The 115343-nt window shown below is 67.8% G+C and carries 111 protein-coding genes (1 of these 111 running past the window's edge); 87 read left to right on the top strand and 24 right to left on the bottom strand.

The features are described from left to right. The 24 genes from ASG64_RS15285 to ASG64_RS15395 form a co-directional block, all read left to right on the top strand. Positions 1-450 (top strand): biotin/lipoyl-containing protein (locus tag ASG64_RS15285; RefSeq protein WP_056074455.1); only part of this gene is annotated, 450 nt, incomplete at its 5' end. Positions 451-457: 7 nt separating this feature from the next. Beyond that, positions 458-1048 (top strand): 16S rRNA (guanine(966)-N(2))-methyltransferase RsmD, encoded by a 591-nt coding sequence (rsmD, locus tag ASG64_RS15290; protein ID WP_056074459.1) that lies wholly within the window; start codon positions 458-460, stop codon positions 1046-1048. A gap of 14 nt (positions 1049-1062) precedes the next feature. Then, positions 1063-1545 carry a pantetheine-phosphate adenylyltransferase gene (gene coaD, locus ASG64_RS15295; RefSeq protein WP_056074460.1) on the top strand — a complete coding sequence of 161 codons (483 nt, stop codon included), beginning with the start codon at positions 1063-1065 and terminating at the stop codon, positions 1543-1545. Between the two features lie 121 nt (positions 1546-1666). Next, positions 1667-2428, top strand: coding sequence for a DivIVA domain-containing protein (locus tag ASG64_RS15300; RefSeq protein ID WP_056074463.1), 762 nt, complete (start codon positions 1667-1669; stop codon positions 2426-2428). A 282-nt stretch (positions 2429-2710) separates the two neighbouring features. After that, positions 2711-3199, top strand: coding sequence for a YceD family protein (locus tag ASG64_RS15305; protein WP_082043152.1), 489 nt, complete (start codon positions 2711-2713; stop codon positions 3197-3199). An 81-nt stretch (positions 3200-3280) separates the two neighbouring features. Further along, complete coding sequence (gene rpmF, locus ASG64_RS15310) at positions 3281-3463, top strand: 50S ribosomal protein L32 (protein ID WP_027504976.1); 183 nt, start codon at positions 3281-3283, stop codon at positions 3461-3463. A 16-nt stretch (positions 3464-3479) separates the two neighbouring features. Then, positions 3480-4262, top strand: a complete 783-nt coding sequence (gene rnc, locus ASG64_RS15315; RefSeq protein ID WP_056074466.1) for a ribonuclease III — start codon at positions 3480-3482, stop codon at positions 4260-4262. Further along, entirely contained in the window at positions 4255-5142 is an 888-nt protein-coding gene (gene mutM / locus ASG64_RS15320; protein WP_056074468.1) for a bifunctional DNA-formamidopyrimidine glycosylase/DNA-(apurinic or apyrimidinic site) lyase, read from the top strand. Before rnc ends, mutM begins: the two co-directional genes overlap by 8 nt. A 171-nt stretch (positions 5143-5313) precedes the next feature. Then, the gene (gene kdpF, locus ASG64_RS21320) at positions 5314-5412 is read left to right on the top strand and encodes a K(+)-transporting ATPase subunit F (RefSeq protein WP_062575821.1); all 99 of its coding nucleotides are present in this window, start codon (positions 5314-5316) and stop codon (positions 5410-5412) included. Between the two features lie 5 nt (positions 5413-5417). Further along, positions 5418-7103 carry a potassium-transporting ATPase subunit KdpA gene (kdpA, locus tag ASG64_RS15325; protein ID WP_056074470.1) on the top strand — a complete coding sequence of 562 codons (1686 nt, stop codon included), beginning with the start codon at positions 5418-5420 and terminating at the stop codon, positions 7101-7103. After that, positions 7100-9175 carry a potassium-transporting ATPase subunit KdpB gene (kdpB, locus tag ASG64_RS15330; RefSeq protein WP_056074471.1) on the top strand — a complete coding sequence of 692 codons (2076 nt, stop codon included), beginning with the start codon at positions 7100-7102 and terminating at the stop codon, positions 9173-9175. Before kdpA ends, kdpB begins: the two co-directional genes overlap by 4 nt. A 2-nt stretch (positions 9176-9177) precedes the next feature. Continuing rightward, positions 9178-9831: a potassium-transporting ATPase subunit C gene (locus ASG64_RS15335; RefSeq protein ID WP_056075010.1), complete on the top strand. Its 654-nt coding sequence runs from the start codon at positions 9178-9180 to the stop codon at positions 9829-9831. Positions 9832-9838: 7 nt separating this feature from the next. Beyond that, on the top strand, positions 9839-12346 hold the full coding sequence (locus ASG64_RS15340; RefSeq protein ID WP_082518538.1) for a sensor histidine kinase: 2508 nt from the start codon (positions 9839-9841) through the stop codon (positions 12344-12346). Next, positions 12343-13056 (top strand): response regulator, encoded by a 714-nt coding sequence (locus tag ASG64_RS15345; RefSeq protein WP_056074473.1) that lies wholly within the window; start codon positions 12343-12345, stop codon positions 13054-13056. The genes ASG64_RS15340 and ASG64_RS15345 overlap by 4 nt, the downstream gene beginning before the upstream one ends. 45 nt (positions 13057-13101) lie before the next feature. After that, positions 13102-15477 carry a lysylphosphatidylglycerol synthase transmembrane domain-containing protein gene (locus ASG64_RS15350; RefSeq protein ID WP_056074475.1) on the top strand — a complete coding sequence of 792 codons (2376 nt, stop codon included), beginning with the start codon at positions 13102-13104 and terminating at the stop codon, positions 15475-15477. A gap of 23 nt (positions 15478-15500) precedes the next feature. Continuing rightward, complete coding sequence (locus ASG64_RS15355) at positions 15501-15911, top strand: OsmC family protein (protein WP_042575407.1); 411 nt, start codon at positions 15501-15503, stop codon at positions 15909-15911. Next, complete coding sequence (locus ASG64_RS15360; protein ID WP_042575406.1) at positions 15908-16183, top strand: acylphosphatase; 276 nt, start codon at positions 15908-15910, stop codon at positions 16181-16183. The genes ASG64_RS15355 and ASG64_RS15360 overlap by 4 nt, the downstream gene beginning before the upstream one ends. 29 nt (positions 16184-16212) lie before the next feature. Next, entirely contained in the window at positions 16213-19806 is a 3594-nt protein-coding gene (gene smc, locus ASG64_RS15365; RefSeq protein ID WP_056074476.1) for a chromosome segregation protein SMC, read from the top strand. Positions 19807-19851: 45 nt separating this feature from the next. Continuing rightward, positions 19852-21228 (top strand): signal recognition particle-docking protein FtsY, encoded by a 1377-nt coding sequence (gene ftsY / locus ASG64_RS15370; RefSeq protein ID WP_056075016.1) that lies wholly within the window; start codon positions 19852-19854, stop codon positions 21226-21228. Positions 21229-21417: 189 nt separating this feature from the next. After that, on the top strand, positions 21418-22779 hold the full coding sequence (locus tag ASG64_RS15375; protein ID WP_042575404.1) for an ammonium transporter: 1362 nt from the start codon (positions 21418-21420) through the stop codon (positions 22777-22779). A 3-nt stretch (positions 22780-22782) separates the two neighbouring features. Then, a complete protein-coding gene (locus ASG64_RS15380) occupies positions 22783-23121 on the top strand; it encodes a P-II family nitrogen regulator (protein WP_027505009.1) in 339 nt (112 codons plus the stop codon). A gap of 110 nt (positions 23122-23231) precedes the next feature. Next, positions 23232-25667, top strand: a complete 2436-nt coding sequence (locus ASG64_RS15385; RefSeq protein ID WP_235579630.1) for a [protein-PII] uridylyltransferase — start codon at positions 23232-23234, stop codon at positions 25665-25667. Positions 25668-25747: 80 nt separating this feature from the next. Beyond that, positions 25748-27316 carry a signal recognition particle protein gene (gene ffh / locus ASG64_RS15390; RefSeq protein ID WP_056074480.1) on the top strand — a complete coding sequence of 523 codons (1569 nt, stop codon included), beginning with the start codon at positions 25748-25750 and terminating at the stop codon, positions 27314-27316. A 27-nt stretch (positions 27317-27343) separates the two neighbouring features. Beyond that, positions 27344-28408, top strand: a complete 1065-nt coding sequence (locus ASG64_RS15395; RefSeq protein ID WP_056075018.1) for a metal-dependent hydrolase family protein — start codon at positions 27344-27346, stop codon at positions 28406-28408. A 4-nt stretch (positions 28409-28412) separates the two neighbouring features. On the opposite strand, the gene ASG64_RS15400 is transcribed toward ASG64_RS15395, so the two are convergent. Next, positions 28413-29093, bottom strand: coding sequence for a response regulator (locus ASG64_RS15400; RefSeq protein ID WP_156388435.1), 681 nt, complete (start codon positions 29091-29093; stop codon positions 28413-28415). 35 nt (positions 29094-29128) lie between these two features. Continuing rightward, positions 29129-30754: an ATP-binding protein gene (locus tag ASG64_RS15405; RefSeq protein WP_082518539.1), complete on the bottom strand. Its 1626-nt coding sequence runs from the start codon at positions 30752-30754 to the stop codon at positions 29129-29131. 98 nt (positions 30755-30852) lie between these two features. On the opposite strand from ASG64_RS15405, the gene ASG64_RS15410 reads away from it, so the two are divergent. The 8 genes from ASG64_RS15410 (at position 30853) to trmD (ending at position 36399) form a co-directional block, all read left to right on the top strand. After that, positions 30853-31821, top strand: a complete 969-nt coding sequence (locus tag ASG64_RS15410) for a Bug family tripartite tricarboxylate transporter substrate binding protein (protein ID WP_235579631.1) — start codon at positions 30853-30855, stop codon at positions 31819-31821. After that, positions 31818-32345, top strand: coding sequence for a tripartite tricarboxylate transporter TctB family protein (locus ASG64_RS15415; protein ID WP_327212903.1), 528 nt, complete (start codon positions 31818-31820; stop codon positions 32343-32345). The genes ASG64_RS15410 and ASG64_RS15415 overlap by 4 nt, the downstream gene beginning before the upstream one ends. Continuing rightward, positions 32345-33868 carry a tripartite tricarboxylate transporter permease gene (locus ASG64_RS15420; RefSeq protein ID WP_056074483.1) on the top strand — a complete coding sequence of 508 codons (1524 nt, stop codon included), beginning with the start codon at positions 32345-32347 and terminating at the stop codon, positions 33866-33868. The genes ASG64_RS15415 and ASG64_RS15420 overlap by 1 nt, the downstream gene beginning before the upstream one ends. Beyond that, positions 33865-34254: a universal stress protein gene (locus tag ASG64_RS15425; protein ID WP_056074484.1), complete on the top strand. Its 390-nt coding sequence runs from the start codon at positions 33865-33867 to the stop codon at positions 34252-34254. The genes ASG64_RS15420 and ASG64_RS15425 overlap by 4 nt, the downstream gene beginning before the upstream one ends. 196 nt (positions 34255-34450) lie before the next feature. Continuing rightward, positions 34451-34915 carry a 30S ribosomal protein S16 gene (gene rpsP, locus ASG64_RS15430; protein WP_042572529.1) on the top strand — a complete coding sequence of 155 codons (465 nt, stop codon included), beginning with the start codon at positions 34451-34453 and terminating at the stop codon, positions 34913-34915. Further along, positions 34912-35154, top strand: a complete 243-nt coding sequence (locus tag ASG64_RS15435) for an RNA-binding protein (protein WP_042572530.1) — start codon at positions 34912-34914, stop codon at positions 35152-35154. Before rpsP ends, ASG64_RS15435 begins: the two co-directional genes overlap by 4 nt. A 10-nt stretch (positions 35155-35164) precedes the next feature. Beyond that, a complete protein-coding gene (gene rimM / locus ASG64_RS15440) occupies positions 35165-35710 on the top strand; it encodes a ribosome maturation factor RimM (RefSeq protein ID WP_056075029.1) in 546 nt (181 codons plus the stop codon). After that, positions 35710-36399: a tRNA (guanosine(37)-N1)-methyltransferase TrmD gene (gene trmD / locus ASG64_RS15445; protein WP_056074485.1), complete on the top strand. Its 690-nt coding sequence runs from the start codon at positions 35710-35712 to the stop codon at positions 36397-36399. Before rimM ends, trmD begins: the two co-directional genes overlap by 1 nt. Here trmD and ASG64_RS15450 read toward each other — a convergent pair. Further along, positions 36396-37334 (bottom strand): hypothetical protein, encoded by a 939-nt coding sequence (locus tag ASG64_RS15450; protein ID WP_052493053.1) that lies wholly within the window; start codon positions 37332-37334, stop codon positions 36396-36398. The two genes, trmD and ASG64_RS15450, sit on opposite strands and share 4 nt — an antisense overlap. Before the next feature lie 104 nt (positions 37335-37438). Here ASG64_RS15450 and ASG64_RS15455 point away from each other — a divergent pair, with 104 nt between their 5' ends. From ASG64_RS15455 to ASG64_RS15480, 6 genes are all read left to right on the top strand, one after another. Beyond that, a complete protein-coding gene (locus ASG64_RS15455) occupies positions 37439-39751 on the top strand; it encodes a Tex family protein (RefSeq protein ID WP_056075032.1) in 2313 nt (770 codons plus the stop codon). 67 nt (positions 39752-39818) lie between these two features. After that, complete coding sequence (locus ASG64_RS15460; RefSeq protein WP_042572532.1) at positions 39819-40676, top strand: hypothetical protein; 858 nt, start codon at positions 39819-39821, stop codon at positions 40674-40676. Positions 40677-40868: 192 nt separating this feature from the next. Beyond that, positions 40869-41210 carry a 50S ribosomal protein L19 gene (rplS, locus tag ASG64_RS15465; protein WP_042572533.1) on the top strand — a complete coding sequence of 114 codons (342 nt, stop codon included), beginning with the start codon at positions 40869-40871 and terminating at the stop codon, positions 41208-41210. 94 nt (positions 41211-41304) lie between these two features. Further along, entirely contained in the window at positions 41305-42060 is a 756-nt protein-coding gene (gene lepB, locus ASG64_RS15470; protein WP_042572534.1) for a signal peptidase I, read from the top strand. 80 nt (positions 42061-42140) lie between these two features. Then, positions 42141-42770, top strand: coding sequence for a ribonuclease HII (locus tag ASG64_RS15475; RefSeq protein ID WP_042572687.1), 630 nt, complete (start codon positions 42141-42143; stop codon positions 42768-42770). 33 nt (positions 42771-42803) lie between these two features. Beyond that, complete coding sequence (locus ASG64_RS15480) at positions 42804-43109, top strand: DUF2469 domain-containing protein (protein ID WP_027505026.1); 306 nt, start codon at positions 42804-42806, stop codon at positions 43107-43109. Here the strand turns inward: ASG64_RS15480 and ASG64_RS15485 are convergent. Next, positions 43093-43383 (bottom strand): hypothetical protein, encoded by a 291-nt coding sequence (locus ASG64_RS15485; RefSeq protein ID WP_056074487.1) that lies wholly within the window; start codon positions 43381-43383, stop codon positions 43093-43095. The two genes, ASG64_RS15480 and ASG64_RS15485, sit on opposite strands and share 17 nt — an antisense overlap. Before the next feature lie 185 nt (positions 43384-43568). Between ASG64_RS15485 and ASG64_RS15490 the strand changes: the two genes are divergently transcribed. From ASG64_RS15490 to dprA, 3 genes are read left to right on the top strand one after another with little or no spacing between them, the layout of a single operon-like run. After that, entirely contained in the window at positions 43569-43925 is a 357-nt protein-coding gene (locus ASG64_RS15490) for a YraN family protein (protein ID WP_042572536.1), read from the top strand. After that, on the top strand, positions 43925-45436 hold the full coding sequence (locus ASG64_RS15495) for a YifB family Mg chelatase-like AAA ATPase (protein WP_056074489.1): 1512 nt from the start codon (positions 43925-43927) through the stop codon (positions 45434-45436). Before ASG64_RS15490 ends, ASG64_RS15495 begins: the two co-directional genes overlap by 1 nt. Continuing rightward, positions 45433-46587 (top strand): DNA-processing protein DprA, encoded by a 1155-nt coding sequence (dprA, locus tag ASG64_RS15500; RefSeq protein WP_056074491.1) that lies wholly within the window; start codon positions 45433-45435, stop codon positions 46585-46587. Before ASG64_RS15495 ends, dprA begins: the two co-directional genes overlap by 4 nt. On the opposite strand, the gene ASG64_RS15505 is transcribed toward dprA, so the two are convergent. After that, entirely contained in the window at positions 46510-47805 is a 1296-nt protein-coding gene (locus ASG64_RS15505) for a DNA cytosine methyltransferase (RefSeq protein ID WP_082518541.1), read from the bottom strand. The two genes, dprA and ASG64_RS15505, sit on opposite strands and share 78 nt — an antisense overlap. Positions 47806-48029: 224 nt before the next feature. On the opposite strand from ASG64_RS15505, the gene ASG64_RS15510 reads away from it, so the two are divergent. The 4 genes from ASG64_RS15510 to ASG64_RS15525 all read left to right on the top strand — a co-directional run bounded on the left by ASG64_RS15510 (position 48030) and on the right by ASG64_RS15525 (position 51344). Further along, positions 48030-48371, top strand: coding sequence for a histone-like nucleoid-structuring protein Lsr2 (locus ASG64_RS15510; RefSeq protein ID WP_042572540.1), 342 nt, complete (start codon positions 48030-48032; stop codon positions 48369-48371). A 98-nt stretch (positions 48372-48469) separates the two neighbouring features. After that, positions 48470-49219 carry a siderophore-interacting protein gene (locus ASG64_RS15515; protein WP_042572541.1) on the top strand — a complete coding sequence of 250 codons (750 nt, stop codon included), beginning with the start codon at positions 48470-48472 and terminating at the stop codon, positions 49217-49219. 13 nt (positions 49220-49232) lie between these two features. Further along, positions 49233-50132 (top strand): tyrosine recombinase XerC, encoded by a 900-nt coding sequence (locus ASG64_RS15520; RefSeq protein WP_056075036.1) that lies wholly within the window; start codon positions 49233-49235, stop codon positions 50130-50132. Between the two features lie 114 nt (positions 50133-50246). Further along, a complete protein-coding gene (locus ASG64_RS15525) occupies positions 50247-51344 on the top strand; it encodes a MinD/ParA family ATP-binding protein (protein WP_327212904.1) in 1098 nt (365 codons plus the stop codon). Position 51345: 1 nt separating this feature from the next. Here ASG64_RS15525 and ASG64_RS15530 read toward each other — a convergent pair whose 3' ends face one another. Next, positions 51346-51843 carry a M23 family metallopeptidase gene (locus ASG64_RS15530; protein ID WP_056074495.1) on the bottom strand — a complete coding sequence of 166 codons (498 nt, stop codon included), beginning with the start codon at positions 51841-51843 and terminating at the stop codon, positions 51346-51348. Between the two features lie 310 nt (positions 51844-52153). Here ASG64_RS15530 and rpsB point away from each other — a divergent pair, with 310 nt between their 5' ends. From rpsB to ASG64_RS15565, 7 genes are all read left to right on the top strand, one after another. Then, positions 52154-53086, top strand: coding sequence for a 30S ribosomal protein S2 (gene rpsB, locus ASG64_RS15535; protein ID WP_042572542.1), 933 nt, complete (start codon positions 52154-52156; stop codon positions 53084-53086). 111 nt (positions 53087-53197) lie between these two features. Next, on the top strand, positions 53198-54022 hold the full coding sequence (gene tsf, locus ASG64_RS15540; protein ID WP_042572543.1) for a translation elongation factor Ts: 825 nt from the start codon (positions 53198-53200) through the stop codon (positions 54020-54022). 108 nt (positions 54023-54130) lie between these two features. Then, positions 54131-54856, top strand: a complete 726-nt coding sequence (pyrH, locus tag ASG64_RS15545; RefSeq protein ID WP_042572544.1) for a UMP kinase — start codon at positions 54131-54133, stop codon at positions 54854-54856. 49 nt (positions 54857-54905) lie between these two features. Further along, the gene (frr, locus tag ASG64_RS15550; protein ID WP_042572545.1) at positions 54906-55463 is read left to right on the top strand and encodes a ribosome recycling factor; all 558 of its coding nucleotides are present in this window, start codon (positions 54906-54908) and stop codon (positions 55461-55463) included. A gap of 44 nt (positions 55464-55507) precedes the next feature. After that, positions 55508-56377, top strand: a complete 870-nt coding sequence (locus tag ASG64_RS15555; protein WP_056075039.1) for a phosphatidate cytidylyltransferase — start codon at positions 55508-55510, stop codon at positions 56375-56377. Beyond that, complete coding sequence (locus ASG64_RS15560; protein WP_056074497.1) at positions 56350-57138, top strand: class I SAM-dependent methyltransferase; 789 nt, start codon at positions 56350-56352, stop codon at positions 57136-57138. Before ASG64_RS15555 ends, ASG64_RS15560 begins: the two co-directional genes overlap by 28 nt. 39 nt (positions 57139-57177) lie before the next feature. Beyond that, positions 57178-59544 carry an ATP-binding cassette domain-containing protein gene (locus ASG64_RS15565; protein ID WP_056074499.1) on the top strand — a complete coding sequence of 789 codons (2367 nt, stop codon included), beginning with the start codon at positions 57178-57180 and terminating at the stop codon, positions 59542-59544. Positions 59545-59547: 3 nt separating this feature from the next. Here the strand turns inward: ASG64_RS15565 and ASG64_RS15570 are convergent, their stop codons facing one another. Continuing rightward, positions 59548-60393, bottom strand: a complete 846-nt coding sequence (locus ASG64_RS15570; RefSeq protein ID WP_442971157.1) for an HpcH/HpaI aldolase/citrate lyase family protein — start codon at positions 60391-60393, stop codon at positions 59548-59550. A gap of 132 nt (positions 60394-60525) precedes the next feature. After that, positions 60526-60906 carry a LapA family protein gene (locus ASG64_RS15575; protein WP_056074501.1) on the bottom strand — a complete coding sequence of 127 codons (381 nt, stop codon included), beginning with the start codon at positions 60904-60906 and terminating at the stop codon, positions 60526-60528. 91 nt (positions 60907-60997) lie between these two features. Here ASG64_RS15575 and rlmN point away from each other — a divergent pair, with 91 nt between their 5' ends. Further along, entirely contained in the window at positions 60998-62110 is a 1113-nt protein-coding gene (gene rlmN / locus ASG64_RS15580) for a 23S rRNA (adenine(2503)-C(2))-methyltransferase RlmN (RefSeq protein ID WP_042572548.1), read from the top strand. Between the two features lies 1 nt (position 62111). Here the strand turns inward: rlmN and ASG64_RS15585 are convergent, their stop codons facing one another. Together ASG64_RS15585 and ASG64_RS15590 are read right to left on the bottom strand one after the other, a co-directional pair. Next, positions 62112-62390, bottom strand: a complete 279-nt coding sequence (locus tag ASG64_RS15585; RefSeq protein ID WP_442971158.1) for a DUF2631 domain-containing protein — start codon at positions 62388-62390, stop codon at positions 62112-62114. Between the two features lie 88 nt (positions 62391-62478). Further along, positions 62479-63003 (bottom strand): DUF1990 family protein, encoded by a 525-nt coding sequence (locus tag ASG64_RS15590; protein ID WP_056074503.1) that lies wholly within the window; start codon positions 63001-63003, stop codon positions 62479-62481. 96 nt (positions 63004-63099) lie between these two features. On the opposite strand from ASG64_RS15590, the gene dxr reads away from it, so the two are divergent. The 8 genes from dxr (at position 63100) to ASG64_RS15630 (ending at position 72388) form a co-directional block, all read left to right on the top strand. Continuing rightward, a complete protein-coding gene (gene dxr / locus ASG64_RS15595; protein ID WP_056075048.1) occupies positions 63100-64236 on the top strand; it encodes a 1-deoxy-D-xylulose-5-phosphate reductoisomerase in 1137 nt (378 codons plus the stop codon). Positions 64237-64244: 8 nt separating this feature from the next. Beyond that, positions 64245-65456: a M50 family metallopeptidase gene (locus tag ASG64_RS15600; protein ID WP_042572550.1), complete on the top strand. Its 1212-nt coding sequence runs from the start codon at positions 64245-64247 to the stop codon at positions 65454-65456. 74 nt (positions 65457-65530) lie between these two features. Further along, entirely contained in the window at positions 65531-66670 is a 1140-nt protein-coding gene (ispG, locus tag ASG64_RS15605) for a flavodoxin-dependent (E)-4-hydroxy-3-methylbut-2-enyl-diphosphate synthase (RefSeq protein WP_042572551.1), read from the top strand. A 56-nt stretch (positions 66671-66726) separates the two neighbouring features. Further along, positions 66727-67560 carry a GNAT family N-acetyltransferase gene (locus ASG64_RS15610; protein WP_042572552.1) on the top strand — a complete coding sequence of 278 codons (834 nt, stop codon included), beginning with the start codon at positions 66727-66729 and terminating at the stop codon, positions 67558-67560. A gap of 32 nt (positions 67561-67592) precedes the next feature. Then, complete coding sequence (locus tag ASG64_RS15615; RefSeq protein WP_082518544.1) at positions 67593-69401, top strand: penicillin-binding transpeptidase domain-containing protein; 1809 nt, start codon at positions 67593-67595, stop codon at positions 69399-69401. A 30-nt stretch (positions 69402-69431) separates the two neighbouring features. Next, positions 69432-70289 (top strand): type I methionyl aminopeptidase, encoded by an 858-nt coding sequence (gene map, locus ASG64_RS15620; protein ID WP_042572553.1) that lies wholly within the window; start codon positions 69432-69434, stop codon positions 70287-70289. Next, positions 70286-71806 (top strand): cobyric acid synthase, encoded by a 1521-nt coding sequence (locus tag ASG64_RS15625; RefSeq protein ID WP_056074506.1) that lies wholly within the window; start codon positions 70286-70288, stop codon positions 71804-71806. The genes map and ASG64_RS15625 overlap by 4 nt, the downstream gene beginning before the upstream one ends. A 42-nt stretch (positions 71807-71848) precedes the next feature. Further along, a complete protein-coding gene (locus ASG64_RS15630; RefSeq protein ID WP_056074508.1) occupies positions 71849-72388 on the top strand; it encodes an alpha/beta fold hydrolase in 540 nt (179 codons plus the stop codon). 1 nt (position 72389) lies between these two features. On the opposite strand, the gene ASG64_RS15635 is transcribed toward ASG64_RS15630, so the two are convergent. The 5 genes from ASG64_RS15635 to ASG64_RS15655 all read right to left on the bottom strand — a co-directional run bounded on the left by ASG64_RS15635 (position 72390) and on the right by ASG64_RS15655 (position 77101). Next, positions 72390-72608 (bottom strand): HNH endonuclease signature motif containing protein, encoded by a 219-nt coding sequence (locus tag ASG64_RS15635; RefSeq protein ID WP_056074510.1) that lies wholly within the window; start codon positions 72606-72608, stop codon positions 72390-72392. 74 nt (positions 72609-72682) lie between these two features. Further along, complete coding sequence (locus ASG64_RS15640; protein ID WP_156388436.1) at positions 72683-73756, bottom strand: hypothetical protein; 1074 nt, start codon at positions 73754-73756, stop codon at positions 72683-72685. 81 nt (positions 73757-73837) lie between these two features. Next, on the bottom strand, positions 73838-74701 hold the full coding sequence (locus ASG64_RS15645; protein ID WP_056074514.1) for an RCC1 domain-containing protein: 864 nt from the start codon (positions 74699-74701) through the stop codon (positions 73838-73840). Further along, on the bottom strand, positions 74673-76061 hold the full coding sequence (gene mtr / locus ASG64_RS15650) for a mycothione reductase (protein WP_056074516.1): 1389 nt from the start codon (positions 76059-76061) through the stop codon (positions 74673-74675). The genes ASG64_RS15645 and mtr overlap by 29 nt, the downstream gene beginning before the upstream one ends. After that, positions 76058-77101, bottom strand: coding sequence for an alpha/beta hydrolase (locus ASG64_RS15655; RefSeq protein ID WP_056074518.1), 1044 nt, complete (start codon positions 77099-77101; stop codon positions 76058-76060). The genes mtr and ASG64_RS15655 overlap by 4 nt, the downstream gene beginning before the upstream one ends. A gap of 79 nt (positions 77102-77180) precedes the next feature. Here ASG64_RS15655 and mqo point away from each other — a divergent pair, with 79 nt between their 5' ends. The 5 genes from mqo to ASG64_RS15680 all read left to right on the top strand — a co-directional run bounded on the left by mqo (position 77181) and on the right by ASG64_RS15680 (position 83422). Continuing rightward, positions 77181-78776: a malate dehydrogenase (quinone) gene (gene mqo / locus ASG64_RS15660; protein WP_082518545.1), complete on the top strand. Its 1596-nt coding sequence runs from the start codon at positions 77181-77183 to the stop codon at positions 78774-78776. A gap of 12 nt (positions 78777-78788) precedes the next feature. Then, positions 78789-79274 carry a GNAT family N-acetyltransferase gene (locus tag ASG64_RS15665; protein WP_056074520.1) on the top strand — a complete coding sequence of 162 codons (486 nt, stop codon included), beginning with the start codon at positions 78789-78791 and terminating at the stop codon, positions 79272-79274. Positions 79275-79465: 191 nt separating this feature from the next. Beyond that, a complete protein-coding gene (locus tag ASG64_RS15670) occupies positions 79466-81370 on the top strand; it encodes a VWA domain-containing protein (RefSeq protein WP_156388437.1) in 1905 nt (634 codons plus the stop codon). Positions 81371-81380: 10 nt separating this feature from the next. Continuing rightward, the gene (gene cobO / locus ASG64_RS15675) at positions 81381-82001 is read left to right on the top strand and encodes a cob(I)yrinic acid a,c-diamide adenosyltransferase (RefSeq protein WP_042572699.1); all 621 of its coding nucleotides are present in this window, start codon (positions 81381-81383) and stop codon (positions 81999-82001) included. Further along, positions 81995-83422: a cobyrinate a,c-diamide synthase gene (locus tag ASG64_RS15680; protein WP_056074522.1), complete on the top strand. Its 1428-nt coding sequence runs from the start codon at positions 81995-81997 to the stop codon at positions 83420-83422. Before cobO ends, ASG64_RS15680 begins: the two co-directional genes overlap by 7 nt. Here the strand turns inward: ASG64_RS15680 and ASG64_RS15685 are convergent. After that, positions 83395-83811 carry a helix-turn-helix domain-containing protein gene (locus ASG64_RS15685; RefSeq protein WP_082042778.1) on the bottom strand — a complete coding sequence of 139 codons (417 nt, stop codon included), beginning with the start codon at positions 83809-83811 and terminating at the stop codon, positions 83395-83397. The two genes, ASG64_RS15680 and ASG64_RS15685, sit on opposite strands and share 28 nt — an antisense overlap. Before the next feature lie 95 nt (positions 83812-83906). On the opposite strand from ASG64_RS15685, the gene ASG64_RS15690 reads away from it, so the two are divergent. The 3 genes from ASG64_RS15690 to ASG64_RS15700 are packed head-to-tail and all read left to right on the top strand — an operon-like array spanning position 83907 to position 88314. Further along, positions 83907-85589 carry an alkaline phosphatase D family protein gene (locus ASG64_RS15690; protein ID WP_056074524.1) on the top strand — a complete coding sequence of 561 codons (1683 nt, stop codon included), beginning with the start codon at positions 83907-83909 and terminating at the stop codon, positions 85587-85589. A gap of 26 nt (positions 85590-85615) precedes the next feature. Next, positions 85616-86848, top strand: coding sequence for a uroporphyrinogen-III C-methyltransferase (gene cobA / locus ASG64_RS15695; protein WP_156148725.1), 1233 nt, complete (start codon positions 85616-85618; stop codon positions 86846-86848). An 8-nt stretch (positions 86849-86856) separates the two neighbouring features. Continuing rightward, entirely contained in the window at positions 86857-88314 is a 1458-nt protein-coding gene (locus ASG64_RS15700) for an MFS transporter (RefSeq protein WP_056075058.1), read from the top strand. Here ASG64_RS15700 and ASG64_RS15705 read toward each other — a convergent pair. Beyond that, positions 88305-89540 carry a DUF2786 domain-containing protein gene (locus ASG64_RS15705; protein WP_056074526.1) on the bottom strand — a complete coding sequence of 412 codons (1236 nt, stop codon included), beginning with the start codon at positions 89538-89540 and terminating at the stop codon, positions 88305-88307. The two genes, ASG64_RS15700 and ASG64_RS15705, sit on opposite strands and share 10 nt — an antisense overlap. Continuing rightward, on the bottom strand, positions 89537-90280 hold the full coding sequence (yaaA, locus tag ASG64_RS15710) for a peroxide stress protein YaaA (RefSeq protein WP_056074528.1): 744 nt from the start codon (positions 90278-90280) through the stop codon (positions 89537-89539). Before yaaA ends, ASG64_RS15705 begins: the two co-directional genes overlap by 4 nt. A gap of 44 nt (positions 90281-90324) precedes the next feature. Here yaaA and ASG64_RS15715 point away from each other — a divergent pair, with 44 nt between their 5' ends. Continuing rightward, positions 90325-92079 carry a proline--tRNA ligase gene (locus ASG64_RS15715; protein WP_056074530.1) on the top strand — a complete coding sequence of 585 codons (1755 nt, stop codon included), beginning with the start codon at positions 90325-90327 and terminating at the stop codon, positions 92077-92079. Next, entirely contained in the window at positions 92076-92543 is a 468-nt protein-coding gene (locus ASG64_RS15720) for a hypothetical protein (protein ID WP_056074532.1), read from the top strand. The genes ASG64_RS15715 and ASG64_RS15720 overlap by 4 nt, the downstream gene beginning before the upstream one ends. A gap of 2 nt (positions 92544-92545) precedes the next feature. Here the strand turns inward: ASG64_RS15720 and ASG64_RS15725 are convergent, their stop codons facing one another. Continuing rightward, the gene (locus tag ASG64_RS15725) at positions 92546-92992 is read right to left on the bottom strand and encodes a ferritin-like domain-containing protein (RefSeq protein ID WP_056075061.1); all 447 of its coding nucleotides are present in this window, start codon (positions 92990-92992) and stop codon (positions 92546-92548) included. Further along, entirely contained in the window at positions 92989-93486 is a 498-nt protein-coding gene (locus tag ASG64_RS15730; RefSeq protein WP_056074534.1) for a hypothetical protein, read from the bottom strand. The genes ASG64_RS15725 and ASG64_RS15730 overlap by 4 nt, the downstream gene beginning before the upstream one ends. A gap of 102 nt (positions 93487-93588) precedes the next feature. On the opposite strand from ASG64_RS15730, the gene rimP reads away from it, so the two are divergent. From rimP to truB, 11 genes are all read left to right on the top strand, one after another. Continuing rightward, on the top strand, positions 93589-94221 hold the full coding sequence (gene rimP / locus ASG64_RS15735; RefSeq protein ID WP_042572570.1) for a ribosome maturation factor RimP: 633 nt from the start codon (positions 93589-93591) through the stop codon (positions 94219-94221). A 4-nt stretch (positions 94222-94225) separates the two neighbouring features. Beyond that, the gene (gene nusA, locus ASG64_RS15740; protein WP_042572571.1) at positions 94226-95230 is read left to right on the top strand and encodes a transcription termination factor NusA; all 1005 of its coding nucleotides are present in this window, start codon (positions 94226-94228) and stop codon (positions 95228-95230) included. A gap of 122 nt (positions 95231-95352) precedes the next feature. Continuing rightward, positions 95353-95631: a YlxR family protein gene (locus tag ASG64_RS15745; protein WP_442971162.1), complete on the top strand. Its 279-nt coding sequence runs from the start codon at positions 95353-95355 to the stop codon at positions 95629-95631. A 166-nt stretch (positions 95632-95797) separates the two neighbouring features. Further along, positions 95798-98677, top strand: a complete 2880-nt coding sequence (gene infB / locus ASG64_RS15750) for a translation initiation factor IF-2 (RefSeq protein WP_042572572.1) — start codon at positions 95798-95800, stop codon at positions 98675-98677. A gap of 93 nt (positions 98678-98770) precedes the next feature. Then, on the top strand, positions 98771-99061 hold the full coding sequence (locus ASG64_RS15755) for a DUF503 domain-containing protein (RefSeq protein ID WP_042572573.1): 291 nt from the start codon (positions 98771-98773) through the stop codon (positions 99059-99061). An 18-nt stretch (positions 99062-99079) separates the two neighbouring features. Then, positions 99080-99529, top strand: coding sequence for a 30S ribosome-binding factor RbfA (gene rbfA, locus ASG64_RS15760; RefSeq protein WP_042572574.1), 450 nt, complete (start codon positions 99080-99082; stop codon positions 99527-99529). Between the two features lie 31 nt (positions 99530-99560). Continuing rightward, on the top strand, positions 99561-100502 hold the full coding sequence (locus ASG64_RS15765; protein WP_056075065.1) for a DHH family phosphoesterase: 942 nt from the start codon (positions 99561-99563) through the stop codon (positions 100500-100502). After that, positions 100499-101845 (top strand): MATE family efflux transporter, encoded by a 1347-nt coding sequence (locus ASG64_RS15770; RefSeq protein ID WP_056074535.1) that lies wholly within the window; start codon positions 100499-100501, stop codon positions 101843-101845. The genes ASG64_RS15765 and ASG64_RS15770 overlap by 4 nt, the downstream gene beginning before the upstream one ends. Positions 101846-101866: 21 nt before the next feature. Then, positions 101867-102796 (top strand): metallophosphoesterase family protein, encoded by a 930-nt coding sequence (locus ASG64_RS15775; RefSeq protein WP_056075068.1) that lies wholly within the window; start codon positions 101867-101869, stop codon positions 102794-102796. Positions 102797-102816: 20 nt separating this feature from the next. After that, positions 102817-103482 (top strand): 4'-phosphopantetheinyl transferase family protein, encoded by a 666-nt coding sequence (locus ASG64_RS15780; RefSeq protein ID WP_042572707.1) that lies wholly within the window; start codon positions 102817-102819, stop codon positions 103480-103482. A gap of 22 nt (positions 103483-103504) precedes the next feature. Beyond that, positions 103505-104422: a tRNA pseudouridine(55) synthase TruB gene (gene truB / locus ASG64_RS15785; RefSeq protein WP_042572576.1), complete on the top strand. Its 918-nt coding sequence runs from the start codon at positions 103505-103507 to the stop codon at positions 104420-104422. A gap of 7 nt (positions 104423-104429) precedes the next feature. Here truB and ASG64_RS15790 read toward each other — a convergent pair whose 3' ends face one another. Further along, on the bottom strand, positions 104430-105098 hold the full coding sequence (locus tag ASG64_RS15790) for a metal-dependent transcriptional regulator (RefSeq protein WP_056074537.1): 669 nt from the start codon (positions 105096-105098) through the stop codon (positions 104430-104432). A gap of 70 nt (positions 105099-105168) precedes the next feature. Between ASG64_RS15790 and ASG64_RS15795 the strand changes: the two genes are divergently transcribed. From ASG64_RS15795 to ASG64_RS15810, 4 genes are all read left to right on the top strand, one after another. Continuing rightward, positions 105169-106137: a bifunctional riboflavin kinase/FAD synthetase gene (locus tag ASG64_RS15795; protein WP_042572578.1), complete on the top strand. Its 969-nt coding sequence runs from the start codon at positions 105169-105171 to the stop codon at positions 106135-106137. A 104-nt stretch (positions 106138-106241) separates the two neighbouring features. Further along, a complete protein-coding gene (rpsO, locus tag ASG64_RS15800) occupies positions 106242-106511 on the top strand; it encodes a 30S ribosomal protein S15 (protein ID WP_042572579.1) in 270 nt (89 codons plus the stop codon). Between the two features lie 324 nt (positions 106512-106835). Further along, positions 106836-109112, top strand: a complete 2277-nt coding sequence (locus tag ASG64_RS15805) for a polyribonucleotide nucleotidyltransferase (RefSeq protein ID WP_056074540.1) — start codon at positions 106836-106838, stop codon at positions 109110-109112. 49 nt (positions 109113-109161) lie between these two features. Continuing rightward, complete coding sequence (locus ASG64_RS15810; protein ID WP_042572581.1) at positions 109162-110472, top strand: M16 family metallopeptidase; 1311 nt, start codon at positions 109162-109164, stop codon at positions 110470-110472. A gap of 11 nt (positions 110473-110483) precedes the next feature. Here the strand turns inward: ASG64_RS15810 and ASG64_RS15815 are convergent, their stop codons facing one another. From ASG64_RS15815 to ASG64_RS15825, 3 genes are all read right to left on the bottom strand, one after another. After that, a complete protein-coding gene (locus tag ASG64_RS15815) occupies positions 110484-111569 on the bottom strand; it encodes a fused (3R)-hydroxyacyl-ACP dehydratase subunits HadA/HadB (protein WP_056074542.1) in 1086 nt (361 codons plus the stop codon). Positions 111570-111685: 116 nt separating this feature from the next. Continuing rightward, on the bottom strand, positions 111686-112852 hold the full coding sequence (locus ASG64_RS15820) for an NAD(P)/FAD-dependent oxidoreductase (RefSeq protein ID WP_056074543.1): 1167 nt from the start codon (positions 112850-112852) through the stop codon (positions 111686-111688). Continuing rightward, positions 112849-113178: a bifunctional 3-phenylpropionate/cinnamic acid dioxygenase ferredoxin subunit gene (locus ASG64_RS15825; RefSeq protein WP_042572708.1), complete on the bottom strand. Its 330-nt coding sequence runs from the start codon at positions 113176-113178 to the stop codon at positions 112849-112851. Before ASG64_RS15825 ends, ASG64_RS15820 begins: the two co-directional genes overlap by 4 nt. 223 nt (positions 113179-113401) lie before the next feature. On the opposite strand from ASG64_RS15825, the gene ASG64_RS15830 reads away from it, so the two are divergent. Then, positions 113402-115343: the 5' portion of a GcvT family protein gene (locus tag ASG64_RS15830; RefSeq protein ID WP_056074545.1), read on the top strand. It continues 542 nt past the right edge of the window; only the first 1942 of its 2484 coding nucleotides appear in the window; its start codon is at positions 113402-113404; its stop codon lies beyond the right edge, outside the window.

The following is a 115343-nucleotide window of genomic DNA, read 5'->3' on the forward strand; positions in this document are numbered from 1 at the left end:
CAGTTCTTCTACGGGTTGCGTCAGGGCGACGAGCATCGGGTGCGCCTGGAGAAGGGTGTGGATCTGCTGATCGGGCTCGAGGCGATCTCGGAGCCCGATGATGCGGGGATGCGGACGGTGATGTGCATCCTGAACGGTCAGTTGCGGCCGGTGTCGGTGCGGGACCGGTCGATCTCGGCGGATGCGCCGACGACGGAGAAGGCGGACCGGTCCGATCCGTCGCATCTGGCGGCGCCGTTCGCCGGGGTCGTCACCCTCACGGTGACGGAGGGTCAGTCGGTGTCGGCGGGGGAGACCGTCGCGACGATCGAGGCGATGAAGATGGAAGCAGCCGTCACCGCACCGCGGGCGGGCACCGTCACCCGGATCGCCCTGTCGGGTGTCGCCCAGGTCGAAGGCGGAGACCTGATCTGCGTCATCGCCGTCGGCGACACCACCGACAGGTCGTGACGCCGAGGTGACCAGGATCGTCGCCGGACGTGCCGGGGGACGCACGATCGTCGTGCCGTCCCGCGGGACGCGTCCCACCGCCGACCGCGTTCGCGAGGCACTCTTCAGCGCACTGGAGAGCCGCATGTACCTCGACGGGGCTGCCGTCCTCGATCTGTACGCCGGCTCCGGCGCATTGGGACTCGAAGCGCTGTCGCGGGGCGCGGACCACGTGCTGCTCGTGGAGAACGACGCACGGGCAGCTGCAGTCGTCGCCCGGAACATCGAGGCGGTGGGACTGCCGGGAGCCGTGGTGCGGACGGCGCCGGTCGCCGCGGTGGTCGGGGGAGCGCCCGAGCGCACCTACGACCTCGTCCTCGCCGACCCGCCCTATTCGGTGGCCGATGCGGCCGTGGCCTCCGTTCTGGACAGACTGGTCGAGAACGCCTGGCTCGCCGAGGACGCACTCGTGGTCGTCGAACGGTCCTCGCGGTCACCGGCCACCGCGTGGCCGGGTTCGCTGACGGAACTCACCTCCAAGCGATACGGAGAAGCGCGGGTGGACATCGCCCGCTTCGAGCAGGCCGACGACGCCGGCACCGACGACGTCGGGAACTGATAGTTTCGGGCACCATGAGCGGTGCACTGGTTCCCGGAAGCTTCGACCCGATCCACAACGGTCATCTCGACGTGATCTCCCGCGTTGCAACGCAATTCGACGAGGTGATCGTCACCGTGGTGGTCAATCCGAACAAGAAGGGCCTCTTCACCGTCGACGAGCGGGTCGAGATGCTGGCGGAGGCCACGTCGCACCTGAGCGGAGTGCGGGTGGCGACGTGGCAGGGATTGCTGGTGGACTTCGCGAGCGAATCCGGAGCGACCGCCATCATCAAGGGCCTGCGCAATGCCGCGGACTTCGACTACGAGGTACAGATGGCGCAGATGAACCGACGCCTGACCGGGGTCGACACCGTCTTCCTCGGGACCGATCCGGTGCACAGCTGCCTGTCGAGTTCCCTGATCAAGGAGATCGCCCGCCTCGGCGGCGACGTGACGTCGATGGTTCCGGGCGCGGTGCACGAACGTCTGCTGGCGCGATTGTCCGAATCTGCCTGACGCCGCGAGACGTGACACACCCGCCGGCGACACACCGGGGTGCAATCGAGCGGTCGGGTGCGAGCACCGGGCACACTTGACCTCGTCAGCTGTACCGATTCGAAGTGAGGTCTGAGCCAAGGTGTATCGGGTATTCGAGGCGCTCGACGAGCTCGTAGCGATCGTCGAGGAGGCGCGCGGCGTCCCGATGACCGCCGGGTGTGTCGTTCCGCGCGGGGACGTACTGGAACTTCTGGACGATGTGCGGGACGCCATTCCCGGCGAGCTGGACGACGCCCAGGACGTGCTCGACCACCGCGACAAGCTGGTGTCCGACGCGAGGACGGGAGCCGAGAAGACGATCTCGTCGGCGAACGCCGAGGCGACCAGCACGGTCGAGAACGCGCGCGACGAGGCCGACAGACTTCTCGCGGACGCGAAGGCGCACGCCGACCGCATGGTCGCCGAGGCGACCGCACACGCGGAGAACCTCGTCGCCGACGCCACCGCGCGCGCCGATGCCACCATCGCCGATGCGGAACACGAGTACGAGGAACTGACCGAGCGGGGACGCATGGAGTCGGCTCGCTCGATCGACGCCGGCAAAGCGGCCTACGAGCGCTCCGTCGCCGACGGCCTCGCCGAGCAGGAACGTCTGGTCTCGCAGACCGAGGTCGTGCAGGCCGCACATGCCGAGTCCGCACGCGTCATCGACGCTGCCCACGCCGAGTCCGACCGCTTGCGTACCGAGTGCGACCTGTACGTCGACACGAAGTTCTCGGAGTTCGAGGAGATCCTCTCGGGAACGCTGCGCTCCGTCGGTCGGGGACGTCAGCAACTGCGCACCGGTAACGGCGTGCCCAGCTACGACACCGACTTCGCGGATCCCCGCGGCCGCCGCTGAGCTGTCTCCACCCCCGAACCCCGAACCCCCCGCGAGTACGTCCATAGTGTCGTGATCGTGCGCCTCTGAGCGGCACTATCGGCGTACTCGCGGGCGGTTTCGCGGGAGTGGGGTGACACGGTCACGGCATGATTTGGCGCAGCCCCGAGGCTCCCGTATCGTGGGGTGGTTGCCCATTGCGCTGTGAAAGGAACGTCGTTGTCTCCCGCTGCTCGTCGCCGCACCGAACCCACCTCGGATCTGGTGTTGGACACCCGCCGTCTGGGTCGCCGAGCCGGATCGATGATGCCGGTTTCTCGCACTGTAAAAGCTCCGTCGCGTATCGGCCTCGATCTCATCGCCATTCCCGAGGGCGAGGACATCGTGTTGGATCTGCGGCTCGAATCGGTGTCCGAGGGCGTTCTCGTCAGCGGCACCGTCGACGCGGACACGGTGGGGGAATGCTCACGCTGTCTCGAGCCCTTCACCTCGCACGTCCAGTTGCATCTGACGGAGCTGTTCGCCTACCCGAACAGCGTCACCGAGGCCACGACGGACGCCGAGGATCTGTACCGGGTCGAGGACGACGCGATCGACCTCGAGCCTCTTCTCGTGGACGTGGCGGGCCTCACGTTGCCGCTGCGTCCCCTGTGCACCGAGGACTGCCAGGGCCTGTGCCCCGAGTGCGGTATCCGCCTGTCGATTGCGGAACCAGGGCACAGTCATGAGATACTTGATCCTCGCTGGGCAGGTCTTGCATCGAAGCTGCAGACCGACCCCGACCAGACCTAGTCGGCCGACGCAAACCTGCGCCTGCACGACCTGTGCCCCGAGCACGAACATTGCACCGAACGAGTACGAGGAGAAGTAGAAGTGGCTGTTCCGAAGCGCAAGATGTCGCGGTCCAACACCCGATCGCGACGCAGCCAGTGGAAGACCACTGCACCCACTCTCATCACCTGCCCCAACCGCGGGTGCGGCGAGAAGACGCTGCCCCACACGGTGTGCCCGAACTGCGGCACGTACAAGGGTCGCCAGGTCACTGCGGCCGTCTGATACTCGGGCGACCTACGTGACCTCACAGTCGCCAGCGGCAGACCGGAGCGGCGAGGACGATCATGCATCGCTTCTCGCCGCTCTTGGCGTGTCTCTGGACCATGACCTTCTGATCCATGCGCTGACTCACCGCTCGTACGCGTACGAGAACGGTGGCCTGCCGACCAACGAGCGGCTCGAATTCCTGGGCGACTCGGTGCTCGGTCTCAGCATCACCGAACGTCTCTACACCGAACACCCCGACAAGTCCGAGGGTGAGCTGGCCAAGATCCGTGCGAGCGTCGTCAACATGCACGCTCTGGCCGAAGTCGCTCGCGAACTGGGTGCCGGCGGACTCGGTGCTCATCTTCTGCTCGGAAAGGGCGAGGAGCAAACGGGCGGGCGCGACAAGGCCTCCATCCTCGCCGACGGTATGGAATCGCTTCTCGGTGCGATCCACGTCGAGCACGGCATCGACGTTGCCCGCGAGGTCGTGCTTCGGTTGTTCGCGACGCTGCTGGACCGTGGTCCACGTCTCGGTGCCGGCCTCGACTGGAAGACCAGTTTGCAGGAGCTCACCGCGGAGAGGGGACTCGGCGTTCCCGCGTACGAGATCACCGCGACGGGTCCGGATCACGACAAGGAATTCACGGCCACGGTCCTGGTCGGCGGATCGCCGTACGGTCAGGGTGTCGGTCGGTCGAAGAAGGAAGCCGAGCAGCGGGCCGCCAGCGCCGCCTGGACGGCCCTGAGCGAGGACGCGACCGCCGCGGCCGTCGCACCACCCGGCCCGGAGCTGTCCGCAGACCGGAATGCCTGAACTTCCCGAGGTCGAGGTCGTACGGCGAGGTCTCGCCGCGCATGTCGTGGGGCAGACCTTGACCGACGTGGAGGTACTCCACCCCAGGTCCGCACGGCGGCACCTCGAAGGCAGCGTCGATCTGGAGTCGCGTCTGGCGGGGGCGTCGGTCGCCTCCGCGGAGCGTCGCGGCAAGTACCTGTGGTTGACGGTCCGCCACGGTGACGACACCGGCCCGCCGTCCGATGCGATCGTCGTCCACCTCGGCATGAGCGGGCAGATGCTCGTCCAGCCTGCCGGAGCCCCGGACGAGAAGCATCTGCGCATCCGTGCGCGGCTGGGGAGCGGCGACACCGAACTGCGCTTCGTCGATCAACGGACATTCGGCGGGTGGGCCGTGGCGGACCTCGTGGAGAGCGGCGGTTCCCTGCTGCCCGTTCCCGTGGCCCATATCGCGAGGGACCCGCTCGATCCACTGTTCGACGCGGAGTCGGTGGTCGGTGCCCTCCGCGCCAAACACACCGAAATCAAGCGGGCGATCCTCGACCAGACGGTGGTGTCCGGCGTCGGCAACATCTATGCCGACGAGTCGTTGTGGCGCACCAAGATTCACGGCAACCGTCTGACGGATTCGCTGACTCGACCGAAGCTTCGCGCCTTGCTGAACAACGCGCACGCGGTCATGGGCGAAGCTCTGGCACAAGGCGGAACGTCCTTCGACGCGCTGTACGTCAACGTGAACGGTCAATCGGGATACTTCGATCGGTCCCTCGCCGCGTACGGACAGGAGGGGCTTCCGTGCCCCCGGTGCGGTGCGCCGATCAGGCGTGAGAAATTCATGAACCGCTCGTCGTTCAGCTGCCCGAAGTGCCAACCTCGTCCCCGCGAGCGCCGGGTGTAAAGATCCCGTAAGTGGAGGGGTCTCCCGGCGTCAAGATCGCGTGAGGGAGGGCTGATAGGCGGGCCGCCGAGCGAAGTCTGAGCACATGGCTGATCTCGCTTTTCTTTCGCTCACGGCCGGAGGCTTCGTCCTCCTGTTCGCCGTCATCCGTGCGCTGTCCAGGTCGGCATCGTGACTCTCGCCGGAACGACGTCGGTCGTCCTCCTCGTCATCGCCGCGGCACTGTGTCTGTACCTGGTGATCGCTCTGCTCGATCCCGACAGGTTCTGAGCGCCGTGTCCACTCTTGCCGCGGGACTTCAGATCGCGACCGTCGTCGCCGTCCTCGCCGCCGCCTACGTACCGCTGGGCGACTACATGGCGCGTGTCTTCACCGCGCCGACGTCGGATTCGCGTATCGAATCCGTGCTCTACCGACTGTGCCGCATCGACTCTCGTGCCGAGCAGGGCTGGGCCGGCTATGCCTCGAGCCTGGTGGGCTTCAGCGCGGCGGGCGTGGTGTTGCTGTACGTGCTGCAGCGGATTCAGGGCGTCCTCCCGCTGAACGGCGGCCTCGGTGCGGTCAGCCCCGCGGTCGCGTTCAACACAGCAGTCTCGTTCGTGACCAACACCAATTGGCAGTCGTACACACCCGAGACGACGATGAGCAACCTGACGCAGCCCCTGGGCCTCGCCGTGCAGAACTTCCTGTCGGCCGCCGTGGGCCTCGCGGTTGCCGTCGCCGTGGTCCGTGCTTTCGTCCGTGTTCGCGCAGGCGGAGAACTGGGGAACTTCTGGGTGGACCTGACCAGGGGAACACTGCGGATCCTGCTGCCGCTGTCGATGATCGTCGCCGTGGTTCTGCTGACTCAGGGCGTGGTGATGTCCTTCCGGAGCGGCTTCGACGGGACCGGTCTTGACGGAACCGCGGTCACGAACGCGCTGGCCCCGGCAGCATCGCAGGAAGCGATCAAGGTGATCGGCACCAACGGCGGTGGAATCTTCGCCGCGAACTCGGCGCACCCGTTCGAGAATCCGACCCCGTTGTCCAACGTCGTCGAGATCATCTCCCTGCTGCTGATCCCGGTATGCCTGACCCGGACCTTCGGGACGATGGTGGGCAGTCGTCGCGAGGGCCTGACCCTGCTGTCCGTCATGGGCGCTCTGTGGGCCGCGATCCTGGCCGTCACGCTGACCGCAGAGGCCCACACCACGGGTGCAGCAGCCACCGCGGCGGGATCGATGATGGAGGGCAAAGAGCAACGCTTCGGGATCGCCGGCTCCGCCCTGTTCGCCGTCAGTACGACCGGAACATCCACTGGCGCCGTCAATTCGGCGCACGACAGCATGTCACCGCTGGGTGGGGGCGCGGTGCTGCTCAACATGGTGTTCGGCGAGATAGCGCCGGGCGGTGTGGGAACCGGCCTGTACGGCCTGCTGGTCCTCGCGATCATCGCAGTCTTCGTCGGCGGACTGCTGGTGGGCCGCACACCGGAATACCTGGGCAAGAAGCTGGGCCGGCGGGAGATCACGATGGCTGCCCTGTCGGTGCTGATCATGCCTGCTCTCGTTCTGCTCGGTACGGCGATCACGGTCGTCCTGCCGTCCACGACGGGATATCAGGGCAACAGCGGTGATCCGGGTTCACCCGGGTCCGCGCACGGCTTCACCGAAGTGCTCTACGCGTACGCGTCGGCTGCCAACAACAACGGCAGCGCCTTCGGGGGACTGACCGTCACCAGCGACTGGTTCCAGTCGTCGCTCGGTCTGGCGATGCTGTTCGGCCGGTTCCTGCCCATCGTGTTCGTTCTCGCCCTGGCAGGTTCGCTGGCCAGGCAGCGCCGGGCACCGGCCGGCGCGGGCACTCTCCCCACCACCGGGCCTCTGTTCTCCGGGCTACTGCTGGGCACCGTCGTGCTCGTCGCCGCCCTCACCTTCTTCCCGGCACTGTCGCTGGGACCCATCGCGGAAGCCGTCCAATGACGATCACAGAAGCACTCGCCCCATCCACGTCCGAGGACGCCGGTGTGACATCCGGGTACTTCGATGCCCGCCAACTTCTCACCTCGCTTCCGGGCGCTCTGCGCAAGCTGGACCCGCGGCACCAGGCGAAGAACCCCGTCATGTTCGTGGTCTTCGTGGGGTCGGTCGTGACGACGGTGCTTGCAGCACTCGATCCGTCCGTGTTCGCGTGGACCATCGCGGGCTGGCTGTGGTTCACCGTGGTCTTCGCCAACCTCGCCGAGTCGGTCGCGGAAGGCCGGGGTCGAGCGCAGGCCGCCAGCCTCCGCGGCGTCGCCCGCGACACGGTCGCTCGCCGACTGGGACCCGGCGGTGACGAGTCGAGTGTGTCCGCAACGGAACTCGTGGTCGGTGATCTCGTCGTCGTCGAGGCGGGCGGCGTCGTCCCCGGCGACGGCGACGTGGTCGACGGCATCGCCTCGGTCGACGAATCCGCGATCACCGGCGAATCGGCCCCGGTCGTCCGGGAATCGGGCGGCGATCGGAGTGCTGTCACCGGTGGGACGACCGTGCTCTCGGATCGCATCGTCGTCCGGATCACCGCGGCGCAGGGTCACACGTTCGTCGACCGGATGATCGCCCTGGTGGAAGGTGCTTCGCGACAGAAGACGCCGAACGAGGTCGCTCTGAACATCCTGCTGGCGTCGTTGACCATCGTGTTCCTCCTGGCAGTGGTGGCCGTCGGGCCGATGAGCGACTACTCCGGGGGATCGCGCGGGCCCGTCGAACTGATCGCGTTGCTCGTCTGCCTGATCCCCACCACGATCGGGGCGCTGCTGTCCGCCATCGGGATCGCCGGTATGGACCGGCTAGTGCAGCGCAACGTCCTGGCGATGTCGGGGCGGGCGGTCGAAGCAGCCGGAGACATCGACACCTTGCTGATGGACAAGACCGGCACGATCACGTTCGGTAATCGCAGGGCCACTGCACTGTTCCCGGCGCCGGGTATCTCGCGAGTACAGCTGGTCCGTGCAGCGCACCTGTCCTCCGCGGCCGACGGAACCCCCGAGGGACGCAGCATCGTCGACCTGTGCACGGCGGACGACGAGGAGCCACCGGCGGTTCCCGATACAGCCGTGTTCGTGCCGTTCAGCGCGCAGACCAGAATGAGCGGCCTCGACACCGACGTGCTGTCCATCCGCAAAGGTGCTGCGGACAACGTCTTCGGGTGGGTTCGAGAACACAAGGGCACCGCGGACGGTCACGACTCGGTCCGTGACCGGATCGAGGAGGTCGCACAGGCCGGGGGCACCCCGCTTGTCGTCGCGGAGCATCGAGTCGGCAGCCAGGCACGTGTCCTGGGAGTGATCCAACTCTCCGATGTGGTCAAGCCGCACATCGCGGAACGTTTCGCGCGCCTGCGCGCCATGGGGATTCGCACGGTGATGGTCACGGGAGACAACCCGCTCACGGCGCGCGCGATCGCCGCGGAGGCCGGCGTCGACGATGTTCTCGCCGAAGCCACCCCGGAGGACAAGCTCGCCCTGATCCGCCGCGAGCAGGAGGGCGGGCGGCTGGTCGCCATGACCGGGGACGGCACCAACGACGCTCCCGCGTTGGCGCAGGCGGATGTCGGTGTCGCCATGAACACCGGAACCTCGGCGGCCAAGGAGGCCGGCAACATGGTCGACCTGGATTCGGATCCGACGAAACTCATCGAGATCGTCGAGGTGGGCAAGCAACTGCTGATCACCCGCGGCGCCCTGACGACGTTCTCGCTGGCGAACGATCTGGCCAAGTACTTCGCCATCCTGCCCGCGATGTTCTCCACGCTGTATCCGCAGCTCGATGTCCTGAACATCATGCGGTTGCACTCTCCGCAATCGGCCATCGTCTCGGCCGTGATCTTCAACGCTCTGGTCATCGTGGCGCTGATTCCGTTGGCGCTGCGCGGAGTTCGCTACACCCCGGCCACCGCGTCCACTTTGCTGCGACGCAATCTCGCGATCTACGGCGTCGGCGGCGTCGTGATGCCGTTCCTCGGCATCTGGCTGATCGACCTCGTCGTACGACATATCCCCGGAATGAGCTGATGATGAGAACTGTCACCTCCGCGCTGCGCCAGGTCCTCGCTGGGTTCGCCGTCCTGCTCGCATTCACCGTCGTGCTCGGTGTCGCCTATCCCGCTGCGGTATGGGGAATCTCGCGTCTCGGCTCGCACTCCGCGGAGGGGTCGCCGCTGGTCGACGCACAGGGATGCGTCGTCGGGAGTGCTCTCACGGCAGTGGATCCACGGCCGGCGGACGGTGCACCCGATCCGTTCTTCCACCCGCGCGTGACCGGCTCGCTCACAGGTCCCGACGCCTTCGCGCCCGGTGATCCGGCCGCGGCTCTGCCTCTCAACCAGGGGCCGAGCAGCGAAGTCCTCGCCGCCATGGTCGACGCGCGCCGCAGCGCCGTGGCCGAGCGCGAGAACGTCGACCCGGCCGAGGTACCCGTCGATGCGGTCACGGGATCCGGGTCCGGAATCGACCCCGACATCTCACCGGACTACGCCGAGTTGCAGGTGCCGCGCGTGGCGGCGGCGACGGGACTGACGGAGGACGTGGTGCGCTCCCGGGTCGCCGAGAACACGGACGGGCGGCAGTTCGGAGTTCTCGGGGAGCCTGTCGTCCACGTGCCTGCGCTCAACGTGGCTCTGGGTCTGACGGCGCCGACCTGTGCGACTCCCGCGGCCGACGGTGAATGATGGGGACGTGACGACGCCGACGCGAGACACCGACAGGGGAGAGTTGCGCATCTACCTGGGCGCGGCGCCCGGCGTGGGGAAGACGTTCGCGATGCTGGGAGAGGCGCACCGCAGGCGTGAACGCGGATGCGATGTCGTCGCCGGGGTGATCGAGACGCACGGTCGTCCCCTGACGGCCGAACGGGCCGACGGACTCGAGGTCGTCCCTCCCTCCCTGGTGCCGTACCGCGGTTCGTCGATTCCCGAACTGGACGTCGACGCGGTGATCCGGAGACGTCCCGCCCTGGTGCTGGTGGACGAACTGGCGCACACCAACACTCCGGGCAGCAAGCACGCCAAGCGGTGGCAGGACGTCCAGGAACTCCTCGATGCGGGCATCGATGTCGTGTCGACGGTGAACGTCCAGCACCTGGAGAGCCTGAACGACGTGGTCGAGCAGATCACCGGCATCGTTCAGCGCGAGACCGTTCCCGACGCGTTCGTGCGGTCGGCTGCTCAGGTCGAATTGGTCGACATCACCCCGGAGGCGTTGCGGCGCAGAATGACTCACGGCAACATCTACGGCGCCGAGAAGGTCGACGCCGCGCTGAGCAATTTCTTCCGCGCCGGCAATCTCACGGCACTGCGGGAGCTGGCCCTGTTGTGGCTCGCGGATCAGGTCGACGCGGCACTTGCGCGGTACCGCGCGGACAACGCGATCGCCGACACGTGGGAAGCGCGTGAGCGTGTCGTCGTGGCGGTCACAGGTGGGCCCGAGTCCGAGACGTTGGTGCGCCGCGCCAGTCGGATCGCCGCGAAGTCCAGCGCCGAGCTGATGGTGCTGCACGTGGTGCGGGGTGACGGTCTGGCGGGAGTGTCGGCGGCCCACATGGGAAGCGTGCGTGCCCTCGCCACCGGACTGGGCGCGTCACTGCACAGTGTCGTCGGGGACGACGTCCCGGTGACTCTCCTCGAATTCGCGAGGGGAGTGAACGCCACCCAGCTGGTCCTCGGCACGTCACGACGGAACCGGTGGGCGCGGGCGGTGGACGAGGGGATCGGCGCGACCGTCGTCCAGAACTCCGGCGCGATCGACGTTCACATGGTGACTCACGATCACGCGTCGGTCGGCGTGCGACGGTTGTCTGCGCCGACAGTCCGGCGCCCCCTCGCGTGGGCAGCGGCCCTGGTCGTTCCGTCGGTCGCGGCCGCCGCGATCCACCTCGTCGACGACTACCTCGAACTCGGCGGCGAGAGTGCACTGTTCTTCGTCGTCGTGCTCGCGGTGTCACTGCTCGGCGGAGTCGCACCCGCAGTGTTGTCGGCGTTGTTCTCGGCTCTGCTGCTGAACTTCTTCTTCACCGAACCGCGATACAGCTTCACCATCGCCGAGCCCGACAACTTCGTCACGACGGTGGTGCTGCTCGTCGTCGCGGTCGCCGTCGCCGTCCTGGTCGACATCGCCGCACGGCGGGCACGCGACGCCCGCCGCGCCTCGCAACACGCAGAACTGCTGGCCATGTTCGCCGGGTCCATCCTGCGCGGGGCAGACCTCACCGCCCTTCTCGAGCGCGTGCGCGAGACGTACGGCCAGCGCGCGGTCGCCGTCCTGCGCGTCGGACATGGGGTGGTCAGCGCGGTGGGAGAGCAGCCACCCAGCACCGTCGACGACGCCGACACGGCCGTACAGGTTGCCGACGACGAGTACGCACTCGTGCTGGCGGGAGGTAGGACGCGCGCCGCCGATCGCCGTGTTCTCACCGCCGTCGCCAATCAGGCCGTCGGGCTGATCCGCCAGAGCGAGCTGGCCGAGGAGGCGCGGACCGCCGCCGCGGCCGTCGAATCCGACAAGCTGCGCCGGGCGTTGCTGTCCGCGGTGGGGCACGATCTGCGCACTCCGCTCGCGGCGGTCAAGGCCGCGGTGTCGAGTCTGCGGAGCGACGACGTCACCTTCTCCCCGGAGGACACCGCGGAACTGCTCGCGACGGTCGAGGAATCCGCCGACCAGCTGACCGCGCTGGTCGGCAATCTGCTCGACTCGTCGCGACTGGCCGCAGGAGTGGTGCGGCCCATGGCCGTTCCCGTCTTCCTCGACGAGGTGGTCCGCCGCGCCTCGGCGACTCTCGGGACCGGTCGGGGGCAGCGCGAGCGACTCGTCGTCGATGTCGGAGACGTGTCCGTCCTCGCCGATGACGGGCTTCTCGAGCGAGTCGTCGCGAACCTCGTCGACAACGCGTTCCGCTACGCGCCGACCGGACACGTCACCGTCACGGCCGACGGCGACGACAACCGCGTCAGGCTCGCGGTCGTCGATCACGGTCCCGGCATCGACCCGCAGTCGCAGGAAACGATGTTCGACGCATTCCAGCGTCTGGGCGACCGCGACACCACCACCGGTGTCGGCCTCGGTCTCTCGGTCGTCAGGGGTTTCGTCGACGCCATGAACGGCTCGGTCACCGCCTCGCAGACCCCCGGCGGCGGCCTCACCGTCACGGTGGACCTTCCCGGTGTCCTCCGGCACGCGGTCTCCCGATGAACGACGACACACGCCCCGGACCACCGCCCACCCGCGTGTTGGTGGTCGACGACGAGCCGCAGTTGCTGCGCGCCCTGCGCATCAACCTCGGCGTCCGCGGTTACGACGTGACGACGGCATCGACCGGAGCGGGGGCGCTCCGGGCGGCGGCCGATCGCAAACCCGATGTCATCGTGCTCGACCTCGGACTTCCGGACCTCGACGGACTCGAGGTGCTGGCGGGCCTCCGCGGATGGACGTCGGTCCCGGTGATCGTGCTGTCCGCCAGGTCGGATTCCGGCGACAAGGTCGACGCACTCGACGCCGGTGCCGACGACTACGTGACCAAGCCGTTCGGCATGGACGAGTTCCTCGCGCGGCTACGGGTCGCGGTCCGTCGTGCGTCACAGGCCTCGTCCGACGGGGGAGATCCGGTGGTGACCACCTCGTCGTTCACCGTCGACCTGGTTGCGAGGTCGGTCACCCGTGACGGCGCCGCCGTGCACCTGACGCCGACGGAGTGGGGCATGCTCGAGATGTTGGTGCGGCACCGCGGCAAGCTGGTGGGACAGCGTGAACTCCTGCGCGAGGTGTGGGGGCCCGCGTACGAGTCCGAGACCCACTATCTCCGGGTGTATCTGGGCCAACTGCGGCGCAAACTCGAGCCCGATCCGGCGCACCCGAAGCACCTGCTCACCGAAGCGGGCATGGGCTACCGCTTCCAGGTGTGATGCGCCTGCCCGCCGCACGGTCGCCGCTCCGCTAGGTTGGCCGGTGTGCTTGTCGACGGTAGAGACATCCCGGTCACCGGGAGCGTCCTGCAACCGTTGACTCGACGAACCAGCGATATCCTGCGCGTCGTCACGGCGGCTGTGGTCCTCGGCGTGATCGTCGTGGGCTCGCTGATCACTCGTAACGAGTGGACAGCACTCGAGCGGTCGATCTCCGACATCGTGGGCGTGCTGACTCCCAGCCAGTCGAACGCGGTCTACCTGGTCTACGGCGTCTCCATCCTGGCGCTTCCGTTCACCGTGCTCGCGGGACTGATCGCCGCCCGGCGGTGGAGGCTGCTCGGCGGATACGCCGCGGCCGCCGTGCTGGCCGCATTGGCCCTGTCGGTCGGCGGAGGCGGCCTCTCGGCGCCGAAGTGGCACGTCGACGAGTCGACCAGGCTGGACACGTTGCTGTCCCAGATTCTCGACGACCCGCGATGGATCGCGATCGTCGCCGCGGTGCTGACCGTGTCCGGTCCGGGGCTGCCACTGCGATGGAAGCGCACGTGGTGGATCCTCCTTCTCGCCTTCGTTCCCATCCACCTGGTCATCAGTACGGTTGTCCCGGCGCGGTCACTCCTGGGTCTGGCGGTGGGGTGGCTGGCCGGCTCCCTCGTCGTGTGGGTCGTGGGAACACCGGCGCTCGACGTGCCGTTGGCCGAGGCCGTCCGCGTCCTCGCTCGACGTGGAATCTCCATCGCGGCGTTCGTGGTGCTGCGTCCGTCCGGGTCCGGCCCGCTGGTGCTCTCGGGACGCACCGGACCCGCGGGGCACGACGTGGTGGTCGAACTGTTCGGGCCCAACCAGCGCAGCCGAGGGGCGCTGCGGCTGGTGCGGCGTTTGGTGACGCTGCGGTCGTCGGAGAGTCCACCCCTGCACGCGTCCCAACGCCGGGCGGTCGAGCATCGCGCGCTCATGGGTATCGCGCTGAACGATCTGGGTGTCGCCGCGTGCGTTCCGACGGCCGTGTCCGCACTCGACCGCGGATGGGTCCTGTACGCGCACAGTGCGCCTCGCGGCCGTCCCATCGACGCGGACAGGCCCGACGACGCCATCGCGATGTGGCGCACTCTGGGGGTGCTCAGGTCCCGCCAGATCTCCCACGGTGACCTCCGCGCGGCGGACATGAGAATTGCCGACGACGGCACTGCCCTGCTCGGCGGCTTCGATACCGCGGAACTGGGTGCGTCGCAGCCGCAACTGCATTCCGACGCAGCGCAACTTCTGGTCACCACGTCGTCGATGTTCGGGCCCGATGTCGCGGTCGACGCCGCGATCGAGCGGCTCGGTCACGAGGACGTGCTGGTGGCGTCTCGGCGACTGACTCCGTCGGCGATTCCCCCGCGGGTGCGGTCGGCGATTCCGGAGGCCAAGTCCGTGATGAAGGCTGCGCGCGACACCGTTCTGGCCCGTACCGGCACGTCGGCCATCGCGACGGAACAGGTCACCCGGTTCTCCCGCAACCAGATCGTGCAACTGGTGCTGTTGATCGCATTGGTCTACGTCGCGTACCCGTTCATCAGCCAGGTCCCGACGTTCGCCACGGAACTCTCGTCCATCGACTGGCGGTGGGCGCTGGTGGGGCTGGCGATCTCGGCTGCGACGTACGTCGGTGCGGCAGCGGCACTCTGGGCGTGCGCGTCGGGAGCGGTCAGCTTCTGGAACACGACCGTCATGCAAGTCGCCAACACCTTCGCCGCCACGACGACACCGGCCGGTGTCGGTGGTCTGGCACTCAGCGTGCGGTTCCTCCAGAAGGGCGGACTGACGCTCACCCGGTCGACGGCCGCCGTGGCGTTGCAACAACTGGTGCAGGTGATCTCGCACGTGACACTGCTCGTGGTGTTCAGCGTTGCGGCCGGGCAGTCCGCCGATCTGTCCCGTTTCGTTCCCAGCGCGACGATCCTGTATCTCATCGCCGGTGTGGCCTTCGGGGCGCTGGGCGCCTTCCTCTTCGTCCCCACGTTGCGACACTTCCTCCGCACGGCCGTGCGGCCGCAACTCGCGGAGGTCTACGCCGACCTGTCCGAGTTGGTACGTCACCCCGCACGGTTCGCGATCATCGTTCTCGGTTGCGCCGCAACGACTCTGGGGGCGGCGTTCGCTCTGTGGGTCAGCGTCGAGGCGTTCGGCGGAGGCACGACCTTCATCACCGTGACCATCGTGACCATGATCGGCGGCACCCTGGCCTCCGCCGCGCCGACCCCCGGCGGCGTCGGAGCGGTCGAGGCGGCGTTGATCGGCGGACTCGCGGCGTTCGGACTGCCCGCCACCATCGCCGTCCCGTCGGTGCTCCTGTATCGGGTGCTGACCTGCTGGATCCCGGTGTTCTGCGGGTGGCCCATCATGCGGTGGATGGCACGCACGGAGATGATCTGAGTTCGCGCTAGTAGGTTGTGAGCATGGCTGAACTGTGGGTCGAACGCACCGGAACTCGTCGCTACACCGGCAAGAGCTCGCGAGGCGCCGAGGTGCTGATCGGGTCCGAGGACGTCGAGGGTGTCTTCACTCCCGGCGAGCTGCTCAAGATCGCCCTCGCCGCATGCACGGGCATGAGTTCCGACCGGCCCCTCGCCCGCCGGCTCGGGGACGACTACGACGCGACCGTCCGGGTGTCCGGCACCGCAGATCGCGAGAACGAACGGTACCCGCGACTGGACGAAGTGCTGACCGTCGATCTGAGCGAACTCGACCCCGAGGCGCGGGAGCGGTTGCTGACCGTCGTGACCAAGGCCGTCGACAAGGTCTGCACCGTCGGACGGACGTTGAAGGCCGGCACCGAGGTCGTCCTGACCGTCGACGTCGAGGCATGAGCGACGAGCGTCTGAGCGCGTGGGTCCACGGGACCGTCCAGGGAGTGGGCTTCCGCTGGTGGACCCGTGCCCGGGCGCTGGAGCTCGGTCTGGTCGGATCGGCCACCAACACCTCCGACGGCCGTGTCCACGTCGTCGCGGAAGGCCCCCGCGAGAAGTTGGACGGCCTGCTGTCGGCGCTGCGATCGGGCGACACGCCGGGCTCGGTGAGCACCGTGGTCGACAATTGGGAGCAGGCGCGCGGCGGACTCGACGGGTTCGTCGAACGCTGAGAGCCCAGCGCCCAGTAGTCTGAACCGCCATGCACCTCAAGAGTCTGACGCTGAAGGGCTTCAAGTCCTTCGCCTCGGCGACGACTCTTCGTTTCGAGCCCGGCATCACCTGCGTCGTCGGCCCCAACGGGTCCGGCAAGTCGAACGTCGTGGACGCCCTGACGTGGGTCATGGGGGAGCAGGGCGCGAAGGCGCTGCGCGGCGGCAAGATGGAGGACGTCATCTTCGCCGGCACCTCCGGCCGCGCCCCGCTGGGCCGCGCCGAGGTGACGCTGACCATCGACAACTCCGACGGTGCGCTCCCCATCGACTACTCCGAGGTGTCCATCACCCGACGGATGTTCCGGGACGGCGCCGGTGAGTACGAGATCAACGGCAGCTCGTGTCGGCTCATGGATGTCCAGGAGTTGCTGAGCGACTCGGGTATCGGCCGGGAGATGCATGTCATCGTCGGCCAGGGCAGGCTCGCCGCGATTCTCGAGTCCCGCCCCGAGGATCGACGGGCGTTCATCGAGGAAGCCGCGGGCGTGCTCAAGCACCGCAAGCGCAAAGAGAAGGCAGTCCGCAAGCTCGATTCCATGCAGGCCAATCTGGCTCGGCTGACGGACCTCACGACCGAACTGCGTCGACAGCTGAAACCGCTGAGTCGGCAAGCCGAGGTCGCCCGACGCGCCCAGACGGTGCAGGCGGATCTTCGGGACGCTCGTCTGCGGATCGCCGCGGACGACCTGGTGACGCGGCGGACGCAGCTCGCCGAGCAGTCCCACGACGAGACGAAGGCCCGTGAGGAATACGCCGCCGTCCAGGACGCGCTGGGAGAGGGCGAGGCAGTTCTGGCCGAGGGCGAGCAGGAACTCGCTCTCCTGACACCGAGTGCGGACGCGGCGGCCCAGACCTGGTTCCAGTTGTCGGCGCTGGCCGAGCGCGTCGGCGCCACCGTGCGCATCGCGACCGAACGGGCCCGCCACCTCGGCGACGAACCGGAGGACAGACGCGGGCCCGATCCCGACGAGCTCGAGGAGCGCGCCGAGCGGGTGGCGGAGGAGGAAATGCAGCTGGCGGAAGCCGTGGAGTACGCACGCGCGACACTCGATGCCGCCCGCGAGCAGCTCGCCGAACGCGAGGCTGCCGCCGCGGACGCGGAACGCGCGCACGCCGCCGCCGTGCGTGCAGTCGCGGACCGGCGTGAAGGTCTCGCTCGACTGTCCGGTCAGGTGGACGGCCTGCGCGCCCGGTCGGAGTCCTACGACACCGAGGTCGCCCGCCTCACCGTCGCCATCGACGATGCTCGCCGCCGCGGCGACGAGGCGCAGGCCGAGTTCGACATCGTGCAGGACAAGGTGGGTGAACTCGACGCCGGTGAGGCAGGACTCGACTCCCATCACGAGCACGCTGTCGATGCGCTGGCGATCGCCGAGTCCCGCGTCGCGGAACTGCAGAGCGCCGAGCGGGAGTCCAGCCAGCGGGTCGCATCCCTGACCGCGCGTATCGACGCTCTCACCATGAACCTCGAACGCGGCGACGGGGGAGCATGGTTGGGGGAGAAGGCAACTCACGGGGTCGTCGGTCGACTCGCGGATCACCTCACCGTGACCGCCGGCTACGAGGCGGCGGTCGCAGTCGCTCTGGGCGCCGCGGCGGACGCCGTCGTGGTGTCGTCGGTGGACGAGGCGCGGGGCGCCGTGGCGTCGCTCAAGAAGGAGGACGCCGGCCGCGCCGCGATCGTGCACCCGACCGGTGATGCGGGCTCGGCGACGGACGGTGTCGGAACGTCGATCATGTCCGTGATCGACGCCGACGATTCCGTGCGCGGAGCCGTGACGTCTCTGCTGGCCGGAATGTCCGTGGCCGACTCGCTCGAGGACGCGACGGCGATGGTTCGCGACCATCCGACAGCCCGAGTGGTGACGCGCGAGGGCGATCTGGTCGGTCGCGGCTGGATCACCGGAGGATCGGACCGACGTCCCAGCACCCTCGAAGTCCAGGCGTCCATCGACGAGTCCGTCGCGGAACTCGCGTCGACGAGACGTCGGACGGAGGAGCTGGCGGCAGCACTGTCGGGTGCGCTCGAGGAGCAGACCGACCGACGAGAGGCCGCCGACCAGGCACTGGCCGCACTCACCGAGTCCGATGCCGCGATCGCCGCCGTCTACGAACAGTTGGGTCGGTTGGGTCAGGTGGCTCGTGTCGCCCACGCGGAGTCGACGCGTCTGCAGAGTCAACGCGACCGCGTCGAGCGGCAGCGGGACGAGGCCGTGACCGCTCTCGCCGACCTCGAGGACCGGGTCCGGCGCGCCGAGGACGATCAGGACGGCGGGGACGGCGACGGTGCGGCGGAGGAATGGGCGCACGCCCGTGAGGACGCTGCGGCAGCCGTGTCGGAGGTGAGATCGGTCGAGGTCGAGGCTCGCCTGTCGCTGCGCACCGCGGAGGAGCGCGCCGAATCGGTGCGGGGAAAGGCCGACCAGCTCCGACGGACGGCCCGGATGGAGCGGGACGCACGGGCGCGCGCCGAACGTGTCCGCGCCCATCGCGTTCAGTCCGCCGCGGTGGCCGAGGCGGTCGCGGACGCGGGCACACGCGTCGCGGAGCGACTCGGTCGACTCGTCGGCGATGCCGCGGTGCGGCGCGACGACCTCGCGCGACGGCGCAGCGATCGCGCCGCCGCCCTCGATCGCACGCGGGAACAGGTCCGCGCACTGTCGGCGCGGGCCGCGCAGTTGACCGACGCTGTGCACCGCGACGAAGTGGCCAAGGCGCAGGCGGTGCTGCGCATCGAGCAACTCGAGCAGACCATCCTGGAGCAGTTCTCCATCGCCCCCGACGACCTGGTCGCCGAGTACGGGCCCGACGTGACGCTCCCGCCGACCGACCTCGAGATGGCGGAGTACGAGCAGGCGAAGGAGCGCGGCGAGCAGGTGGTCGCGCCGGCGCCGATGCGATTCGACCGCGCGGAGCAGGAACGACGGGTCAAGCGCGCCGAGAAGGATCTGGCGACGCTGGGCAAGGTCAACCCGCTGGCACTCGAGGAGTTCGCGGCACTCGAGGAGCGGTACAACTTCCTCTCGACGCAACTCGAGGACGTGAAGTCTGCGCGCAAGGATCTTCTCGGCGTGGTGGCCGACGTGGACGCCCGCATTCTGCAGGTCTTCACCGAGGCCTACGCCGATGTGGAGCGCGAGTTCGTCGGGGTGTTCGCGAAGCTGTTCCCCGGCGGCGAGGGTCGGCTGGTTCTCACCGACCCCTCGGACATGCTGACCACCGGCATCGAGGTCGAGGCCCGTCCTCCCGGTAAGAAGGTCAAGCGCCTGTCTCTGCTGTCCGGTGGTGAGAAGTCGTTGACCGCCGTCGCGATGCTCGTGGCCATCTTCCGAGCCCGCCCCTCGCCCTTCTACGTGATGGACGAGGTCGAGGCCGCGTTGGACGACACGAACCTCCGGCGCCTCATCGGGCTGTTCGAGCAGTTGCGGGAGAAGTCTCAGCTCATCGTCATCACGCACCAGAAACCCACGATGGAGGTCGCCGACGCCCTGTACGGCGTCAGCATGAGAGGCGACGGCATCACCACGGTGATCTCGCAGCGGCTTCCCAAGCGCCCGGTGGCGGCGGACGGGGTGACCTGACGCCCGACCCCGTAGCGCGGTGCCCGTCCTGACAGGATGGTCGGCGTGACTACCGAACTGTGGATCGTCGTCGCGGCTGTGCTCGCGCTGCTCGTCGTGGTGCTCGTCGTCGGACTGGTGCTGCAGCGTCGCCGCCGCGTGTCGCTGTCCCGCCCGGACTCCGAGGCGGGACCGGTCAAGGAGGTCGACCGTTCGGGCGGCTATACCGCCGGGACCGGCTTCGACTTCTCCCGAGGTACGGCCCCGGCCGAGAAGGCTCCCGCCGAGAAGACCCCGGCCGAGAAGACACCCGTGGCCCGGCCGCCCCTCCAGCGCACCGACGACGACGATCAGCCTCGTGTCGGTGACGACGCGTCCGTCCCCCGTGACGCCCCGAAGCGCGGCATCACCGACATCTCGCTGCCGGATCCGGTCCTGGACGAACCGGCACCGGCGCCTGTCGAACCCGAACCAACGCCTGTCGAACCCGAGCCGGCACCGACTCCCGTCCTGGACGAGATCGAACCCACCTCGGGCCGCCTGACCAAGCTGCGGGGTCGACTGTCACGGTCGCAGAATGCTGTCGGTCGCTCCCTGCTGGGCCTGTTGGGCGGCGGCGACCTCGACGAGGAGTCGTGGGAAGAGGTCGAGGACACGCTGCTGGTGGCCGACCTGGGAAGTGCGGCCACCGCGGAGATCGTCGCGACGCTGCGCGAGCAGATGGCGGTGCGCAACGTCCGCACCGAGGCGGAGGCGCGAGCCCTTCTGCGAGAAGTGCTGATCGAGCAGTTGACGCCGTCGTTCGACCGCTCCATCCGCGCGTTGCCGCACGGCGATCGCCCGTCCGTTCTGCTCGTGGTGGGCGTGAACGGCACCGGCAAGACCACGACCACCGGCAAGCTGGCGCGAGTCCTGGTCGCCGACGGTCGACGCGTGGTCCTCGGCGCTGCCGACACGTTCCGCGCTGCGGCTGCCGACCAACTGCAGACCTGGGCCGAGCGCGTCGGCGCCGAGGTCGTGCGCGGTAAGGAAGGGGCCGATCCGGCCGCTGTGGCATTCGACGCCGTCACCCGCGGCATCGCCGACGGTGTCGACGCGGTCCTCATCGACACGGCCGGCCGTCTGCACACCAAGACCGGTCTGATGGACGAGCTGGGGAAGGTCAAGAGGGTCATCGAGAAGAAGGCGCCCGTCGACGACGTGCTCCTGGTTCTCGACGCCACGATCGGTCAGAACGGTCTGGCTCAGGCGCGGGTCTTCGCTCAGGTCGTCGACATCACCGGCGTCGTGCTGACGAAGCTGGACGGGACGGCGAAGGGCGGAATCGTCTTCCAGGTCCAACGCGAACTGGGTGTGCCGGTGAAGCTCGTCGGTCTCGGCGAGGGTGCGGACGACCTAGCGCCGTTCGAACCCGGCGCATTCGTCGATGCTCTTCTCGGCTGACCTCGAGGTGCCCTCACCGGTGTGAAACCGGCAAAAAGACCGAGACGCAACACGTTTGCAACACGATCGGGCTCTGCGTTCACATGTACGAAACGCCGGAGTGTCGTCGCCGAAACTTCGAGTGAGCACCCTTCTCCTCAGGTCGTCAGCCGCCATCGGCTGGGGCGAGGAAGAAGGAGGAGGCTCAAGGTGGATTTCCCCACTATCGGTGCGCCCGACACCGGTGATACCGCATGGATGCTGACCAGTGCTGCGTTCGTGTTGCTCATGGTCCCGGGTCTGGCGTTCTTCTACGGCGGCATGGTCCGTGCGAAGAGCGTGCTGAACATGATCATGATGAGCATCAGCGCGATGGGCGTCGTCGGCGTTCTCTGGGTGCTGTACGGATACTCGGTCACCTTCGGCGAGGACAAGGGCAATCTCATCGGTGACCCCTTCCAGTTCTTCGGACTGAAGGGCCTGATCGGCGGAACGTATCTCGCCTCCGAGGACGAAGCGGGAGTCCTCACCGACGCCGCGATTCCTCTGGTGGGCACGATTCCTGCCACCGTGTTCGTCTCGTTCCAGGCGATGTTCGCCATTCTGACGGTCGCTCTCATCTCGGGTGCCGTCGCCGACCGTATGAAGTTCGGTCCGTGGCTGCTCTTCGCCGGACTGTGGGCGACACTCGTCTACTTCCCGGTCGCACATTGGGTCTTCTCCTTCGACGAGGTCACCACCGAGACGGGTGGTTGGATCGCCAACAAGCTCGCCGCGGTCGACTTCGCCGGTGGTACTGCGGTGCACATCAACGCCGGCGCCGCCGGCCTGGTCCTCGCGATCATCCTCGGCAAGCGCAAGGGCTGGCCGGGAACTCCGTTCCGCCCGCACAACCTTCCGTTCGTGATGCTCGGTGCCGGTCTCCTCTGGTTCGGCTGGTTCGGCTTCAACGCCGGTTCCGCCGTCGGCTCCAACGGCATCGCAGGTGCCACCTTCGTCACGACCATCGCGGCGACCGCCGCAGCCATGCTCGCCTGGCTTCTGACGGAGCGCATCCGTGACGGTCACGCGACGAGTCTCGGTGGTGCGTCGGGCATCGTCGCCGGGCTCGTGGCCATCACCCCGGCCTGCTCCTCGGTGAACATCCTCGGCGCGTTGGTCATCGGCGTCGTCGCCGGTGTCCTGTGTGCACTCGCCGTCGGTCTGAAGTTCCGCTTCGGTTTCGACGACTCGCTCGACGTCGTCGGTGTCCACCTCGTGGGTGGTCTCGTCGGCACGCTGATGGTCGGTCTGGTCGCCACGTCCGAGGCGCCGGCCGGTGTCGAGGGCCTGTTCTACGGCGGCGGAGCCGACCAGTTGTGGCGTCAGGCAGTCGGTGCGGGCGCCGTGCTGATCTACTCTCTGGTGGGAACGACCATCGTCGCGCTCATCGTCAAGTACACCGTGGGCCTCCGGATCGACGACGATGGTGAATCCATGGGAGCCGACGAATCGGAACATGCCGAGACCGCCTACGACTTTGCGGCACTCGGTGGGTCAACACTGGGACGCGTTCCCAGCAAGGAGGCGTGAGACATGAAGTTGATCACTGCAATCGTCAAGCCGTTCACACTCGAGGACGTCAAGACGGCGCTCGAGCAGGCAGGCGTTCTCGGTATGACCGTGAGCGAGGTGCAGGGGTACGGCCGGCAGAAGGGCCACACCGAGGTCTACCGCGGTGCCGAGTACTCCGTGGACTTCGTACCCAAGGTGCGTGTCGAGGTCGTCGTGGACGACGCGGCGGTGGACAAGGTCGTCGAGGTGATCGTCGAGGCCGCCCGCACCGGCAAGATCGGTGACGGCAAGGTCTGGGTCTCGCCCGTGGAAGCCGTGGTGCGCGTGCGTACCGGCGAACGTGGGTCCGACGCACTGTAAGTCTCGAATCAGTCCGGCCGCGGATCCACCTCGTCGAAGGGCGAGGGATCCGCGGCCGGTCTGTTTTCTCCACCACACGCCGACCGTTCGTCGAGAGGAAGGACCCCCCCGTGGGAGGTTCCGAAGCAGCAGCCGATCTGGTCCGAGCTCGCGAGCAACTGCTGGCCGGGCAGGGCAAGAATCGTCGTCTGGACGCCACGTCCCTCCGTCAGGCACTGACCGACCTGCACGAGTTCTGGCTCACCACCAAGGGTTCGGACGTGGGAATCAAACCCGACAGCGGATTTGCCATCGTCGCGGTGGGCGGCCTGGGTCGCCGGGAGATGCTGCCGTACTCCGATCTCGATCTCGTTCTGCTGCACGACGACCTGGATCCGGCGCTCGTCGGTGAGGTGGCCGATCAACTCTGGTACCCCTTGTGGGACGCCCACATCAAGCTCGATCACAGCGTGCGCACCGTTCCCCAGGCCCTCGACGTCGCGGCGCACGACATGACGGCCGCATTGGGTCTTCTCGACGCCCGCCACATCGTGGGCGACGCCGAACTGAGTTCGATGCTGATCGACGGGATTCGACGCCAGTGGCGCATCGGGATACGCGATCGGTTCGACGAGCTGTACGCCTTGACCCGCACGCGGTGGGGCCGCAGCGGTGAGATCGCCCATCGGGCGGAACCCGACCTCAAGAGCGGGCGCGGGGGACTGCGCGACGTCCAGCTCCTCGACGCGCTGTCGATCGCGCAGCTCACGGACGCGATGCCCGGGCTCGGCCCCGAATCGCCCGGCGGCGGATTGGACTTCGCGCACCGCCGCATCCTCGACGTGCGCACCGAACTGCACCGCGTCGCCGGCCGCGCCCGGGATCAGTTGCGCGCGCAGGACGCCGACGAGATCGCCGCGGCGCTCCGCATCGGTGACCGCTTCGATCTCGCTCGCGTCCTGAGTGATTCGGCTCGCACCATCGGCTACTCCACCGACGTCGGCCTGCGCACCGCCGGCAACGCTATTCCGCGCCGTGGCCTGTCCCGCCTGCGCAGAGTGCCCGTCCGTCGACCGCTCGACGAAGGGGTCGTCGAACACGCGGGTGAAGTGGTGCTCGCCAGAGATGCGCGGCCGAACAAGGATCCGGGACTGATCATGCGGGTTGCCGCGGCATCCGCGGTGACCGGGATGCCGATGTCCGCCTCGACTCTCGGCAGGCTCTCGGACAGCGCACCCGAGCTCCGTGAGCCGTGGCCCAAGGAAGCGCTCAACGATCTGCTCGTCGTGCTCGGTTCGGGTCGGCGCGCCATCGCGGTGATCGAGGCACTCGACAGGACAGGTCTGTGGGGCCGGTTGCTGCCGGAATGGGGCGCCGTACGCGACCTTCCCCCGCGAGATGCGGTGCACACCTGGACCGTCGACCGTCACCTGGTCGAGACCGCCGCCTACGCCAGTGGTTTCACCACGCGCGTCGCGCGACCGGACCTGCTGGTGCTGGGGGCACTGCTGCACGACATCGGCAAGGGACGCGGGGGAGACCACAGCGTCGTCGGGGCGGACCTGGCGACCCAGGTCGGCAAGCGACTGGGCCTGTGGCCGTCCGACGTCCGACTGCTCGAGTCGATGGTCCGACACCACCTGTTGCTTCCCGACACCGCGACTCGTCGCGATCTCGACGACCCGGCCACGGTGCAACGTGTCGTGGACGCCCTCGACGGGGACTCGATCCTGTTGGAACTGCTGCACGCGTTGGCCGAGGCCGACTCGCTCGCCACCGGTCCCGGCGTGTGGGGCGACTGGAAGTCGTCGTTGATCGGTGAACTCGTGCGTCGATGCCGACTGGTCATGGCCGGGGAATCGCTCCCGACGCCCGACCCGATCGATCCGGCACTGGCGGCGCGGGCGACCGAGGGCGGCGTGGACGTCGATCTACAGCCGTCGGACAGTCCGCACACGTTCGAGGTCACCGTCACCGCCCCGGACCGTCCCGGCCTGCTGTCCAACGCATCGGGCGTGTTGGCCCTGGGATCGTTGCGGGTTCTGGCGGCATCGGTCGCCAGCGAGAACGGGTTCGCGGTCAACCGCTTCGTCGTGACGCCCACATTCGGTGCACCGCCCCCTCCGGGACTGCTGCGTCAGGACCTCATCCGCGCTCTCGACGGGCAGCTCGACCTTCTCGCGCAGCTCGACATCAAGGAGGCCGGAGCCCGGTCGGCCGCCTCGGAACTCGAACCCGGCCAGCCGGAGGTCTCGGAGGTGCCGCTGTACGCGCAGGCTCCACCGCGGGTGATCTGGTTCGACGGTCAGGGCGGCGACTCCGTCGTCGTGGAGGTGCGTGCGGAGGATCGACTCGGTCTGCTGTGCCGACTTGCGTCGGTGTTCGAGAAGCAGGGAGCCGACGTCCGGTGGGCGAAGGTGGCCACTCTCGGGTCGTCCGTCGTCGACGCATTCTGCATCGAGACCGGCGGGCCGACCGATTCGCGGGCGCAGCGTGAGGAACTCGAGAGTGCTCTGCTGAGCGTGGTTCCGGCGCTCCGACCGAAAGAGCCCGAGTCGGAGGACTGACCTCTCACCGCTCACCGGCGCACCCGTTAGGGTGGGTACCTGGAGAAGTCATCTCTTTCTCGCGATTTTCAGGAGCATCGTTGTTCGAATCACTGTCCGACAGATTGACCGGAAGCCTCAAGGATCTGAGGGGCAAGGGTCGGCTCTCGGGTGCCGACATCGATGCCGTCTGCCGTGAGATCCGTCTGGCACTGCTCGATGCCGATGTCGCCCTCCCCGTCGTGCGGGCGTTCATCACGCGCATCAAGGAGCGTGCCAAGGGTGCGGAGGTCTCCGCAGCGCTGAACCCTGCCCAGCAGGTCGTCAAGATCGTCAACGACGAGCTGGTCGGCATCCTCGGCGGCGAGACACGTCGGGTGGAGTTCGCCAAGAATCCGCCCACGGTCATCATGCTGGCGGGTCTGCAGGGTTCCGGTAAGACGACGCTGGCCGGAAAGCTGGCCAAATGGCTCAAGGACCAGAACCACACGCCGCTGCTCGTCGCCTGTGACCTCCAGCGCCCCGGGGCCGTCAGCCAGCTGCAGATCGTCGGTGAACGCGCCGGGGCCTCGGTCTTCGCGCCGCATCCCGGAACGTCCATCGGTGGCGGCGAGAACGCCCTCGGCGTGACGGCGGCGGATCCCGTCGAGGTTGCTCGGGCGGGTGTCGCCGAGGCCCGCGCCAAGCAGTTCGACGTGGTCATCGTCGACACCGCGGGCCGCCTCGGTATCGACACCGAGCTCATGGGCCAGGCCGCCGGTATCCGCGACGCGACGAACCCCGACGAGATCCTGTTCGTGCTCGACGCGATGATCGGCCAGGACGCCGTCAGCACGGCGCAGGCGTTCCAGGACGGCGTCGGCTTCACCGGCGTGGTGCTGACCAAGCTCGACGGCGACGCCCGTGGTGGCGCCGCGCTGAGTGTGCGCGAGGTGACCGGTCGACCGATCATGTTCGCCTCCACCGGCGAGAAGCTCGAGGACTTCGAGATCTTCCACCCGGATCGCATGGCGAGCCGGATCCTGGGCATGGGCGACCTCCTCAGCCTCATCGAACAGGCCGAGACCGTCTTCGATGCCCAGCAGGCGGAGGAGACGGCCGCCAAGATCGGCTCCGGGCAGCTGACGCTCGAGGACTTCCTCGAGCAGATGATGGCCATTCGCAAGATGGGTCCGATCGGCAACCTGTTGGGGATGCTCCCCGGTGCGGGTCAGATGAAGGACGCACTCGCCTCCGTCGACGACAAGCAGCTCGACCGCGTGCAGGCCATCATCCGCGGCATGACGCCCGCCGAGCGCGCGGATCCGAAGATGATCAACGCGTCGCGCCGTCTGCGCATCGCGAACGGTTCCGGCGTGAAGGTCTCCGACGTCAACCAGTTGGTGGACCGCTTCTTCGAGGCCCGCAAGATGATGGCGTCGATGGCCGGCCGGATGGGAATGCCGGGCGCGCGCAAACAGGTGCAGCGCAGCAACAAGAAGGGCAAGAAAGGCAAGAAGGGCGGCCGCGGCCCCACTCCGCCCAAGGGCGTGCGCGGGGGCTTCCCCGGCATGCCGGGTGGGATGCCCGCGGGTATGCCGGATCTGTCGTCGATGCCCAAGGGCCTCGACCAGCTCCCGCCGGGTCTCGAGGGTATCGACCTGTCCCAGCTGAAGCTGCCCAAGAAGTAAGTCGGACACGTGCGTACCTCACCGAGCCTGCATCTTCGCGGTGTCCTGCTGCCCGGTGACGAGCAGCGGGACGTCTGGGTGCGGGACGGCCTGATCTCGATGGACCCGGTTCCCGGGGCCACCACCGTCGGGTCCGGTGGCTGGATCGTGCCCGGTCTGGTCGACGCGCACTGCCACGTCGGCATCAAGTACGGCGGCGGACACGAGGATCACGACGGCGCGATCGCGCAGGCGACCACCGAGCGCGAGGTGGGTGCACTGCTCCTGCGTGACGCTGGATCGCCCGTCGACACTCGCGAGCTGGACGACCACGACGACCTGCCCCGGATCATCCGCGCCGGTCGGCACATCGCGATGCCCAAGCGATACATTCCCGGGCTCGCCGTCGACCTCGAGGACGAGTCGCAGCTGCCGGAGGCCGTACGGCAGCAGGCTCGGCTCGGTGACGGGTGGGTCAAGCTGGTCGGTGACTGGATCGACCGCAGCGTGGGCGATCTGGCCCCGCTGTGGGACGACGACATCCTGCGGGCCGCGATCGACGCGGCGCACTCCGAAGGTGCACGGGTCACGGCGCACGTCTTCGGTGAGGACGCGCTGCCGGGTCTGATCGGCGCCGGCATCGACTGCATCGAACACGGGACCGGACTCACCGACGACACGGTCGAGATGATGGTCGAGCACGGGACGGCCCTGGTTCCCACGCTGATCAACATCGAGACGTTCCCGTCCATCGCGGACTCGGCCGGGCGCTACCCGCGGTACGCCGATCACATGCGTGACCTCCACGCCCGCGTCGCCGACACCGTCGGGCGCGCGCACGACGCCGGGGTGCCGATCTACGCGGGAACCGATGCCGGAGGCAGCATCGAGCACGGCCGCGTGGCGGACGAGGTGGCCGCGCTGACGGCGGTGGGATTGTCCCCGACGGACGCGCTGGGCGCGGCCAGTTGGAACGCCCGGCGGTGGCTCGGTCGGGCGGGCGTCGAGCACGGCGCTCCGGCCGACCTGGTCTTCTACACCGAGGATCCGCGGACCGGTCCGGACGTGCTGTCTGCACCCGACGTCGTGATTCTGCGCGGACGTATCTGGTGAGGCGTCAGCGACCGCGGTAGCGGCGTTCCGGTCGACCGGCCCGGCCGTACTGCAGGCGGACGTCGAGGATCCCGCAGGCCAGGTAGTGCTCCAGGTACCGCCGGGCGCTCACCCGTGAGATCCCCACGGCCTCTGCGCATTCCGACGCCGAGAGTTCGGCGTCGCCGGTCATCTGCGCGAGGACGATCGCGCCCGTCTCGGGGGAGAGGCCTTTCGGCAGACGGACCGCGGCGCCGTCCGTCGAGGCCGCCTCCGCGGCGCCGCTGCGGAACAGGGAATCCACGAGCGACTGGTCGGCGCGGCCGGATGTCAGCGCGTCGACACGTGCGGTGAACGCGTCCAGTTTGTCGCGCAGCTGCGGGTACTCGAACGGTTTGATCAAGTAGTCGGCGGCTCCACCGCTGAGCGCGTCGGCGACCGTGTCCAGCTCGCGAGCCGCGGTGATCATGATGACGCCGACCGGGTTCTTCTCGGCCCGCAGAGTGCGCAACACCTCGAGACCCGACGCGTCGGGAAGGTGCACGTCCAGAAGAACCAGATCAGGAGTCAGACGCGCGACGGCGGCAAGCGCGTCGGCAGCGGTGTGCGCCACGCCGACCGCGGAGAATCCTGCGGTGTGCTCGACGAAGCGACGGTGGATGTCGGCCACCATGAAGTCGTCGTCCACCACCAGCACCGTGGGCACGTGGTCGGTCCTCTCTGATCAGGGTGCGCCCGACGCTAGCCGAGCGGCATTCGTACACGGAAACGGGCGCCGCCGGTCTCGGCGTCCTCGATGGTCGCCGTACCTCCGTGTTGGACGCTCACCAGTCGAACCAGGGCGAGGCCGATCCCGCGGCCGCCGGGGACATCCGGTTTCGAGGTCACTCCGCGTGAGAAGACCAGTTCCTTCATGCTCGGAGACACACCGGGACCCGAGTCGGTCACCTCGATCTCGAGCTCGGGATCATCACGCACGATCACCGTGATCGTCCGATCACCGCTCTCGCGGGAGACGTCGAGCGCGTTGTCGACGAGGTTCCCCACGACCGTGATGACGTCCGTCGACAGCGCAGGATCGAGCGCGCGGAGTCGGGAGGACGGGTCGAGCACCAGGCTCACACCGGCCTCGGCGGCGAGCGAGGTCTTCGCGATCAGCAGCGCCGCGACAGCCGGATCGTGGATGTGCGCGGTGATCGAGTCGCTGATCTGCGCGCGACGCCGCGTGAGAGTGCCCACTAGAGCAGTGACGTCGTCGTAGCTGCCGAGTTGGGCCAGGCCGGAGATGGTGTGCAGCTGGTTCGCGAATTCGTGCGTCTGTGCTCGCAAGGTGTCGGTGACGCTCTTGTGGGAGGTCAACTGGCTCTGCATGGACGCGAGCTCGGTGCTGTCGCGCATCGTGGTCACGGTGCCGATGTGCTGGCCCCTGCTCTCGCCGCGGCGGCTGGTGGCACTGCGCCTGTTGAGCGCCAGAACCCGTGTGGAGGTGGTCACCACGACGTCCTCGACGTCACCGTCGGACACGAGGACCTCGCGAACGCCCGCATCGAGCTCGACGTCGGTGACGCGGCGACCGACGACGTCGGGATCGAGATCGAGGAGCGCGCAGGCGCTGTCGTTGATCATCGTGATGCGCCCGTCGTTCCCGATGGCGATGACCCCTTCACGGATGCTGTGCAGCAACGCTTCTCGGTGATCTGCCAGGCTGGCGATCTCCGCCGTCTCGAGTCCGAGGGTGTGTCGGCGGATGCGTCGGGACAGCATCCACGACCCCAGAGCGCCGATACCGGCGCCGAGGCCGAGGTAGATCAGGAGCCGAGCGCCGGAGTCCGACAACAGCATCCACGTCGACGGGTAGTTCTCGGTCACCGTCACCACGGCGAGTACTCCACCGTCGGTGTCGAGAATCGGGACGTGTCCGGCGATGGACGGCCGGCCGGCGACATCGACGTCGCCGTACCATCCCCGCCCACGGAAGACGTCGCTGTCACCGAGTTCGGCGGTCACGCCCACGCGCGTGGGGTCCGTCGAGACGTCGACGACGCCGTCGGTGGACACGATCTCGGCGAGGGTGGCACCCGAGAGTGACACGGCGCGATCGACGTCGGGCGCGAGAACCTGCTCGACGAGTGGGGCGTCGAGCTGTTCTCGGACTATCGGGGTGGACGCCAGAGATTCCGCGACCGACAGCATCCGCCCGCCGCGGATGTCACGGAACTCGGTGGTCGACTGGTGGATCGAGACGGCGGCCACGGCGCCGAGGACGACGGCCACCACGACCAGCTGCAGCACGAGGAACTGCCCGGCCAGCGACCGCCGCCGCGCCGGCCGAGCAAGTGTGTGCGGTCGTGACCACAAAGAACTCAACTTTCCTTGCTACCGAATAGGTGACCTGGATCACCCGAGCATCGATGATTGCTCTCGATCACAGTCTTACATCACGAACAGAGATGAAACGAGGACCGATGCGGAGAAGGCTGACAGCCGTTCTGGCGCTGATGCTGCTGCTCGCAGCATGCGGCGTCACCCGCGGCGACGAGGGCGAAGGGCTGCATCGGATACGCATGATGGTCCCGAACAGTCCCGGTGGTGGGTACGACCTCACGGCGCGTACCGCGGTGAAGATCATGGAGGACGACGACATCACCGGCCGCGTCGAGGTGTTCAACGTCATCGGCGCCGGCGGCACCGTGGCGATGGCGCGCTTGATGAACGAGTCCGGCAACGACGACATCATGATGATGATGGGCCTCGGTGTGGTGGGCGCGGTCTACACGAACGGTTCCGCGGCCCGAGTCTCCGACGCGACGCCGCTCGCGAAGATGGTGGAAGAGCAGGAAGGCATTCTCGTCCCCGCCGACTCCCCGTTCCGCACGGTCAACGAGCTGGTCGACGCCTGGCGAGCGAATCCCGGTGCCGTGACCATCGGCGGCGGCTCGTCGCCCGGCGGCCCCGACCACCTGTTCCCGATGGAGACCGCACAGGCGGTCGGCGTCGACCCCACCGCGGTCAACTACATCTCCTACGACGGCGGCGGCGATCTGCTCACCGCGCTGCTGGGCAACAAGATCACCGCCGGCACATCGGGACTGGGGGAGTACGTCGACCAGATCGAGGCCGGTCAGGTGCGGGTCCTCGCCGTCTCGGGTTCCGAGCGCGTACCGGGTGTCGACGCTCCGACCTTGCGCGAGGCGGGCATCGATCTCGAATTCACCAACTGGCGCGGCATTCTCGCCCCGCCCGGACTGTCCGACGACGCTCGCGCCGAGATGGTCGAGGCGCTGACCGAACTGCATGCCACGACGGAATGGAAGGACGCACTTGTGACCAACGGTTGGACCGACGCCTTCGAGACGGGCCCGGGCTTCGAACAGTTCCTGCGCGAGCAGGACGAACGAGTCGAGTCGACTCTGACGGAACTGGGGCTGGTGTGACCGCCACGGTGGAACGTCCGGACGATGCCGCAGAGCAGAATCGTCCCGACTGGGCGCAGTTCGTCGTCTGCGCGGTCATGGTCGTCGTCGGAATCTTCCTGATCGTCGACGCCCTCTCTCTGACAGCCGAATTCGCGAAGGTCGACCCGGTCGGGCCGAAGCTCTTCCCGTTGGTCGTCGGCATCGGTCTGCTGGTGTGCTCGGTACTTCTCGCCATCGCCACCGCGCGCGGCAGCAAGGGCGCCCCGGACGACGGCGAGGACATCGACACCTCGACACCGGCCGATTGGAAGACCGTCGGCCTGCTGGTGGCTCTTTTCGTAGCGACCGTCGCTCTGGTCGACGTGCTCGGCTGGGTGATCATGGGCGCATTGCTGTTCGGCGGCGCGTCGACGATCCTGGGCAACCGTCACTGGATCCGCAATCTGGGCATCGGACTGGTGCTCTCACTGATCAGCTTCTACGCGTTCTACGTCGGACTCGGAATCCCGTTGTCCGCAGGCATCCTGGACGGAATCCTCTGATGGACAATCTGAACTGGCTCATGGAGGGGTTCTCCCAGGCGGCGACGCCGATGAACCTGCTCTACGCCTGCATCGGTGTGCTTCTCGGCACCGCGGTGGGTGTGCTCCCCGGCATCGGCCCGGCCATGACCGTCGCGCTGCTGCTCCCGATCACCTACAACGTCAGTCCCAGTGCCGCGTTCATCATGTTCGCCGGCATCTACTACGGCGGCATGTACGGCGGTTCGACCACCTCGATCCTGCTCAACACCCCGGGCGAATCGTCGTCGGTGATCACGGCGATCGAAGGCAACAAGATGGCCAAGGCGGGGCGGGCAGCTCAAGCGCTCGCCACCGCCGCCATCGGCTCGTTCATCGCCGGCACGATCGGCACGATGTTGCTGGTGCTGTTCGCACCCATGGTCTCCCGGTTCGCGGTGTCCCTCGGTGCGCCGTCGTACCTCGCGATCATGTTGCTGGCGCTCGTCGCCGTCACCGCGGTACTCGGATCCTCGAAACTGAGGGGCTGCATCTCCCTGTTGCTCGGCCTGTCCATCGGGCTGGTCGGCATCGACTTCCTGACGGGCCAGCCCCGCGCGACGCTCGGCATCCCGCAGCTCTCCGACGGCATCGACATCGTCGTCATCGCGGTCGCTGTCTTCGCTCTCGGTGAAGCACTGTGGGTCGCCGCACACCTGCGTCGCAAGCCGGCCGAGGTCATTCCCGTCGGGCGTCCGTGGATGGGCAAGAGCGACTGGAAGCGGTCGTGGAAGCCCTGGCTGCGCGGAACCGCCTACGGCTTCCCGTTCGGTGCACTTCCCGCCGGCGGCGCCGAGTTGCCGACGTTCCTGAGCTACATCACCGAGAAGAAGCTGTCGAAGCATCCCGAGGAATTCGGTAAGGGCGCCATCGAGGGCGTCGCCGGACCCGAGGCCGCCAACAACGCGTCCGCGGCCGGCACCCTGGTCCCGATGCTCTCGCTCGGCCTGCCGACCAACGCCACCGCGGCGGTCATGCTCACGGCATTCGTCTCGTACGGCATCCAGCCCGGCCCGACGCTCTTCGACAAGGAGCCGCTGCTGATCTGGACGCTGATCGCCAGCCTCTTCATCGGTAACTTCCTGCTGCTCGTGCTGAACCTGCCGCTCGCACCGGTGTGGGCCAAGCTCCTGCGCACTCCTCGCCCCTACCTCTATGCGGGAATCCTGTTCTTCTCGGTGCTCGGTGCGTACGCGGTGAATCTGCAGTGGCTCGACCTCGCGTTGCTGCTGGTCTTCGGTCTTCTCGGACTGATGATGCGGCGCTTCGGACTGCCCGTGCTCCCGCTGATCATCGGCGTGATCCTCGGACCGCGCATCGAACGTCAGCTCCGCCAGACGCTGCAACTCAACGAAGGCGACTGGAGCGGCATCTTCACCGAGCCCATCGCCGTGGTGGTCTACGCGATCATCGCCGTCCTGCTGATCGCGCCGCTGCTGGCGCGCCTCGTCCGACCCCGTACGTCCGCCACCGCGGACCGGGAACTTCAGAAGGAGAACGCATGATCGTCGTCGGCTACACCCCGGACAAGTACGGCCGAGCCGCCCTCGAGCACGGCATCGCCGAAGCGAAGGCCCATGGCACCGAGGTGACCGTGGTCAACGCCTCGAAGGGCGATGCGCTGGCCGACCCGCACTTCGCCGACTCCGCAGCGGTGGACCGGTTGCAGAGCACGCTCGAGTCGTCCGGCGTGCCGTTCACCGTCGAGCAGGACGTCACGACGGATCCGGTCGAAGCACTGCTGACCGCGATGGAGAAGCCCGACGCGGACATCCTGGTGATCGGCATCCGACATCGCACACCCGTCGGCAAGCTGTTGATGGGGAGCACGGCGCAGCGCATCCTGCTCTCGTGCCCCAAGCCGGTCCTGGCGGTCAAGTCCGACGAGTAGCCGGACGGGCGATTTCTCCGGACGGCCCGTGATCTGGCAGAATCAACGCCTGTTCGCCCGTCTCCGGTTCCGTACCGAGCGGCGGTCACAACATCCATTCACCGCAAAACCGGGTGCGCATGCCGTGCGCATCGCCGAATTGCGCCGTGACCAGCGGTTGCATCACGCAACCACACCGAAAGAGGCTTTGTTTCACATGGCAGTCAAGATCAAGCTCACCCGTCTCGGCAAGATCCGCAACCCGCAGTACCGCATCGTCGTCGCCGATGCGCGCACGCGTCGTGGTGGCCGCGCCATCGAGACCATCGGCAAGTACCACCCCAAGGAAGAGCCTTCCTTGATCCAGATCGACTCCGAGCGTGCGCAGCACTGGCTCAGCGTGGGCGCACAGCCCACCGAGCCCGTCGCGGCCCTGCTCAAGATCACCGGTGACTGGCAGAAGTTCAAGGGCCTGCCGGGCGCCGAGGGCACGCTGCGCGTCAAGGAGCCCAAAACCTCCAAGCTGGATCTCTTCAACGCAGCTCTCGCTGCCGCCGACAACGAGCCCGTCGGCGAGGCCACCACGCCCAAGAAGAAGAAGGCCGCCAAGGCCGACGACGCTGCAGAGAGCGCTCCGGCAGCCGAGACCGCCGACGCCACCGCCGAGTCCGCCGACAAGTGAGCACCGTGGTCGCCGACGCCGTCGAACATCTCGTTCGCGGCATCGTCTCCAATCCTGACGACGTTCGCGTCGACATGATCACCGGTCGCCGTGGTCGGACCGTCGAGGTGCACGTGCACCCCGACGATCTGGGCAAGGTCATCGGCCGTGGCGGGCGCACCGCCACGGCGATCCGGACACTCGTCTCGGGTATCGGCGGCCGCGGCATCCGTGTCGACGTCGTCGACACGGATCGCTGAACTCGCTGTCGTGGAGCTCGTCGTAGGTCGCGTCGCGAAGTCGCACGGCATCAAGGGCGAGGTCGTCGTCGAGGTACGTACCGACGATCCGGACGAGCGTTTCGCTGCCGGCTCGGTGCTGCACGGACGGTCACGTCGTGACAACCGCACGACCGACTACACGGTGGAAGCCGCCCGGGATCACTCCGGGCGGCTTCTGCTGCGTCTGAAAGGTATCTCCGACCGCGGGGAGGCCGACGCGCTGCGCGGCACCCTGTTCGTCGTCGACACGGCGGATCTCCCCGCGTCGGACGACCCCGACGAGTTCTACGATCACGAACTCGAGGGGATGACGGTGCAGTTCGCGGCCGACCATCCGTCCGCCGGCGAGGTGGTGGGAACGGTCACCGAGGTCCTGCACTCGGCCGCGGGGGAGTTGCTGTCCATCGCCCCTGCCGACGAGAGCGTCGGTCGAGAGCTTCTGGTGCCGTTCGTCGCCGCCATCGTGGTGTCGGTGTCCCGCACGTCCCGGACGGTCGAGATCGATCCTCCCGAAGGGCTTCTGGACGGCGAGTGATGCGCATCGACGTGGTGACCATCTTCCCGGAATACCTCGAACCCATGCGTACCGCGTTGTTGGGCAAGGCCATCCAGAACGGCCTGGTCACCCTCGGGGTGCACGATCTCCGGGACTGGACGCACGACGTCCACAAAGCTGTCGACGACTCTCCGTACGGCGGCGGGCCCGGAATGGTCATGAAACCCACGGTGTGGGGCGATGCCCTGGACGACGTGATGCGCGACGCGGATCCCGTTCTCGTGGTTCCTACCCCTGCCGGCGTGCCGTTCACGCAGCGCACCGCCGAGAGATGGTCTCGTGAGAGCCATCTGGTGTTCGCTTGCGGGCGCTACGAGGGCATCGATCAACGGGTGTTCGACGACGCCGCCACCCGCGTGCGGGTCGAGGAGGTGAGCATCGGTGACTACGTGCTCATCGGCGGTGAGGCAGCCGTCCTCGTCATGACCGAGGCGGTCACCAGGTTGTTGCCGGGCGTCCTGGGCAATCAGCTCTCGCATCAACAGGATTCGTTTTCCGACGGGCTGCTGGAGGGGCCGGGGTATACCCGTCCCGCCACCTGGCGAGGGCTCGATGTTCCTCCGGTCCTGTTGTCGGGCAACCACGCTCGCATCGAGGAGTGGCGCCGCGAGCAGTCGCTGGAGCGGACCGCCGAACGTCGTCCCGATCTGTTGCCCCCGACGACCTAGTCGACGACGCCGTCCGGGAACAGGATCTTCAGTGCACCCGTCACGGTGACCCTGGCGTGCTTGGCGCCGTCGTCGTCGGTGACCGCGGTGTCGGCGGTGGTGTCCGCACTGCCGCCGTCCGAGCCGTACCACGGGTCCTCGCGGGACAGTACGGCGACGACGTACCGCTCGCCCTCGCCGACGAATCCGGTACTCAGATGGATCCAGCGGCCGTCGACGCAGCACATCCATCCTTGCTTGATCCCGCGAACAGGCTCACCCGACAACGCGCGAGGAATGCCGAAGGTCTGCGGGTACCCGTCCGCGCCGTCCTCGGTGTACGCCTCGAGATCGCCGACGATGGTCGCGCGGTCGGGGGCGGCGAGTCCGCCGTTGCCGTCGAGGACGGCGTCGTAGTACTGCACGAGATCTGCTGCCGTGGTGCGGGTGTTCCACCAGATGCCGTCTGCCGACGGTGCCGTCGCGGGCAACCCGTAGCGTGCCGCCACTCGCGTGACCACGTCCGAGCCGCCGGCGGTGTCCCACAGCACCTGTGCGGCACTGTCGTCGGAGGAGGAGAGCATCGGTGCGATGAGCGCGCGGGCGTCGTCGCCCAGAGCGAACTCGCCGCGAGAGGACCGGAAGAGAAGGTCGTCCGCGATGAAGAGCTTGACGACGGACGCTGTCTCGATGGGGTCGCGGTCGCCCGAGCCCATGTAGCTTCCGGTCACTCTGTCGAGGAAACCGATGGACAGCGTGGCGCCGCGCGCCGCGGCACCGTCCAGGGCCTGCTGCAGGCGGCCGGTGAGATCCGGCGCCATGGGCATCTCCGGTTCGGGGAACTCCGGCGCCACCGGAACGGTCGCTGCCGCAGGTGCCGCGTCGGGCTGCGAGCACGCACCGAGCGCCGACATCGCCAGGACCGATGCCACCACCACGGCTGCGATTCGCCGCACGGGCGGCGAGAGAACTGTCACGTATCTACCGATCTGTCATGGCGTGCGATCGCAGCGGACCGCACGACGAGTTCCACGGTACCGGCGCGGTAAGGTCCATCGCCGTGACGTCCGCTGTGAAATCTGTCAATCGCCGGATCGCCGATGAGCTGGAGGTCGCGGAAGAGCGTGTACGCGCCGCGGTCGAGCTCCTCGACGGAGGGGCGACGGTTCCCTTCATCGCTCGCTACCGCAAGGAAGTGACGGGCACGCTCGACGACATCCAACTCCGTCTCATCGACGAACGGCTCCGCTACCTGCGCGAACTCGACGAACGACGCGACGCGGTGCTCGAGTCGATCCGCGGCCAGGGCAAGCTCGACGACGCGCTCGAGAAGCAGATCGTGCTGGCCGACACCAAAGCCCGCCTCGAGGACATCTATCTGCCGTTCAAGCCGAAGCGTCGGACGAAAGCGCAGATCGCTCGTGAAGCCGGCCATCAGCCCGTGGCCGATGCGCTCCTCGGTGACCCCACCACCGACCCGTCGACCTACTCGGACGAGCAACTCGCCGGAGCTCGCGCCATCCTCGTCGAGCACTTCGCGGAGGACGCGGACCTCGTCGGATCGCTGCGTGAGTCGATGTGGACCCGTGGTCGCCTCACCGCCGCCGTCCGTCCGGGCAAGGAGACCGAGGGCGCCAAGTTCTCGGACTACTTCGAGTTCTCCGAGTCCTTCACCTCGGTTCCCTCGCACCGCGTTCTCGCTGCGCTGCGCGGGGAGAAGGAGGAGGTGCTGTCGCTGACGATGGATCCCGAGCCCACCTCGGACGAGCCGGTCCCCGGCGTGCCCTCCGTCTACGAGACGGCGATCGCGGCGAAGTTCGGCATCGGCGATCACGGCCGGCCCGCGGATCGCTGGCTGCTCGACACCGTCCGATGGGCATGGCGGACGAAGCTCCTGGTCAGCCTCGGCATCGACACCCGGATGCGGCTGCGCCAGGCTGCCGAGGAGCGTGCCGTCGACGTCTTCGCGTCCAACCTGAAGGACCTGCTCCTCGCCGCTCCCGCAGGCAGCAGGACGACCATGGGCCTGGACCCGGGTTTCCGGACCGGCACCAAGGTCGCCGTCGTCGATCCGACGGGCAAAGTGCTGGCGTACGACACGATCTACCCGCACAAGCCGCAGGGGAAGTGGAACGACGCCCTGGCCACCCTCGCCGGGTTGGCCGCGAAGCACGGCGTCGACCTGGTGGCGATCGGTAACGGCACCGCGTCACGGGAGACCGACGCACTCGCCGCGGAACTGATCGCGAAGTACCCGGCCGCCAAGCTGACCAAGGCGATGGTCTCGGAGGCCGGCGCGTCCGTGTACTCCGCGTCGGCCTACGGCTCGCGTGAACTCCCGGAGCTCGACGTCTCGATCCGCGGCGCGGTGTCCATCGCGCGTCGTCTGCAGGATCCGCTCGCGGAACTGGTGAAGATCGATCCGAAGTCGATCGGCGTCGGGCAGTACCAGCACGACGTCTCCGAGTCGATGCTCGCGCGATCGTTGGGTGCCGTCGTCGAGGACGCGGTGAACGCGGTCGGAGTCGACGTGAACACCGCCAGCGTCCCGCTTCTCGCCCGAGTATCGGGCGTCGCCACGACCCTCGCCGAGTCGATCGTCGCGCACCGGGATGCGAACGGCCCCTTCCGGTCACGGTCGGCGCTGCAGAAGGTGCCCCGCCTCGGGCCCAAGGCGTTCGAGCAGTGCGCGGGTTTCCTCCGCATCACCGACGGCGACGATCCGCTCGACAGGTCCAGCGTCCACCCCGAGGCGTACCCCGTCGTGCGCCGCATCGTCGACAAGGCAGGTGTGGGGGTTCGCGAGGTCGTCGGCAACGAACGGGTCCTGCGATCGCTGCGTCCGCAGGACTTCGTCGACGACCGCTTCGGGCTCCCGACCGTCACCGACATCCTCGCCGAGCTCGAGAAGCCGGGCCGTGACCCCCGCCCCGAGTTCGCGACGGCAACCTTCGCCGCGGGAGTGGAGAAGGTGGGGGATCTCGAACCGGGAATGGTGCTCGAAGGTGTCGTCACCAACGTCGCGGCGTTCGGGGCCTTCGTCGACGTCGGTGTCCACCAGGACGGGCTCGTCCACGTCTCCGCCATGTCGACGGAGTTCGTCCGCGACCCGCACGACGTCGTCAAGTCGGGACAGGTGGTCAAGGTCAAGGTCATGGAGGTCGACCTCCCGCGCCAGCGCATCGGCCTGTCGCTGCGGCTCGACGACGAGATCGGCGGCGGATCCCCGCGCACCGCGCAGAACTCCGCACCGGAACGCCGGGACCGGCGCGGCGCCGGTGCCGCCCCGCGGAAGACTGCGAAACAACCGCCTGCGCCCGCGGCAGCCGGATCCATGGCCGACGCTCTGCGCAGAGCGGGCTTCGGAAAGTAGGCGCCCGCCGGACCGGCCTCGATACACTGCGAGCGTCCGGTCCGGCACGGATCCGAGAGGTGGAGCGATGGAGCGGTGGCTGCATCACGTCTCCGACGAGGGCCGGATCCCGCTGTTGTTCTTCCTCGTGGGATTCATCGTCGGCTTCGCGTTCATCCGGTTCAGCGTGCGCATGATCCGTGCACAGGTGTCCTGGTGGCCCGGCAACGTCACGCCGGGTGGGCACCACGTGCATCACGTGGTCTTCGGCGTCGTCTGCATGCTGGTGTCCGGGGTGGCGATGATCGCGGTCTACGTCGACGGCACGCAGACCACCGGGGCGGTGCTGGCGACGTTCTTCGGCATCGGCGCCGCGCTGGTCCTCGACGAGTTCGCGCTGATCTTCTATCTGGAGGACGTGTACTGGGCAGAACAGGGCCGAACCTCCGTCGACGCGGTCTTCGTCGCCGTCGCGGCCACCATCATGCTGTTGTTCGGTCTGAAACCGCTGGAATTCTTCGACGTGGCCGGATTCCGCGAGGACGCGAACGTCGGTGTCAGGGTCCTGATCGTCGTTCTCGCCGCGCTCAACCTGCTGCTGGCCGCGATCGTGCTGGCCAAGGGCAAGATCTGGACGGGCCTGGTCGGCCTGTTCTTCCTCCCGTTGCTCCTGATCGGTGCGATCAGACTGTCCCGCCCCGGTGCGCCGTGGGCCCGATGGCGCTACACCCGACGGCCCAAGCGGATGGCGAAGGCGCTGCGCCGGGAGAAGAACCTCCGACGGCCGGTGGTGCGCGCCAAGATCTGGATGCAGGACGCGATAGCCGGCACCCCAGACGCCGAGCACGTCCGTGCGGTCACGGAGGACGTCCTGGACCGCGTCGTCCAGCCCGCACCGCCTCCGTCGTCGAGTCGGACGGACAGGGAACACGTGACGACGGGCTGATCCCCGTCGATTTCGTCTCGACCTGTCTCTCTGGCACAATCGTGGGGTTGCCCGACCCGGCGCGTGCGTTCCGCATGCTCCGACGACGGGTGGACACCTATTCGGAGTACGAACCAGTCGAGCGTCGACGGCACCATCGTCGGCAGCCGCTCGGGTCCTCTGCTCGAGATCTCGTCACAGCAAGGATGAACCATGAACACCCTGGATTTCCTGGACAAGCAGTCGCTGCGTAGCGACATTCCCGAGTTCCGCCCGGGCGACACACTGAACGTGCACGTGAAGGTCATCGAGGGCTCGAAAGAGCGCGTGCAGATCTTCAAGGGCGTCGTCATTCGGCGTCAGGGTGGCGGCATCCGCGAGACCTTCACGGTCCGCAAGGTGTCCTTCGGCGTCGGTGTCGAGCGCACCTTCCCCGTCCACACCCCGAACATCTCCCTCATCGAGGTCGTGACCCGCGGTGACGTGCGTCGCGCCAAGCTGTACTACCTGCGCGAGCTGCGCGGCAAGAAGGCCAAGATCAAGGAAAAGCGCTGATCCACGGCGTCGTTCGTCGTCCGGCCGGGCACACGAGGTTCTTCCTCGGGTGTCCGGCCGTTCCATATTCCGGGCCTGCGGTTAATCTCTAGTCGTGACGGACAAGCGCGTGAGCGACGACAACGACGACACGCCACCGGTGAAGAAGCCCCGGTCCTTCTGGCGAGAACTTCCCATCCTCATCCTGGTCGCGCTCGTTCTGAGCTTCCTCCTGCAGACCTTCGTCGCGAGGGTGTATCTCATCCCCTCCGAGTCGATGGAGCCGACGCTGCACGGCTGCACCGGGTGCACCGGCGACCGCATCGTGGTGGAGAAGGTGTCCTACCGTTTCGGCGATCCGAAGGCCGGTGACGTCATCGTCTTCCGCGGCCCTCCGTCGTGGGACGGTGACTACGTCTCCACGCGGTCGTCCAACGTCGTCGTGCGAGGCGCGCAGGAACTCGGTTCCCTCGTCGGCCTCGTGGCCCCGGACGAGAACGATCTGGTCAAGCGCGTCATCGCCACCGGCGGGCAGACCGTCGAGTGCTGCGACGAGCAGGGTCGGGTCCTGGTGGACGGCAAACCTCTCGACGAGCCCTACATCACCATGGACTTCGACTTCGTGCCCGGCTCCCTCACCTGCGACACCCCGATCCGGTCCGGCAGGTGCTTCGGCCCCGTCACGGTGCCGGAGGGCAACGTCTGGGTCATGGGTGACAACCGCAGCAACTCGGCCGACTCGCGGTACCACGTCGCCGACGAACTGCAGGGAACGATCCCGCTGGACAACGTCATCGGTGAGGCGCAGGCCATCGTCCTGCCGCCCGGTCGCTGGGGCCTCATCGACGATCCGGACATCCAGGGTCAGTGAGTCCCCGCACCATCACGGCGACGCCGCGGCTCTCACGAACGTCGTGGCCGCCGCGGACCGTCATCCGGCGCGCCGGGGGTATGCGCACGATGGAGTCGGCGCTGCTGCGGTCCGGACTCGGTCCCGTTGCGGGTGTCGACGAAGCAGGGCGCGGCGCCTGTGCGGGCCCGCTGGTCGTGGCTGCGTGCATCCTCGGAGACCGCGCTCGATCGTCTCTCGAGGTACTCGACGACTCCAAGAAGCTCAGTGAGAACACGCGGGAAGCGTTGTTTCCGAAAGTTATTCGCTGGGCCACGGCGTACTCGATCGTGACGATTCCCGCAGCGGAGATCGACCGGATCGGTATCCACGTCGCCAACATCGAGGGAATGCGCCGCGCGGTCGCGGGCCTGGCCGTCGATCCCGGGTACGTGTTGACCGACGGGTTCCGTGTGCCGGGTCTGCCGGCGCCGTCCCTGCCCGTCATCGGCGGAGACGCGACCGCCGCGTGCATCGCGGCCGCGAGCGTGCTGGCGAAGGTGCACCGCGATCGCATCATGCGCCGAATGGACCGCGACATCCCCGGGTACGACTTCTCGATCCACAAGGGCTACAACACGACTCTGCACACCGATGCCCTCGCACGTCTGGGAGCGAGTCACGAGCATCGACAGTCCTGGGCGAACGTGTCGGGACTGTCTCCTCGGACGGACGGCGACAGGGCCGATTGACGCCTCACGACGTCGATGCGGGATGATGTCGGCATGAGTGCCGAGGATCTCGAGAAGTACGAAACCGAGATGGAACTGTCGCTGTACCGGGAGTATCGCGACATCGTCGGCCAGTTCACCTACGTGGTGGAGACCGAGCGCCGCTTCTACCTGGCCAACTCGGTGGAGATGATTCCCCGCAACGCCGACGGCGAGATCTACTTCGAGGTGCGGATGTCCGACGCATGGGTCTGGGACATGTACCGACCCGCACGATTCGTCAAGCACGTCCGCGTCATCACGTTCAAGGACGTCAACATCGAGGAACTCGACAAGCCGGACCTCAGACTTCCCGAGTGACGATCCTGGCATTGAGGTGCCAGCCCTCGTAGCCGTCGTCCAGGCCGCGAGTGTCGGCATGTTCGATGGAGCTTCGCGGAATCGACAACATCCTCGCGGTGCGTACGGCCCAGCGGTAGTCACCACGGCCGATCTCTCGTGTCGACTGCTCTCCCACGTCGTCGTTCGAGGTCCACAGCAGCGCGTACGGGTGGTCCGGCCGGCCCGCGTGCGGTGCCCGGCGCAACAAGAACTCGGTCGGCGCCCCTGCCGACGAATCGTTCGCGCTGCTCATCGTTCGATCCTAGGGAAGTCCGAGCGTCGTCGCCGGGCAACGGCCGATCCACAACCAGGGACGTCATCCCCAACATTTCTGTCGCCGCAGGTCGATCTTGTCGACACGTCTCCTCCACGGGTGAAGGTCGTGTCCCGACACAGCACGTGCATCCAGCCCGGATGCCGGCGTCGGCGAGGGGAGCCATGGCAACACACGTGGAGTTGGGGCGGTACGGGGAGGACGCGGCGGCGGAATTCCTGACGACGACGGGGATGGAGATCGTCGCCCGTAACTGGCGGTGCCGGCACGGCGAGGTCGACATCATCGGTGCGGACGGGGACACGATCGTGTTCGTGGAGGTGAAGACACGGTCGGGTGAGAGGTTCGGCTCACCGGCCGAGGCCGTGACGCCGGTCAAGGCGCAGCGGATCCACCGCCTCGCGGGGCTGTGGCTCGCGGAGCGTGCGGGACCGTGGGTGCCGGTGCGGTTCGACGTCGTCGAGGTGATCGTCGCCCGAGGCGACGGACCCCGCGTGGTGCATCTGCAGGGTGCGTTCTGATGGCTCTCGGACGGTCCTACTCGGTGGCGGTCACGGGAATCGACGGAGTTCTGGTCGAGATCGAGGCGGATGTCGGCCGGGGTCTGCCGGGTGTGCACGTCGTGGGTCTTCCCGATGCGGCACTTCAGGAGTCGCGTGACAGAGTGCGCGCGGCAGTGAACAATTCGGGTCAGACGTGGCCGATGTCGAAAGTCGTTCTCGCACTGTCACCGGCGACGCTGCCGAAGGTGGGATCCGTCTACGACGTCGCCTTGGCCTGCGCGGTGCTGGGCGCGGCGAAGGTGGTTCCCGACCGGTTGCTCCGAGAGACCGTGCTTCTCGGTGAGTTGGCGCTGGACGGGCGGGTGCGTGCGGTGCGCGGGGTTCTCCCGGCCGTGCTGGCTGCGCGCAGTGCCGGCTGGGCTCGCGTCGTCGTGCCGTCGGACAGCCTCGCCGAGGCCGGACTGGTCGGGGGAATCGAAGTCCTCGGCGCCGCCCATCTGCGCGAGGTCATCGACTGGTTGGACGGTCGCACGTTCCTGACGGAGCCCGGAGTCGTCACCCCCGTGGTCTCTCCGCAGGTGGGTGATCTCGCCGATGTCGTCGGGCAGGCGGAGGCGCGGTGGGCCGTGGAGGTGGCGGCCGCCGGCGCGCATCACCTCATGCTGACGGGACCGCCCGGCATAGGGAAGACGATGCTGGCCGGGCGTCTGCCGGGTCTGCTCCCTCCGCTGACGGAACGGCAGGCGCTCGAGGTGACGGCCGTTCACTCGGTCGCGGGCACGCTCACAGCGGAATGCCCGCTCATCACCACCGCCCCGTTCATCGCACCGCACCACACCAGTTCGGTCACCGCGCTGGTCGGGGGCGGAAGCGGCATGGCGCGGCCGGGTGCGGTGAGCCGGGCGCATCACGGCGTGCTGTTCCTCGACGAGTGCGCCGAGATGTCGGTTCGTGTCCTCGAAGCACTGCGTACACCGCTCGAGGACGGTGAGGTGCGCATCGCCCGCCGAGACGGCGTCGCGCGGTACCCCGCGCGGTTCCAGTTGGTTCTCGCGGCCAACCCGTGCCCGTGTGCGTCGCCGCGAACCGCCGACTGCGTGTGCGCGCCGAACGCCCGGAGGCGTTACCTCGGCAAGTTGTCGGGCCCGTTGCTCGACCGAGTCGACCTGAGGCTGGCGATGCATCCCGCGGCGACGGGGATGTTGACCGACGACAAGGGAGAGAGCACGGACGTCGTGCGAGGCCGGGTCACCGCGGCGCGCGCGGCGGCAACGGAGCGGTGGCGCGAGTTCGGGTGGCAGACCAACGCGGAGGTTCCCGGATCCGCACTGCGGCAACAGTTCCGACTCGGCCGCGAGGCGCTGACACCGATCGAGCGAGCGTTGCGGCGCGGGGCGATCACGGCCCGCGGCGCGGACCGCATACTGCGATTGGCGTGGACACTCGGCGACCTCGAGGGCAGGGACGTTCCCGGTCCGGAGTGCGTCGCGTCGGCCATGTCGTTCCGTGAACAGGGGAGCGGAGCATGACGCGGGCTCTCGATCCGGAGCGTCTGGCCCGGGCATACGTGTCGACGGTGACTCAGGGACCCTCGCGCGCCGTCGAACAGTTGATCGCCTCACGCGGGGTCATCGATGCCGCGGCGACGATGAGGACCGGGGACGTTCCGAAGGCAGTGTGGGACAGGATCTCTGCGCGTGCACATCTCGACTCGGCAGCGCAGAGTCTGGACATGGTCGCGGCGTTGGACGGGCGACTGGTGATCCCGTCCGACGAGGAGTGGCCGGCGTGGCGCTTCCTCGGATTCGACCGGCAGGACGGTGCGCCCGACAGGCGGGACGCGGGAGCGCCGTTCGCTCTGTGGGTGGTGGGGTCGGCATCGATCGCGGCATCGTCGGAGCGTGCCGTGGCGGTGGTCGGCACGCGTGCCGCGACGAGTTACGGCGAGCACGTCACCGCCGAGATCGCGGGCGACCTCGCGGTGGACGGCTGGACGGTGGTCTCCGGTGGTGCGTACGGCATCGACGGCGCCGCGCACCGCGCAGCGCTGGGCGTGGGTGGGTGCACGGTGGCGGTGCTCGCGTGCGGAGTGGACCGGGCCTATCCGGCGGGCCACGAACGTCTACTGCGCCGCGTGTCGGAGAACGGCGCGGTGATCAGCGAGTATCCGCCGGGAACACATCCCGCCAGATACCGCTTCCTCGCCCGCAATCGTGTCGTGGCCGCGCTGAGCGACGGGGTGGTCGTGGTGGAAGCGGGGTGGCGCAGCGGCGCCCGGAACACGGCGTCGTGGGCGCGGTCGTTGGGCCGACCGGTCATGGCTGTGCCCGGCCCGGTGACCTCGGCGTCGTCGACCGGGTGTCATCGCATGATCCGAGAGGGTGAGGCGCGGCTGATCACGGGCGCTCGCGACGTCGCTGCGGAGGTCGGCGTCATCGGGACCGGCGCCGGGGACGACGACGCGCAGGACGCGTTGTTCGGGCGCGATCTGGACAGGCTGCCGGCGACACCGGCTCGGGTGCTCGACGCGTTCCCCGCGTCGGGGGCGCGCAGTGTGCAGGAGCTGTCGGTGGACTCCGGGGTGACGGTGTCGGCGGTGCGGTCAGCTCTGGTGGTGCTCGAGATCGAGGGTCACGCCGGCCGGGACGAGTCGGGGTGGTTCCGCATCGGCGGGCTCTGACGGGACCAGGTCGGTCGCGCGGAGGGAGGTGCCGGGCAGGATCGCGTCGTGGAGATCGGGCTTGTCACCGGTCAGGATCCACGTGCTCAGTGCCGCGAGTTGCGCGGAGATCAGCGGCGGGACAGCGTCACCGATGTGGCGGTACATGTTGGACAGCGACCTGGCGCGGAAGACGTAGTCGTCCGGGAAGCCGTTGAGCAAGGCCAGTTCTCGCACCGTGCACAGCCGGTCCTGCTCGGGGTGGGTGTACCGGCCGTTGCCGAAGTGAGCGCATTCGCGCTTGATCGTCGGAGACGGCCGGTCCCACCACAGTCGCCCGTAGACGTCCGGGTGCGAGCCGAAGCGACCGGCCGCGACGAGTCTGCTCATCGCGGGTGTCAGGAGGTCGTCGCCCGACGGGGTGGAGCGCAGGTCCAGCCACGACCCGCCGTCGTGGGGGAGTGCCCTCAGACGCCGGAGCGTGGAGTCGCGGCCGATGCTGGGTGAGACGTGCATCGGATCGGTCGGTGACGTCACTCCCGCCTCGACCGCGCGGAGATGCCCGATCGCGCGTCGGACGGTCGTGGCCTCGGACGTGACGCCGACGCCCGACCACAGATCGGACATCGTCCGGAGCGTGTGGTCACGCCGGGCCGCGACGACGAGCGATCGTTCGCGTCGCTGCGGTAGTCCGAAAGCGGTCAGCATGTGTACCGACGCGCTGACGTCGTAGCCCAGTCGGTCCAACCGCTCCGACAACACGTCGAGGTGTCCGCGGAAATTCCCGCCGACCAATTCCCTCGCATTCTCCATCACCACGACGGCGGGTGAGAGCGCGGCGACGGCGTCCGCTACCCGGGTGACGAGGGAATTGCGGGGATCGTCGCTCAGATGATTCTGTGGATTGGCGCGGGAGAAACCGGTACAGGGCGGACACGCGCTGAGTACATCGAGCGGCCGCCCACGCAGTCGGGACGCGAACAACCGTGAAAGATCCGCACCGGAAATCGACGAGAGGTCGACGGCGTGCGGAGTGATGCCGATATTGGCCTCGTAGGACGAATTGCATTCGAGGGAACCCCGCGTACTGCTGGGTTTACCCAGTTGCGCGTCGGCCGCTCCCACCACCTCGAAAGCTCCGTGACGTGCGTAACCGCAAGACATTCCGCCGGCACCGCTGAACAGATCCGCGAAGGTCCACCGACTGTCCGGTCTATTTGCCGGGGAAGTTCGCGTCATCGGGTGGTCTTTCCGTCAGTGTGCGACGGCGTGAATCACGACGCCGAGAACGGTGTACGCGGTCAGCGTACCGGTGCCGGCGGTGGCTATTGCCGAGGCGCTACGCGAGGGCGACCGTTGTGTCCTGTTTTTCGCTGGTCGTCGCGGCTGCGCTCCGGCATGACACCGGTGTCGGCTGATATGTTGGAGCAAGTTCATTCCACCTCGCGAGGAGCGCAGCAACAATGGCACGACGTACAACGGTACAAATGATCGACGATGTCGACGGCTCCTTGATCAAGGAGGGTCAGGGAGAAACTGTCGAGTTCTCGATCGGTGGGGTGTCGTATTCGATCGATCTGAACAACAAGCACGCCAACGAGCTCTTCGATCAATTCGCGTTCTGGATCGAGCACGCGGAGAAGGTCGGCGGACGCAAGGCCCGTCGCGCCACCGCGTCGACCGGCAGCAAGCCGCGTCAGAACCTGCAGGAGGTTCGCGCCTGGGCCAAGGAGAACGGCTTCGAGGTCAGCACGCGGGGCCGCATCAGTCAGGAGATCCAGGACGCGTACGACGCCGCTCACTGATCGAGCCTCACGGTCCCCGGCGCCGATCTTAGGGTAGGCTAACCCCAGATCGACCCGAAGGCCATCGAACGGTGGCATGTTCTCGACGGAGGTGTCCTGTGGCGCGACGACTGACCACCATGACCGTGGTGCGTACCGAGCGTCTCACGGCGCACATGATCCGAGTTGTGCTCGGCGGCAACGGTTTCGACGAGTTCGAGGCCTCCGAGTTCACGGACGGGTACGTCAAGTTGCACTTCGGGGACCCCGAGCAACCCACGCTGCGGACCTACACCGTCAGCCGGGTCGACCGTGCGGCGCGCGAGATCGCGATCGACTTCGTCGTCCACGGCGACGAGGGCGTAGCGGGACCGTGGGCACGTCGGGCGGCCCCCGGTGATTCCCTGTCGTTCTTCGGCCCCAGCGGTGCCTATGCCCCGCGCGTCGACGCCCAGTGGCACCTCCTCGCAGGCGACGAGACTGCGCTGCCGGCGATCTCCGCTGCGCTGGCCGCGCTCCCCGAAGGAGTCCCCGCACGCGTCGTACTGGAGGCCGCGGATCCGCAGGACCGCCTCGACGTCGCCGCTCCGGCGTCCGCGGACGTGCGGTGGGTCTTCCGGTCCGACTCCGGCGACGGGGTGAGCAGCGTGCTCGCCGACGCCGTCCGGGACATCGCATGGCTTCCCGGCCAGGTACACGTGTTCGTACACGGCGAAGCTCAGTCGGTGATGCACGAGATCCGGCCGTATATCCGCAAGGAGCGTGGCGTTACCGCGGAATGGGCGTCGATCTCGGGATACTGGCGACGTGGTCGAACCGAGGAAGGCTTCCGGACCTGGAAGCGAGAGCTCGCCGCCAGCGAGTCCTGAGCTCGGTCCGGAACTGCTCGAACGGTTCGCCCGACATCTCGCGTGGCAGCGCAACAGGTCCGAGCACACGATCCGTGCCTACGTCGGCGACGTGGAGAAGTTGATCGCGTTCTGTTCGGCGGCCGCACCCGATGCGGACGGAATGGCGTCACTCGTCACACTCCGCGCTCTGAGGTCCTGGCTGGCATCGATGTCCGCGGACGGGGCGTCACGTGCGACGCTCGCCAGGCGGGCCAGCTCCGCGCGGACGTTCACGGCGTGGCTGTGTTCGATCGGAATCCTGACCGTCGATCCCGCGGCCAGACTCGTCGCGCCTCCGGCGCACCGGACGTTGCCCGGTGTCCTGCGTGAACGTGACGCCGCGGAGGCGATGAAGGCCGCGGAATCCGGTGCTCGTGAGCTGGAACCGGTGGCGTTGCGCGACCGCCTCGTCGTCGAACTGCTCTACGCCACCGGGATCCGCGTCGGCGAGCTGTGCGGACTGGACGTCGACGACGTCGACCGTGACCGCCGCGTACTCCGCGTGATCGGCAAGGGCGACAAGGAGCGAGTGGTTCCGTTCGGGCGGCCCGCCGACGACGCCCTCGACGCCTGGATGCGCGTCGGTCGACCGGCGCTGGTGACGTCGGCGTCGGGTGCGGCCCTGCTGGTGGGCCGGCGCGGGGGACGGTTGAACCAGCGCCAGGCCCGCACGATCGTCCACGACGTTCTCTCCGCGGTTCCCGGAGCGCCGGACCTCGGCCCACACGGTCTCCGTCATTCCGCGGCGACGCATCTTCTCGAGGGTGGAGCGGATCTCAGGGTGGTCCAAGAGCTGCTCGGGCACGCCTCCCTGGCGACGACGCAGATCTACACGCATGTCTCCGTCGAGCGGCTCCGCGCCGTGCACGACCAGGCGCATCCACGCGCCTGACGCCCTTCGGTGCCGCTCACCGCACGTTTGGTACCGTCGGCCACCGGGGGACTTGCGCTGTCGAGTGGGTGTGTCGTACACCGTTCACCCCGTCCGGCGAAAGGATGGCCGATCGTGAACAGTCGAGACGACGACTACCGTCCCCGCCCGGATGCGCCGCAGACCTTCCCACCGCAGACCCCGTGGTCGCCGCCCGCGGCACCGAGCCCTCGATCGACCGCGGAATCCGGCTACACGCCGGTACCGGCCGATCCTCGACGAAACGGCGCCGACTGGGCGACCGTCGCTCGCAGACCCGATGCCGGCAAGCCGAGTTGGCGCCGGGCGCTCGATCGGCTGTGGGGACAGCAGTCGGGTGTCTCCGCGGACGCGCGCCGGGAGCAGCAGATCGAACGCATCCGCCAGCCGATCAGCAGTGACTACCGCATCGCGTTCCTCTCCCTCAAGGGCGGCGTCGGCAAGACGACGATCACCGTGGGACTCGGTTCCGTCCTCGCGTCGCTGAGGCGCGACAACGTCATCGCGGTCGACGCGAATCCCGACTTCGGAACCCTGGGGGAGCGGATTCCCCGGCAGACCATGTCGACGGTGCGTGACCTGCTGGCCGCGCGTCCGCGGATCCGCAGCTACGCCGACATCCGGGAACACACGTCTCAGTCGTCCAGTCGGCTCGAGGTCGTCGCCGGTGAGCGTGACCCCGCGGCGTCCGAGGCATTCACCGAGCAGGACTACCGCGCCGTGATCGACACGCTGCGCGCGCACTACAACCTGATCCTGACCGACTGCGGCACCGGCATCATGCATTCGGCCATGGACGGGGTGCTTTCCCTCGCCCACGCACTGGTGCTGGTCAGTTCGCCCGCCGTGGACGGCGCCAAGAGCGCCGCGGCGACACTCGACTGGTTGGGGCTGCACGGATACGCCCATCTGGTCGAACGGACGGTCGTCGTCATCAGTGCACACAGGCCCGGTGCCGCGAGCATCGACATGGACGAACTCGAACGTCACTTCCTCGCCCGCTGCCGTGCCGTCGTCGTCGTGCCGTTCGATCCGCACCTCGCGGAAGGATCGATCGTCGAGATCGACCGGTTGCGTCCCCGGACCCGGGCGGCCTTCATGCAGCTGGCCGAGCTGATGGCCGACGATTTCCCGGATGCCGGTGGTCGCCATGCGTCGTCGCAGGCGCCCGTGCAGCGTCACCGCACCTGGTAGTTCAGCGGACCGGTTTCAGCACCGGGCGCCCGCTGTCGAGCGCGAGGGTCGGATCGAGATAGTCGCGGCCACGCCGCAATCCCCAGTGCAGGCACCACGGAACACCGCATCCGGGATGTCCCGCCGATACCGTCGCCACCGGTTGACCACGGTGCACGCGCGCTCCGGTGCCGACGGCGCCGTCGACTGGTTCGTAGGTGGTCCGTAATCCACCCGCGTGCTCGATGGACAGGACGCCCCGTCCCGCGACGTCGCCGACGAACACGACGACGCCGTCGGCGGCGGCAAAGACGGTACGGGTCGGATCCCGGCTCGCATCCAGATCGACACCGCGATGACCGGGCAGCCACCGCTGCGGGGGAGGATCGTAGGCAGTGACCACCGTGGGCCGAGGGTGCAACGGCCACTCGAACGGACGCGCCGAATCGGCGTATACCGGACTCGCGGTCGAGCAGAGCGCGGTCAGGACGAGCACGGCGGCCGTGCGACGCAAAGGCATCCGGTCAGCGTCTCCCGCCGGGGGCGGTGCGTGCGCGGACCGACGTCGCGCCCCGGGGACGAGTCGTCGGCCGTCCACAGGTCTCGTGACCCGGTTATGACCTGCGGCATCGCCGACGTACACTTGTTACTGCGGCCTGTCCACACGGGTCGACTTCGCGCGCTCGAGCATATGTTCGGCGGCTGGTCCTGCGGTGCAGGTCCGCCGAACGACGAGCGCCAGGGCACGGAACACGACACCTGTCGGACCCACGGTCTGCCAGGGACTGTGTCCGCGCATCAACCGGCATACGAAAGAGAGAACTACAGCTATGGCTGTTGTGACCATGAAGCAGCTGCTCGACAGCGGCACACACTTCGGGCATCAGACCCGCCGTTGGAATCCGAAGATGAAGCGATTCATCTTCACCGATCGCAACGGCATCTACATCATCGACCTGCAGCAGACGCTGACCTTCATCGATCAGGCCTACGAGTTCGTCAAGGAGACTGTCGCCCACGGCGGCACCGTCCTCTTCGTCGGTACCAAGAAGCAGGCGCAGGAATCCATCGCAGCCGAGGCCACGCGCGTCGGTATGCCGTATGTGAACCAGCGCTGGCTCGGCGGCATGCTCACCAACTTCAGCACCGTTCACAAGCGCCTCATCCGACTCAAGGAACTCGAGTCGATGGAGCAGACCGGTGGTTTCGAGGGTCGCACCAAGAAGGAAATCCTCATGCTCACGCGTGAGATGACCAAGCTCGACCGCACCCTCGGTGGTATCCGGGACATGGCCAAGGTTCCGTCGGCCATCTGGATCGTCGACACCAACAAGGAGCACCTCGCAGTCGCCGAGGCGCGCAAGTTGAACATCCCGGTCATCGCGATCCTGGACACCAACTGCGATCCCGACCTGGTCGACTACCCGATCCCGGGCAACGACGACGCCATCCGCTCCGCCGCTCTGCTGACCAAGGTCGTGGCAACCGCCGTGGCCGAGGGCGTGCAGTCGCGTGCCGGACGCAACTCCGGTTCGGACGACAAGCCCGAGGTCGGCGCAGGCGAGCCTCTCGCCGAGTGGGAGCTCGAGCAGCTCGCACAGGCGTCCCCGGCCGCCGAGGCCACGCAGCAGGCAGCCGCGGAGACCCCGGCCGCAACCGACGCGCCGGTCACCGACGCACCGGCCGCAGAGGGTGCGAACGGCGCAGCCGCTCCCGCCGAGACCGAGGCTCCGGTCGCAGAAGTTCCCGCTTCACAGAGCTGACGACGTACGAGACCCGGTGTGCCCAGTCGACGGTGCGCCGGGTCTCGTCGTGAATCGCCACTCTTTTCTCTCCCCCCATTTCCTCGAGCAATGCAAGGAGGCTCGCCCACGATGGCGAACTACACTGCCGCCGACGTCAAGCGGCTCCGTGAGCTCACCGGCTCCGGAATGATGGACTGCAAGAACGCTCTCGCCGACAACGACGGCGACTTCGACAAGGCAGTCGAGCAGCTTCGTATCAAGGGCGCCAAGGACGTCGGCAAGCGCGCCGAGCGGTCCACCGCCGAAGGCCTCGTCGTCGCCAAGGACGGCGTTCTCGTCGAGATCAACTCGGAGACCGACTTCGTCGCGAAGAACGAGGAGTTCCAGAGCTTCGCGCAGTCGATCGCCGACGTCGCCGCGGCCGGCAAGCCCGCCGATGTCGACGCCCTGAAGGCGCTCGACCTCGACGGCAAGACGGTCGACGTCGCGCTCCAGGAGCTCTCCGCCAAGATCGGCGAGAAGCTCGAGATCCGTCGCGTCGTCTCCTTCGACGGCCCGGTGGCCACCTACCTGCACAAGCGCAGCTCGGACCTCCCGCCCGCCGTGGGCGTTCTCGTCGAGTACACCGGCGAGGGCGAGGCCGCTGCCGAGGCAGCGCGTGGAGCAGCCATGCAGGTCGCAGCACTCAAGGCGAAGTACGTCACGCGCGACGAGGTCCCCGCGGACGTCGTCGAGGGCGAGCGTCGCATCGCAGAGCAGACCGCCATCGAGGAGGGCAAGCCGGAAGCGGCTCTGCCCAAGATCATCGAGGGTCGCGTCAACGGGTACTACAAGGACGTCGTGCTGACCGAGCAGTCCTCGGTTCAGGACAGCAAGAAGACCGTCAAGGCGCTTCTCGCCGACGCCGGAGTCACCATCACCCGCTTCGTGCGTTTCGAGGTCGGCTCCAACTGAGCCCCTGCTTCACCCGACCGTGCCGCTCACTCGAATCGAGTGGGCGGCACGGTCGTCTGCGCCCCCATGGGGCAAGATCAGGCGCAAGCCCCACGGACAGGAGTTGTCATGACCGAGTCGTCATCCGAACGCACCGGCTTCAGGCGAGTGTTGCTGAAGCTCGGTGGTGAAATGTTCGGCGGTGGTCAGGTCGGACTCGACCCGGACGTCGTGCAGAAGGTGGCGGAGGAGATCGCGGACGTCGTGCGCTCCGGCGTGCAGGTCGCCGTCGTCATCGGCGGCGGCAACTTCTTCCGCGGCGCCGAACTGCAGGTACGCGGTATGGACCGGTCCCGCTCGGACTACATGGGCATGCTCGGCACCGTGATGAACTGTCTTGCACTGCAGGACTTCCTGGAGAAGCAGGGCATCACGACCCGCGTCCAGACCGCCATCACGATGGGCCAGGTCGCGGAGCCGTACATACCGTTACGTGCAGAACGCCACCTCGAGAAGGGCCGTGTCGTCATCTTCGGCGCGGGCATGGGCATGCCCTACTTCTCCACCGACACCACGGCGGCACAGCGCGCGCTCGAGATCGGTGCCGAGGTCGTCCTGATGGCGAAGGGCGTCGACGGCGTCTACTCCGCCGATCCCCGCGAAGATCCCGACGCCACCCTGTACACCGAGATCTCGCACCGCGAGGTCATCGAGAAGGGGTTGAAGGTGGCCGATGCCACAGCATTCAGCCTCTGCATGGACAATGGGATGCCGATCATGGTGTTCAACTTGCTCACCGAAGGCAACATCGCCCGCGCGGTGTCGGGTGAGAAGATCGGAACACTGGTCAAGTGAGTCACCACGTGCAGTCGCTGCACACTCGAGGTTTTCGGAAGGAACGGTCGTGATCGACGAAGCGCTCTTCGACGCAGAAGAGAGAATGGAAAAGGCCGTCACGGTCGCGCAGAACGACCTGTCGTCCATCCGCACGGGTCGCGCGAATCCCGGCATGTTCTCCAAGGTGCTGGTCGAGTACTACGGTGCTCTGACCCCCATCACCCAGCTCGCCGGCATCAACGTGCCCGAGGCGCGCATGGTTATCGTCAAGCCGTACGAACAGGCGCAGCTCGGTGCCATCGAAACGGCGATCCGTAATTCGGACCTGGGATTCAACCCGTCCAACGACGGCCACATCATCCGTATCTCCATTCCGCAGCTCACCGAAGAGCGTCGCCGTGAATACGTGAAACAGGCCAAGAGCAAGGGCGAGGATGCGAAAGTATCCATTCGCAACGTGCGTCGTAAAGCGATGGACGAGCTCAAGCGGATCCAGAAGGACGGCGAGGCGGGGGAGGACGAGGTCACCCGCGCCGAGGCCGAGTTGGACAAGACGACGGCGAAGTACGTCGCCCAGGTCGACGAGATCGTGAAGAACAAGGAAGCGGAATTGATGGAGGTGTGACCTCCTCCGGTTCCGGTGACTCCGGCGAAGTGAAACGAGAAGCAGTGTCCGTATCGGCCGACAGCGATTCGGCACCCGAACCCGCTCCGACGAAGACGTCACGTGCGGGACGCGACCTCCCGGCGGCGATCGCCGTCGGTGGTGGCCTGGGTGTCGGCCTCATCGTCGTCCTGGTGTTCGTGCCGCTCGTCTTCATTCCCATCGCTGCTGTCGCCGTCGCGGTCGCCTCGTGGGAGGTGACCAAACGTCTGCGCGAGTCCGACATCTCGGTACCGCGAATTCCGGTCATCCTCGGCGGTCAGGCGATGATCTGGTTGTCCTGGCCGTTCGGTGCGCTGGGCGGTCTGAGCGCGTTCGCGGCGACCGTCCTGGTGACGATGGTGTGGCGGCTGCTCTCCGGCGGGCTCGACGTGGCACCGAAGAACTTCCTGCGAGACTGCGCGATCTCGATCTTCGTGCTCGCGTGGCTGCCTCTGTTCGGTGCCTTTGCCACGTTGCTGACCCTGTCGGACGACGGTGGGTTCCGCGTTCTCGTGCTGATGATCGCGGTGGTGTGTTCCGACGTCGGCGGGTACGCAGCCGGCGTCCTGTTCGGTCGCCACGCGATGGCCCCCGCCATCAGCCCCAAGAAGTCCTGGGAGGGACTCGGCGGATCGCTCCTGTTCAGCGTGGTGGGGTGCGTCCTCACCGTGTCGTTCCTTCTCGACGCGAATCCGCTCGTCGGTGCGTTGCTCGGCGTGCTGGTCGTGTTCTCGTCCACCCTCGGCGACCTGATCGAGTCCCAGGTCAAGCGCGAGCTCGGGATCAAGGACATGGGAACGATGCTGCCGGGCCACGGCGGTCTGATGGATCGTCTGGACTCGGTGCTGCCGAGCATCCTGGTCGCGTGGCTCGTCCTGACCGCTTTCGTCTGATTCCCGTGCGGGGCGTGATCGCCAGTCCGAACATCTGGAACTGGCCGGATCTTTACGAAGCCGAGAACCGAGCCCAGGACGTGACCGGAGAGATCGCTCGCGTGCTGCGTTCCGTGGCGCCCTTCACCGACCGCGACGTCGTCGACGTGGGGTGCGGCGCCGGCTTCCACCTTCCGATGTTCGCTGCGGACGCCCGCAGCGTGGTCGGTGTCGAGCCCCACCCTCCGCTTCAGGCACGTGCGGCCGCGCTCGCATCCGGGCTGGCGCGTACCCGTGTGACGGGGGGAACGGCGGAGTCGATTCCTCTCGACGCCGCGTCGGTCGACGTGGTGCACGCACGCACCGCCTACTTCTTCGGCCCGGGATGCGGACCGGGAATCACCGAGGCGATGCGCGTCCTGCGGCCCGGGGGAGTACTCGTCGTGGTCGATATCGACGCGACAGTGGCCCCGTACGGCGAGTGGATGCGACGTGACCTTCCGCGATACGACCCGGCCGCGGTGGAGCGCTTCTTCGACGCCCAGGGTTTCGACACGACACGCGTCGTCACGCGGTGGGCGTTCCACGACCGTCGTACCCTCGACGCCGTTCTCGGGATCGAGTTCTCGCCGCGAGTGGCAGCCGCTGCCGTGCGGGCCGTCACCGGATTGTCCTTCGATGTCGGCTATCGGGTGCACACTCGTCGCAGACCGACGGGCGTGGAACTCGGATCAGGAATCGAGAAGCGCCCCGATCGTTCTTCCCGCTACGGTGACCGCTGAGCCACATCAGGCCGGTACGACGAAGGGCAGCATCTTTTCATGGCAACGACCCCGGCGCACATCGCCGACACCCACGACATGATCCGTGTCCAGGGCGCCCGCGTGAACTCCTTGAAGGACGTCAGCGTGGAGATCCCGAAGCGCCGGCTCACGGTCTTCACCGGGGTGTCCGGATCGGGCAAGAGTTCCCTGGTGTTCGGCACTATCGCTGCGGAGTCGCAGCGGATGATCAACGAGACCTACAGCACGTTCGTGCAAGGCTTCATGCCGACGATGGCCCGCCCCGATGTCGACATCCTCGACGGTCTGACGACGGCGATCATCGTCGATCAGCAGCGTCTCGGCGCCGATCCGCGATCCACGGTCGGTACCGCGACGGATGCCAATGCGCTGTTGCGCATCCTGTTCAGTCGACTCGGCACCCCGCACCTGGGCTCCCCGCAGGCGTTCTCCTTCAATGTGGCCTCCATCTCCGGGGCCGGCGCGGTGACCGTGGAGAAGGGCGGTCGGCAGACCAAGGAGAAGCGCTCGTTCAGCATCACCGGAGGAATGTGCCCGCGATGCGAGGGTCGCGGTGCGGTGTCCGACATCGACCTCACCGCGCTGTTCGACGAGTCGAAGTCGCTGAACGAGGGCGCGATCACCATTCCCGGGTACAGCATGGACGGGTGGTTCGGCCGTATCTTCCGGGGCTGCGGGTACTTCGACCCGGACAAGCCGATCGCGAAGTTCACCAAGCGTCAACGCGAGGATCTGCTCTATCGCGAGCCGACCAAGATCCAGATCGACGGCATCAATCTGACGTACTCCGGACTGATACCGCAGATGCAGAAGTCGATGCTGTCCAAGGACGTCGATGCGATGCAGCCGCACATCCGGGCGTTCGTGGAGCGGGCGGTCACCTTCGCCGTCTGCCCCGAGTGCGACGGGACCAGGCTGAACGAGGGTGCACGCTCGTCGACGATCGACGGCGTCTCGATCGCCGACGCCTGCGCCATGCAGATCAGCGATCTCGCCGTGTGGGTCCGCGGTCTGACGGACAGTTCGGTCGGGCCGCTGCTCGAGTCGTTGGCGGAGACCCTGGCGTCGTTCGTCGAGATCGGCCTGGGATATCTGAGTCTGGATCGCCCTGCCGGAACGCTGTCCGGGGGAGAAGCGCAGCGCACCAAGATGATCCGGCATCTCGGATCGTCACTGACCGATGTGACCTACGTGTTCGACGAGCCCACGACGGGTCTGCATCCGCACGACATCGCCAACATGAACGACCTCCTGCTCCGTCTCCGCGACAAGGGAAACACGGTCCTGGTGGTCGAGCACAAGCCGGAGACCATCGTGATCGCCGACCACGTCGTCGACCTCGGCCCGGGCGCCGGAACCGACGGCGGCACAATCTGTTTCGAGGGGACGGTCGACGGCCTGCGCATTAGCGACACCGTCACCGGGCACCACTTCGACGACCGTGTGTCGGTGAAGGACAACGTACGGGCATGGACGGATTCCCTGCAGATCCGAGGTGCCGACGCCCACAATCTCCGGTCCGTCGACGTCGACGTGCCGTTGGGCGTCCTGGTCGTCGTCACGGGCGTGGCCGGTTCGGGGAAGAGCACGTTGATCCACGGATCGCTGTCCGGACGCGACGGCGTCGTGTCGGTGGACCAGGGCGCGATCCGCGGTTCGCGTCGTAGCAACCCCGCGACGTACACGGGTCTCCTCGAGCCGATCCGGAAGGCGTTCGCGAAGGCGAACGGCGTGAAACCCGCACTCTTCAGCGCCAACTCGGAGGGTGCGTGTCCCACCTGCAACGGCAACGGTGTGATCTACAGCGATCTCGCGATCATGGCCGGTGTCGCCACGGTCTGCGAACTGTGCGGCGGCAAACGCTTCCAGGCATCGGTGCTCGAGTACCGGCTGGGTGGGAAGGACATCAGTGAGGTCCTCACCATGTCGGTGGCGGAGGCCGCGGCGTTCTTCGGGGAGGGAGATGCGGCTCTGCCCGCTGCGCACAAGATCCTGAGCCGGCTGGCCGATGTCGGCCTGGGCTACATGACGCTCGGGCAACCTCTGACGACGTTGTCCGGTGGTGAGCGTCAGCGGCTCAAGCTGGCGACTCACATGGGCGACAAGGGCGGTGTTCTGATCCTGGACGAGCCGACGACCGGTCTGCATCTGGCGGACGTCGAGCAGCTGCTGGCGCTGCTGGACCGTCTCGTCGACGCCGGAAAGTCTGTGATCGTGGTAGAGCATCATCAGGCCGTCATGGCCCACGCGGACTGGATCATCGACCTCGGTCCGGGTGCCGGTCATGACGGTGGAACCGTGGTGTTCGAGGGCACGCCGGCGGATCTCGTGAACGCCGAATCCACCCTCACGGGTGAACATCTGGCGGCCTACGTGCGGCGCTGAGAGTCAGCCGATCGAAAAGATGGCTGCCTGAGCGGTGATCTTCTTCGCCTTCGCGAGGCGAGGCAGATCGCTTCCGTCACGGACGCCGGAGCCGTCTTCACCGAGCTGCTCGATGACCTCTTTCGCCCACGCGACGTCCTGGACGCTGGGAGCGAGTTCCTTGTTGACGATGGGGCCCTGATCGGAATGCATGCAGAGCTTGCCGGTCATTCCCATCGACACGGTCAGCTGACTGTCGCGGCTGAGCATGCTGTCGTTCACGGCCAGGGTCGGTCCGTCGATCGGGCCGGGCAACCGTGCTGCGCGGCTGGAGACGACGAGCCGGGCGCGGGGGTAGGACATCGCCATCGGGTCGTCGCTCATCCCGGTGTCACGACGGAAGTCGCCGCTTCCGAACGCGAGGCGGAAGGTGGCTTCGGCACGGGCGATCTCCGGTGCGGCTTCCAGGCCCATCGCGGACTCGACCAGTGCGACGATGCGGCATCCTTCGCCGAGACGCGCGGCCGTGGCCTCGACCTGGCTGCCACTCTCGGTTTTGGCCAGCATGACGCCCTCGAGGGTGTCGATGCCGCGAAGAGCCTCGAGATCGTCCGCCCAGAACTCGGTCGTCGCGTCGTTGATGCGCACCCATGCGCGTCCACCGGCGCGAAGCCAGGACACCACGGCGTCGCGTGCTGCCGGCTTCGCACCGGGTGCCACCGCGTCCTCGATGTCGAGGATGATGGCGTCGACCGCGGATTCGGCAGCGGGGGTGAACAAGTCGGGCTTGCTCGCGGGAACGAGGAGCCACGAGCGTGCTTTGTCTGCAGCCACTACGGGTAGCACTGGGTTCTCCATGAAGGTCGTCACTGCGGATGTCCTGTCGGTGGATCGCTCGCGGTTACCGGTCGATCCCCACTGTGCACGGCTCGACCGCCCACGTGAAGGTTCTGTCAATAGTGTTCACGTGAGCGGTCGGACAGAGCGGCTGTGACTGTGATGTCACTTACGCTTGGCGGCCCGTCGTACCTGGAGGATGCGCACTCCGCCGGCAGTGGCCATGACGAGTGCTCCGGCGACGGCGGCGAGCAGCATGCCGATACCGATGGGGAGATCGAACGTCCAGCCGAACAGGTGGATGGGCACGCTGTCGAGGTTCTGCAGGATGAACACCATCAGCACGACCAGGATGATCGCGCCGACGACCAGACCTGTGTAAAGCGCAGCGGCGCGCGTGTGCTTGACGCCGTCCGGGGTCTTCCCGGCCGCCATGCGGGTGTCCACCGTGTCGCCCGGGCCGTCGAAAGGTGCCGAGGTGGTCAGAGGGGCGTCCGCGCCGGTGCCGGCGGTCGGATCGGATGCGTCGTGCGATGAGCGAGCCATGTGTCGATCATGCTGCACCGACGTGTCGAATGCACGTCCCGATCGGCGGTGTCCGCAGGTAGTACGTGGACAGTGAGACAATGGAGGCACTATGGCACCCATCGCTCTCCCTCTCGTATTCGACGCTCCCCGTCGCGGCATGCCCGCGAAGCATCTCGCGGACCTCGACGCCGACCAGCGTCGTGCCGCTGTCGTGGCCCTGGGCCTGCCGGCATTCCGAGCGGATCAGCTGGCCCGTCAGTACTACTCGCGCCTCGAGGCGGACCCGGCGAAGATGACCGATCTGCCGGCGTCGGTACGCGAGAAGGTGGGCGAGGCACTCTTCCCGACCCTCCTGACCCCGATCAAGCACATCGCGTGCGACGGAGGCGACACGAGGAAGACGCTGTGGAAGGCCGGTGACGGCACGCTGCTGGAGTCGGTTCTGATGCGCTACCCCGACCGTGCGACGTTGTGCATCTCGAGCCAGGCGGGGTGCGGGATGGCGTGTCCGTTCTGCGCTACCGGCCAGGCGGGACTGCAGCGCAACCTGTCGACGGCGGAGATCGTCGACCAGGTGCGGTCCGCCGCAGCCGACCTTCGGGACGGGGCCGTCGAAGGCGGCGAGGGACGCCTGTCGAACGTCGTGTTCATGGGCATGGGGGAGCCGCTGGCCAACTACAAGCGGGTCGTCGCAGCGGTGAAGCGGATCGTCTCACCTGCGCCCGAAGGATTGGGGCTGTCCCAGCGTTCGGTGACCGTGTCGACGGTGGGCCTCGCGCCGGCCATTCGCAAGCTCGCCGACGAGGGCCTGACCGTCACGCTCGCCGTGTCGCTGCACTGCCCGGACGACGAACTGCGCGACACGTTGGTACCGGTCAACAACCGCTGGTCGATCTCCGAGGTGCTCGACGCTGCGCGGTACTACGCGGACACCACGGGCCGTCGAGTCTCGATCGAATACGCGTTGATCCGCGACATCAACGATCAGCCGTGGCGTGCCGACCTGCTCGCCAAGAAGCTGAAGAAGGCACTCGGCGCGTTGGTGCACGTCAACCTGATCCCGCTGAACCCGACACCGGGCAGCGAGTGGGATGCCAGCCCGAAGCCGGTCGAGCAGGAGTTCGTGCGGCGGGTGCGCGCGCAGGGAGTCTCCTGCACCGTGCGCGACACGCGCGGCCAGGAGATCGCAGCTGCCTGCGGTCAGTTGGCCGCGGAGAACTGACTCAGGAGTGGCGGGGCTTGCGTCGACGCAGGACGTCGCGGACGAGGATGAACGCGATGGCGGCGGCGAAGCCGATCAGCCACAGGTCCTCGACGCGTCCGCTGTGATTGCCGATGATCATCACGAGAAGCATCGCGACGGTCACCCAGCCGGCGATACGGGACGTGCGGGGGCCCTCGCCGCTCCATCCCCATTCGGCGGACGGAACTTCGGCGGTGCTCACGTTCGTCGTGGGAACGCGGTCGACGTCGGAAGCGTGGTTCCGGCTGATGTCGGTCACGGCCGATCCTCCTGATGCTCTGTGATCCTGGTGCAGATGGTGACGTCACCCTAGCGCGCGGTACGACCGCCTGTCGTAGGGGATGGCGTCAATCCTTCAACGCCGCCACGTAACGCCCGGTGGCGATGCGCTGGGTGGCCCGGTTGAGCGGGCCGCCCAGGGCGACCAGTCGATTTCCCGGCCTGGAGAAGGCGCGGATGACGGCGTACACGGTGTCGGTCTCGACATCTCGGCGCACCGAGAAGCTCTCCTCGCCGCTCTCGGGGTGTCCGGGGAGCGTTCCGTAGGCGAATCCGCGGCGATGCGGTTCGTCGATCAGATCGACGACTCTGCAGGGGATGCGGACCGGACCGAGTCGCAACACCACCACGGCGTCGACGACGGCCCTCGGCGAGGTCGCCCGAACCGTGAGGCCTGCACCGCGGTGCATGTCCCAGGCCAGGATCTTCGCGGCGGCTCGTTCGAACAGGTCGACGCCGGTACCGATCGGTTCCTCGACATCGACATGGTGGTAGCCGGCGGGCATCACCTCGCGCGCCGTTCCGCCGACCTCCGAGTACGTGAACGGGGTTCCGATGTAGGTGTCGGGGTCCGCGGACGGAAGGAACGGCATCACGCCATCCTGGCACGGAGGGGAGCGACTGCGCCCGCACACGTTCCTCTCAGCGCGGTCGTTCACACTGTCCTGGTGACGGACGCGAAGACGAGGGTGCTCGTTCTGGGCAGCACGGGATCGATCGGTACCCAGGCGCTCGAGGTGATGGCAGCACGCCCCGACAAGTTCACGGTCGTCGGACTCGCGGCCGGCGGCGGCAACATCGACCTCCTGCGACGACAGATCGACGCGACCGGCGTCACCGAGGTCGCGGTGGCCGATGTCGATGCGGCGAGACGGCTCGACCGTCCCGGTGTCCGGTCCGGCGCCACCGCCGCGACCGACCTGGTCCGCGAGGTGGGTGCCGACGTCGTCCTCAACGCCCTCGTCGGCTCGCTGGGTCTGCCGCCGACACTGGCGGCCCTCGAATCGGGCGCCCGGCTGGCGTTGGCCAACAAGGAGTCCCTGGTGGCGGGCGGGTCGTTGGTGACCTCCGCTGCGGCGCCCGGTCAGATCGTCCCCGTCGACTCCGAGCACTCCGCGGTGGCGCAGTGCCTCCGCGGAGGCCGCGCGGACGAGGTGGCACGGCTGGTCGTCACGGCATCGGGCGGCCCGTTCCGCGGGTGGGACCGCGAGGGTCTGGAGTCCGTCACCCCCGACCAGGCGGGCAAGCACCCCACCTGGTCCATGGGCCCGATGAATACCCTGAACTCCGCGACGCTGGTGAACAAGGGCCTCGAGGTGATCGAGGCGCACCTGCTGTTCGGGATCCCGTACGACCGCATCGACGTCACGGTGCACCCGCAGTCGATCGTCCACTCGATGGTGACGTTCACCGACGGCTCGACGCTCGCCCAGGCCAGCCCCCCGGACATGAAGCTGCCCATCGCGTTGGCGCTCGGCTGGCCCGCCCGCATCGCCGACGCCGCGGCGGCCCTGGACTTCACGCGATCACACACGTGGGACTTCGAACCCCTCGACGACGCCGTGTTTCCGGCCGTCGCACTCGCGCGTCGTGCCGGTGAGCTGGGTGGCTGCATGACGGCCGTCTACAACGCCTCGAACGAGATCGCCGCGGAAGCCTTCCTCGCGGGCGCGCTGCGCTTCCCACAGATCGTCGACGTCGTCGCCGAGGTGGTCGATGCCGGATCCGCCGAATGGTCGGCGGAACCGTCTACCGTGGACGATGTTCTGGCGGCGGACTCGTGGGCCCGTGACAGCGCCCGCACGCTCGCGCGATCGAAAGGCTGAACGACAAGATGGTGTTCGTTCTCGGTGTCGTCGCATTCGCGATCTGCATCGGCATCTCCATTGCACTGCACGAGTGCGGTCACATGTGGGTGGCCAAGGCCACCGGCATGAAGGTCCGGCGGTACTACATCGGCTTCGGGCCGAAGATCTTCTCCTGGACGCGCGGTGAGACCGAGTACGGTCTCAAAGCCGTTCCGGCAGGCGGCTTCTGCGATATCGCCGGCATGACGGCAGTGGACGAACTCGCGCCCGACGAGGTCGATCGTGCGATGTACAAGCAGAAGACGTGGAAGCGTCTGGCCGTCATGTTCGGCGGCATCGCGATGAACTTCGTGCTGGCCTTCGTTCTCGTCTACACGCTCGCGCTCGGGTGGGGTCTGCCCAACCGGGACACGTCGGCGACGGTGGCCGGGGTCCAGTGCGTCGCGGCGCAGAACGAGGACAGAACGTTCGATTCCTGCTCCGGTCTCGGACCGGCAGGTGACGCCGGCATTCGGGCCGGTGACGTCATCACCGCGGTGAACGGCGACGACACGGCGACGTTCGCCGACGTAGTCGACAAGATCCAGGGCGCGACCGGGTCCGTCGACGTCACCGTCCAGCGCGGCGACGACACGCTCACGCTTCCTGTCACGGTTCAGCGGACCGAGCGTCTCTTCGCGCTCGACAATTCGGCCGACGGGCCCCTGGAACTGCGCACCACCGGCGCGATCGGTGTGGCCCGCACGCCCCTGACCATCGACTACAACGCGCTGTCGGCCGTGCCGGGCGCGGTCTCGTACACGGGCTTCATCGCCGGGCAGACAGCCCACGCGATCGTCGATCTGCCCAGCAAGGTCGGCGCGCTGTGGACGGCCGTCACCGGCGGTGAACGCGACGCCGACACTCCGGTCAGCGTCGTCGGGGCCAGTGTCATCGGTGGTCAGGCCGCCGAACTGGGATTGTGGCAGGTGTTCGTCAGTCTGTTGGCGACGCTGAACTTCTTCCTCGGCGCGTTCAACCTGTTGCCCCTGCTGCCTCTCGACGGCGGTCACATCGCGGTGACGATCTACGAGGGCATCCGCAACAAGATCAGGGCGGTGCGCGGGTTGGGCAAGGGTGCGCCGGTGAACTACATGAAGCTGATGCCGCTGACCTACGTGGTCATCGTCATCGGTGGTGCATTCATGCTGCTCACCCTCACCGCGGACATCGTCAATCCCATCCAGCTGTTCCAGTAACTACAGTGGTGCATGTCAGACGGCAGTAGTTGCCGTCAGACGACGAAAGGAACGAAGTGACCGTTGGACTGGGCATGCCGGCCGGACCCGTACCGGTGCTCACACCGCGACGGAAGACCCGCCAGCTGCAGGTAGGAACTGTCGGCGTCGGAAGCGACTCGCCGATCTCGGTGCAGTCGATGACGACGACCAAGACTCACGACATCGATGCCACGCTGCAGCAGATCGCCGAGCTCACTGCCTCGGGCTGCGACATCGTGCGTGTGGCCTGCCCTCGGCAGGAAGATGCGGACGCGCTCGCGACCATCGCGCGCAAGTCGCAGATCCCGGTGATCGCGGACATCCACTTCCAGCCGCGCTACATCTTCGCCGCGATCGACGCAGGATGCGCCGCCGTCCGCGTCAACCCCGGCAACATCAAGGAGTTCGACGGCCGAGTCAAGGAGGTCGCGAAAGCGGCCGGTGACGCCGGTATCCCGATCCGGATCGGCGTCAACGCCGGATCTCTCGACCCGCGGCTCATGCAGAAGTACGGCAAGGCGACTCCGGAGGCGCTCGTCGAGTCGGCCCTGTGGGAAGCCGGTCTGTTCGAGGAGCACGGCTTCGGCGACATCAAGATCTCCGTCAAGCACAACGACCCGGTGATCATGGTCGAGGCATACCGCCAGCTCGCCGCCAAGTGCGACTACCCGCTGCACCTCGGCGTCACCGAAGCCGGCCCGGCGTTCCAGGGAACCATCAAGTCCGCTGTCGCCTTCGGATCGCTGCTCGCCGACGGCATCGGCGACACCATCCGTGTGTCCCTCTCGGCTCCGCCGAACGAGGAGATCAAGGTGGGAACGCAGATCCTGCAGTCCCTGAACCTGCGCCCGCGCAAGCTCGAGATCGTGTCCTGCCCGTCGTGTGGCCGTGCTCAGGTCGACGTGTACTCCCTCGCCGATCAGGTCACCGCCGGACTCGAAGGCATGGACATCCCGCTGCGCGTCGCCGTCATGGGATGCGTCGTCAATGGACCGGGCGAAGCGCGTGATGCCGATCTCGGAGTGGCGTCGGGAAATGGCAAGGGCCAGATCTTCGTCAAGGGCGAGGTCATCAAGACCGTGCCGGAAGCGATGATCGTGGAAACCCTGATCGAGGAAGCCATGCGTATCGCCGAGACGTACGAGGCCGATCAGCAGGCGGGACCGGGCGCACCCGTGGTGTCCGTCAGCTGATTCGGTCCTACGGAACCGCTTTTGCTGGCAAAGTTCAGGGTCACGGAGGTGGCGGGATGCTCAAACTGCTCGGCGCGAAGGCGCTGACGAGCCGGGACACGAACGAGGTCGTTCGTGTTCTGCGTCGTGATCCCGTCGCGTCGTGCATGGTTCTCGCACGCGTCGAGGAAGCCGGGATCGAACCCCGGACCAATTACGGCGAAATGTGGTCGCGGGGCGGTCCGGCGTCCTCGCTGTGCTTCTCCGGGGCCAATCTGGTGCCGTTGTTCGGGACGTACGACGATCTCCGGAGTTTCGCCGAGCGCGCTCTCCGGGCACCTCGGGTGTGTTCGTCCCTCGTCGGCCGCGCCGAGCTGACACTCCCGTTGTGGGACATGCTGTCCGGCGAGTGGGGTACGCCTCGCGAGGTCCGCGCCGAGCAGCCACTGCTGGCGCTGACGACTATTCCCACCGCCGTCGACGTCCACGTCCGACGCGTCACGATCGACGAGCTCGACGTCTACCTCACCGCCGCTGTAGCCATGTTCATCGAGGAAGTCGGCGTCGACCCCCGAGCCGGAGACGGTGGACGTGGATACCGGCGTCGGATCGCCGGGCTCATCGCCGCCGGGCGCGCCTGGGCTCGGTTCGAGGACGGGCGCGTCATCTTCAAGGCGGAGGTCGGATCGATGTCCACGTCGGTCGGACAGATCCAGGGTGTCTGGGTGCATCCACTGTTCCGCGGTCGCGGGCTGGGGACGTCCGGCACCGCCACCGTCGCCGCGGCCGTGGTGGACAGTGGCAGGACAGCCAGCCTCTACGTCAACAGCTTCAACGTGCCGGCGCGACGGGCCTACGAGCGTGTCGGTTTCGAACGAGTAGCGACGTTCTCCACGGTGTTGCTCGACTAGAACGAGAGCTCGCCGCTCTACGATGAGTATCGATGATCTTCCGAACGCACAGCCGAATCACCCGCGTACTTCTCGCAGTCGTCGCGACGACGACGGTGGTGTCGGCAACCGCGTGTACCCCCAAGCCGCAGGGACCGGAGTCCGCCGCCGACACCTTCGTCGCAGCGCTCGCTCAGCGTGACAGTGCGGCTGCCGGGCAGGTGACGGACAGGGCCGATCTTGCGGCGTCCGCCGTCGACAAGGCATGGGACGGACTGCAGGCCGAGTCGCTCGACGCGCAGACGGGGGCCGTGTCCGTCAACGGCGATACTGCGACCGTCGACTACACCTACACGTGGCATCTGCCGAAGGACCGCACCTGGACCTACGACGGCGCACTGCAGATGGGGCGTCGCGGCGGCGACTGGGTGGTCCGCTGGAACTCGACGGATCTGCACCCGAAGCTCGGAGACACCCAGTCGATGGTTCTGCGATCCACCGCCGCGGAGCGCGCCAGGGTGAACGAGCACGCCGGCTCGGACGTTCTCGTTCCCGGTGTCGTGCATGGTGTCTCGTTCGATGCATCGGAGGCGACCGACGTCGTCGGCAGCGCCCGGACGCTCGAACGTATCCTCGCTCCGTTCGACGCTTCGATCACCGCCCAGTCCATCGTGGAATCGGCGACCGCGTCACCGGGTCCCTATCGCGTCGTCACGCTGAGGGACGAGGACTACGAGGCGGTGGCACCGGGACTGCTCGCGTTGTCGGGTGTCACGGTGTCGGAGCAGTCCGACCTGGTGTCCACCGATCGCACCTTCGCGCCCGACCTGGTGAGCCAGGTGAAGAAGACGGTGATGGACCGCGTGGACGGCGCTGCCGGGTGGAGCGTGGTCGCCGTGAACACGAACGGCGCGGACACCGGGATCCTGACCGAGACGGCCCCGCAGCCGGTCCCGTCCATCAGCATCAGTCTCGACCGTCCGGTGCAGGTCGCCGCACAGAATGCCGTGAACGTCTCGCGCGACCAGGCGATGATGGTGGTGATCCAGCCGTCGACCGGAGACATCCTCGCAGTCGCGCAGAACGCGGCCGCCGACAAGGACGGCCCGGTCGCGTCCACGGGCCTCTACCCGCCGGGATCGACCTTCAAGATCGTCACCGCGGGTGCCGCGATCGAGGAAGGCATCGCAACGCCGGAGACGACGGTGCCGTGTCCCGGCCGCATCGTCATCGGCGAGCGCAGTGTGCCCAACTACAACGAGTTCTCGCTGGGGAACGTGTCGATGAGCACCGCGTTCACCAGGTCGTGCAACACCTCCTTCGCCAAGCTGGCCAGCGAGATGTCGGCCGGTGCGTTGACCGACGCCGCGTCGATGTTCGGGATCGGGCCGGAGTACGGCGTGGTCGGGCTCCCCACCGAGTCGGGATCGGTGCCGCCGGCCGAGGAATTGGTCCAGCGGACCGAGGACGGCTTCGGCCAGGGCAAGGTGCTGGTGTCGACGTTCGGCATGGCGCTCGCCGCGGCCACCGTCGCACACGGCTCCACCCCGGTTCCCACCCTGATCCAGGGGGAGGAGACCACGATCGACGGTGACCATCCGCAGATCGAGCCGGCCATGGTCGACGGGCTCCGCGGCATGATGCGATCCGTGGTCACCAGCGGTACCGCCGAGCGCATCGCCGACCAGGGCGAGGTGTACGGCAAGACGGGCGAAGCAGAGGTCGAGGGCGGGTCCCATGCCTGGTTTGTCGGCTATCGCGGCGATCTCGCGTTCGCGACACTGGTGGTGCGCGGCGGCAGTTCCGACAACGCCGTCGCGGTGACTCGCGACATGATCACCGCCCTGCCCGCCGGATACTGACCGCGACCGGCGGCGACTACGCTGGGAGCCATGTCCGTCCGCACCGCTCTCGAACCCGGCACCGTCTCACCCGTTCTCGATGTTCCCAAGAACATCGAGCGTCCCGAGTACGCGTGGAAGAAGACCGTCCGCGAGGGTCACGAGCCGTGGGTGCAGACGGCCGAGACCATCGAGAAGATGCGGCTCGCCAGTCGTATCGCCGCTCGCGCTCTGCAGGAAGCGGGAAAGGCCGTCGCTCCCGGAGTCACGACGGACGAGCTCGACCGCGTCGCGCACGAGTACATGATCGACCACGGCGCGTATCCGTCGACGCTGGGCTACAAGGGTTTTCCCAAGTCCTGCTGCACGTCGCTGAACGAGGTCATCTGCCACGGCATCCCGGATTCGACGGTGGTGCAGGACGGGGACATCGTCAACATCGACGTCACCGCATACATCGACGGCGTGCACGGGGACACCAATGCCACGTTCCTCGCGGGCAACGTCTCGGATGAGGCCCGACTGCTCGTCGAGCGCACCCACGAGGCCACGATGCGCGCCATCAAGGCGGTCAAGCCGGGTCGCGCGCTCAACGTCGTCGGCCGAGTGATCGAGGCGTACGCCGACCGCTTCGGATACGGCGTGGTCCGTGACTTCACCGGGCACGGCATCGGCACCACCTTCCACAACGGCCTCGTCGTGCTGCACTACGACGAGCCGTCCGTCGAGACGGTCCTCGAGCCGGGCATGGTCTTCACCATCGAGCCGATGATCAATCTCGGCGGTGTGGAGTGGGATCAGTGGAACGACGGCTGGACCGTCGTCACGCGCGATCGGTCGTGGACGGCGCAGTTCGAGCACACCCTCGTCGTCACCGACACGGGCGCTGAGATTCTCACCCTCCCTTGACCGTTCGCGGCGCCATCCTCGTCGCCGGAACCACCTCCGATGCCGGCAAGAGTGTCGTCGTGGCCGGCCTGTGCAGACTGCTCGCGCGGCGCGGGGTGCGGGTCGCGCCCTTCAAGGCGCAGAACATGTCGAACAATTCCGTCGTCACTCTCGACGGAGGTGAGATCGGGCGGGCGCAGGCACTTCAGGCCAGAGCATGCGGACTGGAACCCAGTGTTCGATTCAACCCGATACTTCTCAAGCCCGGTGGCGACAGGACCTCGCAGCTGGTGGTGCGTGGCCGAGCCACCGGCACTGTCGGGGCGGCCGACTACATGACGCACCGCGACCGGTTACGGACCGTCGTCGCGGACGAACTGCGGTCGCTGCGTGACGATTTCGATGTCGTCGTCTGTGAGGGTGCGGGATCTCCGGCCGAGATCAACCTCCGTGTCACGGACCTTGCCAACATGGGTCTCGCGCGCGCGGCCGACCTCCCGGTGATCGTGGTGGGCGACATCGACCGTGGCGGTGTACTGGCGCATTTCTTCGGGACGCTCGCAGTACTCGAACCCGAGGATCAGGCGCTGATCTCAGGCTTCGTGGTGAACAAGTTCCGGGGGGACCCCTCCTTGCTGCAACCAGGTCTGGACACGCTGGCAGAGCGAACAGGTCGGCCCACATTGGGAGTCATCCCGTTCAGCGAGGGTCTGTGGCTCGACGCCGAGGACTCCTTGGGGACGGTGGCCGATGCGCCGCTCGGACGACCTGCCGCCCCTCTCGGATCGCAGTGGCTGCGCGTGGCGGCCATCCGCTTGCCGCGTATCTCGAATTCCACGGATGTGGAGGCTCTGGCCTGTGAGCCGGGTGTCACCGTGCACTGGGCCACCGATCCGTCCCGGCTCACCGATGCGGACCTCGTGGTCGTCCCGGGATCGAAAGCGACGGTGCACGATCTGGACTGGTTGCGCCGCACCGGTATCGCCGACGAACTCGCGCGCCGCGCCGAGCGCGGTGCGCCGGTCCTCGGAATCTGCGGTGGTTATCAGATGCTGGGCCGAACCGTGACCGACTCGGTGGAGTCCGATGCGGGCGTCGTCGCGGGGCTCGGGCTGTTGGACCTCGACATCGAATTCGGCGCGGACAAGGTGTTGGCGCAGGTCACCGGTTCGCTCGATGGAAAGGTGCTGCGCGGCTACGAGATCCACCATGGTCGGGTCGTCCGCACCGGCGACGCGTCCTGGTTCACCGGCGGCGACGACGAGCCCGAGGGGAGTGTCCGGGGGAGTGTTCGCGGTACGCATTGGCACGGGTTGCTGGAGAACGACGACTTCCGCCGTGCCTATCTCACGAACGTCGCGGATCAGGCAGGCCGCCGCGGCTTCGTCGTAGCTCCCGACACGGACGTCGACGCGATGCGCAACGCCCAGGTGGACCTACTCGCCGACCTGGTCGAGAACTCGCTCGACATCGAGGCGGTCCTGTCGCTCGTGGCGGAGGGTGCTCCGCCGTCACTGCGGACCCTGGAGGTGCGGTGAACGTGTCGAGCCGGTGTCAGCGTTCGGGTAGCGTCCATCCCCATGCAGCAGCAGACCGTCACACTGCCCTCGGGTGATCTCGTCGTGCGACTCGACGGGCCGGACAGCGGTCACGCCGTCCTTCTGCTTCCCGCCACCGACGACGCTGCCGACTCCTTCGACGACACGGCAGCCCGGCTGACCACGTCGGATCTGCGCACCGTGGTCCTCGAACCGGGTGCGGACCCGTCGGATACGGATCTGATCGCACTGCTCGACAAGCTCGGACTTCCCTGGGTCAATCTGGTCGGGAGGGGAGCGGGCGCGGACCGCGCATGGTCTCTCGCAGCGCGGACGTTCGGTCGAGTGTCGAGCCTCGTCGTCATCGACCGTGGGCACCCGGCTACACGCGGCGAAAGTTGCCCCGCAGTGGAACTGAGAACCACGATGGTCGTCGCCGACCCCACCTTCCGTGACGACGCGTCCGCGAGCAGCCGGTACGTCTACGGTGACTACCGCGTGATCACGCTCGACGCTGCCGACCCCGACGCCGCTGCAGCCGCACTGGCGACGGAGATCGTGATGCGTACCAGCGCCTGGTGACTCATTCGCCGGGTGCGGTGAGGTAGTCGTTGCCGTGGGAGTCGCGGATGTGGACGATGCCGTCGCGGAGCATGCGGTAGTGCCACTGTCTGCGGGTCTTCAATCCGTGGTGCCGGCGGCAGAGGGGTTCGAGGTTGCCGGTGACGGTCCAGCCGCCCTTCTGTGGGTCGGTGTGGTCGAACGGGACGACGTGGTCGAGGTCGCAGTCCTCGCTGGGCACCGCACACCCGGGGTGGACGCACGTCGGATACAGCGCTGTCACCACCGCTGCGGTCGCCTCCGACGGCCGGTAGGTCAGCGCCCCGTCCGGAGGCGCGACGAAACCCCGTGGCCGTCGGGGTTGTCGACGGCACGGTCCAATGCTGATGGTGGGAGCGTGCGGAGGTACTCGACCTGCTCTCTCACCTTCCTGGCTTTCGTGCTTCCCAGTTTCCCCGTGGTCGGGGTCCAGCCCGGCGGCATGTGGCGGGTGCGGCGAACTTCCCTGCCGTCGACCGGAGCCGGTGGATCGGGTTCCGGGTCGGGTGGGTGGTGTTCGCTGTCCTGCGCGGCGGTGATGAGTGCTTGCCACGTCGCATCTTCGGCAATTCTCCGGGCCACATCGGCCGGGACCGGTCCCCAGCCGACGAGGTGGCCGGGTTCCCCCGCCAACCCGGCTGCGGTTGCGGCGTCGAGGACGATCACGGCATGGTTGGCCGGTTCATTCGACACGGCCCCGGTCAGGAGTGCGTGCGCGGCGTCGAACAGCCGCGCCGGCAGCGACGTCGGATCCGTCACCCCACGCGCGGCAGCGGCGATGTTCCGCCACATGCCGGCGACCTTCTCCGCCGGACCGCGGATGATCAGCTCCGCCTGACCGCGCGGCAGTTTGCGTACTGTCGCCGCGCGCTCCAGCGCCGCCCGCTCCCGGACGATGCGGTGCCACTCGGCGTCGAAGTCGGCGAGGATCCGGTCGATCGCCGCCGCGACCGCACCCGGGGTGCACCGGGATGCGGCAACGATCACCCGTTGCAGCAGCGCTTCGGTGGCGTTCGGGACCCCGGCAAGGGATCGGCACACCGTGCGGAACGCTGCGTACGCCAACCGGCCCGCATCGAACGCTTCCTGCACCGCCGGACGGGCCGTACGAATCAGGAACAGCCACTCGGTGACCGTCCCGGTGGACACCGACAATGCCGACGCGACCTCGGCGACAGCGCACGCCTCGGCGGCATCGGCGTCGAACACTCCACCCGGCCCGAGCACCGCGGGACGCCGGGATTCCAAGTGGATGTAGGAGCACGACGCGGCGACGGTACGGGCGAACGAGGCTTGGGCGTCGACCTTCGCCGACACCAGCACATCGACGGAAACTGTTGCGTCGTACACGAATTCACCCCCCCCGGTGATGCCCGATCAAGCCGCCCCCCGACGACCTGACCACACAGTAACTCACCCCACCGACACGAATCAGTGTGGCGCGAGTTGCCACATCCCGACGTCGCACCGGCCGTCGCCGTGGTCGCCTGCAGCCACCACGGTGCCGTCCGCGCGCAGGCCGAGGGTGTGCGCCGAGCCCGCAGCAATCGCAACGATGTCCCGCCACGGTCCGACGTCGCACTGTCCGCGACTGTCGTCACCGGCCGCGACGACGCGACCGTTCTCGAGCAGGCCGACCGTGTGGCTGCTCCCGGCCGAGATGCCCACGACGCCCGACCAGCCCGACACGTCCGAGGAATGGTCGCCGGCGATCGATACGTGTCCGTCATCATGCAGAGCGGCGGAGTGCAGGTAGCCGGCGGAAACCGCCCTGACGCCGCACCACCCCTCGACGGCGCACTGGCCTCGCTGGTTGTTCCCGACGGCTGTCACGGTGCCGTCGGAGAGAAGTCCGACCGAATGCCAGTCACCGGCGGCCACGGCGACGACATCCGCCCACGAGGAGACCGCGCAGCCGCCCTCGGTGCGGCGACCGACGGCGAGCACGGTGCCGTCGGCACGCACTCCGAGGGTGCGTCTCCACCCGGCCGCCACTCCGACGACGTCGGACCAGTCGGCGACGTCGCACTGGCCGTGGGCATCCCACCCTGTCGCGACGACCGAGCCGTCGGACCGGACGCCCACGGTGTGCGACCGACCGGTGTTGCGCGCCGTGTGCACGTTTCCCGCGGCCACCGCGACGACGTCGGTCCAGTGCTCGAGGCGGTGCTGGGACAGATCGCCCGCGCCCACCACCGAGCCGTCGGCGCGCACTCCGACGGAATGTCGGCGGCCCGCAGCGAGGACAGTGGGCGGGGACGTCTCGTCAGTCCAGATCGAGTCCGAGGAGGGCATTCTCGACGACCTCGGGAAGGGCCGGGTGGATCCAGTACTGGCCGCGAGCGACCTCGTCGACCGTCTGACCGAACGTGATCGCCTGGATCAACGGCTGGATCACGGTCGGTGCCTGCTCGCCGATGATGTGAGCGCCCAGGATCTTTCGAGTCGCACGATCGGCGACGATCTTGCACAGACCCTCGTCGTCCTCCATCGCCCAGCCGTACGCCACGTCGGCGTACTTCTGGACCTTGACGGCAACGTCGTATCCCTGGTCGCGCGCTTCCTGTTCCGTGAGGCCGACCTCCGCGATCATGGGATCGGTGAAGACAGCGGACGGAACGTATCGGTGGTCGAACCTCGACCATCCGGTGGTGTCGGTCCACGAGGTCTTCAGGACGTTCTCCTGAACGACCCGCGCCTCGGCGTTGGCGACGTGTTTGAGCTGATACGGCGACGACACGTCGCCGAGCGCGAAGACCCCCTCCGCCGTCGTCCGGCCGAACTCGTCCACGACGATGCGGCCGTCGGGATGCACGTCGATACCGGCCTCGGCTGCCCCGATGAGATCGCTGTTGGGTGCGCGTCCGATGGCGACCAGAAGTGCGTCACCCCGAACCTCCGCGCCGTCCGAGAGCGTGACGACGACGTCGTCTCCGTCCCGGCGGACCGCGGTGGCGTCGACACCGAGCCGGACGTCCCACTTCTTCTGCGCGAGGTCCGTGAACTGCTGCGAGATCGCGGCGTCGGACTTCCGAAGCAGCCGTTCCTTGCGGGCCAGCATCGTGACCCGAGAACCCAACGCGGAGAACACGTGTGCGAACTCGGCAGCGATGTATCCGGATCCCAGGACGATCAGATGCTCGGGCAGTGAGGGCAGACGCATGATGTCGTTGTTGGTGTGGAACGGCACCCCGCTCTCGGTGATGAAATCCGGCACCGTGGCGCGTGATCCACTGGCGACGACCACGCGGTCCGCGGTGATGATGCGCCCGTCGCCGGTGTCGATGCGCCTCGGGCCGACGAACGTCGCGTGACTGCTGAAGAGCGTCACGTTGGCGCTGCCCTCGCGCCGATACTTCTCGCCTCCCTCGGCGATGGGGTCGATGCGGCCGAAGACGCGGTCGACGATGTCCGTCCACCGCACCTTGTCGATGTGCGCATCGATGCCGTACTTCGACGCGGTGGTGATCGCGCGAGCTACCTCGGCCGCGTAGACGAACATCTTGGTCGGGATGCACCCGACGTTGATGCAGGTGCCGCCGAAGATCGACTCCTCGAACATGGCCACGGACAGTCCGTCGAAGCGCTCGTCGAGAATGGTGTTGGCGGAACCGGATCCGATGATGGCGAGGTCGAAGTGCTGCTCCGTCGTCACGAGCCTGTCGCCAGTTCTGCGTGGTCGCCGCCGGACGGCGCGGCCTCGAGGTGCCCGTCACGGCGTTGACGCAGCCAGTCGTCCATCTCGGCGAATGCGCGCGCGAGAGGGTCGGTCGTCGACAGGAACACGTCGTGGCGGGCGCCCTCGATGGGCACGATGGTCGTGCGGTTGCCGAGACATCCTGCCCACCGGGCGATCTGGCGGACGTCGAGGACCGCGTCGGCGGCGTCCACGTCGGGAATGTAGGTCTTCGAGAACCGGGTGACCTTGCTCCGCAGGATCAGCGACGGCACACCGATGTCGAGGCCCCTGTGCAAGGTGGCGTGTCCGCGGCGCACGGCTCGGATCCATCCGAGCTTGATCGGGAACCCGGCCAGCGGCTTCCACGACAGGTCGTAGTCCCAGTCGCCGTTGCCGCCGGAGCTGATCGACAACCCGTAGGTGTCCAGTCCGTCGCCGGGGAGCGAGCGCTTCGGCGCGACGCGGCCGATCAGGTCGATGGCGACGGTGCCGATGCTGCGGACGGCCGGCGGACCCTGGAGGTCGAACCACGGACTGTTCAGGATCAGACCGGTCACACCCGCGTTCACCGCACCTCCGCGAGTGCGTTCGAGGCGGTCCAACCACAGCGGGACGATGAGTCCGCCGGTGGAGTGCGCCGCCATCAGAACGTCCGCTCCGGTCTCGTCGCGCACGATCGTCAGCGCGCGGTCGAGTTCGGTGTCGTAGAGGGCGAGATCGGAGATGAAGTGCGGCGACTGGTTCGCCCCGATCGACCGGCCGCACTTGCGGAGGTCGAGCGCGTAGAACGCGTATCCCAGGTCGGCGAAGTGCTCGGCCAGGTGTCGCTGGAAGAAGTAGTCGGTGAAGCCGTGAACGTAGAGAACCGCTCTGGTCGGCGCCGTCGGGCCGGTCACCGAGCGGGTCAGGCGGACCAGGGTCGCCCGGACATCTCCCTCGCCGTCGGGGTCGGAGCCGAGCGGTATGGTCAGTTGCTCGTATTCGTCACCGAGTACGTCGGGCTCCCATGTAGTCACACTCACACAGTAATGGGCTTGTCGCAGCGGTGGCGAGGGGCACAATCGGGTACACAGCGCGTGATGAACCATCCGCACGATGCTCCGTTCGGGGCATCGATGGACGAAGGAAGTCGATCTAGCAGTGGGCGAACACGATCAGAACCAGCAGTCCGGGTCCTCTCGAACGGAGAGGACCGACGTCGTCCTGATCGGTGCGGGCATCATGAGCGCCACGCTCGGCACCCTCTTGCGCCAGGTCGAGCCGACGTGGTCCATCTCGATCTTCGAGCGTCTGGACGCCGCCGCCGCCGAGAGCAGTGACCCCTGGAACAACGCGGGCACCGGCCACTCCGCCCTGTGCGAGCTGAACTACACGCCGCAGAACAAGGACGGCACCGTCGACATCGCGAAGGCGCTGAACGTCAACGAGCAGTTCCAGGTCTCGCGCCAGTGGTGGTCGCACGCCATCGAGGCCGGCGTTCTCGCCGACCCGAAGAACTTCATCAACCCCATCCCGCACGTGAGCTTCGTCCACGGCGAGGACAACGTGAAGTATCTCCGGGCGCGCTACGACGCGCTGTCCGGCAACCCGTTGTTCCCCGGTATGGAGTACATCGACGACAAGGACGAGTTCGCACGTCGTCTCCCGCTGATGGCTGCCGGCCGCGACTACAGCGACCCCATCGCCCTCAACTGGTCGGAGGGTGGCACCGACGTCGACTTCGGCGCCCTGACCAAGCAGCTGCTCAACCACCTGGCCACCGAGGGTGCGTCGGTCAACTTCGGCCACGAGGTCCGCGACCTGTCCAAGAACTCGGACGGAACCTGGACGGTCAAGGTCTACAACGGCCGCACGGGCGTCACGCGCAAGATCGTCACGAAGTTCGTCTTCGTCGGCGCCGGCGGCGGCGCGCTGCATCTGCTGCAGAAGTCGGGCATCTCCGAGGCCAAGGGCTTCGGCGGGTTCCCCGTCAGCGGTGAGTGGCTGCGATGCACCAACCCGGAACTCGTCGCGCAGCATTCGGCCAAGGTGTACGGCAAAGCGTCGGTGGGTGCACCGCCCATGTCGGTTCCGCACCTCGACACGCGCGTCATCGGCGGCAAGCCCGGCCTGCTGTTCGGGCCGTACGCGGGCTGGTCGCCCAAGTTCCTCAAGCAGGGCAAGATGACCGATCTGATCAACTCGGTCAAGCCCAACAACCTGTTCTCGATGCTCGGCGTCGGAGTCACCGAGATGGCGCTGACCAAGTACCTGGTCACCGAGCTGCTGCAGTCCGAGACGGATCGCGTGGAGACGCTGCGCGAGTTCATGCCGTCGGCGCAGGGCAAGGACTTCGAGATGGTCACCGCGGGACAGCGCGTCCAGGTGATCCGTCGTAAGGGCCGCGGCGGCGTCCTGGAATTCGGCACCGCTGTCATCAATGCGGGCGACGGAACGATCGCGGGACTGCTCGGTGCGTCTCCGGGCGCCTCGACTGCCGTCCCGGCCATGCTCGACGTCCTGCAGCGTTGCTTCTCCGACCGCTACGCCTCGTGGGAGCCGATTCTCAAGGACATGGTGCCGTCGTTGGGCACCAAGCTCGCCGAGAATTCGCGTCTGTTCGACGAGATCTGGTCGCACACCACCCGAGTCCTGCAGCTCGACACGACCACCACCGGTGGTCGGCAGGTCGCGCACTCCGGCACGGTGTGATACCAAAACCAGATGACGACGGCGACTGCAACACTCAAGCGATCCTGGGCACTCGACCTGTCGAACGAGACCCTCTACGAACTTCTCAAGCTTCGCGTCGAGGTGTTCGTGGTGGAACAGGCCTGTGCCTACCCGGAACTCGACGGTAAGGATCTTCTCTCCGACACACGGCACTTCTGGCTCGAGCGGGACGGCAACGTGGTCTGCACGCTGCGCCTGCTCGAGGAGCACGACGACGGCGAGAAGTCGTTCCGTATCGGCCGGTTGTGCACGCACCGGTCCTCGCGCGGACAGGGTCACACCACACGAATCCTGCGCGCCGCGCTGGCCGAGGTCGGATCCTCGCCCTGCCGGATCAACGCGCAGAGCTACCTCGTGGACATGTACGCCAAGCACGGTTTCGCGCCCGACGGCGAGGAAGTTCTCGAGGACGGTATTCCGCACACGCCCATGCGACGCGGCGGCGGAACTCCGTGGAGCGAGGGCGACAAGGCCTGACCCACGCCGATCCACCGCGAGCACTGCCGGAGAAGCCCGTGAGATTCGGGCGCGGTCCCGCCACTGTGACGTGAGTCCTCCGACCCACGAAGCCAGATCGCCGGGTGCTCGCGACAACGCTGCGTGAGAAGACCACACGCTGCATCGTCTCGATTCCTCGGCGCGGTCACCGAGGTCGAACAGGACACTCGTTGAATCCCGGATTTCCGTTCTCTGCCATCGTCGGTCAGGACCGACTGCTCCTCGCGCTCGCCCTCAGCGCCGTACACCCCGGCATCGGTGGTGTTCTGGTGCGTGGGGAGAAGGGCACCGCGAAGTCCACCGCGGTGCGCGCGCTGACCGCTCTGCTGCCCCCTGTCGTCGACCAGTCCGGTGCGCGGCCGGCACGGCTGGTCGAACTCCCCGTCGGTGCCACCGAGGACCGGGTGGTCGGATCGATCGACTTCGAGCGCATCGTCCAGGACGGCACGCGCGCGTTCACACCCGGACTCCTCGCGGCGGCAGACCGAGGGATTCTCTATGTCGACGAGGTCAATCTCCTGCACGACCACCTCGTCGATCTGCTCCTCGATGCCGCCGCCATGGGCCGCGTCCACGTCGAGCGCGACGGCATCTCCCACTCCTACGCGTCGCGTTTCGTCCTCGTCGGCACCATGAACCCGGAGGAGGGGGAGCTGCGGCCGCAGCTGCTCGACCGCTTCGGTCTCGCCGTCGACGTCGCGGCCTCCCGTGACGTGGACACCCGCATGACCGTGGTGCGTCGCCGGTTGGACTACGAGCGCGACGCCGAGAACTTCGCCCGGACCTACGCCGACGCCGATGCGGACATCGCACGTCGCATCGCGGAAGCGGGACAGCGACTCCCCGACGTCGATCTGCCCGACACCGAACTGCGCCGCATCGCAGCCGTGTGTGCGGCCTTCGACGTGGACGGCATGCGCGGGGACCTCGTCGTCGCTCGGACGGCCACCGCCCACGCCGCGTGGCGTGGAGCGGACTCGGTCACCGAGGACGACGTCCGTGTCGCCGTCGAACTGGCCCTTCCACACCGTCGCCGCCGCGATCCGTTCGACGCACCCGGGATGGCGGAGAACGAACTCGACGACGCGATGCAACGCGCGGCCGACGATGTCCGTGACAACGAACCCGAACCCGATCCCGACCCGGACGGTGGAGGCGCTCCCGAGCCGCCCTCCGCCGAACCGTCGTCCTCGACACCCGACGACGACGCGAGCGCTGACCGGACGAGCACATCGGACAGCGGACAGGAGCCGGCTCCGGCAGGCTCCGGTAACTCGGGCACCGCCGACGCCGGCGACGGATTCGACGCGCGTCTGCTGCAGATCGACGGGGTCGGTGAGGGAGCTCCCGGCCGACGTTCCCGCGCCCGGGTCTCGTCGGGCCGAGTCGTGCGAGGCACCGATTTCACCGGCGGCTCACTGCATCTCGTCCAGACGCTGTTACGAGCCGCGGAGCGACGCGGGGGATCGGCGGGGCGTCTCACGATCGCCGGCAGCGATCTGCGAGGAGTGGAACGCGAAGGGCGAGAAGGCAATCTGATCGTTTTCGTCCTCGACGCGTCCGGGTCGATGGCTGCACGCGATCGGCTGTCCGCCGTCACCGGCGCCGTCGTCTCGTTGTTGCGCGACGCCTACCGTCGCCGCGACCGCGTGGCCGTCGTGTCGGTCCGCGGCAGTGACGCCGAACTCGTTCTCCCGCCCACTCGATCGGTGGACGTGGCAGTCACCCGACTGAACGGCGTCCGCACCGGAGGGAAGACGCCGCTCGCATCCGGGTTCCTCGCGACCCGCGACGTCATCGCGCGTGAACGCATCCGAGAGCCGGGACGACGCGCTCTGGTGGTCACCCTCACCGACGGTCGCGCGACCGGCGGACCCGACCCGGTCGGCCGCGCCCGCTATGCGGCGTCCTTGCTGGCCAAGGACAAGGTGGCCTCCGTCGTCGTCGACTGCGAGTCGGGCATGATCCGGCTCCGTCTCGCTCGGGACCTCGCGACGGCCCTCCGCGGCACCTACATCTCGCTGCCGGAACTGTCGTCGGCCGGTGTGGCAGGCGTCGTCCGCGCGGCGGCGTGAGGAGATAACGATGCCTCAGGGAGTTCCGCTGCCCGGCAGCGTTCCGGACGACGGTCTGACCACGCGTCAGCGTCGCAACCTTCCCGTCCTCGCCGTGCACACCGGCCCCGGCAAGGGGAAGTCCACGGCAGCGTTCGGAATGGCGATGCGGGCGTGGAACCAGGGTTTCGACGTCGCCGTCTTCCAGTTCGTCAAGAGCGCGAAATGGAAGGTGGGGGAGGAGTCCGTCTTCCGCACGCTCGGAGATCTGCACGACGACACAGGCGTCGGCGGCGCCGTGGAGTGGCACAAGATGGGTTCGGGCTGGTCCTGGTCGCGTAAACGCGGTGACGAGGTCGACCACGCGGAGGATGCGCGCGAAGGATGGGCCGAGATCGCCTCGCGTATCCGCGACGAGCGGCACCGGTTCTACGTGCTGGACGAGTTCACGTACCCGCTGCACTGGGGGTGGATCGACGTCGACGAGGTCGTGTCGACTCTGGCGGATCGGCCCGGCAACCAGCACGTCGTCATCACCGGCCGCAACGCGCCGCAGGCCTTGATGGACGCGGCCGACCTGGTCACCGAGATGACCAAGGTCAAGCATCCGATGGACGCGGGCCGTAAGGGTCAGCGCGGGATCGAATGGTGAACGACCTGCCCGCGGTCGTCATCGCGGCGCCGTCGTCGGGAAGCGGGAAGACCACCGTCGCCACCGGCATCATGGGCGCTCTGCGAGCGGCAGGGCGTCGAGTCGCGCCGTTCAAGGTAGGACCGGACTACATCGATCCGGGCTACCACGCTGTCGCCGCGGGGCGGCCCGGCCGCAATCTCGACGCCGTCATGATGGGCCGCGACGCCATGGTGCCCTCACTCCGGTGGGGGTCGGCGGGGTGCGACATCGCGGTCGTCGAAGGTGTCATGGGCCTGTTCGACGGTCGGATCGACCTGTCCGAGGGTGCGGCCACCGAGCCGGGCGCCGAAGGGTCGACCGCCGCGGTGGCATCGGCCATCGGCGCGCCCGTCGTGCTCGTCGTCGACGCCCGCGGTCACAGCCAGAGCATCGGCGCACTCGTGCACGGATTCTCGACGTACGACCCGTCGGTCCGTATCGCCGGTGTGATCCTCAACCGAGTCGGCAGCCCCCGCCACGAGGCGGTGCTGAGACAGGCCTGCGATCGGATCGGCGTTCCGGTCATCGGGTCCGTTCCCCGCGCCGCCGCGCTCGAGGTCCCGTCACGGCACCTGGGCCTCGTCACGGCGGCCGAGCATGGATCCGCCGCAGTCGATGCAGTCTCCGCCATGACGGCGCTCGCGACGCAGCACGTCGACCTCGAGGAACTGTCCCGCATCGCCGACTCCGCCCACGTGCCCGCCGGCACCGCCTGGGACCCCAGGGAGGCCGCGGGACCGACGGCGAACGCCGGCACGCCCGTGATCGCCATGGCGGGCGGACCCGCGTTCACGTTCGGGTACGCCGAGCACGTCGAGGTTCTGCGGGCGGCCGGCGCCGATGTCGCCGTGTTCGATCCGCGTCACGACCGACTCCCCGAGGGAACGTCCGGTCTCGTCGTCCCCGGCGGATTCCCCGAGCTCCATGCCGCCGAGCTGGCCGCGAACGAGCTTCTGCTGCACGATATTCGAGACCTCGTGGACGCGGGGCACCCCGTGCACGGCGAGTGCGCCGGGCTGCTCTACCTGGCGCAGTCGCTCGACGGACATCGGATGGCAGGCGTGCTGGACCTCGACGTGGAGTTCGGGAGTCGATTGACACTCGGATACCGGGACGCCGTCGCCGTGACGGACTCGGTCATGTTCGATGCGGGGACCAGGGTGACCGGGCACGAGTTCCACCGCACATCCGTCTCCCGACGCGGAACGGCCGACAACGCGTGGGGATGGCGGCGCGACGGCGCATCGCTCATGGAGGGTGCAGTGGCATCAGGGGGGCGAGTGCACGCGTCGTACCTCCACACGCACCCGGTCGCGACGGCCGCCGGCATCGCTCGGTTCGTCGCGGCGAGCCGTCCGACTCGAGAGACACCTCAGGCCGCGAGCAGCCCCTCGAGGTAGTCGAGCAGACGTGAGACCTCGCGGGGAGCTCCCAGGACGACGATCTTCATCCGATCGCGCTGGGCGTCGTATGCGGTGTTGACGCGGAGCGGCTCACCGTCGGGGCGGGCGTCGGTGGACGCTCTGGCCAGAAGTGCGCTGAGTCGATCCGCGGTCTCGCGATCGACGGTGTCGATGTCGACGATGGAGGTGACTTCCACGCGATGGTCGGTACGCAGTGTCGACGCGGACTGGCCCGTGAACGTCTCGAGGTCCTCGGCCGAGATGCGGTACTGCTTGCCGATGCGGACGGCGGGAAGCCGCCCGGACCGCACGTACCCGCGGACCGTGCGTACATGCAGACCCAACATGTCGGCTACATCGTCGACCGAATACATCCGCACTGTCACACAAACAACGTTAAACATCCCCTGTCCCGCACGTCAATTGGGACATGTACGTGCGAATCCAACGAAATCAGGGCAAGAGTGGCAACCTGGGACGAATGACCGTCACAGACCCGAGATTGATCCTGGGGCCCTTCGTCCGTTACGTCAGCACCGATCGTGCGACGTTCTGGGTCGAGACGTCCCAGTCCTGCACCGTCACCGTCACCACCTCGAGCGGCGCCTCGGTCGAGGAGAACACCTGGGGAGTACACGGTCACCACTACGCGCTCGTCGCCGTGGAAGGTCTGCCGCAGAATTCCACCGTCGACTACACCGTGTCGATAGACGGCGGACAGGTCTGGCCGACGGACGGCCACCCGTCCGTCGTGCACACGATGTGCGAAGACGAGCCGATCACCGTCGCCTTCGGGTCCTGCCGACGCGGTGACACGTACAGCGAGGAAGCGCTCACCCGCATCGGTGCGGACGCCCTCGTGGGCCTGGCCGATCGAGTCGCCGGCGAGGAGCCCGACGACTGGCCGGATCTGCTGGTCTTCCTCGGCGATCAGGTCTACGCCGACGATCCGTCGCCCGAGATCGTGGAGCGCCTCCATGCGCGGCGCGAAGCCGGCGAGCGTGCAGCGGGTGCGCGCTCGGAGGACGTCGAGGACGAGATCTGCGACTTCGAGGAATACACCTGGCTGTACCAGGAGTCCTGGGGAGACGACCGCGTCCGCCGACTGATGGCGTCGGTTCCCACCTGCATGATCCTCGACGACCACGACCTGCGGGACGACTGGAACTCGTCGGCGGACTGGCGCCGGGACATCACGCAGAAGCCGTGGTGGGAGGACCGCGTCATCGGCGCGTTCTCGTCCTACTGGGTCTACCAGCACCTGGGGAACCTGTCGCCGCGCGAACTCGAGAACGACGCGATGTACGCGGCCGTCCGGTCGGCCGCCAGCGATTCCGAGCGCGAGGCGCTGCTCGCCGACTTCGCGCTGAAGGCCGATTCCGAGCCGTCCTCCGCCCGGTGGAGCTACCACCGCGACATCGGCAACACCCGTCTGATCATGATCGACAGCCGCTGCTCGCGCGATCTCTCGCCAGAACGCAGGGCCATGGTCGACGACGTCGAGTGGGCGTGGGTGCGGGAGCACACCTTGAACTCCGGCAAGGAGCACGTGCTGCTCGGGTCGTCGCTGCCGTTCCTCATGCTGCCGGGGCTCCACGCGGTCGAGCAGTGGAACGAAGCAGTCGCCCAGGGCGCGTGGGGTCCGCGCGTCGCCCGCTTCGGCGAGAAATTGCGCATCGCACTCGACCTCGAGCACTGGGCCGCCTTCGGCAAATCGTTCGGAGACATGGTCGATCTGGTCGACGAGGTCGTGGTCGGACCGTCCGCACCCAAGTCCGTGGTGTGGCTGTCCGGCGATGTGCACTGTTCCTACGTGGCCAAGGCGCAGACCCGCGTGTCGACGTCCACCTCGCTCTACCAGCTGACGATGTCGCCGTTCCGGAACCCGTTGAACCTGCCGATCCGGGCGGTCAACCGGCTCGCCATCCGTCGTCCGGTGGCGAAGATGCTCGCTCGGCTGGCGCGCAGTGCCAAGGCGGAACCGGTGCACGCGGAGTGGAGCGCGGAGGCCGGACCCTGGTTCGACAACGGAGTCATGTCGTTGACCACCGATTCGCAGGCGCTGCGGCTCGAGGTCGACCACGCGTCCGTGGTGAACGGTCGCCAGACTCTGCGGACGACCGCGCGGTACGACCTCACGCCGTCCGGGGTGCGGGAGCGCTGACTGCACTGCCGGTAAGGTCACCCGACGTGGACGCGACCGAATCTCCTTACCTGGCAGGGCTCGATCTGGCCGGTCGTCGCGTGGTCGTCGTCGGTGGAGGCAGCGTCGCGCAGCGGCGACTCCCGCTGCTGGTGTCGTGTGGCGCGAAGGTAACCGTCATCACACGCGAGGCGACGCCTGCCGTCGAGGGGATGGCCAGCTTCGGCCAGATCGACCTCGAACTCCGCGATTACCGCGACGGGGACCTGGGCGAGGCCTGGTACGCCATCGCCTGCACCGACGAGGCCGAGACCAACGCGGCGATCGTCGCCGAGGCCGCCCGGTCCCGCATCTTCTGCGTCCGCGCGGACGTCGCCAAGGACGGCACCGCCGTCACCCCGGCCAGTGCCGAGTACGACGGTCTGACAGTCGGTGTGCTCGCGAGTGGAGAACACCGCCGATCCGCTGCCGTCCGCAACGCCGTTCTCGACGGTCTGCAGTCCGGTGCCATCGCGGACGCTCCCGAGAAGTCGGTCGCCGGTGTCGCACTCGTGGGCGGCGGCCCCGGTGATCCGGACCTGATCACCGTGCGCGGCCGTCGGCTCCTCGCCCGCGCCGACGTCGTCGTCGCGGACAGGCTCGCGCCGCCGGAACTGCTGGCCGAACTGGGGCCGCACGTCGAGGTCATCGACGCGTCGAAGATCCCGTACGGCCGGTTCATGGCTCAGGAGGCCATCAACGACGCGCTCATCACCCACGCGAGAGCCGGAAAGTTCGTCGTCCGGCTCAAGGGCGGTGACCCGTACGTGTTCGGTCGCGGTTACGAGGAACTCGAGGCGTGCACCGCTGCCGGAGTCCCGGTGACCGTGGTGCCCGGGATCACGAGTGCCATCTCGGTCCCGTCGGCCGCCGGCATCCCCGTGACGCACCGCGGCGTCACCCACGAGTTCGTCGTCGTCAGCGGTCATCTGCGTCCCGACCACCCCGACTCGCTGATCGACTGGCCGTCACTCGGACGCCTCCGCGGCACCATCGTGCTGTTGATGGCCGTCGAGCGCATCGGTGCCTTCGCGGACGTGCTGGTCGAGAACGGCCGTTCGGCGGACACACCCGTCGTGGTCGTGCAGGAGGGGACGACGCGGTCGCAGCGTGTCGTCCGCGCCGATCTGTCCACCGTCGCCGATCGGGTCCGCGAGGAGAACGTGCGCCCACCCGCCATCATCGTCATCGGACCCGTCGCGGGCTTCGATGCCGCGGCCGCGATCGGAGCAGCGTCGTGACCCGACCCATGACCTATCCCGTGACCGAGCGCGCGTTCGGCCTCGCCATCATCGCCCTGTCCGGGATGCAGCTCATGGCCGTGCTCGACGGCACCGTGGTGAACCTCGCGCTTGCTCCGCTGCAGGCCGAACTCGGACTCAGCGACGCCGGACGCAACTGGGTCGTGTCCTCGTACGTCCTGGCGTTCGGTGGCCTGATGCTCCTCGGCGGACGGATGGGTGACGCATTCGGCCGTAAACGCATGTTCCTTCTCGGAGTCGCGCTGTTCACGATCGCCTCCGCCGCCTGTGGACTCGCGCAGAACGAGGCGATGCTGGTGCTGGCGCGCGTCGTGCAGGGCGCCGGCGCCGCAGTGGCATCACCGACAGCGTTCGCCCTGGTGGCGACCACGTTCGCGCCCGGTCCCGTTCGTAATCAGGCCATCGCGATCTATGCCGCCATGACCGGCGTCGGATCCTTCTCCGGCCTGATCATCGGCGGCGCCCTGACCGAGGTGTCGTGGCGGTGGATCTTCCTGATCAACGTCCCCATCGGCATCGCGATCCTGGTGCTGGGGTCGCGGGCGCTGACGGAGACGGCGGGGGAGCGAGCTCCTCTGGACGTGCCCGGCGCCATCCTCGCGACGCTGGGGTCGACCGGGGTCGTGTTCGGCATCGTCGAGGGACCCGAGCGCGGGTGGACCGACGTCGTCACCGTCACGGCGATCCTGGCCGGTCTGCTCCTGCTGCTGGCATTCCTCATGGTCGAGCGTCGCGCTCGGAACCCGCTGCTGCCGTTCGAGCTGTTCCGCGACCGAGATCGCGTAGCGACCTTCGTCGCCATCTTCTTCTCCGGCGGTGCCCTGTTCGCGATGACGGTGATCGTCGCGGTGTTCGTCCAGGACGTCCTGGACTACAGCCCGTTGCGCGCCGGTATCTCCTTCATTCCGTTCGGCGGCGGCATGGCCCTCGCGGCGATCGCATCCGCGTGGCTCGCTCCGCGCGTCGCCCCCCGGTGGATCATCGCGACCGGCGCTGTCCTCACGGTGGGGTACCTGTTCTTCGCGTCGACCATCACCGTCGACTCGACGTACTGGAAGAACCTGTTCCTCCCGATCGGCGGCATCGGCTTCGGCGTCGGGCTCGCGGTGATCGCTCTCCCTCTTTGCGCGATCGCCAACGTCGATCAGAAGAACATAGGGCCGCTCACCGCCATCTCCCTGGTCGCCCAGAACCTGGGCGGACCGCTGGGCCTCGCCGTGGTCAGCGCGCTGGCGGCGTCGAAGACGCTCTCACTCGGTGGCCGCACCGGATCCGCCGTGGACATGACCAGGCCGGAGATCGTCGCCCTGGGCGAGGGGTACACGTTCGCGTTGCTGGGCTGCGCCGTGCTGGCAGCGATCGCGGCGATCGCGGCGCTGTTCATCCGCTACAGCGCTGCCGACGTCGCCCAGGCCAAGGCTGCCCAGGACGCCGTTCACCGCTGACGGTGCAGGTCGGCGTCGTTCGCGGCGGCGTGCCCCGATTCCCAGCCCTCCGCGTCGAGCCGTGGGCCGCGCACCGTACGCACACGCGGGAAGAGCCGTTCGAACTCCGCGTCCACGGCCACCGTCTGGGCGGCCAGCATCGGAAGCAGGTCACCGGTCTCCCGGCTCGCTTCTTCGAGCACGTGGGCATCGGCTTCCTCGAGGCGTTCGCCGATGCGGACTGCATACGAGTACAGGAAGGCTTTGCCGAACGCGCCCGAGGACGCGCCCTTTCGCTTCTTCGCCTTGGGGGAATGGGACAGCGCTCTGGTCGCCTGGATCAGCAGTGACGTGAACAGGATCTCGGTCTGCTCCACGTCCACGGGAGACCCGACGACCGTGCCCACCGCGAAGTCCTGATCCCAGATGGTCTTGACGCGGTTGACCGTCGCGACGACATGCAGCAACTGCGCTTTCGCAGCGGAGTGAGGATTGTCGACGTGGATGCGCCTGCTGACGATGTCGGAACGGCCCTCGGTCAGCACCAGAGAATCGATGGAGTACTTCGTCATCAACTCCTGGGCCTTCGCGGTGAACGTGTCGGCCTCGTCCTCGAACTCGGTCGCATCCGCCTTGGCCAGGAGGCCGCGGATACGCCCCAGCATCTTCGAGTCGGTGCTTCCCGTCGGCCGGCGGTCACCGGTCGGTCCTCCCGCCGTCCGGCGTGCCGGCCACTGCGAGGGCAGCGAACCGATGCGGGGCCAGTGCGGGAGCGACTGCCACTGGCCGAGCAAGGACAGCACGGCGATCCACTGATCGTTGACGGCGATGTAGTCGCTCTTCCCACCGACCCGCAGGCGGGCTGCCAGGAAATTCGGGTCGGGCTTTCCTGGCGATACCGCATCGGGATGCGCGTCGGCGATCTCATGGAGGTGCCGCAGCCATTCCTCGGGTGCGCGGGTCGCGGCGCGCGTCAGATCGGCGTCGTGCAGGATCGCCGCGGCCGCAAGCGTCGTCACCGCGGCGCTCTGCTGCCGTCGGACGACGTGCAGGAGGTCGAGCGGCTGCCAGCCGGCTTCGTACGCCGCGTCGATCGTCGTCGTCAGCTCGTGCGAGCCCAGCCCCAGCGGATCGAACTGCTGGTAGGCGATCAGCTGGTCCGCGACGTCGTCGACGGCTCTCATGTCGATTCCGCGTCCGAACGCGGCGTTCGCACCGCGCCTCAGGAGCTCGGGTACCGGATTCATCGGGTCACCACGACGACTTCGGTCGGCGACGCGACCTCGGCCCGCAGGCCGGCCTTCGATGCGACCTGAGCGACAGCTCGGGCGGTCGTCGGCTCTGCGCGCGTCACCGTCAGGGCTCGTGCGAGCAGACCCTTGTGATGTTTGTTGAAGTGGCTGACCACGGTGCGCGAGCCGTCGGGCTGCTCGGTGAGGACCGTGGCGGTGATCGCGCCGGGAACGGGCCCGAGATCGCGGTAGACACCGGACCGTAGATCGACGACGAGGCCGTCCGCGGCGGCGGAGATGGCCGCCGGCAGCTGGGGCTTCCACAGGGCACGCAGGGTCGGGAGGTCCGGTAGCGCTGATCCGCCCGACAGCCGGTAGGCCGGTACGTGATCGTGGGCCCGCACGGCTCCGAACAGCGCGGAGCCGATCGCGAGACGCGCCTGCGCCCTGGCCTTCTGAGCGCGCGTGAACGACGCGGCGTCGAGGGCGTCGAAAAGCACGCCGGTGTAGCGCTCGAGTGCCGGCCTGGTGGGCGACACGGTGAGCGCGGCGTTGCGTTCGATCTCGTCGTCCTGCTTCGGGGACAGGCCGAGAGCCGACCGCGACGCGTCGACGTCGTCGGCGAGGGAGACCAGCGCATCGATCAGGGTGGAGCGCGTCGCCGTGAGTTCGGGGAGCCAGAGCTGGTCGAGGTCGAGCGGACCGCCGCGACCGCCGGTCGACTTGGTTTCGGACGGGGGGAGAAGAACCAGCACGGCCCGAACGGTACCCACTCGCGCACGGACTAGGATTTGCGGCTGTGATCACGCGTCTGTCCCACCTGTTCCTGCGCACTCTCCGCGACGACCCTGCCGATGCCGAGGTGCCGAGCCACAAGCTGCTGGTGCGTGCGGGCTACGTCCGCCGCATCGCCCCCGGCGTGTATTCGTGGCTGCCGCTCGGACTCCGCGTCCTGCGACGCGTCGAGCAGGTGGTGCGTGAGGAGATGAACGCCATCGGTGGCCAGGAGATCTCGCTGCCCGCGCTGCTGCCGCGCGAGCCCTACGAGGTGACGAACCGGTGGACCGAGTACGGCGACGGGCTGTTCCGTCTCAAGGACCGCAAGGGCGTCGACATGCTGCTCGGGCCCACGCACGAAGAGTTGTTCGCTCTCACCGTGAAGGGTGAGTACAGCTCCTACAAGGATCTGCCGGTCACGCTCTATCAGATCCAGACCAAGTACCGCGACGAGGAACGGCCCCGCGCGGGCATTCTGCGTGGCCGCGAATTCGTCATGAAGGACTCCTACTCCTTCGATCTGGACGAGGCCGGCCTGAAGACGTCGTACGAGGCGCATCGCGAGGCCTACCAGCGCATCTTCGAGCGGCTCGGTGTCTCCTACGTCATCGTGGCCGCGACGTCGGGCGCGATGGGCGGTAGCGCGTCCGAGGAGTTCCTGGCCGAGTCCGTCGTCGGCGAGGACACCTACGTCCGGTGCATCGAGTCCGGCTACGCCGCCAATGTGGAGGCCGTGATCACCCCGGCCCCGGAAGCGACGTCACTGGAGGGCCTGCCCGAGTCCACGGTGTACGAGACCGGAGACACCCCGACCATCGCCACGTTGGTCGAGTGGGCCAACGGCGCGGACCTGGGCCGGACCGTCACGGCGGCGGACACCTTGAAGAACGTCCTGCTGAAGACCCGTATCCCCGGCGGGGACTGGGAACTGCTGGCTGTCGGTGTCCCCGGCGACCGTGACGTCGACGAGAAGCGACTCGAAGCATCTCTCGCCCCCGCCGAGTTCGTCATGCTCGGTGACGCGGACTTCGCCGCCAACCCTTTCCTCGTCAAGGGATACATCGGCCCGAAGGCGTTGCAGGACAACGGTGTCCGATACCTGGTGGACCCCCGTGTGGTCACCGGAACGGCCTGGATCACCGGAGCGAACGAGAAGGGCAAGCATGTCGTCGACCTCGTCGTCGGACGAGACTTCGTCCCCGACGGCACGATCGAGGCTGCCGCCGTCCGTGACGGCGACATGTCGCCCGACGGCCGTGGTCCGCTGGTGACCGCCCGCGGAATCGAGATCGGTCACATCTTCCAGCTGGGCACCAAGTACACCGACGCGTTCTCGGTGGACGTCCTCGGTGAGAACCAGAAGCCGGTCCGGCTGCTGCAGGGGTCGTACGGCGTCGGTGTCTCACGCCTCGTTGCCGTCATCGCCGAGCAGATGCACGACGACAAGGGCCTGCGGTGGCCCGCGTCCGTGACGCCCGCAGACGTGCACATCGTCATCGCCAACAAGGATGCTGCCGCGCGCGAGGGTGCCGAGGCTCTGGCCGCCGAACTCGATGCGCACGGTCTCGAGGTGGTCCTCGACGATCGCCCCAAGGTCTCACCCGGCGTCAAGTTCAAGGACTCCGAGTTGATCGGTATCCCGTTGATCGTCGTGCTCGGGCGCGGCTGGGCCGACGGCACCGTGGAGCTGAAGGACCGTTTCACGGGCGAGACCCGGGACGTTCCCGCGGACTCGGCCGGCCAGGAGGTTCTTCGCGCTGTCGGGCGTCCCGTGTGACAGGCGACAACCTGCCCGCGGTGCTGGTCACGCTGGTCGGTGCGCGTCGGGTGCTGATGGTCGATCCGTCGACGTCGGAGCCCGCTCGTCGTGCGGCGGCGGCGGTCGGACCGCAGGGATCGGTCGTCGTCCTCGTACGGGACGGGGCGGCCGGGTGGAGTGACGGTGTCGAGGTCGTCGTCGGCGACCCCGTCGAGTCGTTGCCCCATCTGCGTACCGACGACGACACGACGTTCGGAGTCGTCACCGTCGACGTCACCAGGGCATCCATCGAGGACGCTCTCCAGTACATCGAGTGGGCGCTGGTGCTGGGACGGCCGGGGACCGCACTGGTGGTCGCCGGCTCGGGAGATGCGTTCACCGCGGTGCGCGTCGCGCTCGACCGCCACCCGCGTATCGACGCGGCATCCTGGGACACCGGGGACAGTGCGCTGGCGGTCGCGGTCCTCACCGACCAGCGCTGACCTCAGGGAGCCGGCTGACCGGGGAACGCGACCGTCGACGGGAAGATCCCGAGAATCGCACGCCACGCGGAGCCGCGGCGTGCGGAATCCGTCAGGGCGACTATCGCCAGATCTCGCGTCGCGCCGGACTGCGCCCGTTCCACGACCGATCTCCATGCCACGGCGCAGTCGTCCTCGACCTGCGCCGCGAGTCGGGCCGCGGCGACGGCGTCGGTGACCGGGAACGGCACGGTGTATCCGGCGGCGGGTTCGGGGGACGTGACGCTCGCAGCGGTCAGGGCGTCGATGGTGCCGTCGCGCCGCGCGCGGTGTTCCGCCGCGTATTGGGCGACCATCGGATCGCGGGTGGGATTGGAGAACGCCGCCACGACGCCGTAGGCGAAGACGGCGGCGAACTCCACGTTCAGCGCATCGACCAGGGCTTGCTGTTCCGGGCCCAGTTCACTCATGCCGACACCGCCGAGGATGCGAGAGCGCATGCGGCACTGACGGATCCGAGCACACCCGCACGGTAGCCCGACAGTGTGCGCGCGAGGTCCGCGGCCGAGCGGCTCGACGCGGACAGCGATTCCGCGAGTTCGGTCAACGTGGGTGCCGCCACCGGTGCAGGCTCGGGTGTCGCGGTGGGAGTGGTGGTGCCGGTGGGCGGCGGGGGAGTCAGGCGGGCGATCTCCGCGTCCAGCACGTCGGCGTGCGCGCGACGCTGATCCGAGACGACCGTCAACGTGTCCGACGATGCAGGGAACTGCGCGATGGCCGCGGTGGCCGAGACGCTGTCGGCCCGCGCTCGCGCCGACTCGGCCAGCAGCGGATCGGGCTCGGGGGCGTCGTCACCGGACGACGAGGTCCCGCACGCGGAAAGCGAAAGGGTGCTGCCGACGACGGAGAGACCGACACCGCGCAGGACGGTTCGGCGGGAAACGGGAAGAACGGTCGGTGACACCCGGTCATCGTGCCAGACAGCGCCGACGCAGCGTGTCGTGAGGACACGCCGTCACGCGGTATCGTGGCACCTCCACACAACTGAACGAGGAGTAGTCGAGCGATGCCGGTTCCATCAAGGGAGAGGGTCGTCGAACTCCTCTCGGCGCACATGCAGCCGACAGGGCCGGGTTTCAGTGCCGGCGAGTTGGATCTCGAGGACGTCACCGTCTCCAAGGCGGGGAGCCACAGCGTCGTCAAGGTCATCGTGGATCGTGATTCCGGGTTCGAGCTCGACGCTCTCGCGACGTTGAGTCACGAGGTGTCCGAGATTCTCGACGCCGCCACCGAATTCGGCGACACGGCCTACAACCTCGAGGTGACCACCCCCGGAGTCGACCGCCCCCTCACCGAGCCCCGGCACTGGCGACGCGCACGAGGCCGCATGGTGACGGTGACCACGGCCGACGAGACGATCGACGGCCGCGTGGGCGAGCTCCGACCCGGATCGTCGGAATCTTCGACGGACGGCGCGGAGCTCGATCTGGTCCTGCGGTCGCGCACCGGTCCGACGGTGCGCACGCTCGCGCTGGGCGAGGTGGTGTCCGCGGCGGTCCAGGTCGAGTTCAAGAAGCCGAATCCGGTCGAGCTCGAGATGGCCGGCGGCGTGGCTCCGGGACGTTTCGACCCGCTGAATCCACCGGAAGAGCCCGTGACCGGGCTCGACGACGACGACGACACAGACGACGAAAGATAGACACGTGAATATCGACATGACCGCCCTGCGCGCCATCGAGGCGGAAAAGGGCATCACCATCTCCGCGGTGATCGAGACGCTGCAGTCCGCGCTTCTCACCGCGTACAAGCACACGGCCGGGCACCAGTCCGACGCGTACATCAGCGTCGACCGCAAGAGCGGCGAGGTGAAGGTGATGGCGCGCGAGAAGGACGAGGCGGGCAACCTGATCTCGGAGTGGGACGACACTCCCGAGGGTTTCGGTCGCATCGCCGCCACGACGGCCCGCCAGGTCATCCTGCAGCGTCTCCGCGACGCCGAGAACGAGAAGTCGTTCGGTGAGTTCGCCATGCACGAGGGCGAGATCGTCGGCGGGCTCATCCAGGCCGACGCGAGGCTCAATGCTCGTGGAACGGTCGTGGTCAGGGTCGGCAGCGAGTCGGGCGGCGTCGACGCGACCATTCCGCCGGCGGAGCAGGTGCCGGGTGAGACGTACGAGCACGGTGACCGCATCAAGTGCTACGTCGTCGGAGTCACCCGCGGCAACCGGGGACCGCAGGTCACGCTGTCGCGGACGCACCCCAACCTGGTGCGCAAGGTGTTCGCGCTGGAGGTTCCCGAGATCGCGGACGGCTCGGTCGAGATCGTCTCGGTCGCCCGCGAGTCGGGTCACCGTTCGAAGATCGCCGTGCGGTCGTCCGTGGCGGGCCTCAATGCCAAGGGTGCGTGCATCGGCCCCGTCGGGCAGCGAGTCCGCAACGTGATGAGCGAGCTGGCCGGCGAGAAGATCGACATCATCGACTACGACGACGATCCCGCGACCTTCGTCGGCAACGCGCTGTCGCCGTCCAAGGTGGTCTCGGTCACCGTCGTCGACGAGGCTGCACGCGCCGCGCGCGTGATCGTGCCGGACTACCAGCTCTCCCTCGCCATCGGCAAGGAAGGGCAGAACGCTCGACTGGCCGCCCGTCTCACCGGATGGCGCATCGACATCCGTAGCGACGCCGCGCCGACAGAGGACGATCACTGAGTCGGGGACCGACCGCGCCTCACGGGCGCGCCGAACGGGTCGACGTTCCGAACCGCCGCGAATCCGCGTTAGACTGTGAAGTGGCTCGACACACGTTGTCCGAAGAGACCACGTCCGCACCGGTGAGTCCGGTTCGGACGTGCGTAGGATGCAGACAGCGGGAGTCGCCTTCCGCCTTGGTGCGAATCGTCGCCGACGTCTCCGATGTCGGCACGGTCTCCGCCGTGGTCGATCATCGCCGCAGATTGCCCGGCAGGGGTGCATGGTTGCATCCCGATCCGGACTGTCTGCAGCTGGCGGAACGACGTCGAGCCTTCGGGCGTGCCTTGCGCGTGACCGGTCCCATGGACCTGTCCGCGCTTGCCCGGGAGTTCGCGCAGTTCCGGCGAACCGTCCAGTGATCGACCGGCCGAACGGTCGCGGCACCTCGCCGCGCCACGAGGAGAACAGGTACACGAATTCATGAGCACACCGTGAAGCACCGACGATGAACATCGTTATCAGATAACCCGAGGTCGTGCGGGCACCTGCCAAGGAGCCGCGCTCGACCTCTCAGTGAGGAGAGCAGTGGCAGGCAAGGCCCGCGTGCACGAGTTGGCTAAAGAACTCGGTGTCACCAGCAAAGATCTACTCGCACGGCTCAAGGAGCAGGGCGAGTTCGTGAAGTCCGCGTCGTCGACCGTGGAAGCCCCGGTCGCTCGACGCCTCCGGGAGTCGTTCCCGTCCGCGCCGTCCGGCGATTCGCCGGCACCCAGCGCACGTCCGTCCGGCGACGGCCCCAAGCCGGGTGGACCCCGGCCCGGACCCAAGCCGGCACCCGCAGCTCCGGCCGCACCCGCAGCCCCGGCCGCACCCGCGGCTCCCGCTCCGGCTGCACCCGCGGCCCCGGCAGCTCCCGCAGCGCAGGCACCCGCCGCGCCCGCACCCAGCCGTCCGGCAGCACCCGCTCCGGCGGCTCCCACCCCGGCAGCACCGGCGGCCCCCGCTGCATCGGCCGCTCCCGCAGCACCGGAGCAGTCCGCACCCGCGACTCCTGCCGGTCCCGGTCCCAAGCCGGGTCCGAAGGCGCCTCGCGTCGGTAACAACCCGTACTCGTCCGCACCTGTCGAGCGCCCGGCTCCCCGTCCCGCACCGGGACAGGCCGGCCCTCGCCCCGGTGCTCCCCGTCCGGCTCCCGGACAGGGTGGACCTCGTCCCGCACCCGGCGCTCCCGCAGCCGGTGGAGCAGGTCGTCCGCCCGCAGGTCAGGGCGGACCTCGCCCCGGCGGACCCCGTCCCAATCCCGGCTCGATGCCTCCTCGCCCGAACCCGGGTGCCATGCCGAGCCGCTCGGCTCGTCCGGCTCCCGCAGCCGGCGGTCGTCCGGGTCGTCCCGGCGGCGCACCGGGCGGTCGTCCCGGCGGTGCCGGTGGCGGCGGCGGTTACCGCGGTGGCGGTGCCGGTGCACCCGGCGCTCCCGCGGGTGCTCCCGCAGGCGGCGGCTTCCGTGGTCGTCCCGGCGGCGGTGGCCGTCCCGGCCAGCGCGGCGCGGCAGCAGGTGCATTCGGTCGTCCCGGCGGCGCAGTCCGTCGTGGACGCAAGTCGAAGCGGGCGAAGCGCGCCGAGTACGAATCCATGCAGGCTCCCGCAGTCGGTGGCGTGCGGTTGCCCCGTGGCAACGGTGAGACGATCCGTCTCGCTCGCGGCGCATCGCTGTCCGACTTCGCGGACAAGATCGACGCGAACCCGGCTGCACTCGTGCAGGCGCTGTTCAACCTCGGCGAGATGGTGACGGCAACTCAGTCGGTCAACGACGAGACGCTGGAGCTGCTCGGCGGCGAGATGAACTACGTCGTGCAGGTCGTCAGCCCGGAGGACGAGGACCGCGAACTGCTGAACTCGTTCGACCTGACCTACGGCGAGGACGAGGGCGGTGAGGACGAGCTCGAGCAGCGTCCCCCCGTGGTCACCGTCATGGGTCACGTCGACCACGGCAAGACGCGCCTGTTGGACTCGATCCGTAACGCCACCGTGCGTGAGGGCGAAGCCGGCGGTATCACGCAGCACATCGGCGCCTACCAGGTCCTCACGGAACTCGAAGGCAACGAGCGTCTGGTCACCTTCATCGATACCCCCGGTCACGAGGCCTTCACGGCCATGCGTGCCCGTGGTGCGAAGGCCACCGACCTCGCGATCCTCGTGGTCGCGGCCGACGACGGCGTCATGCCGCAGACGGTGGAGGCCATCAACCACGCGCAGGCAGCAGACGTGCCGATCGTGGTCGCGGTCAACAAGATCGACAAGGAAGGCGCGAACCCGGACAAGATCCGGCAGCAGCTGACCGAATACGGTCTGGTCGCCGAGGAATACGGCGGCGACACCATGTTCGTCGACATCTCCGCCAAGCAGGGCACGAACATCGATGCCCTTCTCGAAGCGGTGCTGCTGACGGCCGACGCGGCGCTCGATCTGCGCGCCAACCCGGACATGGACGCGCAGGGTGTCGCCATCGAGGCGCACCTCGACCGCGGTCGCGGACCGGTGGCCACCGTGCTCATCGCTCGCGGAACGCTGCGTGTCGGTGACTCGATCGTCGCCGGTGACGCCTACGGCCGAGTTCGTCGCATGGTCGACGAGCACGGTGAGGACGTCATCGAGGCGCTTCCGTCGCGGCCCGTGCAGGTCATCGGCTTCACGTCGGTGCCCGGCGCAGGCGACAACCTGCTCGTCGTCGACGAGGACCGTATCGCCCGTCAGATCGCCGACCGCCGCAATGCGCGCAAGCGCAACGCGTTGGCCGCGAAGTCGCGCAAGCGGATCAGCCTCGACGATCTCGATGCCGCACTGAAGGAGACGTCGCAGCTCAACCTGATCCTGAAGGGCGACAACTCCGGAACCGTGGAGGCCTTGGAAGAGGCTCTCGTCGGTATCGCGATCGACGACGAGGTCGAACTGCGTGTCATCGACCGTGGCGTCGGTGGCGTCACCGAGACCAACGTCAACCTGGCGTCGGCATCCAACGCGATCATCATCGGCTTCAACGTCCGCGCCGAAGGCAAGGCGACGGAGCTGGCGAACCGCGAAGGCGTGGACATCCGGTACTACTCGGTGATCTACCAGGCCATCGACGAGATCGAGAAGGCGCTCAAGGGCCTGCTCAAGCCGGTCTACGAAGAGGTCACGCTGGGTCAGGCCGAGATCCGTGCGCTGTTCCGGTCCTCCAAGGTCGGAAACATCGCCGGTTGCCTCGTCACCTCCGGTCTCGTGCGTCGTAACGCGAAGGCACGTCTGCTTCGCGACAACAACGTGGTAGCCGAGCTGGTCACCATCTCGTCGCTGCGGCGCGAGAAGGAGGACGCGACCGAGGTCCGCGAAGGGTACGAATGCGGTCTCACGGTGACGTACTCCGACATCAAGGTCGGCGACGTCGTCGAGGCGTACGAGCTTCGCGAGAAGCCGCGCGACTGATCCAACGGAACGAACGGGTGTGGCCCGCGGAACACAGTCCGCGGGCCACACCCCGTTTCGATCTCTGCCCGCCCTCGACACTGAGGTGATCGATTGTTTCTCGGCGCTCTCGAACTCGACATCCTTCTCGGCGACGTACATTCGCTGAAGGAGAAGCGTTCGGTGATCAAGCCAGTCATCGCTGCCCTGCAACGCTACGGAGTGTCCGTCGCGGAGACCGGGGAGCAGGAACGATACCGTCGTTCGATGGTGGGTGTAGCGCTCGCCACCGCGGATGTCTCGCATCTCCACGAGGTGCTCGACAGCTGTGAACGGCACGTGGCCGAAAGGCCCGAAATACAATTACTCGCTGTACGGCGCCGAGTGTTCGGGCCCGAGGACTGAGAACGAAGGAGACGCATCGTGGTCGATCAAGCCCGTGCTCGTAAGTTGGCCAAGCGGATCGGCGCGATCGTCGCGACGGCCATCGATCACGAAATCAAGGATCCCCGGCTCGCGTTCGTGACGGTCACCGACACCAAGGTGACACCGGACCTGCACGACGCGACCGTGTTCTACACGGTTCGCGGTGAGACTCTCGATGCCGAGCCCGATTTCCAGGCTGCCGCACTGGGTCTGGAGAAGGCGAAGGGTGCGCTGCGCACCAAGGTCGGCGCCGGTACCGGAGTGCGGTTCACCCCGTCCCTGACGTTCCGGCCGGACACGGTCCCGGACACCGCGCGGCACATGGAGGAACTGCTCGAACGCGCCCGTCAGATCGACGACAAGGTCGCCGAGGTGGCGGCCGGCGCGACTCCCGCCGGTGACCCCGACCCGTACAAGGTTCCTCGGACCGACGAGCGCGAGATCTGATCCACTCGTGACCGACACCCTGCACGCCGACATGCAGAAGGCCGTGCGTCTGCTCGCGGACGCACGATCCGTCACGCTGCTGTCGCACGTCCAACCCGACGCGGACACGATCGGTAGTGCCCTGGCGCTGGCGATCGCGCTCGATCGTCGCGGTGTGACGACGCAGGTGTCGTTCGGGGCCCCGGCCCAGCTGCCGGAGTCGATGATCGGTCTTCCCGGGCTGCAGTTCCTGACCCCGCCCGAGCAGGTGCGTGCCGACGCAGACCTGGTGGTGACGGTGGACGCGGGTAGTCGGGGCCGTCTCGGTCGATTGGGCGTGCTGCTCGACGGAGCCGTGTCGCTGGTCATCGACCACCACCGGTCCAACACGTTCTACGGAACCCACCACGTGGTCGACGCGTCGGCGGAGTCGACGACGGCCGTCGTGGCGGCGTTGCTCGACGAGTGGGGTGTCGACATCGACGCCGAATTGGCTCACTGCCTCTTCGCGGGACTGGTGACGGACACCGGATCGTTCCGCTGGGTACGACCGGGTTCGCACACACTCGCGGAACGCCTGCTCGCCACCGGGATCGACGGAGCGGCCATCTCGCGCCGACTCCTGGACACCCACCCGTTCGCCTGGCTGCCCATGCTCGGCTCGGTACTCGGGTCCGCGCGGTTGATTCCCTCGGCTGCCGACGGGCTCGGCCTGGTCTGCGCGATCGTCCGGCTCGACGACTCGCGCGGGCTGCGTCCCGAGGAGATCGAGAGCGTCGTGGACATCGTCCGCACGACGGCCGAGGCCGAAGTGGCGGCCGTGTTCAAGCAGAACGCCGAGGGATGGGCGGTGTCCCTGCGTGCGAAGAGCGAGGTGGACGTGTCCGTCGTCGCGACGGCGCTCGGTGGAGGCGGACACAGGCTTTCGGCCGGATACACCGCGACCGGTGACATCGAGGACGACATCGACGCGCTGGTCGCCGCGCTCGGGTGAGTGCCGCCGACGACCCGAACGGTCGGGTGTCCGCCCGCACCGTGTTCGGCCTGGCCTTCCCCGCGCTCGGCGTGCTGGTGGCCGAGCCGCTCTACCTGCTGTTCGACTCCGCCGTCGTCGGGAGGCTGGGCGCACTGCCCCTCGCCGGTCTGGCCGTGGGCGGACTGGTGCTCGCCCAGGTCAGCACCCAGCTGACGTTCCTCTCCTACGGCACCACGGCACGCGCGGCGCGTCTGCACGGAGCCGGACGCGACGACGACGCTCGACACGAGGGCGTCCAGGCGACGTGGCTCGCGGTGGTCCTGGGGCTGCTGCTCGTCCTGGTCGTCCAGGTTCTCGCGGTCCCGATCCTGACCGTTCTCGGCGGCGGGGGAGACATCACCGCCGAGGCGACGACGTGGCTACGGGTGGGCATCCTGGGTGTCCCGCTGATCCTGATCACGCTGGCCGGGAACGGGTGGATGCGCGGCGTGCAGGACACCGTGCGCCCGTTGCGCTACGTCGTCGCCGGTCTTGCTCTGTCGGCCGTGCTGTGTCCGCTCCTGGTGCACGGACTCCTGGGCGCGCCTCGAATGGGTCTGGTCGGTTCGGCGGTGGCCAACGTCGTCGGTCAGTCGGTGTCTGCGGTCTTGTTCCTGCGCGCGCTGGTCGGCCCGCGGCAGCGTTCGCTGCGGCCGGATCCGACCGTCATCCGCCGGCAGCTGGTGCTGGGACGGGACCTGATCCTGCGCTCGTTCGCGTTCCAGGCCTGCTTCCTGTCGGCGGTGACGGTGGCATCGCGGTTCGGCGCCGGCGCGGTCGGTGCGCACCAGGTGGTCCTGCAGTTGTGGAACCTGGTCTCGCTGACCCTCGATTCCCTGGCGATCGCGGCGCAATCCTTGGTCGGCGCTGCGCTCGGTGCCGGGCGTGCTCGGGCCGCGACGGGGGTCGCGGCACGAGTCACCGCGTGGTCCGTGGCTTTCTCGGTGCTGCTCGCTGCACTGTTCGCGGCGTTGCACGGCGTTCTGCCGCCGCTGTTCACCTCCGACGGGTCGACTCTCGCGAGCATCGACAGCATCTGGTGGCTCTTCGTCGCGCTGATCCCCGTCGCCGGGATCGTCTTCGCGTTGGACGGCGTCCTTCTCGGTGCGGGAGATGCCGCGTTCCTCCGGACGGCGACGCTCGGCAGCGCCGTCGTCGGCTTCCTGCCGTTGATCTGGTTGTCGGCAGCGTTCGACTGGGGACTGCCGGGAATCTGGGTGGGACTGACGGTGTTCGTCAGCCTGAGAGCGGTGGCCGTCGTCTGGCGGACCATGTCGGGAGCGTGGACGACCACGGGTACCGATACCGTCGGTAGGACGTAAGTGAACAGAAGGGTCGTGGGAGTGCCAGCGAAACTGTGGGCCGTGAGCGACATCCACGTCGGCCACAAGGGCAACCGCCCCGTGACCGAGTCGATCGAGCCCGAGAGCCCCGAGGACTGGCTCATCGTGGCGGGCGACGTCTCGGAGAAGACCGATGACATCCGCTGGGCGCTGTCGGAACTGAAGGCCAAGTTCCACACCGTCATCTGGGTACCGGGCAACCACGAATTGTGGACGACGGTGAAGGACCCCGTGCAGATGCACGGCCAGGCTCGGTACGACTACCTGGTGACGATGTGTCGGGAACTGGGTGTGCTGACGCCGGAGGACCCGTTCCCGGTGTGGGAGGGCGACGGCGGACCGGTGACGTTGGTGCCGATGTTCGTGCTCTACGACTACTCGTTCCTGCCCGCGGGCACCACGAACAAGATCGACGGTCTGGCACTGGCACGCAGTCGAAACGTGGTGGCGACGGACGAATTCCTGATCACCCCCACCCCGTACGTCTCGCTGGACGCGTGGTGCGCGGCTCGACTGAAGATCACCGAGGCGCGGTTGGCGGAGGTCGACACGTCCATCCCGACCGTGCTGATCAACCACTGGCCCTTGGTACGTCAGCCCACCGAGGTGCTGTTCTACCCGGAGTTCGCACTGTGGTGCGGAACGACGCGTACGGCCGACTGGCACACGCGGTACAACGCGCTCTGCGCCGTCTACGGGCACCTTCACATCCCACGCACGACCTACTACGACGGGGTGCGGTTCGAGGAGGTGTCGGTCGGCTATCCACGCGAGTGGAAGCGTCGTGGCCTGCCGGATCAAATTCTGCGGCAGATACTTCCGGTCCCGGAGTACCCGCCGGGATCGCTCAACAAGTTCGGCGGTCACTTCACCGTGACGCCGGAGATGGAAGCGGAAGTGGAGAAGATGCGAGCGGAGAAGCGACTGTGACGACGGCACCCGAGTCCACACTGCTCGGCGGGCTGCTCGCCCGCGGCGTCGTCGCGGAGGAACTGTTCGAGGACCCGCCGGGCCTGGCGCCGCATCCGCGCGAAGCACACCTGGTCGAGAAGGCGGTGGACAAGCGCAAGCGGGAATTCACCTCGGCCCGGCACTGCGCCCGCGTGGCGATGGGCAGACTGGGTCTCGAGCCGGCTCCGATCATGCGGGGCGAGATGGGCTCCCCTGTGTGGCCCAACGGTGTCGTCGGGAGCCTCACGCACTGTGACGGCTACCGCGCCGCCGCGGTGGGATTCGCTCTGCAGATCCGCTCGGTCGGCATCGATGCGGAGCCGCACGAGGCATTGCCCGACGGGGTGCTCGGGGCGGTGAGCCTGCCCGCCGAACGCGATGTTCTGGCCACCCGTACCGACGACGAGGTGCACTGGGACAAGCTTCTGTTCTGCGCCAAGGAGGCCACCTACAAGGCGTGGTACCCGTTGACGGGACGCTGGCTGGGGTTCGAGGACGCTCACATCACGTTCGAACGGGATGCCGGATCGGCCGAGGTCGCCGGGTCGTTCCACTCTCGGTTGCTGGTGCCGGGCGACACGACGTCGGGCTCGCCGCTGACGTCGTTCGACGGACGGTGGACCGTGTCGAACGGTCTGGTCGTCACCGCGATCACGGTGTTCTGACCACATGGCAGACTGACTCCCCGTGCCTGCTCACCCGAAACCCCCCACTGGACTCGACGGCGCCGGACTCCTGGTGGTGGACAAGAGCGGTGGAGTCACCAGCCACGACGTCGTGTCCGCGTGCCGCAAGGCCCTGAAGACGCGTCGCGTCGGTCACGCGGGGACGTTGGATCCGATGGCGACGGGAGTGTTGGTTCTCGGCGTCGAACGGGCCACCAAGATGCTCGGCCTGTTGTCGCTGACCACCAAGGAGTACACGGCGACCATCCGCCTCGGCGTGGCCACGACGACGGACGACGCCGAGGGCGAGTCGGTCTCGACCGCGGACGCCACCGCCGTGACCGACGCCGACATCGAGGCGCGGGTGGCCGAGCTGACGGGCACGATCAGCCAGATTCCGTCGAGCGTCAGCGCCATCAAGGTCGACGGGAAGCGTGCTCACGCGCTGGTGCGGGACGGGGAGACCGTGGTCCTGGAGCCACGGACGGTCACCGTGTCCCGCTTCGATGTGCTGGCGACGCACCGCGAGGGCTCCACGGTCGATCTCGACGTGCACGTCGAGTGCACGTCGGGCACGTATGTCCGGGCACTCGCACGCGATCTCGGCGCCGCGCTGGGTGTCGGTGGCCATCTGACGGCTCTCCGCCGCACGCGTGTCGGTCCTTTCACGCTCGAGCACGCACGGACACTCGACGAGGTGCGCGACGACCCGCAGGTGAGTCTGGACATCGACGCGGCCGCGAAGACGGCGTTCGCGCACCGAACCGTCTCACCCGAGGAAGCGGAGTCGCTCAGCCAGGGACGCTGGCTCGACCCGATCGGTCTGCCGGGGATCTACGCCGCTCTGGACACCGACGGCAACGCCATCGCACTGGTGCAGGAACGCGGCAAGCGTGCGAGCACGGTCATGGTGGTGCGGCCCGCGACGCTCCGGCAGTAGCGGGCGGTCAGTCCGTCGTCATCCAGATGGCTTCGGCGGCAACATGTCCCAAGTCGAGGACGGTTCCCGCTGCCTCGACGGCGACGGTGCCGGCGAAGTCCCGACGTTCGACCATCGTGATGGACAGGTCGAGCGTGATGCCGATGGAGTCGAAGTAGCGCAGCATGTCCGGGTCCGAATCCGAGATCCGGGTGACGTGCCCCTTCTGGCCGGCGACGAAGTCGCTGAGCGGCATCGCCGGGGGAGCGGGAATGGTGCCGTCCACCGTCGGAATCGGATCACCGTGCGGATCGCGGGACGGGTGTCCCAGTTTCGCGTCGATCCGCCCGACCAGCAGGTCGGACACCGCGTGCTCGAGCACCTCGGCCTCGTCGTGCACCTCGTCCCAGCCGTACCCCATCTCCTCGACGAGCCACGTCTCGATCAGCCGGTGCCGACGGACCATGGAGACCGCCGCTCGGCGGCCGGCCTCGGTCAGCGTGATCGCGCCGTAGCGCGCGTGGTCCACCAGACCCTGGTCGGCGAGCTTGCGGATGGCCTCGGACACGGTCGACGGTGAAACGCACATCTTCGATGCGAGCATCTTGGTGCTCACCGGCTCGTCCGAGTATTCGCTCGCGGTCCAGATGACCTTGAGGTAGTCCTGCGCGACGGTGGTGAGGGCAGGGGATGTCACGGGGACAGCTTAGCGGCGAACCGATGCGCCGGACGTGACCGGTCGATGCGTGGCCCGTAGGCTCGGCTGCGTGGAGAGATGGCGAGGTCTCGACGACGTTCCTGCCGACTGGGGCAGGTGCGTCCTGACGATCGGCGTGTTCGACGGAGTGCACCGCGGACATGCGCAATTGATCGATCGAGCCGTGAAGTCGGCGGCGGCGCGCGGGGTGCCCAGCGTGCTCATGACGTTCGACCCGCACCCGATGGAGGTCGTGCGCCCCGGTAGCCATCCGGCGCAGCTGACCACGCTCACCCGACGTGCCGAACTGGCCGAGGAGCTGGGGATCGACGTCTTCTGCGTCATGCCGTTCACGCCGGAGTTCATGAAGCTCACTCCCGATCGGTACATCTACGACATCCTCGTCGAACGCCTGCACGCGGCCGAAGTGGTCGTGGGCGAGAACTTCACGTTCGGCAAGAAGGCCGCCGGCAACGTCCCGCTGCTGAGGGCAGCCGGTCAGCGTTTCGGCTTCGCCGTCGACGGAGTCACGCTCCTCGCGGAACACGCGGTCACGTTCTCCTCCACCTACATTCGCTCGTGCGTCGACGCAGGTGACGTCGCGGCCGCGGCCGACGCACTCGGGCGGCCGCACCGCGTCGAGGGCGTGGTGGTGCACGGCGACGGCCGCGGCCGGACCATCGGATACCCGACCGCCAACGTCAAACCCCCCATGCACGCAGCGATCCCGGCGGACGGCGTCTACGCGTCGTGGTTCACCGTTCTGGGCCCCGGCCCCGTGATGGGTACCGTCTCGCCCGGAAGACGCTGCCAGGCAGCGGTATCAGTCGGCACCAACCCCACGTTCTCCGGGCGTACCCGCACGGTCGAGGCGTTCGTGCTCGACGGCGACGCCGATCTGTACGGACAGCACGTGGCCGTCGACTTCGTCGAGAGGCTGCGCGGCATGGAAGCGTTCGCCTCGGTCGACGAGCTGATCGAACAGATGGGCCGCGACGTCGATCGCGCCAGGGAAATCCTCACCGCTCCGGACTGTTAGACTCATCGACTGTTGTTCGCTGCGGTCCGCGGCGGCTGCAACACCGCACCCGTGAGGGTTCGGCACCATTCACGCGCGGACGGCAACGCATCAGGAGCATCACTGTGGCATTGACCACCGAACAGAAGAAGCAGATCCTCGGCGAGTACGGCGTGCACGAGACCGACACGGGTTCGCCCGAGGCGCAGGTGGCCATGCTCACCAAGCGCATCCAGGATCTCACCGAGCACCTCAAGGTGCACAAGCACGATCACCACTCCCGCCGCGGCCTCCTGCTGCTCGTGGGACGTCGTCGTCGTCTGCTCAAGTACGTGCAGAAGATCGACGTCGCGCGTTACCGCTCGCTCATCGAGCGTTTGGGACTGCGTCGATAATTCCCACCATCGAGTTCACCCGGACGTGCCGGCGAGGCAGCTTCGAGCTGTTCCTCGTCGGCCGTTCGGCGTGGCCCGGTACGCTTTCACCTGTACTCGTGATCGAGTACACCAGCTAGACAGCACGACAGCCGTTCGTCTCCGACACGTCGCGGTGTCGGTCTTCGGTAGTGGTCCTACGGCGCAGGGAAATGCGTGCGCCGCGGGACTTCGATCGTGGGCCGCCTCCGCTCGCACGGGAAGTCGGGGACGCCGCACGCGAGCCACCGGGTTCGCTGCGCGCCCGGGTGGGCACGGCGAAGACGAGAGGACGAAAACACTTACATGTCTGACAACACCACAGCAGCAGCCACCGAGGTCGACGAGGGCGTGTTCGAAACCACCGCCGTCATCGACAACGGGTCGTACGGAACGCGCACCATCCGTTTCGAGACCGGCCGGTTGGCCAAGCAGTCGGCCGGAGCCGTCGTCGCCTACCTCGACGACGAGACCATGCTTCTCTCGGCCACCAGCGCTTCGAAGCATCCCAAGGACCACTTCGACTTCTTCCCCCTCACGGTGGACGTCGAAGAGCGGATGTACGCCGCCGGTCGCATCCCCGGATCGTTCTTCCGTCGTGAAGGCCGTCCCAGCACCGACGCCATCCTCACCTGCCGCCTGATCGACCGGCCGCTGCGTCCGACGTTCGTCGACGGCCTGCGCAACGAGATCCAGGTCGTCATCACGGTGATGAGCCTCGATCCCAAGGATCTGTACGACGTCGTGGCCATCAACGCCGCGTCCGCGTCCACCCAGCTCGCCGGACTGCCGTTCTCCGGTCCCATCGGCGGTGTCCGCGTGGCACTGATCGACAAGCAGTGGGTCGCATTCCCCACCAACGAGCAGCTCGAGCTGGCCGTGTTCAATATGGTCGTCGCCGGCCGTGTCGTCTCCGGTTCGGGAGCCGACGCCGACGTCGCGATCATGATGGTCGAAGCGGAAGCCACCGAGAAGGTCATCTCGCTCATCGAGGGTGGCGCCCAGGCTCCGACCGAGGCGATCGTCGCCGAGGGTCTCGAAGCTGCGAAACCGTTCATCGCGTCGCTCTGCGAGGCACAGAAGGCGCTCGCCGCCTCCGCTGCGAAGCCGACCGGTGACTTCCCGCTGTTCCCCGCGTACCAGTCCGACGTGTTCGACGCTGTCGAGGGTGCTGCGCAGATCCCGCTCAACGAGGCACTCACCGTCGCCGGCAAGACCGAGCGTGAGAGCAAGCTGGACGAGGTCAAGGACCAGGTCCTGACCACTGTCGGCGATTCGTTCGCCGGCCGCGAGAAGGAGATCGGTGCGGCATTCCGCGCACTGACCAAGAAGCTCGTGCGTCAGCGCATCCTGCGCGACCAGTTCCGCATCGACGGCCGCGGCATCACGGACATCCGTGAGCTCTCCGCCGAGGTCGCCGTCATTCCCCGCGCGCACGGCAGCGCGTTGTTCGAGCGTGGAGAGACCCAGATCCTGGGCGTCACCACCCTCGACATGGTCAAGATGGCCCAGCAGATCGACTCGCTCGGACCCGAGACCAGCAAGCGCTACATGCATCACTACAACTTCCCGCCGTACTCCACCGGTGAGACCGGTCGCGTCGGGTCGCCGAAGCGTCGCGAGATCGGCCACGGAGCCCTCGCGGAGCGCGCCCTGCTCCCCGTGCTCCCCAGCCAGGAAGAGTTCCCGTACGCCATCCGTCAGGTCTCGGAGGCGCTCAGCTCCAACGGCTCGACGTCCATGGGTTCGGTCTGTGCATCCACCCTCGGACTGCTCAACGCCGGTGTGCCGCTGAAGGCCCCCGTCGCCGGTATCGCCATGGGTCTGGTCTCCGACCAGGTCGACGGTGAGACCCGGTACGTCGCCCTCACCGACATCCTCGGTGCGGAGGACGCGTTCGGCGACATGGACTTCAAGGTCGCCGGAACCCGTGAGTTCGTCACCGCCCTGCAGCTCGACACCAAGCTCGACGGCATCCCCTCCCAGGTGCTCGCCGGCGCATTGTCGCAGGCCAAGGACGCTCGTGTCACCATCCTCGACGTCATGGCCGAGGCCATCGACGAGCCGGACGAGATGAGCCCCTACGCACCTCGCGTCACCGCGATCAAGGTGCCCGTCGACAAGATCGGCGAGGTCATCGGGCCCAAGGGCAAGATGATCAACTCGATCACCGAGCAGACCGGCGCCAACATCTCGATCGAAGATGACGGCACCGTCTACGTCGGTGCTGCGGACGGCCCGTCCGCACAGGCCGCGATCGACATGATCAACGCCATCGCGAACCCGCAGCTGCCCAAGGTCGGCGAGCGGTTCCTCGGAACCGTCGTCAAGACCACGGCATTCGGCGCGTTCGTCTCGCTGCTCCCCGGTCGCGACGGCCTGGTCCACATCTCCAAGCTGGGCAGCGGCAAGCGCATCAACAAGGTCGAGGACGTCGTCAGCGTCGGATCGAAGCTCCGCGTGGAGATCGCCGACATCGACAACCGCGGCAAGATCAGCCTCGTCCCGGTCGAGGACGACGCAGCAGCCGCTGCGCCGGCCGACGACCAGGCCGACACATCGGCAGAGGTCAGCGCTGAGTAAGAAGTATTCGAACGCCGCGGCGCAGTCGACCGAGCTCACGGGCTCTCGGCTGCGCCGCTCGCGCGTTCCGAGCACGTCAGGCGTTCGCCGCACGGTCCTTCCGGGCGGCGTCCGTGTGGTCACCGAGTTCGTACCGGGGGTGCGGTCGGCCTCCGTCGGAGTGTGGGTCGCCGTCGGATCGCGCGACGAGGGTCGGTCCGTCGCCGGTGCCGCCCACTTCCTCGAGCATCTCCTGTTCAAGGCGACTCCCACTCGCACGGCCCTCGACATCGCCCAGGTGATGGACGGTGTCGGCGGTGAACTCAACGCCTTCACCTCGAAGGAGCACACCTGCTTCTACGCCCATGTCCTCGACGAGGACCTCCATCTGGGTCTCGATCTGGTGGCCGACGTCGTGCTGCGCGGACGGTGCAGGACCGAGGACGTCGACGTCGAACGTCAGGTGGTGCTCGAGGAGATCTCGATGCGCGACGACGATCCCGAGGATCTTCTCGGCGATGCGTTCCTGACGGCGCTCTTCGGTGACCATCCGATCGGTCGTCCGGTCATCGGCTCGGTGGAGTCCATCGAAGCGATGACGCGGAACCAGTTGCACTCCTTCCACACTCGGCGATACACGCCGCCGCGCATGGTCGTGGCAGTAGCGGGCAACATCGATCACGACGACGTGGTCGCGGGCGTTCGACGCAGCTTCGCCGACCGGATTGCGGGAGACGCCGAGCCGGCACCGCGCCGCGGGGGAACCGGGCGCATCACGACCAGACCCGCGCTGAGTCTGACCACACGCGACAGCGAGCAGGCGCATCTGTGCCTGGGGGTGCGCGCGTTCGGACGCCACGAGGGTCATCGGTGGGCGTTGTCGGTGCTCAACACGGCCATCGGCGGTGGACTGAGTTCACGGCTGTTCCAGGAGATCCGGGAGGAGCGCGGACTCGCCTACTCCGTGTACTCGTCGGTCGACACGTTCTCCGACACCGGGGCGTTCTCGGTGTACGCGGGTTGTCAGCCGGAGAACCTCGGAGAGGTCGCCGCTGTGATCCGCGACGTCCTCGCCTCCGTCGCGGCGGACGGGATCACCGACGCCGAATGCGCGCGGGCGAAGGGCTCGATGCGCGGTGGACTCGTACTGGGACTGGAAGATTCAGGATCGCGGATGACGCGCATCGGTCGCAGCGAATTGAACTACGGTGACCATCGTTCCGTCGAGGAGACGCTGGCACGGATCGACCAGGTGACCAACGACGAGGTCCGTGAGGTGGCACGAGTGTTGCTGGCGCGCCCCATGGCCGCGTCGGTGGTCGGGCCGTTCAAGAAGGTGTCGTCGCTTCCCGCGTCCGTGCGGGGAGCCGTCGCGGGCTGACCCGCCCGCACTCAGGCGAGGTAGACGATCGCCTTGGCCTTGTGGCCGAGGATGCGCTTGCCGTTGTAGCGAGCGTCGATCGACACCTCGGCGGTGCGGGCGTCGGCGTCCATGGACTTGACGACGCCGTTCACGACGATGGTGGCGTGCTCGATCGGCGGCACCATCACGGGGCTGGTGAAGCGGACCGTGCACTCCTTGAGTGCGCCGGGGTCTCCCAGCCACGCGGAGACGAATCCGGTACCCAGACCCATCGTGAGCATGCCGTGGGCGACGACGGTGTCGAGATCCAGGAGAGACGCGAAGTGGTCGCTCCAGTGGACGGGGTTGTTGTCGCCGACCACACCTGCGTAGTTGATCAGGTCGCCTCGGGACAGGTCGATCGTCCGGGTCGGAAGCGCGTCTCCGACGGACACGTTCTCGAAACGCTGTCGTGCGTGGCCGCGATTCGGGACCAGAACGGGCGGGTCGAACACGGTCTCGAGGTCGTCGCCACTGGGGTTGACCCCCTCCGGATCGCTCGAGGCCGCCGGAAAGGTGAACATGCCGTTCATGACCATGCCGCGGGCGACGTCGGCGATCGAGTTGTCGCCGTCGTCGGCGCGCCCGATGAGCAGAGTCGTGTACGTGATCTGCGCGAGTTCGTTGCGCTGGTTGGTGATGACGGTCTTGGTGACCATCATGTCGCGCCCCACGACCTTGCGGAACGAGTCGAGGGACACGTCGCACACCAGACGGTCACCGGCCAGGACCGGTGCGTAGTACTCGGCGTGCTGGTCGGTCTGCAGCATGCGGCTCAGGTCGTACCCGGTCGCGATGCGCTCGAGCAGCTTCTGCTGCGCGATGATTCCGACCAACGAGAAGAACGTCGGGGGAGCCATCAGCGCGTCGTATCCGTGCTCCCGAGCGCCCTCCTCGGTCCAGTGCACCGGATGGAAGTCGCGGACGGCCTTGGCGTACTCGCGGACCTTCTCGCGGCCGACCTCGTAGTAGTCGTCCATGCGGTAGTGGTAACCCACCATGTCGAGGGCGTGCTGGGACGGGTCGAACGCCGCGTCGGTGGCGACGGCGTCGGATGCGAGAGTCTCAGCAGTCATGATCGCAACCTATCGCTGCTGTGGCGTCCGATGACGGAACGACCGTCGACTTCGGGTGAGTCACAGTGAAACGACTCCAGGTTTGGTAACGACCACCGAAACCGGGAAACGGATTGCTATGCGTCGGTCGTCATCGAGGCCGCCAACGCCTTCCGTCGGCGAGTGAACGATCGCGCATTGTTCATCGCCAGGACCGCGACGACACGGTCGGCTCGCTCGTATACCGCGACGAACGAGCCGTCGTCGGGGCTGCCCTCGACCACCCGCACGTCGTCGGTGGCCTGACGACGTCCCGCGAACTGGATGCGCGCACCGTACTGATCCGACCAGAAGTACGGGAGGGTCGCTCCCTCCGGCGGTGGTTCGCCGACGATGGATCCGGCGACATGACGGGCCTGGGCGACGGCGTGCGACCAGTGCTCGCTGCGGTGGTGATCCTGGAGCACGTCGTCGAACGTGCGGGCACAGTCACCGATCGCGTAGACGCCGGGCACGGTGGTGCGGCACTGCGCATCGGTGACGAACCCGCCGTCGATCGCCAGACCGGACGCCGCCGCCCACTCGGTGTTGGGAACAGCGCCGATTCCGATCACGACGACGTCGGCCTGCAGTTCGGTGCCGTCGCCCAGGAGGACGGACGACACGGCGCCGCCGTGCCCCTGCAGGGAATCCACGGCGGCACCCAGTAGCACGGTCACGCCGTTCGCACGGTGGAGGTCGACGCAGATCGCCGCCATGTTCAGTCCCAGGGGACCGGACAGTGGCTGGGTCGATGCTTCCACGATCGTGACCGTGATCCCGAGGGATGCTGCGGTGGATGCCACCTCGGCTCCGATGAAGCCGGCACCGATCACCACCATCGTCCGCGCCGTGGCCATCGACTCACGCAGGGCCGTCGCGTCGTCGAGGGTTCGCAACGTGTGGACACCGCGGAGTTCGGCCGCGCCGAGCAGTGTCCGCGCTCTCGCGCCCGTCGCGATCACCGCGACATCGGCCGACAGTTCGCGACCGTCGGACAACGTCACCGTGCGTCCGCTGATGTCCACCGCCGCGGTGCCGAGAATCCACTCGATGTCGGACGTGTCGGCGTCGGGCGTCAACCACGGGTCGGCGGTCGAATCCTTCAGGAAGGCCTTGGACAGCGGAGGCCGATCGTAGGGCCGATGAGGTTCGTCGCCGACCACGGTGATGCTGCCGGAGAAGCCCCGCTCGCGTAACTCCGTCGCCACGGTGGCTCCGGCGAGGGACGCGCCGACGACGAGGACGGACCGGGTTGCCGTCACGAGGAGGGAAGGTCGAGCACGATCGAGCCGTCGTCCACGTGCACCGCGTAGGTCCGCACCGGCGTCTTCGCGGGCGCGCCGGACGGAACGCCGGTGCGCAGGTCGAAGCATGCTTCGTGCAGAGGGCACTCGACGGCGCAGTTCTCGACCCAGCCGTCGGCGAGCGACGCGTCCTGATGGGTGCAGGTGTCGTCGATGGCGAAGATGCCGTCGTCCGTGTGGAAGACCGAGATGGGGGTGTGGCCCGGCGGTGTCACGGTGACCACCTCGCCCGGCGGGAGCGCCGACGTGGAACAGACGGCGACGCGATGAACGGTGTCCGGCATGAAGGCCTCCCTGATGTCGATCGACGAGTTGCGGTCGGCGCAACAATCATCGAACTGCGCAACACCTTGCACCAGGAGAGTCCACACGTCAATCGCTGAGTCGGTGTGTCGGACCACAGCGTGCCGGGTTGACAGAGGAGTCGCGAAGGCCGATCGTCTGTTGCGTAATCCAGCATGCGTTGCGTCCATCGCAACTACAAGGATCAGCACTCGGAGGACACTCGTGGCACCACGCACCGTCACACCCCACGTCGTCGTGATCGGCGCGGGAATCGTCGGGACCTCGCTGGCGGACGAACTGACGATGCGCGGATGGTGCAACGTCACGGTCCTCGACCAGGGTCCGCTGTTCTCCACGGGCGGCTCGACCTCGCACGCACCCGGGCTGGTCTTCCAGACCAATCCGTCCCGCTCGATGGCGCACTTCGCCTCCTACACCGCCGACAAGTTCCGACGACTCACGCACGAGGGCGAACCGTGCTTCGACACGCTCGGCGGACTCGAGGTGGCCACCACGCCGGCGCGCTGGGCGGACCTGCAGCGCAAAGCGGGCTGGGCTCGATCGTGGGGCATCGACGGACACCTCGTCGACTCGGCGACCGCAGCGGAGTTGCACCCACTTCTCGACCGTGACCGTGTACTCGGTGCCTTCCACACTCCCACCGACGGACTGGCACGCGCAGTCAGGGCAGCCGCCGCCCAGGCCACGGCGGCCACCGCGCGTGGCGCGGTGTTCCGAGGACACAGCCCGGTCACCGAGATCCTCACCGCCGGCGGGCGCGTCACGGGAGTGCGAACACCCCACGGCGACATCGCCGCCGACATCGTCGTGTCCGCTGCCGGCTTCTGGGGAGCCGAACTGGGCCGCACGGTCGGACTGACCGTTCCCCTGGTCCCCATGGCGCACCAGTACGCGTACACGGGCCGGATCGACGCGCTGGTGGGACGCAACCACGGCGACTCCGATGCGAGCCTGCCGATCCTTCGGCACCAGGACGGCGACCTCTACTACCGCGAGCACGGTGACCGCATCGGCATCGGGTACTACGGACACGACCCGATGCCGGCGGACATGAGCACCCTCTCCTGGGCCGACGACGGCGATTCCTCGTCCGTCCTGCCGCCACCCATGCCGTCGATGCTCCCGTTCACCGAGGACGACTTCGCGCCCGCGTGGCTGGAATCGACCGGCCTGCTGCCCGCCCTGGGGGACTCGAAGGTGGAGTCGGGCTTCAACGGCATCTTCTCCTTCACACCCGACGGGCAGTCCATCGTCGGCGAACACCGGGACCTGGCCGGGTTCTGGGTCGCCGAGGCCGTGTGGGTCACGCATTCGGCCGGCATCGCACGAGCGGTGGCGCAGACCATGATCGACGGCAGCTCCGAGGTCGACCTGCACGAGTCCGACCTGTACCGCTTCGAAGCCGCCGAGCGCAGTCCCGCGTTCATCGCCACGACCAGCGCGCAGGCTTTCGTCGAGGTGTACGACGTGATCCACCCCCGTCAGCAGCGATCGGCTCTGCGCGGTCTGCGCCGCAGCCCGTTCCACGCGGCAGAGGTGGCCCTGGGAGCCGAATTCGTGCAGGGCGGGGCCTGGGAGCGGCCCGCCTGGTACGAGAGCAACAGATCCGAACTCGACGACCTCGTGGCTCGGGGCATGCACATCCCTGCCCGTGACGAGTGGTCGGCGCGTCACTTCTCGGACATCGCGGTCGCCGAAGCCGTCGTCACCAGATCCAGGGTCGCGATGTTCGACATGACACCGCTGACCCGCTACGACGTCGAGGGCCCCGGAGCCGCGCAGTTCCTGCAGGACGTGACCACGAACAACGTCGACACGACCGTCGGCCGGGTGACGTACACGCTGGTGCTCGACGACAACGGCGGCGTGCGCAGCGATCTGACCGTGGCCCGGCTGGCTCCCGACCACTACCGGGTCGGCGCGAACGGACCTCTCGATCTCGACTGGTTGACGCGTCGGGCACGGGAGACGGACGGCGCCGTCACCGTCCGCGACGTCACCGGAGCGACGTGTTGCATCGGCGTCTGGGGACCGCGGGCGCGCGACATGGTGGCACCCGTTGCCGACGCCGATCTCTCGCACACGGCATTCGGGTACTTCCGCGCGGTGCAGACGTACCTGGGCGCCGTCCCGGTGACGATGC

Origin of the sequence: Rhodococcus sp. Leaf247 (assembly GCF_001426185.1) — a bacterium.
Taxonomy (GTDB): domain Bacteria; phylum Actinomycetota; class Actinomycetes; order Mycobacteriales; family Mycobacteriaceae; genus Rhodococcoides.

Coding starts and splice junctions, on each gene's coding strand:
- ASG64_RS15475 (WP_042572687.1), top strand. CDS start 42,141: ATGCGCACGATGGAGTCGGCGCTGCTGCGGTCCGGACTCGGTCCCGTT.
- ASG64_RS15460 (WP_042572532.1), top strand. CDS start 39,819: ATGGAGCGGTGGCTGCATCACGTCTCCGACGAGGGCCGGATCCCGCTG.
- ASG64_RS15590 (WP_056074503.1), bottom strand. CDS start 63,003: ATGCCGTTCCTTCCGTCCGCGGACCCCGACACCTACATCGGAACCCCG.
- ASG64_RS15725 (WP_056075061.1), bottom strand. CDS start 92,992: ATGAGTGAACTGGGCCCGGAACAGCAAGCCCTGGTCGATGCGCTGAAC.
- tsf (WP_042572543.1), top strand. CDS start 53,198: ATGGCGAACTACACTGCCGCCGACGTCAAGCGGCTCCGTGAGCTCACC.
- ASG64_RS15665 (WP_056074520.1), top strand. CDS start 78,789: ATGACGACGGCGACTGCAACACTCAAGCGATCCTGGGCACTCGACCTG.
- dprA (WP_056074491.1), top strand. CDS start 45,433: ATGACGCGGGCTCTCGATCCGGAGCGTCTGGCCCGGGCATACGTGTCG.
- ASG64_RS15565 (WP_056074499.1), top strand. CDS start 57,178: ATGGCAACGACCCCGGCGCACATCGCCGACACCCACGACATGATCCGT.
- mutM (WP_056074468.1), top strand. CDS start 4,255: ATGCCTGAACTTCCCGAGGTCGAGGTCGTACGGCGAGGTCTCGCCGCG.
- ASG64_RS15335 (WP_056075010.1), top strand. CDS start 9,178: ATGAGAACTGTCACCTCCGCGCTGCGCCAGGTCCTCGCTGGGTTCGCC.
- ASG64_RS15345 (WP_056074473.1), top strand. CDS start 12,343: ATGAACGACGACACACGCCCCGGACCACCGCCCACCCGCGTGTTGGTG.
- ASG64_RS15410 (WP_235579631.1), top strand. CDS start 30,853: ATGCGGAGAAGGCTGACAGCCGTTCTGGCGCTGATGCTGCTGCTCGCA.
- cobO (WP_042572699.1), top strand. CDS start 81,381: ATGCCTCAGGGAGTTCCGCTGCCCGGCAGCGTTCCGGACGACGGTCTG.
- ASG64_RS15360 (WP_042575406.1), top strand. CDS start 15,908: ATGAGCGACGAGCGTCTGAGCGCGTGGGTCCACGGGACCGTCCAGGGA.
- ASG64_RS15700 (WP_056075058.1), top strand. CDS start 86,857: ATGACCTATCCCGTGACCGAGCGCGCGTTCGGCCTCGCCATCATCGCC.
- mqo (WP_082518545.1), top strand. CDS start 77,181: ATGCTCCGTTCGGGGCATCGATGGACGAAGGAAGTCGATCTAGCAGTG.
- ASG64_RS15380 (WP_027505009.1), top strand. CDS start 22,783: ATGAAGTTGATCACTGCAATCGTCAAGCCGTTCACACTCGAGGACGTC.
- ASG64_RS15495 (WP_056074489.1), top strand. CDS start 43,925: ATGGCTCTCGGACGGTCCTACTCGGTGGCGGTCACGGGAATCGACGGA.
- ASG64_RS15480 (WP_027505026.1), top strand. CDS start 42,804: ATGAGTGCCGAGGATCTCGAGAAGTACGAAACCGAGATGGAACTGTCG.
- ASG64_RS15645 (WP_056074514.1), bottom strand. CDS start 74,701: ATGCCCTCCTCGGACTCGATCTGGACTGACGAGACGTCCCCGCCCACT.
- ASG64_RS15600 (WP_042572550.1), top strand. CDS start 64,245: ATGGTGTTCGTTCTCGGTGTCGTCGCATTCGCGATCTGCATCGGCATC.
- ASG64_RS15490 (WP_042572536.1), top strand. CDS start 43,569: ATGGCAACACACGTGGAGTTGGGGCGGTACGGGGAGGACGCGGCGGCG.
- ASG64_RS15815 (WP_056074542.1), bottom strand. CDS start 111,569: ATGACTGCTGAGACTCTCGCATCCGACGCCGTCGCCACCGACGCGGCG.
- ASG64_RS15765 (WP_056075065.1), top strand. CDS start 99,561: ATGCAGAAGGCCGTGCGTCTGCTCGCGGACGCACGATCCGTCACGCTG.
- ASG64_RS15705 (WP_056074526.1), bottom strand. CDS start 89,540: ATGAATCCGGTACCCGAGCTCCTGAGGCGCGGTGCGAACGCCGCGTTC.
- ispG (WP_042572551.1), top strand. CDS start 65,531: ATGCCGGCCGGACCCGTACCGGTGCTCACACCGCGACGGAAGACCCGC.
- ASG64_RS15510 (WP_042572540.1), top strand. CDS start 48,030: ATGGCACGACGTACAACGGTACAAATGATCGACGATGTCGACGGCTCC.
- ASG64_RS15690 (WP_056074524.1), top strand. CDS start 83,907: ATGACCGTCACAGACCCGAGATTGATCCTGGGGCCCTTCGTCCGTTAC.
- rpsP (WP_042572529.1), top strand. CDS start 34,451: ATGGCAGTCAAGATCAAGCTCACCCGTCTCGGCAAGATCCGCAACCCG.
- kdpB (WP_056074471.1), top strand. CDS start 7,100: ATGACGATCACAGAAGCACTCGCCCCATCCACGTCCGAGGACGCCGGT.
- ASG64_RS15530 (WP_056074495.1), bottom strand. CDS start 51,843: ATGCCTTTGCGTCGCACGGCCGCCGTGCTCGTCCTGACCGCGCTCTGC.
- ASG64_RS15630 (WP_056074508.1), top strand. CDS start 71,849: ATGCAGCAGCAGACCGTCACACTGCCCTCGGGTGATCTCGTCGTGCGA.
- ASG64_RS15615 (WP_082518544.1), top strand. CDS start 67,593: ATGATCTTCCGAACGCACAGCCGAATCACCCGCGTACTTCTCGCAGTC.
- ASG64_RS15805 (WP_056074540.1), top strand. CDS start 106,836: ATGTCTGACAACACCACAGCAGCAGCCACCGAGGTCGACGAGGGCGTG.
- trmD (WP_056074485.1), top strand. CDS start 35,710: ATGCGCATCGACGTGGTGACCATCTTCCCGGAATACCTCGAACCCATG.
- smc (WP_056074476.1), top strand. CDS start 16,213: ATGCACCTCAAGAGTCTGACGCTGAAGGGCTTCAAGTCCTTCGCCTCG.
- ASG64_RS15425 (WP_056074484.1), top strand. CDS start 33,865: ATGATCGTCGTCGGCTACACCCCGGACAAGTACGGCCGAGCCGCCCTC.
- ASG64_RS15505 (WP_082518541.1), bottom strand. CDS start 47,805: ATGACGCGAACTTCCCCGGCAAATAGACCGGACAGTCGGTGGACCTTC.
- rlmN (WP_042572548.1), top strand. CDS start 60,998: ATGGCACCCATCGCTCTCCCTCTCGTATTCGACGCTCCCCGTCGCGGC.
- ASG64_RS15610 (WP_042572552.1), top strand. CDS start 66,727: ATGCTCAAACTGCTCGGCGCGAAGGCGCTGACGAGCCGGGACACGAAC.
- rplS (WP_042572533.1), top strand. CDS start 40,869: ATGAACACCCTGGATTTCCTGGACAAGCAGTCGCTGCGTAGCGACATT.
- coaD (WP_056074460.1), top strand. CDS start 1,063: ATGAGCGGTGCACTGGTTCCCGGAAGCTTCGACCCGATCCACAACGGT.
- ASG64_RS15355 (WP_042575407.1), top strand. CDS start 15,501: ATGGCTGAACTGTGGGTCGAACGCACCGGAACTCGTCGCTACACCGGC.
- rpsB (WP_042572542.1), top strand. CDS start 52,154: ATGGCTGTTGTGACCATGAAGCAGCTGCTCGACAGCGGCACACACTTC.
- rimP (WP_042572570.1), top strand. CDS start 93,589: ATGCCGGTTCCATCAAGGGAGAGGGTCGTCGAACTCCTCTCGGCGCAC.
- pyrH (WP_042572544.1), top strand. CDS start 54,131: ATGACCGAGTCGTCATCCGAACGCACCGGCTTCAGGCGAGTGTTGCTG.
- ASG64_RS15575 (WP_056074501.1), bottom strand. CDS start 60,906: ATGGCTCGCTCATCGCACGACGCATCCGATCCGACCGCCGGCACCGGC.
- ASG64_RS15485 (WP_056074487.1), bottom strand. CDS start 43,383: ATGAGCAGCGCGAACGATTCGTCGGCAGGGGCGCCGACCGAGTTCTTG.
- ASG64_RS15420 (WP_056074483.1), top strand. CDS start 32,345: ATGGACAATCTGAACTGGCTCATGGAGGGGTTCTCCCAGGCGGCGACG.
- map (WP_042572553.1), top strand. CDS start 69,432: ATGTCCGTCCGCACCGCTCTCGAACCCGGCACCGTCTCACCCGTTCTC.
- ASG64_RS15680 (WP_056074522.1), top strand. CDS start 81,995: ATGGTGAACGACCTGCCCGCGGTCGTCATCGCGGCGCCGTCGTCGGGA.
- ASG64_RS15825 (WP_042572708.1), bottom strand. CDS start 113,178: ATGCCGGACACCGTTCATCGCGTCGCCGTCTGTTCCACGTCGGCGCTC.
- ASG64_RS15305 (WP_082043152.1), top strand. CDS start 2,711: ATGATGCCGGTTTCTCGCACTGTAAAAGCTCCGTCGCGTATCGGCCTC.